The organism is Marivivens donghaensis (genome assembly GCF_030410045.1).
Taxonomy (GTDB): Bacteria; Pseudomonadota; Alphaproteobacteria; order Rhodobacterales; family Rhodobacteraceae; genus Marivivens; species Marivivens donghaensis.
In genome coordinates, this window is record NZ_JAUFRA010000002.1 from 110326 (window position 1) to 217865 (window position 107540).

The following is a 107540-nucleotide window of genomic DNA, read 5'->3' on the forward strand; positions in this document are numbered from 1 at the left end:
TGCCTTGTTCGATAACCTGATGCATCATCCACGTCAGTTGCGCGGCGCTTTCGTCGCGAATGACGCGTTCGCCAATGCCGCCGCCAGCGCCCATGAGGGGCACAGAGGGATTGCGGCGTAGGCTTAGTTCGACGAGGCCATAGGGCGCGACCGAAGAGCCGCCGTTCAAGATGCCCGCGTAGGCCCCGGTCATTTCGACCAGCGTTGATTCTGACACGCCGAGCGCGAGGGCCGGACCGTCGGCAAGGTCAGAGCCAATGCCGAACCCAGTAGCCACGCTTTGCACGGCATCACGGCCAACACTTTCTGAAAGAAGGATCGCAGGGATGTTTCGGCTTTCATAAAGCGCTTGGGTCAGCGTGATCGGACCTTTGAACTCACGATCATAGTTTTGCGGACACCATTCGCCAGACCCCACGATATTCATGCACAGCGGATCGTCGTTAATGATCTCCATCGGATTGTGGCCGAGTTCGAGGGCGGCCGCATAGACGAAGGGTTTGAACAGAGACCCCGTTTGACGCAGGGCCTGTGTCGCACGGTTGAACGCACCGCCCGATGTTGTTTGGCGACCGCCGACCATTGCGCGGACCGCACCGTCAGATGACATCACGACGATTGCGGCTTGGGCCTCAGAGCCTTCGCGGACTTTGTTTTCGAATACCCAATCTAGCGCGCCTTCGGCGGCCCGCTGGATGCGCGGATCAAACGTCGTTTTAATGATGACGTCTTCGGTGGTGTCATCGGTGAAATAGGATGGACCTGTGTCCATCACCCAGTCCGCATAATAGCCACCTTGCCGCGCATGGGCGTTCTCAGCCAGCTGCGCCGGATTGGCGAGTGCGTCTTGGGCTTGCGCCTCGGTGATGTAGCCCTGATCGGCCATGAGGCGCACAACGACGCTTGCGCGATCCCAGCTCCGTTGAAGATTGGACGTTGGCGCATAGGACGATGGCGCTTTGAGCAGGCCAGCAAGGAGAGCCGCTTGGGCCGGGCTTACTTGCGCCGACGAAATGCTGAAATACCGTTGGCTCGCGGCCTCAAAGCCACGAGTGCCCGCGCCCAGATATGCGCGGTTGAGGTAGATCGTGAGGATTTCGTCCTTGGTATAGCGGACTTCCATCGCCATCGCGTAGATCGCTTCGGTGACTTTGCGCCAAAGGGTGGAACGACGGCAGTCGGCTTCATATGCAGCTTCATTCGCCCATTTCGCGGAATCGAACGGTTGGCCTTGGCACAACAGTTTGGCGGTCTGCTGGGTGATCGTAGAACCACCCGACCCCGAGAGTGCACCATTGCCGTCCTGAAGGTTGGAGCGGATCGCGCCCGCAATACCGCGAGGAGAGATGCCAAAGTGGCTGTAAAACCGTTTGTCTTCGGTAGCGACGACGGCGTTGCGAAGGTTCGGGGAAACCGAGTCAGCGGTGATCGCGCCTGCGAATTGATCGCCGCGCCATGCGAACTGTTGGCCGTTCACGTCGAGCATGGTGACGGAGCCCCGCGCGCGGCCATCGATCAAGGACTCGGCGCTAGGCAATTTGGAAGAGGTATAAAGGACAGCGATTGCGATGATCAGGCTGACGATCGCAGTGCCGCGCCAGAAAATGCTCCAGATCAGGCGAAACACGAACCCAAAGAATGCACCAATGAACCCCAGCGGCCCCTTCTTCTTGCGAGGCTGCTTTGCAGGCTTTTTCTTCGGCGCAGGTTTAGGCGCCGCAGCCTTTTGGGGTGCAGTTGCGTTCGAATAGCGATTCTCGGCAACCAGCGTTGGGCGTTTGCGTCCCGATCCGCTCATTTTCTGCTCTTTCGTTATGCCTCAGGCCAATTCTAACTGCCTTGAGGGGAAATGTTGAGTGACAAGAATCGCCAATGTTGCGTTTTCTTTAAGCCTATTTTTTAATCAAGTCGCACAATTTGTATAATTTTTGGGCACAAACTCATTAATGTGGCATCCCGTTTAGTCCCAGATTGCTTGAGAAAAGGGCATCTAACCCGCTGAGTGTGACTGCGCGATCCGGATTGGGGTCGTTCGAGATAACTCGTAAGGGGAAGAACGTGAAACTCATTATCGCAACTATCAAGCCGTTCAAGCTGGAGGAGGTCCGCGAAGCTGTGACCGCCGCTGGCGTTCGCGGAATGATGGTGACCGAAATTAAGGGCTTTGGCTCCCAGTCCGGTCACACTGAAATCTACCGTGGTGCTGAATACGCAGTGAACTTTGTTCCGAAGGTCAAACTAGAGATCGTCGTGCCTGACAACATGGCTGACCAGATCGTTTCGACCATCGCATCGACTGCGAAGACCGACAAAATCGGCGACGGCAAAATCTTTGTTCTCGACGTCGAGAGCGCACTGCGCGTGCGCACCGGCGAAACCAACGACGACGCTCTTTGACGCGATCGGATCAGGGGAAATTAAAATGAAACTGACTAAACTCCTCCCGGCTGCAGCGCTGATCGCGCTTCCAGCCATGGGCTTTGCCCAGGAAGAAGGTCCGGTAGCAGGTGTTGATGCCGCTTCCGATACCATCTTCATCCTTAACTCGCTTCTGTTCCTCGTTGGTGGTTTTCTGGTGTTCTGGATGGCTGCTGGCTTTGCGATGCTCGAAGCTGGCCTTGTGCGCACTAAGAACGTCGCAATGCAGCTGACCAAGAACGTCGCGCTCTTCTCTTTGGCCGCGATCTTCTACTACCTGATCGGCTACAACCTGATGTACCCGCTGGGCACATGGTCCATCGACGGCGTTCTGTCGGGCGTATGGTCGACTGCCGCACTCGAAGCTGTTGGCGTTGCTCGTGATGGCGCTGATGACTACGGCTATGCATCCACTGGTTCGGACTTCTTCTTCCAGCTGATGTTCTGTGCAACAACTGCGTCTATCGTTTCGGGCACCCTCGCTGAGCGTATCAAACTGTGGCCGTTCCTCGCCTTCACTGTTGTCCTGACTGCGATCATCTACCCGCTACAGGCTTCGTGGAAATGGGGCGGTGGCTTCCTTGACGCAATGGGTTTCATGGACTTCGCAGGTTCGACCGTTGTTCACTCTGTAGGTGGTTGGGCTGCTCTTGCTGGTCTGCTGATCCTCGGTCCGCGTATTGGTAAATACAAAGACGGGCGCACTGTTCCGATGCCAGGTTCCAACCTGTCGCTGGCAACTCTGGGTACGTTCATCCTGTGGCTCGGTTGGTTCGGCTTCAACGGCGCTTCGCAGCTCGCTATGGGCACTGTAGGCGACGTGGCTGACATCTCCCGTATCTTTGCAAACACCAACGCAGCAGCAGCTGGCGGTTCGGTAGCAGCAATGATCCTGACCCAGCTTCTCTACAAAAAGGTCGACCTGACCATGGTTCTCAACGGCGCACTGGCTGGTCTGGTTTCGATCACCGCTGAACCGCTGACCCCGACCCTTGGTGCAGCAACTCTGATCGGTGCATTCGGTGGTCTTCTGGTAGTGTTCGTTGTTCCGCTGCTCGACAAGTTCAAGCTCGACGACGTGGTTGGTGCGATCCCTGTACACCTCGTCTGCGGTATCTACGGCACCATCGCTGTAGCGTTCACCAACCCTGATGCGTCCTTCGGCACTCAGCTCTACGGTATCTTGGTTGTCGGTATCTTCACCTTCGTTGTGTCCGGTATCGTTTGGTTCATCCTCAAAGCTGTCACCGGTATCCGTGTCAGCGAAGAAGACGAGATCAACGGTCTCGACATGGCTGAACTGGGTATGGAAGCTTACCCTGAGTTCTCGAAAGGCTGATCTCCCTTCCGATCAGTTTGACGACAAAGGCCCGGGCGTTCGCGCCCGGGTTTTCTTTTGCCCGAGGGCATAAACGAAAACGCCCGCTGCAGATGCGACGGGCGTTTGTATTTGTTTGAGAGAAGCGTTTAGACGCCAGCGTCTACGATCGCTTTGGCCAAGAGCGGAACAGTTGTCGCGTTCAGGCCTGCGATGTTCAAGCGACTGTCCGACACCATGTAGATGCCCGATTCAGCGCGCATAACCTCGACCTTCTCAGGTGTCGTGCCGATCTGAGAGAACATGCCGCGGTGCTTTGCGATAAAGTCAAAGCGGTCCGAGTTGGTCAGACGTTTCAGTTCATCAGCCAGTTGCTGGCGCAGAGTCAGCATTGACAGGCGGGTTTCTTCGAGTTCGTCGATCCACATCTGGCGAAGAGCATCATCACCGAGGATCGTTGCAACAACGCGTGCACCGTGATCCGGCGGGAACGAATAGTTCTGACGGTTCAGGAATTGCAGCATCCCTTGCGACAGCTTCGCGGTCGCGGCGTCCTTAGCGATTGCCATCAGGATGCCTGTACGTTCGCGGTAGATACCGAAGTTCTTGGAGCAGGACGCGGCGATCAGGCATTCGCCGACGTTTGCAGCAACGAGACGAGTTGCAAGAGCATCAGCTTCGAGGCCGTCACCGAAACCTTGGTATGCGAGGTCGATGAACGGGACGGCGCCTTTTTCGTTGATCAAGGCAACAACCTCTTTCCACTGATCCAGTGTCAGGTTTGCACCTGTCGGGTTGTGGCAGCAGCCGTGCAGCAGCACGAGGTCGCCCGATTTCACACCAGCCAAATCGGCCATCATGGCGTCGAAATCAACGTCACGGGTTTCGGTGTTGAAGTAGGTGTAAGCCGTGTGGCGCATGCCGAGGTAGTTCAGGATCGACACGTGGTTCGGCCATGTTGGGTTCGACACCCAAACGGTGGCTTGCGGCGAGGTCTTTTTGATAAGTTCCATCGCCTGACGAATTGCACCCGTGCCACCCGGTGTGGTGACAGCGCCAATGCGCGAACGATCAACAGCACCGTCGAGGACGAGTTTGATCATGCCCTCGATATAGAGCGGTTCACCAGCCAGAGAGGTGTAGGATTTCGATTCCTGCTCTTCCCAGATTTTCTTTTCTGCGGCCTTCACGGCCTTCATAACCGGAGTGACGCCTTCTGCGTTTTTATACACGCCAACGCCAAGGTCGATCTTGGTGTCGCGCGGATCTTCGCGGAATGCTTGCATCAGCATCAGAATTTTGTCGGCGGGTTGTTCGGTGAGATGCTCCAGCATCATGCGTCTCCGGTTGCGAGAGGAAGGTCGGCGTACATGCCCCATTCGGACCATGAGCCATCGTAAAGAGAATGGTCGGTTTTGCCTGTGCGTTCGAGAGCGAGGCACAGCACAGCGGCTGTGACGCCCGAACCACACGACGTAATGGCGGGTTTGGATAGGTCGACGCCAGCGGCTTCGAACACGTGGCGTAGTTCTGCGACGGGCTTCATCGTGCCGTCAGCGTTTAATAGCGTGTTGAACGGGACGTTCTTTGCACCGGGGATATGGCCCGAACGAAGTCCAGCGCGCGGCTCGACGGCTTCACCACGGAAACGAGGCGCGGCGCGGGCATCAATGATTTCGTGATCGCGAAGTTTCGATGCGCGGGCCACTTGGGTCACGTCTTTGATCATGTGGTGCTGAACGTCGACCATCATATGACGATCGCGGATCGTGGCAGGGGCATCAGTCAGAGGGCGGCCCTCTGCTTTCCATTTCGGAAGGCCGCCGTCCAGAACCGCGATGTTGAACTGACCAAACAGGCGGAACATCCACCAAACGCGGGCAGCCGAGAACAATCCGCTGCTGTCGTAAACAACGATCTGGTGGCCGTCGCCAACACCCATCGCGCGGACGCGGCTCATGAATTTCTCAACGGGCGGGACCATATGTGGTAGGTCAGACCGCAGGTCCGCGATTTCGTCGATGTCAAAGAAACGCGCACCAGGGATGTGTTCTTTGTCGAACTCAGCCTTCGGATCGCGATCTATAGTCGGAAGAAACCACGACGCGTCGAAAATCCGCAGGTCCGCATCCTTGAGGTGTGCGGCCAGCCACTCTGTCGAAACGAGTGTTTTAGGATCGTCTTTGAATGTCTCTGTCATGCCATGCGCCCCTTGCCTGCGCGGGAAAAGGTCCGGCATCCCCTATCGCGGGTAATTTTATGAGGCAAGGGAAAGCGGACGCTTTGCGAAAAAATCGGCGTGAACTGCCCAGAAAGGCGGCGATTAACCGCTGTGACGTAGCAAACGTTGCTTTTGACGGTCCCAATCGCGTTTCGCGTCGGTCGCACGTTTGTCGTGCAGCTTTTTACCTTTGGCGATTCCGATCTTCAGTTTCACCAAGCCACGGTCGTTGAAATACATCACCAGCGGCACAATGGTCATGCCCTCGCGTTTGGTCGCATTCCAAAGGCGCGCGAGTTCGCGGCGCGAACACAGCAGCTTGCGCCGACGACGTTCTTCGTGGCCCCATGTTTTGGCTTGTTCGTATGGCGCGATATACCCGTTGATCAGCCACAATTCGCCATCCTCAACCGACGCATAGCTTTCGGCGATGTTCGATTGACCCACGCGAAGCGATTTTACTTCGGAGCCCATGAGAATGATCCCGACTTCGAGATCTTCTTCGATCGCGTAGTCGTGGCGGGCACGCCGGTTCTCGGCGATGACCTTGTAGTTCTTATTTTCAGGTTTCTTTGCCATAGTGGTCCTCAGATATGCCTTTGGGCCATGTGCTGCAAGTCGGATAGGGTGCTGGCATCGCTACAAAGGTCGGGTAAACTGACGCCAACCAAAATCAGGCGCTCTTTTATGTTTCTTCAGCTTTCCATCGGCACCGTATTGATGCTTGTCTCCATTTTCATGGCAGGCGTGACGTTCCTCGTCTTGGAGGTGTCGATCCAGAGGCTGTCGGGTTGGCTGCGCCGAGAGCCGCATAGCCCCAAATTGCTGTTCCTTTTGTCAGCGGCATCATGCGCGATTCTGGCCCAAGTCACGTTGAGCGTTTGGCTTTGGGCGGCGGTGATGTGGGCGCTCGACCTGTTCGAAACGATCGAAATGGCGGTCTATTTCTCGTTGACCTGTTTTACGACGCTTGGTTTCGGGGATGTGTTGCTGCCCCATGATTGGGAACTGTTGGGCGGATTGGCCGCGACGAACGGTTTGCTCAACATCGGGTTTACGACAGCGGTAATGGTGGAAACCATGCGCTACATTCGTAAAAGTCAGATTGAAGCGATGCGTCCGCCAATTGGCTGACGTTATTTTCGACGTGCCCTGAACAGGGTGAAAAGACCGCTTCCGACGACAATGACGCTGCCGACGAGGGTCATCGTGTCAAAAGATTCGCCGAACATAAACGCGCCCATAGCTGCGCCGAAAATGAGACGGCTGTAGCGCCATGGTGTTACGCTGGCCACGTCGCCTCGACGCATGGCGGTCGTGAGGGCGTAGTAGGCAAAAACGCCGCCGCTAATCGCGATAGTGAGTAGCAATGCTTGATGCGGGTTCAGTGCAACCAGTCGTGGGTCAGCGGTCCAAATCAAAAGGCCCGCTATCGTCAGCATCAGGTAGCCTGAAATGCCGAGCTGAAAGTTGCTGAGCGACGGGGGAGAGGCGCGGGTTGCCAAATCGCGCCCAGCAAAACCCAGCATACCAAGGACGGCGAGTAGTGTGAGCATGTCAAACTCTGCTCCCCACGGACGGAGGATTAACATAACTCCCACGAAGCCGATGATCACTGCGATCCAGCGCCGAATGCCAACGGGTTCGCCTAGAAACAGGGCCGCTCCAGCGACGACCACCAATGGCGTGGCTTGGAGAATTGCCGTCGCCGTCAGAAGCGGCGCAAGCATAAACGCCAAGGTATAAGACAGTCGTCCACTGATTTCGAACACGGCCCGCACGCGCATTGTCGGGCTGACATAGGCACGGGTCCAAAGTGACTGATTGTTCAGATAGGCAAGCCCCGCGAAAATCAGCATCCCTATGAAGCCCGTCATCGTGACGGCCTGACCTTTGGGGAGTTCAGCGGTGGCGAGTTTTAGAAATGTGTCTTCGACGGCGAAGAACGCCATCGAAGTGATCATGAAAAGGCTACCGATCAGGGCTTCCCGACCGGCGTTTGCCTTTGCGCTCAATTCAGAAGTCCAGCGTGGACCATTGCAGCGCGAATGCGCTCTTTGGTGCTGTCTTCGAGTTCAGTCAATGGAGAGCGCACTTCTGGCGAGCACAGGCCCAAGAGCGACATACCGTATTTCGCACCTGCAACGCCCGGCTCGATAAAGACGGCTTCATGCAGTGGCATAAGCTTGTCTTGGATCTCAAGCGCGGTTTTGTAATCGCCAGCGAGCGTCGCGTTCTGGAAATCAGCGCAGAGTTTCGGTGCGATGTTCGCCGTGACCGAGATACAGCCCAGACCACCGTGCGCGTTAAAGCCAAGTGCAGTCGCGTCTTCGCCCGAAAGCTGGATGAAGTCGTGGCCACAGGTGATACGGCATTTCGGTACGCGGGACAGATCGCCTGTCGCGTCTTTCACAGCGATGATTTCAGGCAATTTCGCCAGTTGGCCCATGGTTGCGGGGGTCATATCGACGACCGAACGACCTGGTATGTTGTAAATCACGATCGGCAGGCCGATTTTGGCGGTTGCTTCAAAGTGAGCAATCAGGCCGCGCTGGGTCGGTTTGTTGTAATACGGTGTTACAACAAGAGCAGCATCAGCGCCCGCGTCTTTGGCGGCTTGCACCAAACGGACGGATTCGATCGTGTTATTCGAACCAGCACCCGCGACAACAGGAACGCGGCCAGCTGCCTGCTGCACAACAGTTGCAACGACCAGATCGTGTTCTTCGTGGCTGAGCGTTGGGCTTTCGCCTGTGGTGCCAACAGGAACGAGGCCGTGGCTACCTTGCTCAATATGCCAATCGACAAGCTTCTTGAGCGTGTCGAGATCCACTTGGCCGTCTTTGAACGGCGTTACCAATGCTGGCATCGATCCTTTGAGCATGACACGCTTCCTTGTCGTTGAGGGGCTTGAGTCGCCCCGTGTGAAAACGGGCGGAACCTAGACGCCTTTCGGCCGATTGCCAAGTTTGTGAGTTGTGCTTTGTGATACGACAGCTACCCTGTGCTAAAAAGGGCAGGAATCTATGAACCAATTGCGTGCCAGTCTGATTGCGATCGGTCTTTCGGTCCTATCGCCAATGAGCAGTTTGGCTGAAGAAACGCTTTTGTCTAATGCCTTTGCGGCAGGAGAAGATGAAAATTGGGATGCGGCCTACCGTTTGGTGGGCTTGGACCTGCTGGCGCATGACCTGATCACGTGGACGCGTCTACGCGGTGAGGACGAGCCGTTTGCCGACTACGTTGCCTTTCAAGCTGACCACGACGGCTGGCCAGGAATGGACCGTGTGCGTGCACGTGGCGAAGCAGCCATCGACGATGACACGGACCCGAACCTGATTCTGAGTTGGATGGAGGGGCATGACCCCGAAACGGGTATGGGTGGGTATCGGCTCGCGCTTGCACAACGGGCTGTCGGCCAAACAGAGGCTGCGCGGGAAACCATTCGTCGGATTTGGCTGCGGTATGGGCTGACCGAGGAAGAGAACGATTTGATCTTGGCCGCCTTTGGTCCTGATCTCGCGGATATTCATGTCCAGCGCGCCGATGCGATGTTGTGGCGTTGGAAAACGGACGACGCAGAACGTCTATTCTCGTTCCTGCCTTCCGATCAGCGGGCGTTGATGGAAGCACGGGCTGCGTTAATCCGAAAATCGCCCGACTGGGGGGCAAAGTTACAGGCCGTGCCTGTTGCGCTCTTGAACGATGTTGGTCTGGCCTACGATCGGTTCAATTTCCTGTCTGACCGTGGCGACCGCACTGATGCGATCACCATCCTGCGTGAACGAAGCTCAGATGTTAGCCTATTGAGCCAACCCTATCGTTGGTCGAGTTGGCGCCGTTCCCATGCCCGTTGGGAGATGCGCGAAGGGCGATATGACAGTGCGTATCGGCTGGCCGCACAGCATCATCTGACGCCATCTGACGGGGAATCCTATGCTGATCTAGAGTGGCTCGCTGGCTACGTCGCACTACGGTTTCTGAACCGCCCAGAGGTCGCTCTGCGTCACTTCCTCGCTCTACAAGCCGCCGTCGAAAGCCCGATTTCGGATGGTCGCGCGGGGTATTGGCTGGGTCGCACCTATGAGACGCTCGGTGATAGTATGAATGCCGAGGCGGCTTACAGTGAGGCGGCAGAACATCAGACAGCGTTCTATGGTCTGCTGGCTGGCGAGAAGCTCGGCCAATCGCTCGACCCTTCGATTTTGGGCAAAGAAGATTTCCCCGACTTCGCTGGCTCGGCTTTGTCTCAGGACGAACTCGTACGCGCTGCCTTTTACCTACTGGATGCGGATGAACGTGGGTCGGCGGTACTGTTCTTTGCCCAACTTGGACGCAGTCTGGATCGGACGTCATTGGGAACACTGGGTGAAGAGTTGCTTCGCCGCAATGAACCGTTCTTTGCTTTGTTGATCGGCAAATCTGCAACGGCACGCGGGATCATCCTGCCTGCGTTATTGTTCCCGATGCATGACCTGCGAAATATGGACCTACCAGTCGAGCCTGAACTGGCCTTGTCCGTTGCGCGACGTGAGAGCGAGTTTAACCCTGTGGTGGGCAGCGCAGTTGGCGCGCTCGGTCTGATGCAGCTTATGCCTGGCACGGCAGAGGACGTGGCCAATGAGCTGGGCCTGCCCTACAGCCGTGGTCGTTTGACGGCTGACTGGCAGTATAACGCCACACTCGGTTCGCAGTATTTGGCGGGGCTTGAGGAACAATTCGGCCCGACCCCAGTGATGATTGCGGCGGGCTATAACGCTGGTCCGCGTCGCCCTCGTGAATGGATGGAAGAGCGAGGTGATCCGCGACTTGGCGAGGTTGATGTTATCGACTGGATCGAAATGATCCCCTTCCGCGAAACGCGCAACTATGTGCAGCGCGTCACGGAATCCTTACCGATTTATCGTGCGCGTTTGTCGGGTCAAACGGGGCCGATCCGTTTCACTGAACTGCTGGTCGGCGAAAAGCCATTGCTGCGCCCCGTCGCACGGCCGTGGACGGGGGATGAACCTTCGGCCCCCATTGAGCAAGCGTCGGACTTGGCACCAATAACGGCTCCGCGTCCTATGACGCGACCTTAGGTCGACGCGCCTTCATCCGTTCCCGAAGCAAGGTAAAGACACCTGCGCAAACGACGATCGACGCGCCAATGGTCACATTGGTGCGTAGAAGATCGCCGAAAACAAAGATGCCAATCGCTGAGGCAAAGGGGAGTTGTAGGTAAGCGAAGGGCTGGATCGCGCTGGCTTCGGCCACTTCGTATGCACGGATCAACAGGTAGTGCCCCAAGAGGCCCACCACGCAGAGCGTTGCCATCCACCCACTGTCGGCCACCGTCATCGGTTCCAAATGCCAAATGCCAACGGCTGTCATTGCGATGCACCCCGTGATGCCCATCCAGACGAAAGACGTGATCGATGCATCCTTGCGTGACACGTAGCGGGTCATCAGGCCGTACATCGCAAACATGAGCGATGCCGTGACAGCCCAGAACGAGTTGAGCGAAAACACCCCGCCAGACGGGTTGAGGATGATTAAAACGCCCAGAAATCCGATCCCGATTGCAGACCAACGGCGCCAACCGACCTTCTCGCCCAAAATCGGTCCCGATAGCGCGGCGATCAAAAGCGGGTAGCTGGCGAAAATGGCGTGACTTTCAACCAGACCAAGCCGAACGAAGGCCACCAGCATGATGCAGATTTCTGCGACAATCAGGATGCTGCGAAAGGCTTGGGCAAGGGGTTGTGTCGTGCGCAATGCGCCAAAGAGTGATCCCGTTTGGCGATACCCTATGGTTAATGCGAAGGCGGCAAAGAACCAGAACCTGATCATAACGATCATTCGGACATCGTAGCTTTGCGCCAAATGACGCGAGACACCGTCTTGGGCTGCAAAAATCAGCGTTACCAAGACCATGAGCCAGATGCCCTTTTTGTTGTTTTGTTCGATCAAGGTTTTATCGCCCGTGTCATGTGCCGTTTGCGGCCATATCCGGCGGTTCGGGTCACTACAAAACCTGCATCCTCTAACGCTCGTCTGACGTGACCTGCTGCGGTGTAGGTTGCCGCAGTGCCGTTTTGTGCAGTGTGACGGCCTACCTCTGCCATGAGGTCTGCGCCCCACATTTCTGGGTTTTTCGCAGGGCTAAATCCGTCGAGAAACCATGCGTTTGCTATTAGGTCTGATTGGGGTAGGGTCTGGCGGACATCTCCAACGACAATATTGAGCGTGACGGGGCCGAATCTGGTGTCCCCTTTGTTCAGCCCATCGATCATTTTCGCGGCCCAAGGGGCGACCTCTGGAAAAGCGGTGAGGGCGTTTTGCATGTCCATGATTGCCATCGGAAAGGCTTCGAATGTGGTGAAGGTTAGCGTGCCAGGTGAGCGAGCTTCTTCCCATACTTTCCAGACGGTAAGAAAATTCAGGCCAGTGCCGAAACCCAATTCACCGATCTGAAAATCGCCATCAAAGCGCTGGGGCAGATCATTGCCGTCAATGAAAACGTGGCGCGTTTCGGCAAGTCCGTTGTCGAGCGAAAAATAGGGATCGTCAAATTTGCGCGAGATCGGGATCGTCCCGTCGCGCCATTCAAGCTCTGCTTGCGGCTGGTTGTTCATGGTGCTCTGCCTTAGGGTTGCGGCGAAGATGAACGTGAGGCGAAAAAATGGCAACGGTTGATGTAACGATCTATGGCGCAGGTGCGTTTGGGCTTGCTGTTGGTTACGCCTGTGCCTCGCGGGGCGCAAAGGTCCGCGTAATCGATCCGAACGGGGTTGCGTCGGGTTCGTCCGGTGGCCTCGTCGGAGCATTAGCCCCGCACGTGCCGGAGAATTGGAACACCAAAAAAGCGTTTCAATTCGATAGTTTGATAATGGCAGAAACGTTCTGGGCCGACGTTGAACGGGTTTCCGGTGAAAGCTGCGGATATTTGCGGTCGGGGCGAGTTCAACCCTTGGTGGATGATCGGGCTGTTGCTTTGGCGCAAGCCCGAGCCGTTACCGCCGCCGATCTGTGGCAAGGAAAGGCAGAATGGTCGGTCTTACCTGTGGACCAGTTCGGGGCTTGGGCGCCGAAATCCGAAACGGGACTGGTGGTGTTCGATACATTGACCGCGCGCATCCATCCACGGCGAGCGACCCGTGCTTTGGCGGCTGGGATCATTGCGATGGGTGGTGAGGTCGTTTCTGAGGCGAAACCCGAAGGGCAGGTCGTCTATGCGACGGGCTGGCGTGGTATGGTGGAATTGTCGGAACAGTTGGGTAAATCAGTTGGCGGCGGCGTGAAGGGGCAAGCGGCCTTGCTACGTTATGATGCTGCTGACCTACCGCAGCTCTTTGCAGATAGTTTGCACATTGTGCCGCATGCTGATGGGACCGTTGCGATTGGTTCGACCAGTGAACGTGAGTTCGAAAGCCCTGATGCGGTTGATCACCAGATCGAAGACGTCATCGCGCGAGCGATTGATGCCTTCCCAGTCCTAGAAGGGGCTCAGGTGATCGAACGTTGGGCTGGAGTTCGCCCTCGGGCAAAGAGCCGTGCGCCGATGATGGGTCTGCATCCCGTTGTCGATGGTGCCTTTGTCGCGAATGGCGGGTTTAAAATCGGCTTTGGGATGGCGCCGAAAGTCGGCGCGGTGATGGCGGATCTGATTTTGGAGGGTATCGATCATATCCCCGATGGGTTCAGGCCCGAGGATAGCCTTTAGCTATTGACGGCGTGGCGACCGCAGCAACACAGTTTGCCGACCTTGATTGAATTGAGCTGTGCGCCATCTTATCCCCATCGATGAGGCGATCACTATTTAGGACCTGCTATGCGTTTGAACGACTGCCACAACTTTCATGATTTTCAGACCTTGGCGCGCAGACGTCTTCCGAGCCCGATTTATAACTACATTGCGGGCGGCGCAGATGATGAAGTGACACTTCGGGCCAATACTACCAGTTTTGAGCGTTGTGATTTGATCCCGAACGTTTTGCGCGGGGTTGAGGATGTGGACCTGTCCACCACGGTTATGGGGCAAAAGATCGACCTTCCGGTCTACCTTTCGCCGACCGCGCTCCAGCGCTTATTCCACCATCAAGGGGAGCGGGCGACAGCCGCTGCCGCTGAGAAATTCGGCACTATGTTTGGTGTCTCGTCCCTTGGCACTGTGTCGATGGAAGAACTCGCGAAGAAGCATTCAAACCCGCAGGTGTATCAGTTCTATTTCCACAAAGATCGCGGCCTGAACCGTGCGATGATGCAAAAGGCGAAAGAGAGCGGGATCAAGGTCATGATGCTGACCGTCGACAGCATCACAGGCGGCAATCGTGAACGTGACCTGCGGACCGGATTTTCTATCCCCTTCCGTTTGACGCTGGGCGGAGCGCTTCAGTTCGCAATTAAACCGATGTGGGGCATTAATTATGTCACCCACGAAAAATTCAGCCTTCCGCAGCTCGACGCACATATCGATATGAGGGGCGATAGCCTGACCATCGGCCGTTATTTCACCGAGATGCTTGACCCGTCTATGACTTGGGATGACGTTGAGAAAATGGTCGCTGAATGGGGTGGTGAGTTCTGCCTCAAGGGCGTCATGAGCGTGGAGGATGCAAAGCGGGCCGCCGATATTGGCTGTTCGGGGATCGTGTTATCAAACCACGGCGGTCGTCAGTTGGATGGATCGACCACGGCCTTTGATCAGCTGGACGAAATCGTTCAGGCGGTTGGCGACCGGATCGATGTGATGATCGACGGCGGTATTCAGCGCGGAACTCATGTTTTGAAAGCGCTCGCGATTGGGGCGAAGGCCGTTGGTTTGGGTCGTTATTACCTTTTCCCGCTGGCGGCTGCGGGACAAGCAGGCATCGAACGCGCGGTTGGAAAGCTCAAAGAAGAGCTCGTGCGCGATATGCGGTTGATGGGCTGCACATCGGTCGATCAACTCACCCGTGATATGGTGAAGTTCAAGTAACTACGCTTAGGAAAACGTGCACCGTCTATGAAACGGTGCACGCTCCATTGATCAATATTCGACGCCAATCTGTGCTTTGATGCCAGCGCGGAACGGATGTTTGATCAGTTCCATCTCGGTGACCAGATCTGCGATTTCGATAAGGTCTTCATGGGCGTTGCGACCTGTCAAAACCACATGCGTCATGTGTGGTTTTTCATTGGCCAGAAATTCGACAACGTCCTTGATATCGACGTAATCGTAGCGGATCGCGATGTTGATTTCGTCCAAGAGAACCATGCTGTTCGACGGATCGCGGATCAGTTCCTTGGCCTTTTCCCACGCGGCTTGGGCCATTTCAGTGTCGCGGGTTTTGTCTTGGGTTTCCCAAGTAAAGCCTTCGCCCATCGTGTGGAATTCACAAAGGTCGGTGAAGCGTTCGAGGATCATATCGCGTTCGCCCGTGCTCATCCCGCCTTTGATGAACTGAACGACGGCCGATTTCATACCATGCGCGATGTGCCGAAAAATCATGCCAAAGGCTGCGGTTGACTTACCTTTGCCCTTGCCCGTGTGGACAATGATCAGACCTTTCTGGTCGGTCTTTGTCGCCATGATTTTATCACGGGCGGCTTTCTTCTTGGCCATCTTTTGGGCGTGGCGTTCTGTATCTTCGGTCATCTGGTCCTCCGTTCGCTTTCAGAGTCTGGCCAAGTGGTCGAGGGAGTGCAAGGCAACAAATTGCAAAGGGCGCCACTGAGGGCGACCTTTACCGTTTTGAAGGGAAGGGAAGGAAACTTATTCAGCCGGAACAGCGACCATTTTGGATTTCCCAAAGTGGCGACGGTTGAGGTGAAGAACGAGAGCGACCATGGCGAACTGGAAGGCCAGTGCGATTGCGATGATCACCCAGTAGGTCACGCTGAACTTTGCGACGAGACCAGCGGCAACCAGACCTTTGTGGAGCCAGAACTGTGTCATGACGGACAGTGCGACACCTGGGCAAACAAGAGCGTAGGACCCTGCAGAGTTTTTATCACCAGTTAGGAAGGTCGACGCGTAGCCCTGACGACCCAGTACAGTCAGGCCGAGCAGCAGGAACAACACTTGAACAGTGAGGAACTTGGTCAAGGTCATGAGTGTTTCGGCCGCATTGGTGTGCACGTCGAAGGTGGTGTGCAGGCCGTGCTCTTGGCGCAGAACCATTATCCCAAGGACGGTCATCAGAGGGATGATGATCATTAGGGTCGGGCCTGCTTCTTTGTGGGTGCCGTAGTGCAGCATAGAGTTGAATGCGGTCACGGCTGCGACGATTGCGTAGATTGTCGCGATCAGGCCAAAGAAGGTGGACACGACGAGTGCGGTTCCGACGGTCAGCGGCGTGGTCGACATTGCAGCAGGCGCGGAGAGGCCAACAGCGACCATTGCCAGAGCAAAAGCGGGGAGAAGCTGTGCGAAGGAGTTATGCGCCGTGACGTCGAACAACCCGCCTTCGGACAGTACGCGACCCAAGAAGTGCCCGATCATGCGCAGAGCGAGGACGCCCGTCAGGAAGAACGCGACGAGAGCGGCGGGGAAGAGATACTCAACGATGCTCCACAATTGCGGAACGAAAACCAAGCCGACAATGAACATCGCGTTGATCGACATAGCCACCGCGAGTGGCATAGCGAGCAGTTGGGTTTCGCCGTTCGAGTGGCGTAGCTTTTGATAGGCTTCGGTTTTCTTGAATTCGGTCAGTTTGCCGAAGTTCCAGATCAAGTAGCGCAGGTTTTGAATTACAAAGAAGGCAATGCCAGCCATCGCTGCGACGATCGCGAACTGTTGGAAGGGATTTCCTTTGGCCCATGCATTCATGATGTCCTCAAAAACGGGAACGGGCGCGTTGGGGTGCGGCACCCAGAACATCAGATACATGAAGAAAGTGACTGCCAATCCGCCAGCACCAACCGAGGCGAGGAAGTAGAGTGGAGACCAGTTGTCTGCCGGACGTTTCATGAGTTGGGACATCGTGCCCTCCATACATATCAAGAATCTGTTATGCAATTTGATACAGGGGGCACCTATTGAATGTCAATATTTAGATATATTGATTTATGTGTAGTTTGGACGGCGGTAGTGTTGAATGGTGCACAGTCATGTGACCAGAAATACACAGACCACTAGCCGATCACGCGACGGTGATTTTTGATCTACAAGTTCTTTCGCACCTGCGACATAGCGCGGCCATAATTCTACTTGGGGGCAAGTATGCAGTATTTTTCTTTGGCCGTTTTAGTTCTTTATATCGGCGTTGCAGCACTTTCGACGATCTAATCCCTACGCTCTTAGCTCTGCGATGCGAGCCCTTGCAGAGTTAGAGCGCGGTTGCCACAGCCCACGATCAATCGCTTCCTGAAGCCGATCTGCGATTTCGCGCAGGGCCGCAGGGTTTACCTCTTCGATAAACTCGCGGGTGTCGTCGTCTTCTAGAAATGCGGCTTCGACCAGATCGAAATGATGGTTACGCACCGCACCAGTCGTTGCGGCAAAGGCGAACATATAGTCGACAGTGGCCGCGATCTCGAACGCGCCCTTGTAGCCGTGGCGTTTGACGCCTTCGATCCACTTTGGGTTCACGACGCGGCTGCGGACCACGCGACCGATCTCGTCTTCGAGGGTGCGGATAACCGGCCGTTCGGGACGTGAGTGGTCGTTGTGATAGATCGGTCGGTCTTGCCCTTGCAGGGTGCTGATCGCTGCCGCCGCACCGCCTTCGAATTGGTAGTAATCGTCAGAGTCGAGCAGGTCGTGTTCTCTGTTGTCTTGGTTCTGCACGATTGCTTCCGTCTGCGAGAGGCGTTGACGGAACCCTGAATGGTCGGCGGTTCCTTCGTCCTTTGCGCCGTAGGTGTAGCCGCCCCATTCGATGTAAGCATTCCCAAGGTCAGCTTTGTCGTTCCAGACACGTTCGTCGATAAGAGCCTGCAGGCCCGCGCCATAGGCCCCCGGTTTGGAGCCATAGACGCGCGATTGACCTTCGCCACGGCGTGCGCGGGCTGCGGCGGGGTTTTGGTCGTCGCTTTCGTCCAAGGCCTGAACGGCGCGCGCGGCGCTATCCACCAAAGCGATCAACTGAGGGAAGGCATCGCGGAAGAAGCCCGAAATGCGGAGGGTGACATCCACACGGGGACGGCCAAGCACGCCCTCAGGCAGGACGTCGAACCCAGTCACGCGGCGGTTCGCGCTGTCCCACGTGGGTTTGACGCCCATGAGCGCCAGCGCTTGAGCGATATCATCACCGCCAGTCCGCATGTTTGCCGTTCCCCATGCGGTCACAAGCATCGTGCGCGGCCAGTCGCCGTGATCCTGAAGGTGTTTTTCGATGAGCAGGTTCGCGGACTTCCAGCCGAGCTTCCATGCGGTAGGTGTCGGGACAGCGCGGCTATCGACGGAGTAAAAGTTCTTACCCGTTGGCAGAACGTCCAACCGTCCTCTGGTCGGGGCGCCAGAAGGTCCAGGAGCGACCGCGCGAACGTCGAGCGCAGCAAGCAAAGCCGAGCCTTCGTCGGGACCGCAGGCGTTAATGATCGGACGAATGGTGTTCAGGATTTCAGCTACGACTGCTGAGGAGGCAGGGCCGATGGGGTCAATCTGTTCTGGGGCCTCATCACCCCAGCCCCCATCGCGGAGCAGCTTTTGGGTTAGCTCCTCGAGGCGTTCGACGGTATCGCCTGTTGTCCGCCAAGTGCCGCCCGTATTCAGAACATCAGGGCGGGGGCCGTCCCAAGCGGTGCCTAGGTCAGCGCTGAGCGGATCAAAGCCGAGCGCGAGGTCATCTGCCAGTGCCCGTAGAAGGGACGCATTTGGCCCCACCCCATCACCACGTGGTACGCGGGCCAGAGCGATAGCGAGGTCGAGCGCCTGTTGCCCCGTCGGGGATTGCCCGAAAATATGGAGCCCATCGCGGATTTGCGCTTCCTTCAGTTCGCAAAGATACGCATCGAGTTTGGCTAGGTCCGTGTCCTGATCGCCCGTCATTCCGACATCAGTTGAAAGGCCCGTCACGTCTGAGAGCGACAGAATTTCACGACGCAGAGTGTCGATACGACGGGGATCTACACCTGCCGCCTCATAGTATTCGTCCACCAGTGCTTCGAGGTCGCGCAGGGGACCGTAGCTCTCGGCGCGGGTGAGGGGCGGTGTCAGGTGGTCGATAATCACGGCGCTTGTCCGCCGCTTGGCCTGTGTCCCTTCACCGGGATCGTTTACGATGAACGGGTAAACGTGGGGCGTCGCACCGAAAATCGCTTCGGGGAGGCATGATTCGGACAGGGCGAGTGATTTCCCCGGAAGCCACTCTAGGTTTCCGTGCTTGCCCATGTGCACGATCGCATGAGCGCCCAAGTGGTGTCTGAGCCAGAAATAGAAGGCGAGATAGTTGTGCGGCGGCACGAGGTCGGGAGAATGGTAAGTCTCTGTCGGATCGATGTTATAGCCTCGTGCAGGCTGGATGCCGACGACGACGTTGCCGTAGCTATGGATCGACAAGGCAAAGCCAGCGTCGGTGACAAAGGGATCACTTTCGGGCGTGCCCCAGCGGTCGGTGATGCGTTGTTTCACGTCCCAAGGCAGCGCGTTGAAGTGCGAAAGGTAATCGGGCAGCGAAAGCACTTCGCCGCCGGCCTTTTCAGCGCGATCAGTGAGCCAGTTGGTCGGACCCGCCGTGATGCGATCCATAAGCGCGCGACTGTCTGGCGTTTCCGTTTGGTATCCAGCGGCCGCAAGAAGAGCGAGCGTATGAGCTGTGCCCGCGGGTGTGTCGAGGCCAACCCCGTTCGCAAGACGACCGTCTTTGTTCGGGTAGTTGGCGAGAACGATGCCGATCTTGCGGTCTTTGGGCGCGGTGCGGCGAAGGGTGGCCCAGTTGCTAGCCAGTTGAGTGACGAAATCGATCCTGTCACCGCGTGCTTGATAGGCCGCAACGGGACATTGCGTGGCTTCGTCGAAATAAGCTTGGCCCTTAAAGCTGATGGCGCGTGATAGAATGCGGCCATCAACCTCTGGCAAGGCGACGTTCATGGCGATGTCGCGTGCCGAAAGACCAGTCAGGCCGTCGGCCCAGGCTTCTTCGGAACCACCGGACAGAACGACCTGAAACACAGGGGCGTCGTTTGCAAATGGCGCGGCGAGAGGATTAGGCGCAGATTCATCAGCATGAGGGCTGCCGACTGCAAAAGAGGTGCAGTTCAGGATGACGTCTGGCGGGCAACTGGTGAACAATTGTTCGAGGGTCGCGACAGAAACGGGGTCTTTGAGCGAGGCCACGAAAATGGGCATCGGGTTGAGGCCCGCGCGCATCAGCGACTTTGTCAGTCGATTGATCGGGTTGAGGCCAGCGCCTTGAACCAATGCACGGTAAAACACGATCGGCACGACTGGCGCATCAAGATTCCATGATGCTTTCAGATCGGTAAGATTCGAAATACCAAGGCCAGGCCAGTAAATACCCGCACGCAAGAGCGGAGAGGCCGCCGCAGGTTTTTCGCCGCCATCGATGAGAGATTTGGCATAAGCGAGGAAGTTTACCGCGTTTTGTGGGCCGCCTTCGACAAGGTAGCTCCACAATGCGTCGTAGTCCGCGCCGCGAACGGTCGAAATATCCCGCAGTTCTGCGTCTGGTTTGTCGTCACCGGGCAGAGCGGCGAACGGAATGCCAGCCTCGTGCAAGCGAGCCGCATACTGTTCCAACCCGTATTTCCAGTAACCCGCGCCACCCAACACCCGCGCGATCACGATTCGGGATTTCGTCGCGCAATCATCCAAATGCAGGTCTACTGACATTGGGTGCATCAGGTTCATCATCGATGCGAGCCGCAGCGATGGTGCATCGGTCATTTCCGCCCGCGCCTCTGACAAAGCAGCCAATTCGGTGTCAGCCGCAGAGATGACCACCACATCAGCAGGGGTTTGGCCTAGATCGACAGGCTCTTTGTCATCGATATTTCCGGGGGTCGCTGCCAAGAGGTGCATTGTCTAAAGCCTTGATTTCGGGCATCAGCGCGGCAAAGGAGCCGCATCATGGATTACAGTAAATCGGGTGGCGCTAAGGGACCGAAGGGTCAACCGCGTCACAAAGAGCATAACGCCAAGGGAACAGATAAGAACCCGTTTGGCGGAAAGAACGACAAAGCCGCACTTTTGGAACGGATGAAAAAAGCCGCTGCCGAAAAGAAGGCCGAGTAAGGTCAAAGCGGCTTTTCCATAAAGATGGAGGAGGCCGCATCGGGGTAATCCCCGAACGGACCGCAGCGGGTGAACCCGTGGCGTTCATAGACACGGTGCGCGGCGTGGAGGAGGTTTCCTGTCTCCAGCCGCAACCATTCTAGCTTTTCGTCCCGTGCTTCGTCTTCGATCTGCCGAAGAAGAGCAGAGGCTACGCCTTTGCCGCGGGCGTCTGATGACGTGAACATCGATTTCACCTCGCCATATCCCTCTTTGATGGATAGCGCCCCTGTGCCGACAATTGTGTCGCCGATCCGCGCGGTAAAGAACCGGATCGACGGAACACAAAGCTCATCGATATCGAGGAAAAAGTTGTCCTCTGGTGGGAACAACTCCTCCATCAGGGCGTGCGACTGTTTGAGCAGCGCACTCGCCTGTGGGTCTTTGGGGCTGTTCCGTTCGACGATGATCATGCGGACAGCGCTGCCTCAATCGCCGCTCGGTCGAGACCTGCTTCGCCAATGACAACCAATCGGGTTTCACGAGTGCCCGAGAAAGGCTGATCGAAATAGGTTTCGATGCGCGGGCCGACGGCCTGCAGTGTCATGCGCATCGGTTTGCCTTCAACAGCGACGAACCCTTTGAGACGCAGGATGTCGTGCGCTTTGATGACGTCAACGACCTGTGCCGCAAAGGCCTTTGCGTCGGTCACTTCTGGCAGGGTGACAACGAAGGATTCGAACTCGTCATGGCCGTGCTCATGTTCGTGGTCGTGATCATCGTGGTCGTCATCGTGATCGTCGTCATCATGGTGGTGATGATGGTGGTGAATTTCATGACGCGCTTCGAGGTCGGATTCAGCGCCGATACCTTGACCGAGCAAAATGTCGACGGGGAGTGCACCCATAGATGCTTTGACAACCTGAACACCATCGCGGCTCTCTGACTTGAGCTGAGCGGTGAGCGCATCAACTTCTTCTGCGGACAAAAGATCGGTTTTGTTCACTACGATCATGTCAGCGCAGGCGATCTGGTCTTCGAAGAGTTCAGACAGCGGTGTTTCGTGATCTAGGTTCTCGTCCAGTTTGCGCTGTGCATCAACAGCTTCGACGCTGTGCGCAAAACGGCCTTCGGTGACAGCTTTGCCGTCAACCACGGTTACAACGCCGTCCACAGTCACTTTGGTCGAAATGCCAGGCCAGTTGAACGCACGTACCAAGGGCTGGGGCAGGGCAAGGCCAGAGGTTTCGATCACGATGTGGTCGGGTTTGTTGTCCCGCTCGAGCAGTTTCTCCATGGTCGGAATGAAATCATCGGCAACGGTGCAGCAAATGCAACCGTTCGACAGCTCCATGATGTCGTCTTCGGTGCAGGTTTCTTCGCCGCAGCCTTTGAGGATGTCACCGTCAACGCCCAAATCACCGAATTCGTTGATGATGAGAGCAATACGTTTGCCCTTGGCATTTTGCAGGATGTGGCGGATCAACGTGGTCTTACCAGCACCGAGAAAGCCGGTGACGACGGTTGCGGGAATCTTGGCAGGCATGGCGGGCTCCGTTATGGGTCGCGTATATTTGGCCCGAATGGGCGGGAAAGGAAAGGCGATGGCGGATCGCATCACCATTTGTGAAAGTTGCCAATCCGGCGCTGCGCCCAAAGGGGCCGCGTTGGCGGATCAGCTGCGGTCTATGGTGCAGGCCGAGGTCGCAACAACAGACTGCATGATCGTCTGTGGCAAACCCGTCACCGTTTCATTTCGTGCAACGGGTAAGGCCGCGTATCTGTTCTCTGGCGTTGATCCTGACACGCAGGCCGAAGAGATCGCAGAATTCGCCCGACTTTATGCAGAGGCCGAGGATGGCATCGTGAATGATGTCAGGTCCATCGGCCAACTGCGGTTCTGTTTGATCGGACGTATTCCCGCCTAGTCGCGTTCCCAGAGGGCGCCCGCGAAATAGCCGAGCGATAGCCAAGCGATTGCTGCGACCCCGAGGCTGCGAGCAACAAACAGTGACCCGAGTTCAGGCGGCGCATAGCCATAGTAGGTATCCAAGTGCGGTGCGCCGATGAGGTGCGGAAGCGCGATCAGGATAACTGCGAGGGCATAGTGGGCATTCATCTTCCCAAACGCGAAAAGACCGAGACCCGTTGCCGTTGCAGCAACCGTGGCAAGCCACCAGTATTGACGAATATCCAAATCTGCGCTCGCTGTGCCAGGGAGTTCAGGTGGCAGACCGAACGCTGGCGCAAGGTTCATTGCGAAAAACCCGCAAAGCCCCCAAACCAATCCAGCGCGAGCAGAAATTTTCACGCCCCGCTTAGATACGATTGCGAACAGCGCGACCATGATAAAGGCGAGGCCCGTATATGTCACAAGGTTGCTTGCGAAGGTCGAAAAGTGCCGTGGCAACTCTGCCCAGACATCTGGACGGCCGGCAGGCGACATGGGGCCGAGGTCAGTAAAGTGAACCCGATCACCAAATTCATAAAGTTCACCTTCCATCATCACAGGGACGACAAAGGTAAATTGCAGAAGGGCTGCGAGAGCCCCCGCAGCCAGACCAGCGAACAACGCGCTGGTTAAAATCTTTTTGCTCATTGGATCAGCAGCGCTGCCTTAGTGGCAGGGGAAGCCGATCGAGTGACGCGAGTCGTGCGTCAGATCGTGCGCGGTAGCCGAGTGGCTCAGGCCAGCTGCGAAAACGAGGCCGAGGCCGAGGATTGCAGCAGCAGCGATGGACATCACTTCAGAGTTGATGCGCGCGATAGCGAAAACTTTGGTCATATTTCTTCTCCTGTTCCGTCACACCCGACGGATGGTTTCTAACTTTGCTCGGTCGGTCTCCTGGCTCGCGGGTCGCTGCGTTTCCCCTACCTTCCCGGTTTCCCAGTGGTTTTTAGGGGCACGCTCGCCGCATACAGTCGCGGGGGCGGCTGCGGAATTGGCCCTCCGGATGGGATCCGGCCTTACCGCATTCCCGGTTATCCTCTGACGCTTTGCGTACGTGGTGAGGCACCGAACATCTCTTTGTGCGATTTTGACAGGCCCTTCGTCAAGGCAGATTCGCGACATGTTGGATGGTCCAAACGTCGCGATCTCAAAGGATATAGGTCTGTGTGATTTCGATATTTTGTGGATAACTCGCCCAAATCCGCCACATGCTGGGTGGTTTCGTTGACTCTAGAGGGCAAGGGTCGCCAAAATATGAAACGTTCAGAATCATATGAGTTTTCCGCGTGAAGTTTACCAAGCTGCGTCTCAATGGCTTTAAGAGCTTTGTTGATCCGACCGATCTTATCATTGCGGACGGTCTAACGGGCGTTGTTGGGCCGAACGGCTGCGGTAAATCCAACCTGCTTGAGGCCTTGCGCTGGGTTATGGGTGAAAACCGTCCGACCGCCATGCGGGGCGGCGGGATGGAAGACGTGATTTTCGCGGGGGCTGCGACGCGGCCCGCTCGAAACTTTGCCGAAGTGTCGCTGGTGATCGATAACGCAGAGCGGCTGGCGCCCGCGGCGTTTAATGATGCGGATAACCTAGAGATTGTTCGTCGGATTACCCGCGATATCGGCTCGGCCTATAAGGTTGGCACCAAAGACGTTCGCGCTCGCGATGTGCAGATGCTGTTTGCAGACGCGTCGACGGGGGCTCATTCCCCTGCCTTGGTTCGCCAAGGGCAAATTTCAGAACTGATCAACGCGAAACCCAAGGCACGTCGTCGCATCCTCGAAGAAGCGGCAGGCATTTCTGGGCTCTATCAACGTCGCCACGAGGCCGAGCTAAAGCTTAAAGCCGCAGAGGCGAACCTCGAACGCGTTGATGATGTGATTGAGCAATTGTCGAACCAGTTGCAGCAATTGGCGCGTCAGGCACGTCAGGCAGCGCGCTACCGTGAAATCGGTGAGAAGCTGAGTCAGTCTGAGGGCATGTTGCTCTATCGCCGCTGGAAGGAAGCCGAAGAAGCTCGCATGAAAGCGGTGGAGGTTTTGCGAGAGCGGACCGTTGAGGCGTCTCAGGCCGAAGGGAACGCGCGTTCTGCAGGGAAATTGCGCACAGAAAAAGAGGATGCGCTGCCAGCCCTACGCGAAGAAGAAGCCATCGCATCGGCGGTGTTGCAACGCCTTCAGGTTCAGCGCGATGCGCTAAAGGATCAAGAGGCGCGGGCGCTTGAAACAATACAGACCCTGAAAAACCGTATCGATCAATTGGCGCGGGATATCGAACGCGAGGCGGGACTGAATAAGGACGCGGGCGAAACGATTGAACGGCTCGAATGGGAGCAGCGTGAAATCGCGAAAGCTGGGCAGGGTCATGAAGGCCGCCTTGAGGCTGCGCAGGCCGCTGCGCGTGAGGCCGCGGCGACCTTGCAGGATCGCGAAACGATGATGTCTGAGCAGACAGAGGATGTGGCCCGTTTGGCGGCTCGTCACCAGTCTGCGCAGAGGTTGATTGAAGACAGCCGCAAAACTTTGGCAAAGGCAGAAGAAGACGCAACTCGTGCCCGCACGGCCATGGCTGACGCTGAGGCTGCATTGGAAAAAGCCGAAGCTGATTTCGAAATGGCACAAGAGGCCGAAGAGATTGCCCGCGCGACGGCTGAACATGCCGAAGAAACGCTGATTGAGGCCGAAGCTGCCCGTGCAGATGGTCAATCGCATGAGGTTGATGCGCGGGCCTTGCGGTCGGCGGCTGAGGGTGAGGCTAATGCGCTGCGTGCCGAAGTGGCGGCATTGTCGAAATTGGTCGAACGTGACGCGAAAGAGGGTGGTCAGATCCTCGATTTGTTGTCGGTGAAGTCGGGCTATGAAAAGGCGCTGGGTGCAGCATTGGCTGATGACCTGCGTGCGCCTGCGGTTGGTGCTGATGCTAAATCTGGCTGGGCGGCTTTGCCTGCCTATTCTGCGCCCCAAGAATTGCCGCCGGGGGTCGAGCCTTTGACCACTTACGTTGATGTACCTGACGTTCTGGTTCGCCGTATGGGGCAGGTCGGTCTGGTCGATGCGGCAGATGGTGCGCGGCTCCAAGTCGATCTGCAGCCTGGGCAACGACTGGTCAGCGTTGAAGGCGATCTTTGGCGCTGGGATGGGTTCCGTGCTGGGGCCGAAGATGCCCCTTCGGCGGCGGCGCTTCGTTTGCAACAGATCAACCGATTGAACGAACTTCGAGCCGATTTGGAGGTTGCGACCGAGCGTTCAGATGCCGCGCGTATCGCCCACGAAGACGTGACAATGCGGCTCGAGAAGCTAACGCAAGCGGACCAAATGGCGCGCACCGCGCGTCGTGCCGCAGATCAACAGGTTGCGGATGCCGCTCGTGCCCTGTCGCGTGCTGAAGCGGAGCGCAACCTGTCCGAGGGGAAACGGGAAAGTTCTGGCCTTGCTCTGCGTCGCCATGAAGAAGAAGCGATGGCTTCGCGCAAGGCGCTGTCAGAGGCCGAGGCGACCGCTCGGGCTTTGCCAGATTTGGCGGATGCGAGAGCAGCGGTTGAGGACGTCAAGATGACCGTCGAAGCCGCCCGCATGATGATGATGACCAAACGCGCGGCATTTGATGAAGTGCGTCGTGAGGGTGACGCGCGTCTAAAACGGTCTCAGGAAATCACCAAAGAGATCAGCGGATGGCGCCACCGTTTGGATACGGCAACGAAACGCACGTCCGAATTGGAAGAGCGCAAGGCGGAGAGCGAAGAGGCGCTCTATGAGGCCAATGAGGCGCCAGAGGAAATTGCTGCCAAGCGCGATGAACTGGCTCACGCGATCGAAGAAGCAGAGGAGCGCCGCAAAGGGGCTGCAGACAACCTGGCAGAAGCTGAGACGGCACTGCGTGACGCGCAAATGGCTGAACGGGATTGTGAACGTCTGGCATCTGAGGCGCGTGAGGCGCGCGCCCGCGCTGAGGCCCGAAACGAGGCCGCTCGCGAAACTGTAGCTTACGCGGCCGAACGGATCATGGAGGCGCAGGAAACGACGCCTGATAAGCTCCTCGATGCGCTGGACGTTGATCCAGATAAGATGCCACCTGCCGAAGAAATCGAAGTTCAGGTAAATAGTTATAAGCGTCAGCGCGACGCGCTGGGCGCTGTTAACCTTAGGGCCGAAGAAGACGCGGTTGAGGTTCAAACCGAATACGACAAACTCACTGGCGACAAAGTGGATTTGGAAGAAGCGATCAAAGCTCTGCGGCAGGGGATCTTTGGTCTGAACCGCGAGGGTCGCGAACGCCTTTTGACCGCTTTTGAGCAGGTGAACGAGAACTTCGGCATGCTGTTCACTCACCTGTTTGGTGGTGGCGAGGCAAAGCTGGTTCTGGTCGAATCCGATGACCCGCTCGAAGCGGGTCTTGAGATCATGTGCCAACCACCAGGTAAAAAACTGTCGACGCTTTCGTTGTTGTCGGGTGGTGAACAAACCTTGACTGCGATGGCGTTGATCTTTGCTGTGTTCCTCGCGAACCCCGCGCCGATCTGTGTTCTGGACGAAGTTGACGCGCCATTGGACGATGCGAACGTGACGCGGTTCTGCGACCTCTTGGATGAGATGACACGCCAGACGAACACGCGTTTCTTGATCATCACACACCACGCGGTGACGATGGCGCGGATGGACCGTTTGTTTGGGGTAACAATGCAAGAACAAGGGGTTAGCCAGCTTGTCAGTGTTGATCTTAAGAAGGCTGAAGCTATGGTTGCCTAAAGGCAGCGACCTTGGCTGGCAGGTCTAAGTTTGCCTCAATGAGCAAGTTTTCCTCGGCCAATTTCAGGGCGAGCCACGGTTTAATTGTCATCACCTGATCGTAGAATGCGGCGATGTCTTCGACACTAGCGCCGTCAAGGTGACGCTTCATTTCTTCATTGCCGCGATACCCGCCGTGTTCGAGCCGATAGGGGAGGCGCGCGATCCAATCAGCGCGATTTTGGGCATGGAAATGCAGCAGTTTGATACCGTCATGAAACGGAATGCCGCGTAGTTGTTGCCCATCAACCCAAGCCCCATGAATTCTCGGTTCAAGATCATCGCGCCCTGTTCGGAAGAATGACTTTCCAGCGACATGGCTCAGTGCGCCCTTGCGCAGGGCGGGGGCAAACTGCCGAAACGACTGCCGCCAGCGTTGGCGGTGTTCTTTGCCTTTGAGCGGTGCGCGGAACAGGTTCGCATCGAAAACAGGAAGCCCTGTAGGGGAATGCACGGCCTCCCAAGGGCGCATGCGGACCATGCAATCGGATGCTGTATCCAACACAGAGCCAATCGGTTCGTCGGTATAGATAAACTCGTCCACGTCGATATGTACGAGCCATTCCAATGGCGCGGCGTCGTAGACCCGCTTCATATTCGCGGCTTGGCGGGGCTGGTGCGCGTCAGGGCGCGAACCGAGGAGGTTAATCCAATACGCCTCGTCGCATCGGATAATTGTCAGCTGTGGATGACCCTCAAACGCAGCGGCAGCTGGGTCGGCCGGATCATCGAAGTGGAGCCAAATATGCGCAACCCCGATGGACAAGTGATAGGCGACAAAGGCCTCCACCTCGGCCAGTGGGGCTTTTATCGTAGTGCATATTCCCCAGTCAGCCATCGATTAGAGGCGGTTCAACAGATCGCGCGTTGGCCAAGCGTCAGCTGGCAAACTGAGCCGTTCTTGCTCTGTCTGAACGGCTTCGCGGGTCATTTCACCTATGATCCCATCGACCCCGCCTACATCGTAACCGCGGGCTTCTAGTCGACGCTGCAGGGTCATGATTTCGTCGCCGCTCAGCGCAGGGTCGGGGTTTCCTGCGTTATAGGCTGGAGCCCCTTCTAGGCGGGTTGCAAAGTAAGCCGCGGTGGTCACATAGACCATCGATTTGTTCCATTCGAAATAGACATGGAAATTCGGATAGGCGAGGAAGGCTGGACCTTTACGGCCCATTGGTAAGAGGACCGACGCAGGCAAATTGGCGATGGACCCGCTGCGACCTTGAACGCCTAAATTCGCCCAGTCGTGCCCTGACATTTCGTGATTTAGACCTGTGAGCGACCAGTCGAGGTCCGCGGGAACGGTGACTTCTTGTAGCCACGGTTCATTAGCGCGCCAGCCGAGCGACGACAGCATCGCAGCACCAGACATTAGCGCATCAGGCGAAGATCCTTTAAGGTCTACGTGACCGTCCCCATCGCCATCGCGACCGTTTTCAAGAATGTCTTTGGGTAGCATCTGCACCTGCCCGATTTCGCCAGCCCAAGCGCCTCTGGTGTTCGTCGGGCTAAAATCCCCGCGTTCGAATAGTGTAAGGGCAGCCATCACTTGCGGGCGGAACAGTTCTGGTCGGCGACAGTCGTGAGATAGAGTCACAAGCGCATTGAGAGTGTTAAAATCGCCTTGGACCTGACCGAAATCGGTTTCAAACGCCCAAAACGCTAAGAGAACCCCGCGATTGATGCCATATTCGCGTTCTATGCGGTCGAAAACGGAATCGAAACGGTCTGAATAGATCGCGCCGTTGTTGACCCGATTTTGGGAAATGAGACTGCGCGAGAAGTCGATAAAGTCCTTTTGGAAAACACCTTGCCGACGGTCAGCCCGAAGAACAGCATCGTCTTGGCTTGCGTTCGCAAAGAACTGATCGACGGTTCCGCGATCATGGCCGCTCGCTACGGCTTCTTGTTTGAGACCCTCCACGAAATTCGCGAAAGAACCGCCGCAGGTCGTGGCCTGTGCCGAAGTTGCGCAAAGGGCGGCGATGAAAGGCAAAATAAAACGCATGGGACCTCCAACAGTTTGGCGAGAGGGTATCAGTCGGATCGGCGCATGCAACCTTAGATAAACGTGATGCCCAAAATCACGACACATGCGATGCCCCATGCCCACCAGAGTTCACGCACGGCACGGTCTACGTCTTCTGCGGTGGCGTCTTTCCGTCCATCTGCATTGACCCACGGATAATCGCGCATTTCGCCGTGGTATGCGCGTGGACCCGAAAGGGCGATCCCGAGGACACGAGAAAGGGCTGCCTCTGGCCATCCAGCGTTCGGGCTACGGTGCAATCCTGCATCCTTACGGATTGGTGAGAATTTCCATAGGTTCGGTTTGAGTGCGATGAACAGGATGGCGGTCAGACGAGCTGGAATGAGGTTGAGCAGGTCATCGAACCGCGCTGCAGCCCATCCGAATTGTTCGTGGCGCGGGGTTCGGTATCCGATCATGCTGTCTGCGGTGTTCGTGATCTTGTAGATTAAAAGGCCGGGCAGCCCGCCAACCGCAAACCAGAACAACGGCGCCAACACGCCGTCGCTAAAATTCTCGGCAGCGCTTTCGATTGCTGCGCGAGCGACAGCGGGTTCGTCGAGTTCGGCGGTGTCACGCCCAACGATCATGGCAACAGAGGCACGACCTGCCTCGACCGAGGTACGCAGTCCTTTGGCTACGTCTGCAACGTGTTCCACTAACGACTTCTGCGCGAGGAGCATTGCGCCGACGATCGCTTCGGCCCAGAAACCTGGTAAATCCTGAAGGCCCATGCCCAATAGTGCGAACACCACGACGAGAATGGCGAAGGACGCGATGCCTTTGTCTTTGCGATGGGTGCCTTTGTTAAACGACGTGTCGATGAAACTGACGCATTTCCCCATCAGAACCGCAGGATGCGGAAAGTGCGACCAGAGCCACTTTGGCTCTCCGAAAATCGCGTCCAACACCATGGCCAACAGAACGCTCATAGCGCGGCCTCTAGTTGATCCCATTGGTCGGGCGCAGGAAGACCAAGGCGGATCCACGTTTTCGAATAGGGGAAAATGCGTGACCAGACATGATTTTCGGCCAAACGATTTTGCCAATGTGCGGCATCATCGACATTGTAGAGCCTAAAGAGTGGCGTTCCGCCGACCAGCTTTGCTCCTTTGCGCAGCATAAGATTGTCGAGGCGTTGTGCGTCCTCATTCAACCTGACCCGCGTTTCGACGGCCCATGAGGTGTCTCGCAAAGCTCTCGCACCAATCTCGAGAGCTGGGCCATTCACGGACCACGGTTCTTGTAGCGCTTTCATCCGATCGATGAACGACGGGGCAGCGATCATGAACCCCAAACGCAAACCTGCGAGGCCCCAGAATTTGCCAAAGCTCTTGAGAATGACAATTCCCTCGTCCGCGGCGCGGGCGATATGGGATTGTTCGGGCCAAACGTCGCAAAAGCTTTCGTCGATCACGGTTAGAGGGCGGTCTCCGAAAATGTCACTGGACCAGAGTTTGCCATCGGGATTGTTCGGATGAACGTAAACATGGTTCGACGCTTGTACGGTATCGCCATTGCCGAGCTTGCCCGCTGCATCAAAAGCTGCCGCATGCTCGTTGTAGGTGGGCGTTGGAATATATGTGCTGTTGCTATCTGACAGGCTGGGCATTCGAGCTATGAGCGCAGAGGCACCATTGGCGGGTAGGATTTCAGCACCTTCGGGCACGTTCCAAAACGCACGTGCGGCAGATATGAGCCGATCCATAGCACCGCTGTCAGGAAGAGTATTCCACGCAACCGCCGAAATATCACCAACGGGGTAGGGGACTGGGTTTATCCCTGTCGACAGATCAACCCAGTCAGAGCGATGGCCGCCCCATTTTGCGACAGCGGCATCGACGCCACCACCGTGATCGCGGGCCATCAGTTCTGCTCCGGCAATGGAATGTGGCGAGAGACAAAGTGCCCTTTGACGCCGATAGGCCACTGGCGGAAAGGAACTTGGCCCGTTTCGCTTTCTGAATGCATGACGGCATAGTCCACGATTGCCTGAGCATCGGACGGAGTCGCGTCAAACATGCCGAGGGAGTAGCTGATTTTCCCTGCGCCTTGAACGATCACGTTGCAGGCACGTTCGCATCCCATGGTGCAGGTAACGCGGCGAGTGTTGATGCCAGCAGGTTGCGCAGCGGCTTCGATCAGTTCAGCAAAGGCTTCACCGTCGGTTTTGTCCATGCTGCGCTCTCCCCAATCAGCGCGCTTGCACCCTGCACATATGGTAATCCAGCTGGTCATTGATCATCCTCTTGCTTCGCGCCTTTTCAACCCGATTGGGCGTCGCGAAACAAGAGTAGGACGTCAACTTCGTCTGTACAGGTCAGGACACGACCAAGATGCCACTATCCGCGTCCATGTGGTGTGTTCCAGTCCAGATCAGGCCCGACGGGGACAATGCGGTGCGGGTTAATCGTGTCGTGGCTGTAGTGATAGTGGTGGCTGATGTGGTCGAAATGGGTCGTCTCTGCCACGCCTTCGAACTGATAGAGCTCGCGGGTGTAGGCCCAGAGGTTCGGATATTCGATCAGTTTACGACGATTACATTTGAAGTGGCCATGATAGACAACGTCGAAACGCACGAGTGTCGTCCAGAGGCGCCAATCGGCTTCGGTCAGGGTGTCGCCTGTCAAATAACGGTTGGTCGAGAGGATGCCTTCGAGCCAATCGAGGCTGTCGAACAAAGGGCCTACGGCTTCTTCATACGCGGATTGGCTGGTGGCAAAGCCTGACTTGTAAACGCCGTTGTTTACCGTGTCGTAGATGCGTTCGTTCAACGCCTCGATCTGATCGCGCAGGCTTTCTGGCCAGTAGTCGTCCGTATTTCCAGTGATGCCATTGAAAGCGGAATTGAGCATCCGGATGATCTCTGAACTTTCGTTAGAGACAATCGTCTGACGTTCTTTGTCCCAGAGGATCGGCACCGTAACGCGTCCAGAGATGGTTGGATCAGTTCGAGTGTAGATGTCGCGCAGAAATGGCAGGCCAAAGAGGGTATCGCCTGTTGCGCCGTTAAAATCGGTGTCAAAGGTCCAGCCATCGCTCAGCATGTGAGGGTGCACGACAGAGACGCTGATGTGATCGGTCAGGTCCTTGATTGCACGGAACACGAGCGTGCGGTGCGCCCAAGGACAGGCGTAGGACACGTATAGGTGATAGCGACCGCTTTCGGCTTTGAACCCACCTTCGCCAGTTGGTCCAGCCGATCCATCAGCCGTAATCCAGTTTCGAAAGGCAGCCGTCGTGCGCACGAATTTACCGCCCGTCGATTCGGTGTCGTACCATTCGTCGCGCCATGTGCCGTTGTCGAGAAAACCCATCCTATGCCCTTTCGTGTTTGGACTAAGAGATAGGCAAATGGCCTGCGCAGGCAACTGAACTGTTCGAACATGTCCCTTGCGTCACCGCACAGGTCGTTTTCGATCTACCCTGCGACGTTTAACCGTTTGCCCCCTATGCCCTACCCCTGTAGGAAGGCCCGAGACGAAGCCTAAACTAGGCCAGAGCGGTTGGTGGTGCGGCGGTTGACCTGAATTGGGACCAAAGCTCACGTCGTCCGATCCCCGCACTTTCGCGGTCCTCTGGTCTTTATCGGAACGGAGGTCACGCCATGCGCAGCGCGCTTACTCTTATCCTTTTGCTGACGGCAAATGCCGCCTCGGCCCACGTGGGCCATTTGGGCGAGATGGCTGGTCACGACCATTGGGTGGCAGGTGCGGCGCTGGGTCTTGCGATCCTGCTTGGGCTTCGTGAGGCTTTGAAGGCGCGTAAAGAAAACGCTGAAAAGGCGTCAAAAGAGGCTGACGAAGAGACCGAAGAAGAAGTCGAAGGCGAAGAGGTGCCAGCATGAAAACGGGTGTAATGATCTGCGGCCACGGTTCGCGGAGCCAGTCAGCAGTTGATGAGTTCAAAGTGCTGGCCGAGAAGCTGCCCGCCTATCTGCCGTCGGACTGGATGGTTGATTATGGCTACCTCGAGTTTGCGAACCCTGTGATCCGCGATGGTCTCGATAATCTTCGGAACGCTGGCTGCGAACGTATCCTCGCTGTTCCGGGTATGCTCTTTGCGGCGATGCACTCTAAGAACGACATTCCCACCGTGCTGAACACCTACGCGGCCAAGCACGGTATCGACGTGAAATATGGTCGTGAATTGGGCGTCGATCCCAAGATGATCGCGGCGGCGGCAGATCGCATTCAGACTGCCGTTGATGCTGCCAACGCGGACCTTGGTGATGTGCCGATGCACGAAACCTGCTTGGTCGTGATTGGGCGCGGTGCATCTGACCCCGATGCGAACAGCAACGTGTCCAAGATTGCTCGTATGCTCTGGGAGGGTATGGGATTTGGCTGGTGTGAGGTCGGGTATTCCGGCGTCACATTCCCGCTGGTCGAACCAGCCCTCCAGCATGTTGCAAAGCTAGGCTACAAGCGCGTCGTCGTGTTCCCATACTTCTTGTTCACAGGCATTCTGATCGACCGCATTTACGGCTTTACCGATCAGGTTGCGGCTGAACACAGCGACATCCAGTTCGTCAAAGCAGGCTATCTGAATGATCACCCTAAGGTTCTCGAAACCTTTGCGGAACGTATCAAAGAACAGACGGGCAGCGTTCCTGTTCCGAACTGCGGTATATGCCCGTTCCGCGCGCAGGTGCTCGCGATTGAGGACGGTGAGGCGAGCCAGATTTCCCCTGAAGAGCGTCGCGCGGCACTTGAGGCGAGCGGCCATCCTGCCTACGGCGAAGTCCCCCCTCCGACTTGCGTATTGTGCAAATACCGCACCGAAGTGATCGGCTTTGAGGCCGAAGTGGGTGCCGTGCAAGAAAGCCACCATCACCATGTGGAAGGCCAAGGGGCGAGCGCACCGGGTTCGAACGTTGCGGACTGTTCGCTGTGCGATACCTTCTGTACAGGCTTGTGCCGTCTGCAAGGACACACCCATCACGACCACGGTCATCATCACCATCACCATGACCATGATCACCACCATGACCACGATCATCACCATGGGCACCACCACCATCACGATGATGGGCATCATCACCATCATGACCACGATCACCACCACCATCATGGGCATGATCACGGGCACGACCATCACCATGCTCCTTATCCGCACGCCGATCACCCCTTGGGTCCAAAGAGCGCGCTGAAATCAAAGAAGCCCTGACTATCACACCCGCCCCACCCCTCTGATCGAGGCGTCGGGGCGGCCGCTGCCCTGACAGGGAACCCACACATGCGCCCATACGAAAAAGACCCATCCGCGATTTACGCGCAGAGCTTTGCCACTGTGCGCAAAGAGGCGCGCCTTGATCGATTCCCGCAGGACATGCAGCCGTTGGTGACGCGGTTGATCCATTCCTGTGGCATGGTCGAAATCGCAGATCGTCTTGCGTTTACTCCGTCGGTGTATTCCGTGGGTCATGCGGCGCTGCAGTCGGGCAAGCCGATCCTGTGTGACTGCGAGATGGTCGGAGCAGGGATCATCCGTCGCTATCTGCCAGCACAGAACGACGTGATCGTGACACTGAACGATCCTCGGACGCCTGAATTGGCTCAAGAGATTGGGAACACCCGCAGTGCCGCTGCGGTTCGCCTCTGGGAACCTCATATCGAGGGCGCCGTGGTCGCCGTCGGTAATGCGCCGACTGCCCTTTTTCACCTGCTTGAACTGATCGATGAGGGTTTTCCAAAACCTGCTGTCATCCTAGGCTTCCCCGTTGGCTTCATTGGCGCTGCTGAGTCAAAAGCAGAACTCGCTGCTAATTCTCGTGGCATTGATTTTGTTGCCCTTAAGGGCCGCAAAGGTGGATCTGCGATGGCATCCGCTGCGGTCAACGCCCTCGCTGCAGGTCTGCCAGAGGAACGGATATGACCGCTTGGCTCAACATCGTTGGGATCGGTGAAGACGGGATGGATGGTCTAACGCCTGTCACCCGTACGACGGTGGAGCAGGCCGACGTCGTGATCGGTGGTGAACGTCATCATGGGCTGACCCCTAACCTCAAGGCAGAGCGGATAGCGTGGCCGTCTCCGTTTGACGCGTTGATCGACACCATTCGCACACATCGCGGTAAGAAGGTCGTTGTTTTGGCGACGGGTGATCCGCTTTGGTATTCGGTGGGGCCAAAAATCGCGAAGTCTTTCGAAGCGGAGGAGGTGGTTTTTCATCCACAGCTTTCGGCATTCCAGTGGCTTGCCGTTCGAATGGGGTGGAGCCTTGCCGACCTCGAAACGCTGACCGTCCACGGGCGACCTGTTCAACAGATGATCCCTTTTATTCGGCCTAATGCGCGTTTGCTTTTGTTAACGACGGGTGCGCAAACGCCTTCGGAAGTTGCGGAAATTTTGACAGCGCGTGGCTATGGTGCGTCTAGGATCACGGTGTTCGGTGCGCTGGGCGGTGATCGGGAAGCGCGATTTGACGGGATTGCCTCTGAATGGAATCACGTTGTCCCTGACTTCAACAGTATGGCCGTTGAATGCATTGCGGGCGAGGGCGCGCAAGTGTTGCCACTGATGGGGCTGCCTGATGATGCGTTCGCCTCTGACGGAACAATGACGAAACAAGAAGTCCGGGCAATCACCTTGGCCAAACTCATGCCGATGCGTGGTGCGGTCCTTTGGGACATCGGCTGCGGAAGCGGGTCGGTTGCGATTGAATGGATGCGTGGCGCACGGGATGCGGTGGCATTTGGGGTTGAACCTCGGGCGGATCGCATCGCCCTCGCGACCCAGAATGCTTTGTCACTGGGGGCACCCCGGTTAACCGTGATTGAGGGTTGTGCACCTGAGTGTTTGGATGGATTGCCGACACCAGATGCGGTCTTTGTCGGCGGTGGCTTGACCCAAGAGACCTTCGAGATCGCGTGGGACGCATTGTCCAGCCTCGGTCGTTTCGTTGCGAACGCCGTTACCCTCGAAACCGAAGCCGTATTGCGCGACCTACATTCGAAATTTGGCGGGCAATTGATCCGCCTCTCGGTTGAACGAGCAGAGCCAGTCGGCCGCCTAACGGGCTGGCGACCGGCAATGACCGTGACCCAATGGAGCATCGTTAAATCATGACCGGAATTCTCTACGGTGTTGGCCTCGGGCCAGGCGCGCCCGACTTGATAACCTTGCGCGCCGCTCGCCTGATCGAGGGAGCACGCGTTGTCGCCTATCCTGCGCTTGTTGGTGGCGAGAGCTTCGCGCGTTCGATCGCTGCTGATTTGATTTCTGCGGATGCAAAAGAGATCGTCATGGAAGTCCCGATGACGACCGAACGGGGCCCTGCGCAAGCGGCCTACGACGTAGGCGCCGCGCAGATTGCGGAGGCGTTGGAGGCAGGGCAGGACGTTGTCGTTCTCTGCGAAGGCGATCCGTTTTTCTACGGCTCTTTCATGTATCTCTACGCTCGCTTGTCCGACAGATTTAAATGCGAAGTCGTTCCCGGTGTGACGTCGATCACTGCATGTGCCTCTGTCGCCGGTCGGCCCTTGGTTGCCCGCAATGAACGCTTAACCGTGCTGCCTGGTCCGCTACCCGAAGATGAACTTCGTTCGCGAATTACTGGCGCAGAAAGTGTGGCAATTATGAAAGTTGGCCGTCACTTGGCCAAAATTCGTGCGGTAATTAGTGATTTGGGGCTGGTCGAACATGCCACCTACATTGAACGCGCGACCTTACAAAATCAAGTCGTCCTTCCGCTCCGCGATGCGCCGGAAAATGCGCCTTACTTCTCAATGATACTTCTGACAAAGGGAGCCGACCCGTGGCTGTAAAACCTGTTGTGATGGCGCTTTCGCGCTCTGGTGAGGCCGTGGCGCATAAAGTCGCCGCTGCCTTGGGTTTGGCCGTCCATGGTCGCGAAGGCCGTGTCGACCAAGCGGATGCGTATTTCGGAAATGCGTTGGATCATGCGCGTGATTTGTTCGCTGCGGGTGTTCCGATCATTGGTGTCTGTGCCTCTGGTATTTTGATCCGTGCCGTTGCCCCGCTTTTGTCGGATAAGCGCAGCGACCCCCCCGTCCTTTCAGTTAGCGATGACGGTTCTGTCGTGATTCCGTTGTTGGGTGGTCATCGTGGCGCGAACCGTCTGGCGCAAGAGATTGCGACTGTTCTGGAGGCCAAAGCTGCCGTTACCACCGCAGGTGATGTTGCGATCGGTGTTGCGCTTGACGCGCCGCCCGCTGGCTATCGTCTGGCCAACCCGCTGGACGCCAAAGACGCGATGGCGGCTATTCTTGCAGGCGAAGGGATTTCGCTGACTGGCGAGAACATTTTCGACCTCGAAGCCAATGGGGGTGCGGTCAATCTCGTCGTGTCTGAGGCACCTGTGGAAGGAAACGCGAAAACGCTGGTTTACCATCCTCAGACCTATGTCGTCGGGGTCGGGTGCGCGCGCAATGCCGATGCTGAAGAACTTTGGTCTCTTGTGACGACGACCCTGCAAAACGCAGGTATCGCACAGGGTGCGGTGGCCTGTGTCGCGACCATTGACCTCAAAGGTGATGAGCCTGCGATGAACACAGTGGCCAAACGTCTTGGAGTGCCGTTGCGTTTGTTCACAGCGGAAGAGCTCGAAGCACAGAAGATCGCGAACCCGTCTGATGTCGTATTCGCCGAAGTCGGCTGCCACGGCGTGTCCGAAGGTGCAGCTCTGGCGGCATCTGACGGTAAGCTGGTTGTTGAGAAGACAAAGGCCGCAAATACGACTTGTGCGATTGCACGCGCTAATGCTCCGATCACCGAAATGAAGGGCCGTTCCCGTGGTCGTCTATCGGTCGTTGGCATTGGGCCTGGGCAGGCGACATGGAGGACGCCTGAAGTGTCCAAATTGGTCGCGGAGGCCGATGAACTGGTTGGTTACGGATTGTATATTGATCTTCTCGGCCCGCTCGCACATGGAAAAATTCGCAGCGATTTCCCGCTCGGCGGTGAAGAGGATCGTTGCCGTTATGCGCTAGAACGCGCTGGCGAAGGGCGCAACGTTGCGTTGGTTTGTTCGGGCGATGCGGGCATCTATGCGATGGGTGCGCTGACGTTCGAATTGCTGGACCGTTCGCCAGAAGCCCTCGGCGTTTCTGATGCTGCACGTCGTGTTGATGTCGTTTGTTCGCCGGGTGTTTCTGCGCTTCAGGGTGCGGCAGCTCGGGCTGGTGCGCCGCTGGGTCATGACTTCTGCACGATTTCGCTTTCTGACCTTCTGACACCGCGTGATGATATTATTCGCCGTCTCCACGCCGCCGCCGAGGGCGACTTTGTCATCGCGTTCTACAACCCCGTTTCGAAAACACGCCGCACATTGTTGGCTGAAGCACGTGATATCCTGTTGCAGCACCGCCCTGCGGATACGCCCGTGATGCTGGCGTCCTCGCTTGGCCGTCCCGAAGAATATGTTCGCTATCGCCGTCTTGCCGACCTTGAGGTGGATGAAGTCGATATGTTGACTGTTGTTCTGGTTGGTTCGTCAAATAGCCGTCTGGCTCAATTGGGCGAAGGCCCACGTATGTTCACGCCCCGTGGGTATGCTCGCAAAATTGATGGCGACCTGAGCGGTGAAAGGAATTCCAAATGACCGTATTTTTCATCGGTGCTGGACCGGGTGATCCAGAACTGCTCACGATCAAAGCGCAGCGTTTGATTGGCGAATGCCCTGTGTGTCTCTACGCGGGTTCGTTGGTCCCCGAGCAAGTCGTCGCCTGTGCGCCTGAAGGTGCGCGTGTCATGGATACCGCGCCGATGACGCTGGATGAAACGCACGCAGAGATCGTGGCTGCTCATCAACGTGGAGAGAATGTCGCGCGCGTCCACTCGGGCGACCCGTCTCTTTACGGAGCGATTGCTGAACAGATCCGCCGTCTGAAGGCTGACAATATCGACTATCAGATCGTACCGGGTGTGCCAGCTTATGCCGCTGCTGCTGCGGCGCTCGGTCAAGAGTTGACAATCCCTGAGCTTGCGCAGTCGATCGTGCTCACTCGCATGTCGATGAAGTCGACGTCGATGCCTGCAGGCGAAACGCTGGAGAACTTTGCAAAGACGGGTGCGACCCTCGCGATCCACCTTGGCATCCGTGCGCTTCGCGAAATCGAACGTCAGCTTGCGCCCTATTACGGCGCCGATTGTCCCGTTGCGGTTGTGTATCGCGTTGGTTGGCCCGACCAGATGATCATCCGTGGAACAATCTCTGACATCCATGCCAAAGTGCGCGATGCAAAGATCACGCGGACGGCTCTGATCCTTGCAGGACCTGCCCTTGGTGGGGGGCATGGTTTCCCTGACTCGGCCCTTTATGACGCGGCGCGTCCGCACGTTCTACGGCCCAAAGCGAAGGCGTAACGCGACGTTTCCTGTGGAAATTTTGCAACAGGCACAAATGGATAGGTTGATTTGCTTTTTATTAAGCTCATCATCCTATCCAAGTCTGGAGGAGACGCCCATGTCCGAATTTCTACCCGAAGCCGTTCGCCAAGGTCTTGAAGATGCTCGCCGCGCCGCATTGTTGCGGTCGTCGCGCCTCTGTGTTCATGACGGTGATGACGTCTATCGTATCCTTCGCATGTGGGACACTGGCTTTGCTATGGATGCTAAAGACGCGCCAAAGTTGCGTGGTCACGTCAAGATCTATGACGGCCCCAAGTATATGTACCAAGCCCTAGTGGTCACATCGCGTGAAGAAGAAGGCGAACGTGTGTTCGATTTTAAATGGCATCAGGCTGCCGCGGACGGCCCCGCTGCCGATTTCGTGCGCGCTCGTGAGCTGCCCGCTGGATATCTCACCAGCAGCTAAACTGGAGGTGCAGAGCTGGGGCATGGTTCCCTCACCCCAGCTTTCCGAATCGTTACTGCAGATCTGAAAACGCTGCTTTGAGCCGCTCTACCGCGTCTTCAATTCGCGACCGCGGTGTCGCAAGGTTGAAGCGCAGGAAGTTGTCGCCGCCGAGGCCAAAGCTTGGTCCATGGTTCGGTGCGATTTTGGCGACGGACTGGACGCGAGTTGTGAATTCGTCCCGAGCCATCCCTGTGCCTTCAAAATCGACCCAAGCGAGGTAAGTCGATTCCAGCGCCATCGATTTCACCCCGGGGATCGCATTGACGCCTTCGTCAAAGAGGCGGCGATTTCCGTCCAAATAGACGCAAAGTTCATCGACCCACGCGGCCCCTCCTGGTGAGTAGGCGGCCATGGCCATGAATAATCCGAATGAGTTGGGCGAGAGGCCAAGCGCAGCCATCCGAGCGGCGAATTTTGCGCGTAGGTCAGGGTCAGCGATGATCACATTGCCAGAATGGCTCCCCGCGATGTTAAACGTCTTGGTCGTCGCGGTCATCATGACGAGACGGTCTTCAATCCCGTCGATCTTGGTCATTGGGATGTGCGTGTGACCAGGCATAATCAGGTCGTGGTGAATCTCGTCCGATACGAGGACTAGGTCATGCCGTTTTGCAAAGGCCGCGACGGCCTCTAGCTCTGCCTTTGACCAAACGCGGCCCCCCGGATTGTGGGGAGAGCAAAGAATGACCATTCTTTCCGAACCCGTCATCTGAGCATCATAGGCGTCGAAATCGTATTCATACCGACCGTTGTTGTTCACCAGTTGGCATTCGACCACGTTGCGACCAGCCGCACGAATGACGCGGGCAAAGGCATGGTAAACGGGGGTAAATAGGACAACGCCGTCGCCGACATTGGTGAACGCGTCAACACACAGCGCTGTGCCGTTGACCAGACCATGTGTGGTGAAGATTGATTTCGGATCGACGCTCCATCCATGGCGGTTTTCCATCCACCAGCAAATCGCGTCGCGATAAGGGCCGTCGTTTCCGAAATATCCCATCACGCCGTGGTTTGCTTGATTGCGGATTGCGTCACGCACGCAATCGGGCGCGGCAAAGTCCATGTCGGCGACCCACATTGCGAGGCCATCATCAGGAGATACACCATAGATGGCCTGCATCTCGTCCCATTTGACGTTATGGGTTCCGCGACGGTCGATGATTTCGTCGAAATTCATTGGGATCTCCAGAGTTCAGGCCAGCTTTGCGCCAATGTTTGCTTTGATCTGATCCAAAGGTCCAGTGGTGAGCCAATCCTTGCGGGATCGCACGGGAAACGCTACATGCCGAGCATGACATTGCGACCCATCTTGATCCATCCCGACCCGCGCCTGAAAAAGGTCGCTGACCCTGTTGCAGAGGTTTCGAAAGAAATCCGCAAGCAGGCCGACGATATGATTGAAACCATGTACGATGCCCCTGGTATCGGGCTTGCGGCACCGCAGATTGGTATCTTGAACCGACTGCTGGTCATGGATGCACAGCGTGATCCAGAAGCAAAGCCGAATCCGATGGTTCTGATCAATCCTGAAGTCATTTGGGAGTCGGACGAAAAGAACGTCTACGAAGAGGGCTGCCTTTCGATCCCCGACCAGTTCGCCGAAGTTGAACGCCCGAAAATGGTGCGCGTCCGTTGGCTCGATCTGGATGGTAAGACGGTTGAGGAAGAGTTCGATAACCTCTGGGCGACCTGCGTTCAGCACGAAATCGACCACCTCAACGGCACGCTGTTCATCGACTACCTGAAGCCGCTCAAACGGCAGATGATCACGCGTAAAATGCAAAAACTAAAACGCGAATTGGCGCGCGGCTGATGGCGCATCGTCCTTTCGTCATGTGGCCGCATCGGTCATTGCGCACGCCTGCTGCACCTGTCGAAGCCATTACCGATGACATCCGCGCCATTTGGACTGAGATGGTCGAGGCGATGGATGCAATGCCGGGCGTTGGCCTCGCTGCAGTTCAGTTGGGTATCGACCTGCGTTTGGCTGTCGTTGATTGTTCGGACGAGCGTGGCAAAGCTGTGAAAATGGCGAACCCCGAAGTGCTTCACGCGTCGGTTCAGCCTCGTGACCATGAAGAAGCCTCTCCGAATTTGCCCGGCGTTTCGGCCAAGGTAACGCGACCGCGTGCGGTCACTGTTCGGTTCCTGAACGAGCGGGGCGAAACCGAAGATCGCGACTTTGTTGGCCTATGGGCGACCTCGGTTCAGCATCAGATCGATCACCTGAACGGCAAAATGTATTTCGACAATCTGTCGAAGGTGAAGCGTGATATGCTGATCCGTAAGGCAAAGAAACTGAACGGATAATCCAATGCGCGTTGTGTTTATGGGGACCCCTGACTTCTCGGTTCCAGTCTTGCAGGCGCTGGTCGATGCGGGCCACGAGGTTGTCGCAGCTTATTCTCAGCCTCCGCGCCCCGCAGGTCGTGGTAAAAAGGATCGCCCAAGCCCCGTTCAGGCTCGTGCAGAAGAACTCGGTATCCCCGTTCGTCATCCTGTGAACTTTAAAGACGCAGAGGATGTCGCTTCGTTTGCGGCGCTACAGGCAGACGTTGCTGTTGTGGTTGCCTATGGACTGATCCTTCCGCAAAGCCTCTTGGATGCCCCGAAACATGGCTGCCTCAATATCCATGCGTCTTTGCTACCACGCTGGCGTGGCGCTGCTCCCATTCACCGCGCGATTATGGCGGGTGATGCTGAGACAGGCGTCTGTATCATGCAGATGGAGGCTGGATTGGACACTGGTCCAGTTCTGATGCGTCAGACTACCGCGATCGGTGCCGAAGAGACGACAGGGCAATTACATGATTGGCTGTCCGATATGGGCGCAAAACTGATCGTTGAGGCTCTGTCACGATTGGATACACTGACCCCTGAGGTCCAGTCACAAGATGGCGTGACCTACGCGTCCAAAATCGACAAGGCAGAGGCGCGTATCGATTGGACCCAGCCTGCCGAAGTGATCGACCGACAGATACGTGGCCTGTCGCCGTTCCCTGGCGCGTGGTGCGACGTGAATGGCGAACGGGTTAAACTTCTCGGTTCCAAACTGGCCGACGGCAACGGCAAAGCTGGGCAAGTCCTTCACGGCTTCACCATTGCATGTGGTGAAGGCGCGGTAGAGATTACCCGCCTTCAACGCGAAGGCAAAAAGCCCGTTAGCACCGAAGATGCCCTCCGCGGCATGACTTTGCCGGAGCACATCTGATGTTTCTTCTCATGGGATTGCCGCGCATGGCGCTGAATTTCATGATTTGGTTTCTTATCTGGATGTTCACGCGACCAGGTGGCTGGCTCTTTGCCTGTGTTGCCGTGGTGCTTGCGGTCAAAACACTTCCGCCCGAGCTCTGGGGTATGGTTAATCCAGAATAATCACTGGCGGGGTGGACGGCTCTTGTAAGCAGGCATCGACCATCCAAGAGCGAGGCTCCCAGCCCGCAGCGCAAACGTTACGCCGGCACACAACATCAGCGCGACGGGTTGCGTGATCCCTGCGCCAATCGCAAGCATCGCTGCCGCGGCCCCGATAAATGCTGCTGAGATATACAATTCGCCCTGTTTGAGGACCAACGGGACCTCATTGCAAACCACATCGCGCATCAAGCCGCCGAAACATCCTGTCGTCACGCCCATAATCAAAACGATTGGCCATTCCTGAGACTGGTTCACGGCCACGCCAACTCCCGTTGGAACGGCGACCGCGAGAGCGGCAGCATCTAGCCAAGTTAATGTTTTTAAACGGCTTTCAAGTAGGTGAGCTGTAAAGAAAGTGCCCATTGCTGCGACCGCGGCAATCACGAGAACGATTGGTTTGTCGATCCAAAACAAAGGGTTTCGATCCAACAAAAGGTCTCGAACCGTGCCGCCACCGACCGCAGTCAAAGCGGCGATAAAAAAGAAACCAACGGGATCGAGCTGCGCACGACTGGCCACCAGCGCACCAGTCAGCGCAAAGATAAACACAGACGAGTATTCGAGAATTTCAAGAAATGACATCGCTCCTCCTCGGTCTGTCGTAGCACAGATTTGCTGCGATGGGACCATAGAGTAAGTCTAAATAACGATGCCAGATAATGGCGGAGACGAAGGGATTCGAACCCTCGAGACGATTCCTCGCCTACTCCCTTAGCAGGGGAGCGCCTTCGACCACTCGGCCACGTCTCCGTCGACCCGTTTAGCGATGGCTTTGAAGGAAAACAAGGCACCTCTGGCAGAAAGTTTTCGTGGCCGAAATGGTTTAGAGATCTTGCGTATAGCTTAAAAGAACATATCATGAACAAAAATGTATGCCGCCATGTATTCGATTACCCTCCCATTTACTGGAACGGCCATAGCATGGCGTCGGATTGCACGGCGCCTGCTGTCGGCGCGTATCGCGCCTGAATTTGTGGAGTGGGCGGTTGGGGCGACGGAGATGGTGCCGACTTTGCCTGATGAGCGTTACAAGGCTCGGGTGCCGGAACGCTTTGTCATTTTGACTGAAACCGCCGTGTGGCATTCGGATCCAGCAAGGTTTGACCTGCTATATCGTTTGGCGTGGCGGTTACGCCTCCAGCCGTCGCTCGTCGGGGAACGTAGCGACACAGACGTCCTACGGATTCTCGAAATCGAAAATGACGTATTGAGAGCGCATCGAAAATTGGGGCGCGATCTTCGTTTGCATGAGGTGGGACGACAGGCTGGGAGGCGTATCTTTGCTGGGTGGTGTGATGTGCCGCATGATCCTTTGGAATTGGCGCTGCCAAAGTATCAGCGCCAATTTTCCGAATTTGATTGGGTTATCTATACACCCCAGCGGATGGTTCGCTGCACGCAGGGCAATGTCTCAATAGCGCCGCCGCCTGAGCGGCCAGAGTTGCTGCGCGATACGATGCATTCTGACTGGTATGAATGGTTAAGGGCGCAGGTTTGCCCCGCGCCCTCAAACGATAGAACGGATTTTTCGGCCAATCTTACGTATTGAAGAGGAAGTGCATCACGTCGCCGTCTTGGACGATGTATGCTTTGCCTTCCGCACGCATTTTACCAGCTTCTTTAGCGCCAGTTTCACCCTTGAACTGGATGTAGTCATTGAACGCGATGGTTTCAGCGCGGATGAAGCCACGTTCAAAGTCGCCATGGATTACGCCAGCAGCAGCGGGAGCGCCCGTGCCTTCTTTGATGGTCCATGCGCGGGCTTCTTTCGGGCCAACGGTGAAGTAGGTTTGCAGGTGAAGCAGTTCATAGCCAGCGCGGATGAGACGATCGAGGCCTGCCTCGGTGAGGCCTAGTTCAGAGAGGAACATTTCCTGTTCTTCGTCGTCGAGCTGGCTTATTTCTTCTTCGATGCGAGCGGAAATAACAACGTGGCTGTTGCCCTGAGCCGCTGCCATTTCAGCAACGCGAGCCGATTGGCTATTGCCTGCGCCAGCAGAGGTTTCTTCGACGTTACAAACATAAAGGACAGGTTTGGTCGACAACAGTTGCAGCATCTTCCACTGCTTCTGGTCGTCTTCCGAAATCTCGACGGTGCGGGCTGGTTTGCCTGCTTCGATTGCGTCCTTCGCGAGTTTCAGGAGCCGTTCCTGTTCAACAGCCTCTTTGTCACCACCGCGAACCTTGCGGACGATGTTCTGTAGGCGACGCTCGATCGACTCTAGGTCAGCCAGCATCAGTTCCATCTCGATGGTCTCTGCGTCGGCGACAGGGTCCACGCGGCCTTCAACGTGCGTGATGTCATCATCTTCAAAGCAGCGTAGAACGTGGGCGATGGCATCACATTCGCGGATGTTGGCAAGGAATTGGTTACCAAGACCTTCGCCTTTGGAAGCGCCTTTCACGAGGCCAGCGATGTCTACAAATGTCATCCGTGTTGGGATGATCTGTTTGGAGCCAGCGATTTCGGCCAGAGCATCAAGGCGCTGATCGGGGACGGCCACTTCGCCGACGTTCGGTTCGATGGTGCAGAAGGGGAAGTTTGCGGCCTGTGCCGCTGCCGTTTTGGTCAGCGCGTTAAACAGGGTCGATTTGCCGACGTTCGGCAGACCCACGATACCCATCTTGAATCCCATCGGACCCTCCTGAAATTGCTCGAATGGCTTCTAGGCTGCAAGGCGCTTCGACGCAAGCGTCGCTGGGGGCATTGCCCCCAGACCCCCAGGATATTTAAGGCACAAAGGCAGTATGGCGGATTTTATTTGCGCGCGAGGGCGGTGCGGTCACAGTGCCCGTCTCTTTATCCAAGAGTAACGTCTAGGATCATCATCAAGATCAGACCGAAGAGAAGACCAGTGGTAGCACGGTTCTGATGCCCGTTGCGGTGCGTTTCAGGGAGGATTTCGTGGCTGATGATGTACAGCATTGCCCCTGCAGAGAATGTCAGTCCGAGCGGTAGGATTTCGTGGGTGACGGAAACTGCGCTAGCGCCAATCAGTGCGCCGATAGGTTCGACCATGCCGGTCAGGGCGGCAACGAGGAAAGACTTCCACCTCGAATAGCCGCGCCCGATGAGCGCAACGGCAACAGCAAGGCCCTCGGGCATGTCTTGGAGCGAGATACCTGTCATAACCGATATGCCGCTGGTTGTGCCGTCACCAAAGGCTACGCCGATCGACATGCCTTCGGGGAAGTTGTGGATGGTGATTGCAATGACGAAGAGCCAGATGCGCCCCATTGCAGCAGCGTCGGCGCCTTCTTGCCCTGTGATGAAATGTTCATGGGGCAATGACGAGTTCAGCCAAGCGACAAATCCAGCGCCAAGGGCGATCCCAACGCCAGCGATGAGGGAGGCGATCAAGGTAGAGCCGTATTGCTCTGTCGCAATATCAATCCCTGGCAGGATCAAGGAGAAGTAGGATGCCGAGAGCATCACGCCTGCTGCGAAACCTAAAAGCGTATCGCTGGCGCGTTGGCTCAGTGTCTTCCCAATTAACACCGGAACAGCGCCCAAGGCCGTCGCAATGCCTGCGACCAGACCGCCCAGTGTGCCGTTGAGAATGGTTTCCATAAATGCGCTCCCAGAATTTACGCGCATTAAATTTAGAATCATTTTAAATAGCAAGATAATCCAAGGTGTTTTCTCTTTACCAAGGAGCGATTTTCGCCTTTCCAAAAAGGGGATTCGCGTGTAAGAGCGCGGCTTCATCGGGCCGCACACCCTTGGAGGGCGGCCCCTCATCTTATGGAGATTATCAAGATGGCACGTGAGATTCCTGATCTTATCGCCACGGAACGTACGGGGACAGGCAAGGGGGCCGCTCGTCAAGCTCGCCGTGATGGGCTCGTTCCGGGTATCGTTTACGGTGGTGGACAAGATCCGCTTCCGCTGAACTTCAACTACAACAAACTGCTTCAGAAACTGAAGCAGGGCCGTTTCATGTCCACCCTGTTCAACCTGAAAGTTGAAGGTCAGGAAGATGTACGTGTGATCTGCCGTGGCGTTCAGCGCGATGTTGTAAAAGACCTGCCGACTCACATCGACTTCATGCGCTTGAAGCGCACCAGCCGTGTGAACCTGTTCGTGCACGTTGAGTTCGAAAACCACAAAGCTGCACCGGGCATCAAAAAAGGCGGCGTTCTGACCGTTGTTCGTCCGGAAGTCGAGCTTAGCGTTATCGCTGGCGACATTCCTGAGCAGATCGTCGTTGACCTGACCGGCCGCGAAATCGGCGATGTGATCCACATCTCTGACGTAACTCTGCCGGAAGGCGTTTCGCCGACCATCGACCGTGACTTCGTTATTGCGAACATCTCGGCTCCGTCGGGTCTGCGTTCGGCTGGTGCTGATGAAGACGAAGAGGGTGCAGAAGAGTAATTCTCTTCTTCACAACAGAATTAGGAAAACGGGGTCCAACGGGCCCCGTTTTCTTTTGTTGCTGAGGAAAATATTGGGTTTGATCCGCGGTAGGCTTCAGGACTGAGCGAACAGGTTACCGCGTGCCTTCACGATGCTAACAAGCAAGATGAAGATGTAGATCACGTTCACGGATACGAGCAGCAGCCAAGGACGGAAGAACACGAGACCGACGACGAGTAGAGTAAGCACGAGCACGACCCGAGAGAGGCTGCGTGGAACTCGGACGGCCTTGAGCGATAGCGTCTTCATTGTTGAGATCATAAGTACGCCAACAAATCCGAGCCAAATTGCTATGACCATGGGAATCGAGTGGGCATCGAAGTAACCGCCGAATACAAGGAATGCAGGCATCAGCGCGAGCATCGCGCCACCTGGTGACGGGACACCTACAAAATGGGGCGTTTCACCGTCGTCCGTCTTTGGCTTGTCCTTCATTACGTTGAAGCGAGCAAGACGAAGGCAGGCCGCTCCAGCGTAAACCAGCGCGAAAATCCAGCCGAGGCCGCCAAGAGAGCTCAGGAAAAACTGGTATATCAAGATCGACGGTGCGACGCCAAAGCACACAAAATCCGAGAGCGAGTCGAGTTCGCCGCCCAATTCGGACGTAGAGTTGAGCCGACGCGCCATGAGGCCATCAAGGCCATCCATGACAGCAGCGAGCATGATCAGGAACGTGGCGAGCATGAAACGTTCGTCGACGGCAAAGCGGATGGACGTGAGACCCAAGCACATTCCTGTCAGGGTCACCATATTGGGGACCATTTGGACGAAAGGAACGCGGCCCTTGGTGTCCCTATTGTTTTCGTGCTCGCTCATGAGGTGCCTTAGGCTTGGGGCGCTTCGCCCAAATCTGCAATAACAGTTTCGCCAGCGATCATTGTCTGGCCTATCGATACCATCGGCTTTGCGCCTTCGGGAAGATAGATATCCAGACGAGACCCGAAACGGATGAGACCAAAACGTTCACCAACGCCGATCTCTTGGCCTTCTTTGGACCAGCACAGAATGCGACGCGCGACGAGGCCCGCGATCTGAACGGTGCCGAATTTCCGACCATCGGGAAGCTCGATGGTGATGCCGTTACGCTCGTTGTCCTCGGACGCTTTGTCGAGTGACGCGTTCAGGAATTTACCGGGACGGTATGCAACCGCGGTGATTGTGCCAGCAGCAGGTGCGCGGTTCACGTGACAGTTAAACACCGACATGAACACGGAAATGCGGGTCATGGCTTCGTCGCCAAGGCCTAGCTCTGCAGGTGGAACAGCAGGTTCCAGCAGCGACACAACGCCGTCCGCTGGAGAAACCATAATGCCCTTGCGGTCAGGCGTGACGCGTACGGGGTCGCGAAAGAAGTAATAGACCCAAACCGTCAGGCCGACGCCAATCCAGCCGAGCGGCTCCCAGAGAAGGAACAACAGGACCGTAATCGCTGCAGCGATTGCTACAAACTTGCGCCCTTCGGGGTGCATGGGTTTTACAAAGGTCGATAGCATCGAGACAGACATCAGAGCACCATTTTTCGAATGAGTTGGGTCTCTTTAGCCGCGTGGTCGCGTCAAGAAAACCTCTCTTGAGGTGATCGTAGACATATGATCACGAAAAGAGAGGCCTATTTTCTTAGTTCTTTGGGTTCTTCTTAAAACCACCTTTGGGATTGCCGCCCTTGAACGACGACTTGCGGTCGCCAGAAGGCTTGCCACCGAATTTCTTACCAGCTGGTTTGTCACCAAATGTGCGTTTTCCTGCGGGCTTCTTTGCTGCGTCGTCGCCAGCACGAGCACGCGGCTTAGCAAAAGACGGACGATCAACGCGGCCATCGTCGCGGCGCTTCATGTCTTCTTTCTTCCAGCGCGTTTTGATGCGCGGCTCGGAGCCAGTTTCGCCTTCGGATTTGGTTTCTACTTTGCGAGGTTTAGTATCGGGTTTGTCAAAACGCGCGGGGCGATCAAACTTTGCGGGTTTGTCCTTGCGCTCTGGACGTTCGAAACGTTCTGGACGAGGCGAACGCTCACCACGCTCACCACGCTCACCACGCTCACCACGCTCACCACGCTCACCACGCTCACCACGTTCTTCGCGACGAGGACGGTCCGACGGGCCTCCACGATGGGGAGGACGCTCAGGACGGTCTGGACGTGGGCCGCGCGGTTTACGTGCGTCCATTTCGGGTGCTTGGTCCATGACGACCAGCGAAATGCCCTGTTCCAACTCGAGGTTCGCACCTTCGCGCACAACCATCGCCTTGCCAGCTTCTTCCTGAACTTCGACGTAGGTGTCCGTATCGTTGATGCGGATACGGCCAATCGCATTCTTGTTAAGACCAGACTGTTTGCACAGCATCGGCAACAGCCAGCGCGGTTCCGCACGTTCGTTGCGACCGATCGAGAGTTTGAACCAAACCGACGGCCCAAATTCTTGTTTCTTCTTCTCGCGATCAACAGGCACGCCACCCAGTTCTTCAGGCGGGCAGCGACGTTCTTGATAGAGGCGCAGATAAGCCGCAGCGACTTGTTCAGCGCTGTATTTTTCTAGCAGTTTGCTGGCGAACGCAGCCTGATCCTCGTTGATGGCTTCGGACCATGCAGGGTGGTTGATCAGACGCTCTTCTTCACGTGTTTGAACAGCCTCGGCGCTAGGCGGCTCTGTCCATTCTGCTTCCAGCTTCGCCCATTTGAGCAAACGGGTGATTTTCATACGATCACGCGGTGTGGCGATCAGCGCGGAAATACCCTTGCGTCCAGCGCGACCGGTACGGCCAGAGCGGTGCAACAGGGTTTCAGTGTTTGTCGGCGTTTCAGCGTGGATAACCAACTCAAGTCCCGGAAGGTCGATACCACGTGCAGCAACGTCTGTTGCAACGCAGACCTTTGCACGACCGTCGCGCATCGCTTGCAGCGCGTGTGTCCGTTCGGTTTGGGTCAGTTCGCCCGAGAGCGATACAACTTGGAAACCACGGTTCGACAGGCGGGCCGTCAGACGGGCCACGGCTGCGCGCGTGTTCGCAAAGATGATGGTGTTATCGGGGTCATGGAACAAAAGCGCGTTGATGATCGCGTGTTCAGCATCATGCGGTGCACAGTTGAGAACCTGATACGAAATGTCAGAATGCTGTTGTTCTTTTGAAGAAACTTCGACGCGCAGGGCGTCTTTTTGGAAGTCTTTTGCAAGTTTCGCGATCAGTGGCGGAACGGTTGCGGAGAACATCAGTGTGCGGCGATCTTCGGGCGCTTCCGCCAGAATGAACTCGAGGTCCTCACGGAACCCGAGGTCGAGCATTTCGTCCGCTTCGTCCAAGACAACAGCGCGTGCCATTGTGAGGTCAAGCGCGTTGCGTTGGATGTGGTCGCGAATACGGCCTGGTGTACCGACGACGATGTGCGCACCACGTTCGAGAGCACGACGTTCGTTGCGAGGGTCCATACCACCAACAGCGGATGCAATCACGGCACCCGTTTTCGCGTAGAGCCATTCAAGCTCACGGCTGACTTGGAATGCAAGTTCGCGGGTCGGCGCAACGATCAGCGCGACAGGGAGGCCTGCGCGACCAGCAGAGCCGTCATCGTCCAAAAGGTCGGATGCGATAGCGAGGCCAAAGCCAACTGTTTTGCCAGAACCAGTACGAGCGGAAACCAGAAGGTCTTTCCCCTCGTAGTCGGGATTTAGCACAGCCTCCTGAACATCGGTCAGCGTTGTATACCCACGCTCGGATAGCGCGGCGGAAATAGTCGGGATCATCAGGGAGGCTTTCAAAAAAGGTCGAAGGTGGCCGTCTACACGGGCAGACACGCTAAGTATATAGCAAATATGTTGGCTCTGCTATGACCTGTCGGTATGGATAACATATGAAACTATTTGTCGGCCTCGGAAATCCGGGTGTGAAATACGCCCAAAATCGTCACAACATCGGCTTTATGGCCGTGGAACGTATCGCGAGCGATCACGGGTTTTCGCCGTGGCGCGCCAAATTCCAAGGCCAAACGAGCGAAGGTAGACTGGGGTCCGAAAAGGTTATCCTGTTGAAACCGGACACCTTTATGAACCTATCTGGCCAGTCTGTTGGCGAGGCGATGAGGTTTCACAAGCTCACGCCCCAAGATGTAGTCGTGTTCCACGATGAACTCGATCTCGCGCCGAGCAAGTGTCGTTTGAAAACGGGCGGCGGCCATGCGGGCCACAACGGACTTCGTTCGATCCACCAACATATCGGTGAAGCCTATGACCGCGTTCGACTTGGCATCGGGCACCCTGGGCACAAAGATCGCGTCGCTGGCTATGTTCTGTCGGATTTTGCGAAAGCAGAGCAGGTTTGGCTCGATGATATGATGCGTGGAATCAGTGACGGGGCGGGTGCCCTGGCAGAGGGTGACGGCCCCAAATTCCTAAATGCCGTGGCATTGCGTGTGGCCCCACCTCGCTCTGGAACAGGTACGGCTCAGGCTTCGAAGTCGAAGAATAAGCCCGAAAAGCTCGTTAAAAACGAACCGACGGTTGAGGAAGATACCCGCAGTCCGATGGAAAAGTTGGTGGATCGTTTCAGATGACAGGTCGCTTACCCGAGGCTCTTTTAACACAGGCGCAGGCCTCCGAGGCTCTTGGGTCACCGTTGACTGCGAACTTACTGAACTTGCTGGCTGAGAGGCTCACACCTCATTCCCCGCTCACCGCGCGTTTGTTTAATTGGCCGGGCGATATGGGGCCATCGGCAGACTCAGTCCCGTTGCGGCTCGCGGGCGCGTTGAATGCGCTTCGAATGTTGGGGCGCTGTGGGTTGGAAGATGCCTACGAAAACTATGCAACCGATCCTGATGCGCTTTGGGTGGCTGTAGAACGTGCTTTGACCGAAGAAGCCCCTTTCATATCGACGTTTATCGATAGTCCCCCGCAAACAAATGAAGTCCGCCGCTCTGCCGTTCTCATTGCGGTCTCTCACTGGCTGACAAAGCGGTTCAAACTCCCGATGAACGTTTTCGAAGTCGGTGCGAGCGCTGGCTTGAACCTTATGTGGGATAGGTTCGCATTGTATTTGGGAGAGACTGTGTATGGCGAAGGCGATAGTCCCGTTCGGTTGGCTCCTGAGTGGACAGGGCCCTATCCGCCGAGGTCAGAGCTGCGGATATTAGATCGTCGTGGCGTGGACCTGAGCCCGATTGATGTCCAGAACCCGCTAGATCGGTTGCGCCTCAAGTCGTACATTTGGCCTGATCAGTTCGAGCGCGTGGCACTCACAGAGGCAGCAATCAGGCTGTGTGATGTCAGCGTTGAACAGGGTGACGCCGTCGAGTGGTTGAATGCCAGTCTTCAAACGACGTGTGGCGCCCTGACGATGGTCTATTCGACGGTGGCTTGGCAGTATTTGCCAGCCGATGCCCAAGAGCGTGGTCGGTCGATTATCGAAACTGTGGGTCGTGCAGCGACTGCAGAAAGTCCGCTTGCATGGTTCCAGATGGAAGCTGACGGTCAAAGCGGGAGCGCAGCCCTGACGTTGCGCATTTGGCCTGGTGAACTGCGGTTCAAAATGGGTCGTGTTGATTTTCATGGCCGCTGGGTTAAATGGACCTCACCTGTGTGATGAGGCCCCGATGACTCAAATGGACCAATCTCTTAACGTATACGGTGCACCGCTTATTCCGTGCTCCACCGCTCCGATGACCGGATTTTTCCGCGACGGGTTCTGCAATACATGCGAGCAGGACCAAGGGAGCCACACCGTTTGCGCAGTCATGACCGAGGAATTCCTCGCGTTTTCGAAATACGTGGGAAATGACCTGTCGACACCGAGGCCCGAGTTCAATTTCGTAGGCCTGAAAGCTGGCGATCAATGGTGCCTTTGCGCTGGACGCTTTCTGCAAGCCGCCGACGAGGGGTGTGCGCCTTTGGTTAATCTCAATGCCACTCACATGCGGGCGCTTGAGATTGTGCCTTTGGCTGTCCTAGAGGCTCACTCTGCCGCTTGAGCGGTAACAGCAAAGGCTGTTTCATCTAACAAATCGTCAATAAACAGGCTGAGAAGCTGGGGGCGTCCCGTAACGCCAGCCTTCCTGTAAATTGCATTCGTCTGCGCTTTAACCGTGCCTTCTGACGTATTGCGAAGCGCGGCGATTTCAGCGGTATTCAGCCCTTTGATGGCAAACAACGCGACGTCTTGTTCAGCGGCGGTGAGGCCCCATGCATCGAACCGTTCGTGCATGAGTTCCATAAAAGCACCCGACGCTGCGCGTAGACGATTTTCCGCCAGTCGAGCGCGTGCGGAGGACCGTCGCAAGATGACCGCACCAAAACCGACACCGATCAGAAGGCCGAATGCGGCGCCGAGTTCGATATATTCAGAGACTTGCCACGAAAATGCAGCAACGCCAAACACCGACGACAGGATGTTCCATAGGAAAAAGGTGGCGCAAATGATTTGCACCACGAGGACAGCTGTGACTGCCCGCTTGTCCATTAATTGGAACCTATCCCGTTAATCATCGTCGTCCTTATCATCGCCACTATCTTCGTCGTCTTTGCTGTCGTTATCGTCGCCACCTCGATTGCGGCCACGATCATGATCATCGTCAGAGCTATCATCGTCCTCATCATCGCTGCGATCATCGTCATTTCCGTGTCTGTCGTGATCGTCGTCGGATTCAATTTCTTCGAGCTCCGCAATGCGGGGGATGATGGTCATATTGGATCGTTTGCTTTCGCCTATCGCACGCCAATAGTCCCTCAGCAGTTCGCCCGTGGTTGGGTTAAACACCAGCTCTCTTTCATGGGTTTGATTGCGCGCAACGACTCGAACGCGGCCCAGAAGGGTGCGATTTACCACGATGTCCGTATAGCCCTGCTCCTGCAGCTGCATAACGATGCTGTCTTGGATCGACTGCGCATGCACAGGCGCCCCAAACGCCAAAAGGGCGCTTGTGATCATAATCGAAAGAGATTGGGTCCCGAATTTCATTTGTTCACCAGAAGGGGGTTCTGACAACACGCCAGAACCCAATCATGTTAGCATGAAGCGTTACGAGTCGTCATTGCTGTCGTCGTCACTATCATCACGGCTGTCGTCGTGGTCATCATCGTGATCATCGTCGTCATGGCCGCGGCCGTGGTGACCACCATTCCGACCGTGATCGTCGTTTAGATCGTGCGAAGGGCCGTCATCGCTTCCACGAACCCGACCCGAGGCACCACGTTCGCCATCGCGTTCTGTTCGAGTTCTGACTTCGCTCGAAATCTCTGCGCCTGTCGCGCGGTCATAAATAACTTCGTACTTCATACCATCTCGATAGGCTTCGACTTTGACAGTGCTGGCCGAGTTATAGATTTCAATACCTGTGAAGCCACCATTTTGGTAAGCAGAGATGATGTTGTCGATCAGTGGATCGGCTTTGACGGTCAGTGTGGATGCAGCGATCAAAATCGCAGCGGCAAAGGTTATCTTTTTCATAATACTCTCCCTAATTAACGGTAATCCGTGGAGACAGCGTCGCCTGAAAAATGACCGTCGATCTATCCGCGCAGAGTTTATTACAGCCTAATGATCCATAGGTTGTATGGCTATAAACCAGAGTTTATGCGCCGAAAAACAAAACCCCGCACAATGGCGGGGCTTTGATTTATCATAGTATTGCAGACACTTAGTCGCTGTTGCGACCTTCGTTGCCACTGGTCATATCGACTCCTAGGTGGCGCGCAACGGTAAAGATGTCTTTGTCGCCGCGACCACACATGTTCATCACGATGATATGGTCCTTGGGCAGAGTGGGCGCGATTTTCATCACGTGAGCCAACGCGTGAGACGGTTCCAGAGCAGGGATGATGCCTTCAGTTCGGCACGAGAACTGGAATGCTTCGAGCGCTTCTTTGTCGGTGATCGACACATATTTTGCGCGACCGATGTCATGCAGCCACGCGTGTTCTGGCCCGATGCCCGGATAGTCCAAGCCAGCGGAGATCGAGAAACCTTCGAGGATTTGACCATCTTCGTCTTGGAGCAGATAGGTGCGGTTGCCATGCAGGACGCCAGGACGACCGCCTGTCAGCGACGCACAGTGCTCCATCTTTTCGTTCACGCCTTTTCCACCAGCTTCGACGCCGATAATATTGACCGATGGATCATCGAGGAACGGGTAGAACAGACCCATTGCGTTTGATCCCCCACCGATCGCGGCAATCACGGTATCGGGCAGTCGACCTTCACCCTCTTGTTCGGGCAACTGCCAGCGGACTTCTTTACCGATGATCGATTGGAAATCGCGAACCATGGCAGGGTAGGGGTGCGGGCCAGCAACGGTGCCGATGCAGTAGAAGGTATCTTCGACGTTGGTGACCCAATCCCTAAGCGCGTCGTTCATTGCATCTTTCAGTGTGCCACGGCCAGAGGTCACTGGAATAACCTCGGCACCAAGCAGCTTCATGCGGAACACGTTCGGCTGCTGACGTTCAACGTCATGTGCACCCATGTAGACCACACACTTCAGGCCGAATTTGGCACAAACAGTTGCCGTTGCTACGCCGTGCTGGCCTGCGCCCGTTTCAGCGATGATCCGCGACTTACCCATGCGGCGTGCAAGGATGATCTGGCCAAGCACGTTGTTAATTTTGTGTGCACCAGTGTGGTTCAACTCGTCACGCTTGAGGTAGATTTTTGCTCCACCTAGCTCTTCGGTCATGCGGCTGGCAAAATACAGCGGGGATGGGCGGCCGACGTAGTGTTTCCACAGATCGTCCATCTCGGCCCAGAAGGTCGCATCGGTTTTTGCTTTTTCGTACTCAGCCTGCAGATCAAGGATCAGTGGCATCAGTGTTTCAGCAACGAACCGACCGCCGAAATTGCCAAAGCGGCCTTGTTCGTCCGGACCGTTCATAAAGCTGTTGAATAGATCGTCTGCCATCGTGGCCTCCCCGAAGTTCAGCAGAACAGTTAGCGCCAATGCGCTAAGGGGTAAAGGGAGGAACCGTTACGCTTGTGCTGCTGCGATGAATGCGCGGATTTTTTCGGCATCTTTTACGCCAGGTGCGGATTCCACGCCCGACGATACATCTACCTGACGCGCGCCAGTCATATCGATTGCCTGTGCAACGTTGTCAGCATTTAAGCCGCCCGCCAGCATCCACGGACGGGTCCAATATTTGCGCCGCACCATTTTCCAATCCCACGCTGCGCCATTCCCACCCGGACGGTCAGAGTCCTTGGGCTGTTTCGGTTCAACGAGGATTTGGTCGGCGACTTGGGCGTAAAGGTCGATCTGGAACAGATCGTCTGGGGACGAAATGCCGATAGCCTTCATAACAGGTAGGCCATAGCGTTCACGCACTTCGGTCACGCGCTCTGGGCTTTCTTTGCCGTGAAGCTGCAGCATATCGAGCGGCACTTTGGCCATTAATTCATCCAAGAATTCATCACTCGCATCAACAACGAGCGCTACCTTTGCGACGCCAAGCGGGACCTCAAGGGCCAAGGCTGCTGCTTCGTCGATTGTGACATTGCGTGGACTCTTTGGAAAGAACACGAACCCAAGGTACGCCGCGCCAGCATCGCAGGCGACCTGAATGCTGGCCGCATCGCGCAGCCCGCAGATTTTCACTCGGACATCAGGCATAATTACGAACGTTCGAGCAGTTGGAGAACGTCGTCTTTGCCGTCGCCATCTGCATCGCGCAGACGGTCCAATTCACGACGAAGCTGCTTTGCTTCTTTGCCACGTGCACGGGCTTCGGAACGGGTTTTGTGTTCGCGCAGCCATTCCCAGAGAAACCCGATGAGCAAACCAACACCGACGCCTAGGAAAATGGCAATGAACAGAGGGACCTGAACGGTCGGCGCTACGCCGATGAAGTCAGCGAGCAAGTTCGGCATGGCGTGGATCGTCACGATGTCACGATTTGCCAAACCAACAAGCACAAGACAAAGGGCAACAATGCCCCAAAAGGCGTAGCGAAGCGTTTTCATTCGGTTCTCTTATTCGTCGTTCAGTCGATCGCGCAGCAGCTTGCCTGTCTTAAAGAACGGCACGTGCTTTTCTTCGACGTCGACAGATTCGCCGGTGCGCGGGTTACGGCCCGTTCTCGCATCGCGTTTCTTGACAGAGAATGCGCCGAAACCGCGCAGCTCCACCCGATGACCAGCGGCCATCGCTTCGGTGATGGTGTCAAAGACCGTGTTCACGATCTTCTCTACATCACGCTGGTAGAGGTGAGGATTTTCGTCGGCGATCTTTTGGATCAGTTCTGACCTGATCATAGGCGTGGACCCCCCGGGTATGAAACAGACGGCAGGTTCACCCTGCTCACTGCACGACTATAGGAAAACAGAACCCATCGGGGAATAGCCGTCATAGGGTGTAAATCGCGAAAATTGCATCAATTTCGGGCCTTTGGCTGGTGATTGAGGAATTTCGGCAGCGACTTCCAGTTTGGGCACAAACGCTGCATCGCAGCACTGACGCAGCGATTCGCCAAAGAAAAACCCCGCTGTCTTACGACAGCGGGGTACATTCTTTCACTCAAAAGGGGACTTATTCGTCCGAACCTTTCAGAGCTGCACCGAGGATATCGCCGAGCGAAGCGCCAGAAGCGGACGAACCGTACTGTTCTACTGCTTCTTTCTCTTCTGCGATTTCACGTGCTTTGATCGACAGACCCAGTTTGCGGGTCTTGCTGTCTACGTTGGTCACGCGAACGTCGACTTTATCGCCTACGCCGAAACGCTCAGGACGCTGTTCGGCACGGTCACGCGACAGGTCGGAACGACGGATGAACGACTTCATGCCTTCGTACTCAACCTCGATGCCGCCATCTTCGATTGCGGTTACGTTAACGGTGATCACCGAACCACGCTTTACGCCGCCAATGGCTTCAGCGAACGGGTCGCCTTCCATTGCTTTGATCGAGAGCGAGATGCGCTCTTTCTCAACGTCGACTTCGGTAACGACAGCCTTAACAACGTCGTTCTTGTGGTAGTTCTGGATCGCGTCTTCGCCACGGTCGTCCCACGACAGGTCGGAGAGGTGAACCATGCCGTCGATGTCGCCAGGCAGGCCGATGAACAGACCGAATTCGGTGATGTTCTTAACTTCACCTTCAACCTGTGTGCCTTCTGGGTGGGTCTCAGCAAAGACTTCCCATGGGTTGCGCTGGGTCTGCTTGAGGCCGAGCGAAACGCGACGCTTGGACGAGTCGATTTCGAGAACCATGACTTCGACTTCTTGCGAGGTCGAAACGATTTTGCCCGGGTGGACGTTTTTCTTGGTCCAGGACATTTCGGAAACGTGAACCAGACCTTCAACGCCAGCTTCGAGCTCAACAAATGCACCGTAGTCGGTGATGTTGGTTACGCGGCCAGTGTGTACCGATTCCAGCGGGTAGCGAGTTTCAACTGCATCCCACGGATCGTCCTGAAGCTGTTTCATGCCCAGAGAGATACGGTGGGTGTCTTTGTTGATCTTGATGACCTGAACGTTGATGGTCTCGCCGATCGACAGGATTTCCGACGGGTGGTTAACACGGCGCCATGCCATGTCGGTGACGTGCAGCAGGCCGTCAACGCCGCCCAGATCAACGAAGGCACCGTATTCGGTGATGTTCTTGACCACGCCTTCAACAGCCTGACCTTCGGTGAGGTTGCCGATGACTTCAGCACGCTGTTCAGCGCGCGACTCTTCGAGGATCGCACGACGCGAAACAACGATGTTGCCACGACGGCGGTCCATTTTCAGGATTTGGAACGGCTGCTTAAGACCCATCAGCGGGCCAGCGTCGCGTACGGGACGTACGTCAACCTGCGAACCCGGAAGGAACGCAACAGCGCCGCCCAGATCAACAGTGAAGCCACCTTTGACGCGGCCAAAGATTGCGCCTTCGACGCGCTCTTCTGCAGCGTATGCTTTTTCCAGACGATCCCATGCTTCTTCGCGGCGAGCCATTTCGCGGGAAATGACAGCTTCGCCACGGGCGTTTTCAGCCGCGCGCAGGAACACTTCCACTTCGTCGCCAACAGCGATCGAGGGAGCTTCACCCGGGTTTGCGAATTCTTTGAGGTCTACGCGGCCTTCCATTTTGTAGCCGACGTCGATGATAGCCTGACCGGCTTCAATCGCGATAACCTTACCTTTGACAACCGAACCTTCAGCCGGGGTGTCAATTTCGAAGCTTTCTTGTAGGAGGGCTTCGAATTCCTCCATCGATACGTTAGCCATCTGGCGTTAATCCTTTTCACGGTTTTTCTGGCCTAGCGGTTGGATCCGCCGGTCTTTTGATTGGCGTCGGTAAACGCAAAACAAAGAGGGCCGGAATGTCCGACCCTGCCTGATCCTGCGTCCACAGGTGTAACCCCTGCTTTAGACAGGGGCGCGTTTACCGCAGAAACCCCAACAGGGCAAGGACGGAATCCAACCTTGCCCCGTCAGGAGCAGCTTACTTCACATCGGTGACGATGCTGTCGCGCGAACGGCGAACTTTTTTCTGCGGTGCGAGCCAGTCGTTCGGCTCATCGCGGTAGCCGATTGCGAGGGTGACGACGGACTTCAGGCCCTTTTCTTTGAGGCCGAGAATTTCGTCGAATTGCGCAGGGTCAAAGCCCTCCATCGGTGTCGTATCTACGCCTTCTTCGGCAGCTGCCATCAAGGCAAAACCGAGTGCGATGTAGGCCTGACGTGCCGCATGTTCAAAGTTGGTCTGAGCATCGCGAGCCAAATACATGCCTTTGAGGTTGTCATAGTAGCCATTTAGCGCCTCACGGGTTTCTTCGCCGCGAATTTCTGCGTGAAGGTCAACAACACTGCTGATGTTTTCGTCGGTGTAGTTTTCCCACGCGGCAAATACGAGAACTGCGGTTCCATCAGTGATCTGCTTTTGACCGTATGCGGCTGCAGACAGCTTTGCGCGCACATCATCGTTGGTCACGAGGATCAGTTGGAACGGCTGCAGGCCAGACGATGTCGGCGCGCGGCGGGCCGCATCAACAATGCGTTCGATTTTTTCGGCGGGAACAACCTTGGACGCATCCATAGCTTTGGTTGCGTAGCGCCAGTCGAGTTTTTCGTAGAACATCCGATTACCTTTCGAGGAGGGTGGTATAAATTCGATACTCGGTATATATTTGTGACCAATATGGCCTTCAAGAAGGCACATTTCGGATACTCAGTATCAAAGAGGGAACTATGAAGGACGTCGGCCACTGCCCGCTTCAATGCGAGAAAATCAATAGTGTTTTGTCCCGGATCGGTGACAGATGGAGCATCCTCGTCATGATCGCTCTCAAAGGGCGTCAGGTCATGCGTTTCAATGAGTTAAAGCGACACCTGGGTATCACTCAGCGCATGCTTTCCCTGACTTTGCGAGAGCTAGAGCGTGACGGGCTCGTGAACCGTACGGCCTATGCAACGGTGCCGCCTACAGTCGAATATGAATTGACCGATTTGGGCCGGTCTTTTGCAGAAACGATCGGTGTGATGGGCGAATGGGCTGTTGCGCACTTGGCAGAGATTGACCGTGCCCGTGCAGAGTATGATCGGAAAAACGCAGCTTAACGTGCGGCGTTGATCGCATTCACGGCGGCGGCAATAGCGTCTTCAATCGACAGATCACTTGTGTCGATCAGAAGGGCATCGTCGGCAGGTTTCAGCGGCGCATCGGCGCGATTCATATCGCGGTCATCGCGTTCCCGTACCTCGGCCAATACCTGTGCCTCGTCGCCACCGACCTCCAGCCACCGACGGTGGGCGCGAACTTCGGCGCTCGCAGTGACAAAGAGTTTTACATCAGCGTCAGGGCAAATGACCGTCCCAATATCGCGACCATCGAGGACCGCACCGCCGTCTTGCGAGGCAAAGCGACGTTGAAAATCTACCAAAGCGGCGCGGACTTCTGGTATAACTGCGACCTTGGATGCGGCTTGCCCAGCCGCCAACGACCGCAGATCATCGCGGTTCAGGTCATCGTTATTCAGCGTTTGGGCCGCAGTAATAGGATCAACGCCATCCGCAGCTTTCGCGCCCACGGCTCTGTAGAGCAATCCGGTATCAAGATGTGCAAAGCCGAATTTCGCAGCGACGGCTTTGGAAATCGTCCCTTTGCCTGCAGCGGCTGGGCCATCGATGGCTACAGTGAAAGTCATGTTCGCCTCTTACTTAAGGGAGCCGTGCGCCCCCTTGCACCCACATCTCGAACAAGCGGACAGCACCAAATGCGATCAGAATGCCTGTCACAATAATGGTCCGCCAGTTCCGTTGTGGCTTTTCGCTCATTACGAATTGGACCGTTCGATCGCTGCGCCCAAGTCCGCCATGAGAGGTTCAAAGATCGGGAAAGAGGTCGCAATCGGCGAGCCGTCATCAACCGACATCGGTTTGTTCGTCGCCATGCCCATCACCATGAACGACATCGCGATGCGGTGATCGAGGCGCGATTCAACCGTCACGCCGCCCTCAACGTTGCCAAAGCCGCGACCTTTGACGATCCACCAATCGTCACCTTCGTCAACTTCGACGCCAGCAGCGCGTAGACCTTTGGCCATCGCATCAATGCGATCGGATTCTTTGACGCGCAGTTCTTTTACGCCCTTCATCACGGTGTCGCCTTCCGCGAAGGACGCGACAACGGACAGAACAGGGTATTCGTCGATCATCGAGGCAGCGCGAGCAGGCGGAACTTCGATCCCTTTGAGGTTCGGTGAGTATTTTGCACGCAGGTCGGCAACGGGTTCGCCGCCTTCTTCGCGCAGGTTCTCGTATTCCAGATCGGCGCCCATTTCGCGCAGAGTTGTGAACAAACCAGCGCGGGTGTCGTTCAAGCCGATATTCGGGACGAGCACGTCAGAGCCTTCGGTGATGATCGCCGCGCAGACAGGGAATGCAGCCGACGATGGGTCACGAGGGACGACAATCTTTTGAGCCTTCAGTTCAGGCTGACCAGTCAGCGTGATAACGCGCCCTTCTTCGGTCGTTTCGACCGTCAGTTCTGCGCCAAAACCAACCAGCATCCGTTCAGTGTGATCGCGAGTGGCTTCTTTTTCGATAACGATAGTCTTGCCCGGGGCATTCAAACCAGCCAGCAAAACAGCCGATTTCACCTGAGCGGACGGGACAGGCGTCGCGTATGTCACGGGCACGGGGTTTTCTGCGCCAACGATGGTGAGCGGTAGGCGGCCACCTTTGCGTCCGTAAGATTTCGCACCAAAGAGCGCCAGCGGATCTGTGACGCGCCCCATCGGGCGAGAGTTCAGGGATGCATCGCCAGTAAATGTTGCGGTGATCGGAGAGGTCGCCATGCAGCCCATGATCAGGCGCACGCCAGTGCCAGAGTTGCCGCAGTCGATGACGTTTTCAGGTTCTTTGAACCCGCCTACGCCTACGCCCTCGACGCTCCAGTTGCCCTCGCCATGGTCAACGACGGTCGCGCCAAAGGCACGCATCGCTTTGGCTGTATCAAGCACGTCCTCACCAAGCAGCAGGCCCGTAATTTCGGTTTTACCAACCGACAATGCGCCAAGAATGAGTGACCGATGCGAGATTGATTTGTCGCCAGGCACATTCGCCACGCCCTTGAGCGGTCCGCACTTGCGGGAAATCATTGGAATAGGATTGCCGTGGCCTGACATGTAACACCTCTTTCAGCTTCGACAGCGTCTTAGCGCAGGTGCGTGTTAGCGTCCATCATGAACAGGGTAATTATCGCGCCGGTCAGGATGTGAAAGCAGCGCGAAGTGCAATCTCTACCATATCGCCAAAGCTACGTTCACGTTGGTCGCTGGGGAGGGCCTCGTGTGTGACCAGATGGTCCGAGATCGTCAGAACAGCCAGCGCACGACGTTTGTAACGCGCAGCCAGAATATAAAGTTCTGCCGCTTCCATTTCGACTGCCAACGTTCCGTGGCGCATTAATTGTTCCGTCAGATCGGACCGATCTTCGTAAAATGTATCGGACGAAAAAATGCCGCCAACGTGATGAGTAATGTCTAATTCTGCTGCTGCTTTTTCGGCGGCAGATAACAGGCCGAAATCAGCGCAGGGCGCGTAATTCAATTCACGGAAAATCGAAGAGGACGGCGTGCCAATGGTGCTAGCGGTCATCGCCAATACAACGTCGCGCACTTTGACGTGGTCTTGCATGCCACCTGCTGATCCGATCCGAATGAGCGTCTGTGCATCGTAATCGCGAATTAATTCATTCGCGTAAATCGACAGCGACGGCATCCCCATGCCCGAACCATGGATAGTAACGGGGTTGCCGTTCCACGTCCCTGTGTATCCGAGCATGCCGCGCACTTCGTTAATGCAGCGAGGGTTCTCGAGGAATGTCTCGGCAGCCCATTTAGCGCGATAGGGATCGCCAGGCATTAATACTGTGGGGGCAATATCGCCCTTCTTAGCGCCGATGTGAACAGTCATTCTGGGAACCCTAAAAGCAAAACGGCGCGGGATTACCGCGCCGCTGTTTTGAAATTAGATCGCGAAAGATGCGATGTCTTTGCCTGCATCTTCGGCGTCTTTGATCCACTGGGGTTTGCGACCACGGCCGGACCAAGTTTGGGTGTCATCCGCAGGGTTGCGATATTTCGCAGGGGCTTTGGCCTTTGGCGCTTTTGCTCCGCTTGTCAGTTCGTCCAGCGAAAACCCGAATTCAGCTGCGGCTTTGGCCGCTGCGTCACGCGCAGCTTTTAATTCGCGCGCACCAACGCGGCTCAGTGCTTTCTCAACATCAGCACGAAGCGTTTCGAGTTCTTTACGGGATAGGGTATCGAGATTGATGGTCATTCCGTGAGCCTTTAATGCAAGATTAAAATACGAAACGCATAATACCCCGAATGCGACAATTGGCAATCGGGGTATTTATTAATGATTTTGCCTTTAATTAAGCGGCTTTTTCTGCTGGATCGACGAGCGTTACGATATCGCCCATAATTCGATTCAATTCGAAGTCCTTGGGCGTGTAAACGCGCGAAACCCCCATTTCGATCAGCTTTTTTGCGTCTTCATCTGGAATGATGCCGCCCGCAATAACTGGAATGTGGTGCAATCCAGCCGCTTTCATTTTTTCCATGACCTCGGCGATCAGCGGCAAATGAGAGCCGGACAGAATTGACAGGCCAACGACGTGCGCATCATCGCGTTTCGCGGCTTCGACGATTTCGTCGGGCGTGAGGCGGATGCCCTCATACGTGATGTCCATGCCGCAATCGCGGGCACGCGCTGCGATTTGTTCAGCGCCGTTAGAGTGACCATCTAGGCCAGGCTTACCGACAATGAATTTCAGCGGACGACCCAACTTACCTGTCACTGTCGCAACGCGGTCTCGAATTTCATCCAAACCTTCGGTGCGGTTAGATGGGTTCTTTGAAACACCAGTCGGTGCGCGATACTGGCCGAACGCTTGACGGATCGCTTCTGCCCATTCGCCTGTCGTGACACCCGCTTTTGCTGCCGCAATCGACGGGATCATGATGTTGGTGCCGTCATTTGCAGCCGCTGTGAGGGCAGCCAGCGCCTTTGCAACGGCAGCTGTATCGCGGCCAGCCTTCCATGCATTTAGGCGGGTGATTTGTTCAGCTTCCACCGCTGGATCGACGGTCATGATTGCGTCTTCGCCCGAGGTGAGAGGCGATCGTTCCCCATTCTGCCATTTGTTCACGCCAACGACGGTTGTTTCGCCCGCTTCGATATTGTTGATGCGTTTCGCATTCGATTCGACCAAACGAGACTTCATGTATTCGATGGCTTGAACCGCGCCGCCCATGCTGTCGATGGTTGCGAGCTCTTCACGAGCGCCTGCCTTAAGGGCCGCAACTTTGCGGTCCACGGTAGGGTTGTTGTCGAACAGGTCATCGTATTCCAGAAGGTCGGTCTCATAGGCCATGATCTGCTGCATGCGGAGCGACCACTGCTGGTCCCACGGGCGCGGAAGGCCCAATGCTTCGTTCCATGCTGGCAGCTGAACCGCACGAGCTCGAGCGTTTTTAGACAAAGTCACAGCCAGCATTTCGATCAGAATGCGGTAGACGTTGTTTTCTGGTTGCTGCTCGGTCAGGCCGAGAGAGTTCACCTGAACACCATAGCGGAAGCGGCGCATTTTGGGGTCTTCGACGCCATAACGCTCTTGGCAGATTTCGTCCCAAAGTTCGACGAACGCCCGCATTTTGCACATTTCGGTCACGAAGCGGATGCCAGCATTCACGAAGAACGAGATGCGGCCAACCATGTTGGGGAAGTGCTCTGCTGGAACCTTGCCCTTAAGATCATCGAGCACAGCAGTTGCGGTCGCCAGTGCAAAGGCCAGTTCCTCTTCGGGTGTCGCGCCAGCCTCTTGAAGGTGGTAGGAGCAGACGTTCATCGGGTTCCATTTGGGCAAGTTTTCGCGGGTATAGGCCGCAACGTCCGTGATCATCCGCAGGGATGGCTTAGGCGGACAAATGTAGGTGCCGCGCGAAAGATACTCTTTGATAATGTCGTTTTGGACCGTGCCTTGCAGCGCAGATATATCGGCGCCCTGTTCCTCTGCTACGGCGATATACAGGGACAGCAGCCAAGGAGCCGTCGCGTTGATTGTCATCGACGTATTCATTTGTTCGAGCGGGATATTGTCGAACAGCGCGCGCATGTCACCTAAGTGGCAGACAGGAACGCCAACTTTGCCAACTTCACCGCGAGCGAGGCGATGATCTGAATCGTAACCCGTCTGGGTGGGAAGGTCGAAAGCCACGGAAAGGCCGGTCTGACCCTTTGCGAGGTTTGAACGATACAGTGCGTTCGACGCCTCAGCGGTCGAGTGCCCCGCATAGGTGCGGAACAGCCACGGGCGATCTTTCTGCGGTTGCGACATATGGGCCTCCAGAGAATCCGGTCGGGTAATTTTATTTCGTCGGGGAATGGATAACGGAAAGATTGCATCCCTGTCAATTCGCTGCGTTGCGGCGTGAGCCTATTGTCCTATACCTCAGTTCAGGTCACTGTCGGCGCATGAATGCCCCCGTTACTCTCCCGCTTTGGCTTTTGGTTCTGATCCTGCTGTTTGCAGCGGTCACTTTTGCTTCGCATTTTCTTTTCCCATCCGTCCGCTGGTTTTTCCGTAAACGGATGGAGCGTGCTGTGGCGCGACTAAATGAGCGCCTCGCGCGGCCGATTGAGCCGTTCAAATTGGCCCGGCGCTTCGATACGATTCAGCGACTGATCTATGATCCCGATGTTGCAAAAGCGATCCACAAAGCGGCGACGGCTGAAGGCATTCCTGACAACGTGGCTTTTGAACGCGCGAAACGTTACGCCCGCGAGATCGTCCCATCCTTTTCGGCTTCGGTCTATTTCGGCTTCGGCGCGAGGCTCGCGAAATTGGTCTCTCGGTCGATGTACAAGATCCGATTGGGTGCGATGGACCAGAATGAGTTTGGTGCCATTGATCGGGACGCCACACTCGTCTTTGTGATCAACCACCGCAGCAATATGGACTATATGCTGGTGACCCACCTGATCAGTAGTTCGAGCACGATTGCCTATGCTGTCGGGGAATGGGCGCGCGTCTGGCCTTTGTCGTGGTTGGTTCGCGCAATGGGGGCCTATTTCATTCGGCGAGGCTCTCGCGGTCAGCTCTATCGTGCTGTTTTATCTCGATATGTTCGGATGGCGACTGAGAACGGCGTGACCCAAGCGTTCTTTCCCGAAGGCGGGCTTAGCCTTACCGGAGCGATAGCGAAGCCCAAAATGGGGCTGCTCAGCTACATTGTTGACGCATCAAAACCAGATGGGCGCGATGTGATCTTTGTGCCCGTTGCGCTGAACTATGATCGCGTGCCCGAGGATCGGTTACTGATCCGCGCGGCGATAACGGGAGAACGCAAGTTCCGGCCGTCGCTATGGTCAGCGCTCTTGGCCTTGCCTGCGACACTGTGGCGGGCCGTGAGGCTAAAGTTCACGCCGTTTGGGACCGCATCCGTAGGCTTCGGGTCGCCGATTGTATTGTCAGAGTTTCTTGCGACGTCGCCAGATCGCTCGATTGATGAATTAGCTGACGTGTTGATGGAAAATATTGCAAAGGTGGTCCCTCTCGTCCCGGTCCCTCTCGTCGCTCGTGCGATGTTGCAGGGGCACTTTTCCAAAGATTCAATTACCGAAGCCATCGGATTTGATTTGGCCTCTCTTCGGTCACGGGGGGTAACGCTGCCACGGCGGTCCGCAGCCGAGCTCGCCACCGAAGGTTTGGCGCTCATGCTGGCTCGGAAAATGATCCGAAAAACGGGCGATACCTACGAGATCGTCCCTGATGAACGGTCCCTGCTCGACTACTATGCAGCCTCGATTGCGCATCATTTTTGTGCAGACGCAGCGTAAATTTCAGGATTTTCTGCATCCGCAAGGTAATAAAATTACAATTTACACTTTGGTGGGGTTGCAAAGTTACTTTCACGATCCTAATTCTTGGGTAATCCCGCCGATTCTGCGGCGCGGCAAAAATTATCCTCTGGAGGAGTTAGATCGATGGCACTCGACTATACCGCGACTAAAAAAGATCTGTACGAAGTTGGTGAAATCCCCCCTCTCGGCCACGTTCCTGAAAAAATGTACGCATGGGCCATTCGTCGTGAACGCCACGGCGAGCCAGACAAGTCTTTTCAGGTTGAAGTTGTAGAAACCCCCAAGCTTGATGCGCACGAAGTTCTCGTGCTCGTTATGGCTGCAGGAGTTAATTATAACGGCGTATGGGCTGGTCTTGGCGTTCCGATTTCTCCGTTCGACGGCCATGGTGCCGAATACCATATCGCTGGCTCTGATGCGGCGGGTATCGTTTGGGCCGTTGGCGACAAAGTCAAAAACTGGAAAGTCGGTGATGAGGTCGTCATCCACTGTAACCAAGACGATGGCGACGACGAGGAATGTAACGGCGGCGACCCGATGTTCTCTCCGACCCAGCGCATTTGGGGCTACGAGACACCTGACGGTTCGTTCGCTCAGTTCACGCGGGTTCAGGCGCAACAGCTTCTTCCGCGCCCTTCGCACCTGACTTGGGAACAGTCGGCTTGTTACACTCTGACTTTGGCAACGGCCTACCGCATGCTCTTTGGCCACGCACCGCACGACATCAAACCAGGTCAGCACGTTCTGGTTTGGGGCGCATCTGGTGGTCTGGGTTCGTTCGCTGTTCAGCTGGCGAAGGCAGCGGGCGCTCATGCGATCGGCGTGATCTCTGATGAATCCAAGCGTGACTTTGTGATGTCGATGGGCGCGAAAGGCGTCATCAACCGCAAAGACTTTAACTGCTGGGGCCAACTGCCAAAGGTAAACACCCCTGAATATGACGCATGGTTCAAAGAAGCCCGCCGTTTTGGTAAAGCCATTTGGGAATTCACGGGTAAAGGCAACAACGTCGACATCGTGTTCGAACACCCGGGTGAGTCCACCTTCCCTGTGTCCAACCTCGTCTGCAAAAAAGGCGGTATGGTTGTGATCTGCGCGGGTACCTCTGGTTTCAACTGCACCTTCGACGTGCGCTACACATGGATGCACCAGAAGCGTTTGCAGGGTTCGCACTTTGCTCACCTGAAGCAGGCCGCAGCAGCCAACCGTCTGGTCTGTGAAGGCCGCATTGATCCTTGCATGTCCGAAGTCTTCCCATGGGATGAAATCCCGACAGCGCACATGAAGATGCTGAAAAACCAGCACCTGCCGGGCAACATGGCGGTTTTGGTTCAGGCTCAGAAAACAGGCATGACCACCTTTGCCGAGGTTATCGCAGAGTCCAAAGCCTAACTCTGATTCGGCCCAGCACAATCAACCGAGAGGCGATCCGATTGGGTCGCCTCTTTATTTTAGTCACATTCAGAACAAATAGTTGCGAATTAGGTGCCTCCCTATTTGTGGGGAGGGCGAATGTGCGAATAATTCGTTCAGAAGTTGTGTGCTAGGCTTGGTTGTTAATGTTCCATTAACCATCGCAGAGGAGTCTGGTCATGGGAAAAACGTGGATACTCGACGTTCTTGACGATCTACGGGCCTTTGCAGATCTCAATGGGATGCCGGCCCTCGTCACTGAACTGGATCGCACGTCAGATGTGGCGCGACGCGAATTGGCGTCGAAAATCGGGACGGCACAGACAGTGCTGATGGGGCATGGGGCAAAACATACAAAGCCTGATTGGGCAACTGGATCAGGCGGACACACTGGATGATCTACAATCGATCATCCTGACACTGCGTGATCAATTCCGTATCGACCACGCGGTTTACCATTGGATCAGCAGCGATGGTGAGCAGTTTGGATGCGGAACCTATCCGACCGATTGGGTTCAGACTTACGTAGACAATGACTACCTACGCGTCGATCCCGTCGTCATCGGTTGTTATCAGCGGTTTCACCCCGTGAATTGGAAACGGCTCGACTGGTCCTCTAAACAAGCGCGGGCCTTTCAGAAAGAAGCGATTGCGGCAGGTGTGGGCAATCAAGGCATGTCTATCCCCATCCGTGGACCGAACGGGCAATATGCGCTTTTCACGGTTTCACACACCTGCTCGGACGAAGAGTGGGAGGTCTTTACCGAGAGCCACCAGCGCGATCTGATCCTTCTTGCGCATTATTTCAACAAAAGTGCCCTGAAGATTGCGAAGGGGCGTAAGCCCGAAATCGTGAAGTCCCTGTCGCGCCGCGAAACGGATGCCCTGACCTATTTGGCGATGGGCTATGGTCGTGGCCAAGTGGCAGAGATGTTGTCAATCTCAGAGCATACGCTGCGGGTTTACATCGAAAGTGCGCGGTTCAAATTGGGTGCGACCAACACAACTCACGCCGTTGCGAAGGCAATAACCGAAGGGTTGATTGTGATTGGCGGCGCCGCTCTTGGAACCTCAGGTGATTGGCCTGGCAAGGCACCGAACGGTGCATAGGCCGAAGTTTAACCATTTTACGGCAGACTGTTCCTTGGATCAGAAAAGGGATGTGTCATGCTGCGGTACCTATACGGCGATCAACTCTGCAATTACCCGAAATTAGCGGACAGCATGTTCCGCGATCGAGCCGCTCAATTTCATGAACGGCTCGGCTGGGACGTTACCGTCGATGACCGTGGATGGGAAAGGGACGCGTATGACGACCTCAACCCGCTTTACGTTATCTGGGAAAACCACGAAGGGAGCCACGGCGGCTCAATGCGATTCTTGCCGACGACTGGCCAGACGATGGTGAATGATCACTTTGTCGACCTGATGGATGGGGTCGAATTGCAAAGTCCCTTTATCTGGGAATGTACTCGGTTTTGTTTGAACCCAAATGCTGAAAGTCGTGTGGCTGCGGCCCTTATGTTGGCTGGGGGTGAGCTTATGCGGGCCTTCGACGTTCGACATTTCGTCGGGGTCTTTGATGCGCGGATGGTGCGCATTTATCGGATGATTGGTTCGTCGCCCGAAATACTGGGGCAAACGGGGAAAGGCCGCGATATGATTGCTGTGGGTCTTTGGGGCTACGATGATAAAGCGCGCGAAAGCGTGGCACATCGCGCAGGGATCTCGCCCGAACTATCCGAAAAATGGTTCCTCAAAAGCTTTGGGTTTGAACCGCGATTACAGTTGGTGGCCTAACCCCTCTGGTCCCTTTCTTGGGTTAAGGATAGGGTCCCGCCATGACAACTCCGGCACTCCAATTTTCCGAAGATCAGGCGCAGGCTTGGGATAGTATCGCTGATTTGCTCGCTGCAAACGGCGTGAATCTGACGGACGCGTTGCTGACCCCACCGATGGGGGACAGCAGCGCCGTCATGGCCGTTATCGGGAAGGCAGGGTCAGGCAAGACCTTGCTTTTGGCAGAGTTGACCAAGGCGCTGAAAGAGGCGGGCGTTTCAATAGTCTCTGGTGACTGGGAAGGTAAACGGAAGAAAGATCGTCGAACCCTCGCGGTCCTAGCTCCGACCAACAAAGCTGCAGCGGTTTTGCGAAATCGCGGTGTGCCCGCAACGACGATCCACCGCATCCTCTACACGCCCGTCTATGATCCGGAATACGAGCGGATTGCCGAATGGCTCGCGGGTGAAGGCACACGGCCCGATATTGAGGGGCTCACGGATGTGGCGCTAGATCGCGCTTGGGCGTCTTATCAGATAAACACTTCGGTCCCTGCGGCACTTGCCGCTGCTGGGCTGCGTGGTTCTGACTTTATCACGGGTTGGAAACGTCGTGAGGACCCGCTTGATATCGGGTTCATTGATGAAAGCTCGATGCTGGATCAAAGGGCGCTCGATGATCTCAAGGAGATTTTCCCGACGCTCGTGCTGTTTGGCGATCCTGCGCAGTTGCCACCTGTCCAAGGGACGGGCGGAATGGTCTTTGAAAAACTGCCCGAAAAGGATCGACTGATCCTGAACCGTATCCACCGCCAAGAGGCGGGTAACCCGATCCTCGATCTGGCCCACGCGCTCGCCGACCCGTCGGTCGATTTTTACAAATTCGAACGGCTTGTCGCAGAAGCAGCGGAAAAAGACCCGAGGGTCGTTTTGGCTCAGCGAGTTGAGTCCGATCTGATGGCGCGGTCACCAGTCCTTGTTTGGCGGAATGCCACGCGCATCCGATTGATCCACGCGTTTCGCGGCGCCTATGGCGCGCCTGAGGATGCATTGATCCCCGGTGAACCGCTGATCTGTGACGGCATCGAATTGCCGATGAAGCACCGCAAAAAACGGCTCGACCTTGAGGCACGAGGGCTGATCAAAGGTGCGCAGGTGATCTACCGTGGGCCAGGGTCCAAACCTGGGTTCTCGAAACTATGGGTGATGGGCGCGGAAGAACCTCAGCTATCAGCCGCCAGCATCGTTAAGATCGAAAAAGAAGGCGAAGAAGAACCGTTTATCCCATACGCCGCTCGCATGGGCGCTGCATTTTTGCACGGCGCTGCGGTCACGATCCACAAGGCGCAAGGCAGCCAGTGGGACACGGTTCAAGTCTTTGCGCCAGACATCGAGATTGCCGCCAAAATGGGACGGTCAGAGTCGGGGCAGCCGCTTTGGAAACGATTGGCCTATGTAGCGATCACACGGGCGGAACGGGAATTGCGCTGGGTTGTTCGAAATCGCCTCGCGCGTCCGTCGGGACCGTTGGGCGTGGATGACCTGCATATGCCTGCCGCCGAACTGAAACTCACCGTGCAGAGCGACGATGATTAACGGCGCATCGCGTTGAATGCAGCAGATGCGGTCCAACCCGCGATAATCGCGATCAGCAGTGCGAGTAGACCATAAAGCGCGGATTGTTCGCGGCTCAGGTTATACAGCCAACGCTCCATCCCCACCTTGAACACTGGAATATTGGTGTCCAGCGTATCGATCACTTGCCCGCCACGCGTCAGGAAAATTCGAGTGCGATAGGGGCCTTCGGTCAAGTTCGATGGCAACGTAATGGCCGTATGGAACAGCGTATCATCCTCAAGCGCGACAGCACCTTCGAGCATCTGGAACAAGTTGCTACTTTCTTTGATGCGTGCAAAGGCTTCGGAAAATTCGGTTGTGGAAAAGGCGTCTTGCCCTGCGGAGCGCACCACGCGGTCCCACGTAATCGCGTGCTGAAGGTCTTCGAGCGGGCGCAGAACTTCGTTCAACGGGCCAGAGGTCGCGACAGCATAGAAGGACGGCGCAATGTCGATGTTTGCGGAATCGGTATTGATCCAAATGCCCGCGACCCGTTCCTTGCGTCGGATCGTGACAGGGACGTTCGGGCCGGCAACGGCGATAATGACACCTAAATCAGAATTCTGCGGCGGCGGTGTTTCGCGGCTGATTGCGCCAAAGATCAACAGTTCGGACCCTGTAAACGTCGCGGTGATCGAAACCTCGTCTTGGCTCAGTCCCAGCACTAGCTTTTCTTGAGCCAAGGCAAGTGATGGCAAAAGCATGAGAAGGAAAGTGACCAGCCGGATCATAGCGCGTCACCGATTGAGAACAGTTCGGAGGGTTCAATGAGCAGGTCGAACGCGAGCTTCAGGCATACCAGCAACACCAGACCTGCCAACAGAATACGAAGCTGTTCGGCTTTCAGTTTCATCCCGATACGGGTGCCGAATTGAGCGCCAATTACACCGCCGATCAAGAGTAGCAGCGCGAGGACAATATCGACGGTCTGGTTGGTAATCGCGTGCATCATTGTCGTGAAAGCAGCGACGAAAATGATCTGAAAGAGCGAGGTGCCGATCACCACTTTGGTTGGCATGCCCAGCACGTAAATCATGGCAGGCACCATGATGAAACCCCCACCAACGCCCATGATCGCGGCCAGAACGCCAACCGACATGCCCACCAACAGCGGTGGAATGACCGAGATATACAGGCCAGAGACGCGGAATTTGACCTTGAATGGTAGGTTGTGAACCCAGTTGTGGCGTTTGCGTTTTGCGGGTTGTGCGTTCTTGCTGCGGCGGAGCGCACGTAGGCTCTCAACCATCATCAAGCCGCCCACGACACCAAGAAAGACGACGTAGCAAAGGTTCACGAGCAGATCGACCTGACCAAGTTCTTTCAACAGGTTGAAGACTTGGACGCCAATTGCGGATCCGATGAGGCCGCCGATCAAGAGGACCGTGCCCATCCACCAATCGACACCTTTGCGTTTGATATGCGCCATAAGCGCGGACACAGAAGAGGCTACGATTTGGTTGGCAGATGTCGCTACCGCAACAGCCGGCGGAATGCCGACAAAGAACAAGAGCGGGGTAATAAGAAAGCCACCCCCAACACCGAACATACCCGAGAGGACCCCGACAAGGCCCCCGATCCCCAAGAGGAGATAAATGTTCACCGAAATTTCGGCAATTGGCAGGTAGATCTGCATGGCTCGTCCAGCGTTGCGCTATGCCTCACATCACCCTGATCAGCTGTTAGAGTCAAACAGTTGGGCGGCATGTCGGGGTGAAAAAACGGTAAGATGGGGCGCTGCCCCCTCTGGCCTACGGCCATTCACCCCCGGGATATTTGAGGCACAAAGGCAGAGTTCAGGATTTAAATGGTGCCATGCCGCGACGAGCGAGTTCGTCAGCGCGTTCATTTTCTGGGTGGCCTGCGTGGCCTTTGACCCATTCCCATGTGACTTTGTGGCGGCGGGCGGCTTCGTCTAAACGCTTCCATAGGTCTTCGTTTTTAACAGGTTTATTGGTGGAGGTTCGCCACCCCTTTTTCTTCCAACCCCACATCCATTCCGTGATCCCGCCTTTCACGTAAGCACTATCGGTCACGACAGTTAGGGATGACGGACGCTCAAGGGCTTCGAGCGCGTTGATGGCGGCCAAGAGCTCCATCCGATTGTTGGTTGTGTCGGCTTCACCGCCAAAGAGTTCGCGCTCTTTGATGACGGCCCCATCCGATTTCGCCTGAAGGAGAGCGCCCCATCCGCCAGGACCGGGATTTCCAGAGCAAGCTCCGTCTGTGTAGGCAAAGAGATCAGGCATTAGATTAGGAGGCTCGCAAGGCAGACAATGACGATGGTGGAGAGGAGCAAGCGAAGGCGCATCCACCACGTCGGGGTCAGGTCCCATTTCGAGAACTGAAAATCAAGCAGTAGAAGCCCGATAAAGCCCGTTATTTGATAGGTTGCCGCAGAAAACAGCGTGTCACCGCGCATGAAGAATGCCCAAAGTGCGGGGAGCACCGAGAGGGCAAAGCCCGCAGCGGCGCGTGCGCCTGTGGTCTTTGTAGCAAAGCCCCACAGCACACCAGACATGAACGAGAGGATGACCGACCCGTAGGCCAGAGTGAACATCGGTCCACCCATGCCCCAACCCGATGGCAGCCAACCGAGCGACGTTAGCGCGCCAAAGATAAAGGGGATCAGGCCCGCGAGGCCGAGAGCAAGAGGCGCGAATGGGATGCGGTTCATGCTGGGACCCTTAGGATACGTGGAACCTTGAACTCGATGTTTTCTTCTGCGGTGATAACCTGTTCGACCGTCACGTCGTAATGGTCGCTAAAGGCATCGACGACTTCGTTGATCAATACTTCGGGCGCAGAGGCGCCAGCGGTGATGCCGATGGTGCGAATGCCGTCGAGCGCACGCCAATCAATGTCAGACGCGCGTTGGACGAGTTGGGCATAAGAACACCCATTCTTTGCTGCGACTTCGACCAATCGTTTCGAGTTCGATGAATTCGGTGCCCCAACAACAAGGAGAGCATCGCATTTCGGGGCGATGGCTTTGACCGCTTCTTGGCGGTTGGTTGTTGCGTAGCAAATGTCTTCTTTGTGGGGGCCGACGATCGCTGGAAAACGGGAATGCAGCGCGGCGACGATGTCTTTGGTGTCGTCAACGGACAGCGTGGTTTGCGTCACGTAGGCCAGTTTGGCTGGATCGCGCACCTCAACCGTTGCGACATCATCCACGGTTTCGACCAAGAGGACTTCGCCCTCGGGCAATTGTCCCATGGTGCCGATAGTTTCGGGGTGGCCTGCATGGCCGATCATAATCATCTGCAGGCCATCATCCGCATGGCGGGCGGCCTCAATGTGAACCTTGGACACCAGAGGGCAGGTGGCATCGACATAGACCATGTTTCGACGTTCCGCGTCGGCGGGCACGGATTTGGGGACGCCGTGGGCCGAAAAAATTACGGGTCTATCTGTCGGGCAATCGTCTAGTTCTTCGACAAAGACCGCGCCTTGATCGCGTAGGCTGTCGACCACGAATTTATTATGGACGATCTCGTGGCGCACATAGACAGGCGCCCCCCATTTTTCGATCGCCATTTCCACGATCTTAATGGCGCGATCTACACCAGCGCAAAATCCGCGGGGTGCAGCGAGATACAGTGTCAAAGGCGATTTGGTCATAGTCAGAGAGGTAGTCGCACGGTGGGGCCCTGTCCAGCGGCGCGGCATAAGTGAATGATGAAAAAGAAAGGGCGGGGAAATCCCCGCCCAATTTTATTCAACGTCTGCCGATGCGGGTTGGTCATCGCGCGGTTCACGCGGAGGGCGACCAATCACGTCTCTCAACTCATCGAGTTCGATAAAGTTGTCGGCCTGGCGGCGCAGTTCGTCCGAGATCATCGGCGGCTGGCTACGAATCGTCGATACAACAGAGACCCGCACGCCCTTGCGCTGGATGGCCTCAACCAACGGACGGAAATCGCCATCGCCCGAGAAGAGGACGATGTGATCGACGTGAGGGGCCAGTTCCATAGCATCGACAGTGAGTTCGATGTCCATGTTCCCTTTAACCTTACGGCGTCCCATGCTGTCAGTGTATTCTTTGGCGGGCTTGGTCACCATGGTGAAGCCATTGTAGTTCAGCCAATCAACCAGCGGACGGATCGGTGAATACTCGTCGTTTTCAAGGAGAGCAGTGTAGTAAAACGCACGAAGAAGCTTACCACGGCGCATGAATTCGCTCCGCAGTAGCTTGTAGTCGATGTCAAACCCGAGCGATTTTGCGGCCGCGTATAGGTTTGATCCATCGATGAAGAGCGCCAATCGCTCGTCACGATAAAACATAATAAATCCTTCCGAATTCGTTCCGTCTAAAGTCCGTGAGTGAAATGTATTGTGACGAAACTTACACAAACGTAGATGTTTGGCTGTCTATCGCAAGTCAGGATACGATCACTTATGCGTCGAAACGTGCTCATCGCCCTTGGTTCTAACGTAACGTCACTTTCTACGTCGCCAGACCAGCTACTCAATGAGTCGATGGGTGAAATATCCAAAAGTGTAGGCAAAATATCCTTAAGAAGTAAAAATTACCGTACGCCGTGTTTTCCAGTAGGAGCAGGCCCCGATTTTGCGAATGCGGTGATTCGGGTAGAAACCGAGCTCGATATCCAGGGTGTTCTCGAAGCACTTCATCGGATTGAGGCTGACTTTGGTCGCGTGCGGACGGTGCGGTGGGGGCAGCGGACGCTCGACCTCGATCTGCTGGCGGCTGATGACATGGTGTGCCCTGATGAAACGACAGTGAGCCAATGGATCAACCTGCCACTCGACCGACAGATGGCTGAAGCACCCGACCAGCTATTGCTGCCACATCCTCGTCTTCAGGATCGCGCCTTTGTCTTGGTGCCGATGGCCGATATCGCGCCCGACTGGAAACACCCAATCCTCGGGAAAACCGTCCTTGAAATGCTTGAACAATTGCCTCGGGGCGAAATCGATCAAGTTGTCCCTATCTCGTGACCTAATACGTTTCGGAATCGACTTGTGTTTTGGGGGGCGACCGACTAAACGGAGGGCTTCCTAGGACCACACGACAGAGAGTGGAGTGCGCTTATGGCCCGCGTAACGGTAGAAGATTGCGTTGATAAAGTTCCTAACCGCTTTGAGCTGGTGATGCTTGCTGCACACCGTGCACGTGAAATTGCGGCTGGTTCCCCGATCACTGTTGATCGCGACAACGACAAGAACCCCGTTGTTTCGCTTCGCGAAATCGCTGACGAAACCCAGCTGGCTGACGATCTGCGTGAGCGCATGATCGAATCGCACCAGACCCAGATCGAAGTTGACGAACCCGAAGATGACGCGATGGCGCTTCTCATGGGTGCCGAAGCTGACAAACCGTCTGACGACGACATGTCCGAAGAAAAACTCCTTCGTCAATTGATGGAGGCGCAGGGCCAGCGTTAATCGCGGCTCTAGTCAACTATGGGGCAGGACCAGATTTCGACAGTCGAGGAACTGATCGCGCTGGTCCGCGCTTACAACCCTAGAACTAATGAAAAACTGCTCCGTGATGCATTTGCCTTTGGCGCCGAAATGCACGAGGGGCAGTTTCGTCATTCTGGGGAACCGTATTTCACCCACCCAGTGGCCGTCGCAGGCATTCTCGCTCATCAACAGATGGACGACGCGACGATCGTGACGGCACTTTTGCACGATACGATCGAAGACACCAAAGCCAGCTTTTCTGAGGTAGAACGCCTCTTTACCCGTGAAATCGCCGAACTCGTCGATGGCGTTACAAAGCTGACCAATATTCAGCTGACTTCTACCCAGACAAAACAAGCTGAGAACTTCCGCAAGCTGTTCATGGCGATGTCGCGCGATCTGCGCGTTATCTTGGTCAAACTTGCCGACCGTCTGCACAACATGCGGACGATTAAATCCATGCGTCCAGAAAAGCAGGCCCAAAAGGCCCGCGAGACGATGGAGATTTTCGCACCACTCGCTGGCCGTATGGGTATGCAGTGGATGCGCGAGGAACTCGAAGATCTGGCGTTCAAGGTTCTCAACCCTGATGCACGCCAATCGATCCTGCGTCGCTATGTTATGCTGGAAAAAGAATCTGGCGACGTGATCGAAAAGATCACCACCGACATGCGGATTGAATTGGATAAGGCGGATATCAAGGCCGAGGTCTATGGCCGCGCTAAACGCCCCTATTCGATTTGGCGGAAAATGCAGGAGAAGGATCAGGGCTTTAGCCGTCTGTCCGACATCTGGGGTTTCCGTATCCTGACCGAACGTGAGTCCGACTGTTACCGTGTCCTTGGTGCGATCCACCAACGTTGGCGCGCCGTTCCCGGACGGTTTAAGGACTACATCAGCCAACCTAAATCGAACGGCTATCGCTCGATCCACACGACGGTTTCGGGTCGTGACGGTAAGCGGGTTGAGGTTCAAATCCGCACCCGCGAAATGCACGAAGTTGCAGAGACGGGCGTCGCGGCGCACTGGTCTTACAAGAACGGTGAACGCGTCGAAAACCGCTTTGCCGTCGATCCCGTGCGCTGGATTTCGCAGTTGTCCGAGCGTCTGGACGATGACACGGATCACGATGAGTTCCTCGAAGCTGTGAAGCTCGAGATGTATCAGGACCAAGTGTTCTGCTTCACGCCCAAGGGTGACGTTTACAAACTGCCACGCGGCGGCACGCCCATCGACTTTGCATATGCGATCCACACGCGGATCGGCGCCGCCTGCGTCGGGGCGAAGGTGGACGGTTTGCGCGTTCCGCTGTGGACTCGTCTCAAAAACGGTCAGTCGGTCGAGATCATCACTGCAGAAGGTCAAAAGCCCGAAGCAACATGGATTGATATTGCCGTCACTGGGCGGGCGAAAACGGCTATTCGTCGTGCACTCCGCGAAGAAGATCGTGAGCGATATATCAAACTAGGCCAAGAGTTGGCTCGCGTTGCCTTTGAAAACGTTGGCAAAAAAGCGACCGAAAAGGCGCTTCGTACGGCAGCAAAGACACTCGCGCTTGAGAGCGTTGATGAACTGCTCGCTCGGTTGGGTAGTGCGGAAGTTACCTCGCGCGAGGTCGTTCGGGCGATTTATCCCGATTTGGCCGAACGCAAGGGTGACGAGATTGAGCGCGCTAAGGCCGTCGTCGGTCTAACAGGCGACCAATCCTATACCCGCGCACAATGCTGCCAGCCCGTGCCGGGCGAACGTATTGTCGGGATCGCCTATCGTGGTCAGGGCGTCGTGATCCATACGATCGATTGTCCGTCGCTGGTGGATTTCGAGGACACGACAGAACGTTGGGTCGACTTGCACTGGCAAGACGGGCGCCACGAACCGAAACATACGGTCACGCTTGATCTCACGATCAGCAACGATGCGGGTGTTTTGGGGCGGATTTGCACGATTATTGGGGAGCAGGCCGCGAATATCTCGGACCTCAATTTCATCGATCGCAAGCCCGATTTCTACCGTTTGTTTGTGGATGTCGATCTTCGGGATATCGAACATTTGCACCGTGTCATGACCGCGCTTGAGGCCGAGAGTAACGTATCTTCGATCGCACGGCTTCGGGATCCGTCCCGAAACCGCAAGCCGTCAGAGGATCGGAAATAGTGTTCAAGCGGCGCGATAGAAAACCACTTTGGCAGTCGCTGTGGCACTTGATTTGGCCGAAAGGTGGCTGGGTCCGCGCGTTTGAATATGTAAAGCACCGCTTGCGCCGTCTGCCCGACACCCCTGAAAAGATCGCGCGCGGCATCAGCGCAGGCGTATTTACCAGTTTCACGCCGTTCTTCGGGATGCACTTCATCATGGCGTGGCTTTTTGCGCGGACATTGCGTGGCAACGTGCCTGCCGCCTTGCTCGGGACGTTTTTCGGCAATCCGCTGACCTATGTGCCAATTGCGGTTTCGTCACTGACGATGGGGCATTTCCTGCTTGGAACGCGTCCAGATCGCACGGTTCATGTGTCGCTCATGGGTAAGTTTAGCGGAGCGTGGAGCGATCTCTGGCACAATTTTCTAGCGATATTCACTGACGCCAAGGCCGATTGGCATGCTCTTTCTATCTTTTTTGAGGATGTGTTTCTGCCGTTTGCGGTCGGGTCCATTATTCCTGGCCTCACCGCTGCCGTCGTCATGTATTACGTCACATTACCCGTGATTAAGGTCTATCAGAACAGCCGTCGAAAGCGTCTGAAATCCCGTCTCAAGCAATTGAACAAAATAAGCTAAAAATCGCACTGACGGCGGTCGGAATTGTCGTTAGGGTTCGGCCAAACGGTTCGAGTCAGGAGATCCCGATGAGCAAAGGTAAACTGCGCCTTGGCGTAAACATCGATCATGTCGCAACGGTGCGTAACGCTCGAGGGGGCGCGTATCCTGATCCCGTGCGTGCCGCGCGTTTGGCCGAAGAGGCTGGTGCTGATGGGATTACAGCGCACCTGCGTGAGGATCGGCGTCATATTTCCGATGCTGACATCGAAGGGTTGATGGCCGCGCTGACAAAGCCGCTGAACTTTGAAATGGCAGCGACCGAAGAAATGCAGCGCATCGCTTTGCGTCATAAGCCGCACGCGGTTTGCATCGTCCCTGAAAAACGTGAGGAACGCACGACCGAAGGTGGTCTTGAGGTGGCGCGTGAGGAAAACCGTCTAGCTCATTTCATTGCGCCACTGCGGGAGGCGGGATCGCGTGTGTCGATCTTTATCGCCGCAGACCAACGTCAGATTGAAGCCGCGCACCGCATCGGTGCTGAAGTCATCGAACTGCACACAGGCGCGTATTGTGACTATCACGCCGAGGGTAAATTCGCGGAGCGCGACGACGAACTAAAACGCCTCACGGATATGGCCGCGTTTGCCGACGGCCTCGGGCTCGAAGTGCACGCTGGTCATGGTTTGACCTACGAAACGGTGCAACCTGTTGCTGCCCTTCCGCAGATCATGGAACTGAACATTGGTCACTTCCTGATCGGTGAGGCGATTTTCCTCGGGTTGGCGGATGCGATCGGTGAGATGCGCCGCCTGATGGATGAGGCGCGCGCTTGATCCTTGGTATCGGCACTGATCTTGCGAACACAGAGCGTATCGCAAACACCCTTGAACGGTTTGGTGACCGTTTTCGGAACCGTGTTTTTACGCCCGAAGAGCAGAACAAGGCCGAAAGACGCGCTGATACTGCTGGTACTTACGCAAAGCGCTGGGCTGCGAAAGAGGCCTGCTCAAAGGCGCTGGGCACGGGGCTTCGGATGGGGATTTCGTGGCGAGATATGTCCGTGTCCAACCTCGGAACGGGACAACCGATTATGCGTGTGACGGGTTGGGCGGCAGAGCGGCTTCAGGCGATGACGCCAGAGGGTCACGAAGCCGTCATTCACGTCACTCTCACTGACGATCACCCTTGGGCACAGGCCTTTGTCGTGATCGAAGCCCGCCCGATCAGCGGGTTGACACCTCCCACGCACGGCAGCATGTAACCTCAACAAACTTGCAGGAGCAGACTATGTCCGAAGAAAGCAGCCTCTGGGCGGGCATCAAAGAGACGGTAAAGACCGTTGTCTATGCCCTTTTGATCGCAGGCGCATTCCGTACCATTCTGTTCCAGCCGTTCTGGATCCCGTCGGGTTCAATGAAAGACACGCTGCTGATCGGCGACTTCTTGTTCGTGAATAAGATGGCCTACGGCTACTCTTATGCGTCGTGCCCTGCGGTTAAAGTGCCGAGCCTTGGCATTGACCTTGGCCCCGATGATTTCTGTGGCGCCTTTATGGGGGCTGACGACCGTCTGTTCGGGAGCGAACCTGAACGTGGTGACGTTGTCGTATTCCGCCATCGCGGCAAGGGCGAAGACTACATCAAGCGTCTGATTGGTATGCCCGGAGATCGCATCCAAGTGATCAACGGTCACCTCCAAATCAATGGGGAGCCTGTCGGCCTCGAACCCGCAGGTCAGTTCATCGAAGTCGCGGGTCCGCAGGGTCCACAGCAGCTACGTCCGCAGTGTATGGATGTGCAAGGCACCGACTGTATCAAGGATATGTATATCGAAACTCTCCCGAACGGCGTTTCGCACCACATCCTAAACGTTCGTGATGGAAACCGTGTGTCGGCAGCCGTCGATACCGACAATACCGAAATCTATGTCGTGCCCGAAGATCACTATTTCTTCATGGGCGATAACCGTGACAACTCTATCGACAGTCGTGTTGCATGGGATCCTGTGCGTGGGTCTGGCGTGGGCTTTGTGCGCCGCGAAGATATTGTCGGTCGTGCGGATCGGGTCATCTTTTCGTCTGCTGGGCGGTCGATCTTGGCGTTTTGGACATGGCGCAGCGATCGGTTCTTTAAAGCAATTGAATAGGACCGATGCGGCAATCCTATAATCCAATACGCATTTACCTAGACGGTTATGATTGGACCGGGCGCACTTCGCGCCCGCGTCTGTTTGTAGTCTATGGGGTGTGGGCTTTGGTGGCCGCACCATTGTTATTGCTCGATGTTTTCGGGGCAGGTGCACGCCTCGTCGAAGTGACCATATGGGTTGCATTGTCGATGCTGGTCGTTCCTGTCCTCGGGCATACGGTCCGACGATTAAACGAGATGCGTTGGCCGTTCTGGGTAATCGCATTGTTGTTCGTGCCCTATGTGAGCACCGTTGTGATGCTGGTCGTTCTTTTGAAAGGTCAGGGGCAGCGTCGCCTCTATGAAATGACGCCTTTACGGATGGCGACATACGTGCTTGCTTTCGGCCTCGCGGCTGTCGCGTTTTCTCGTATCGCGTGGAGCCCATACACGATCGTTGCGGGATCGATGAAGCCGACGCTCTACGTTGGGGACGTCATTGCCGTGAACCGCCTGTCACGTCATCCTGATCGGGGGGATGTGATCGCATTTCGCCCTGATGGATCTACCGATGTCTACCTCAAACGCGTTATAGGTCTGCCCGGCGATGAGGTGCAGATCGCGGATGGGCGGGTTGTGGTGAATGGCATTGCTTGGGCGCAGTCGACCACCGATCCGTTCTTAGAGCCTATGGTCCCCCAAGGACCGCTCCGCCTCCTGCCGCGCTGCGCCAATGGTGCAGTCGGGCAAGGTGCAATCTGCCGCAAAGAGCAGCTGATTGAGACAAACCAGGACGGGCGTTCGTATGAGGTGCTGGACATTCTGCCCGCTGGCCCCCAAGACGCGACAGAAATATACCGCGTGCCTGTGGGTCAGTATTTCGTTTTGGGTGACAATCGCGACAACTCTGCGGATAGCCGGATCGCTGTTTTGGCGGGCGGTGTTGGGATGGTGAGCCAAGGCTCTGTTGTTGGGCGCGCTGTTCGGATACTCTACTCCTTTGAGGGGCAGAGCCCCGCCCTGATCTGGAATTGGCGCCTTGGGCGTTTTTTGAAAGCTGTACGATGAAGTTGTCTGGTGAATTGGAGTCCTTCAGCGCTCGACTGGGACACCGGTTTTCGCGTCCTGAACTATTGGTTCGGGCGGTGACGCATCCGTCGATGTCGTCGCCCCATCGCGATAACAACCAGCGCTTGGAGTTCCTCGGCGACCGCGTTCTGGGGCTCGTCATGTCTGAGGCGCTGTTCCTTGCGGACAAGACTGCCTCCGAAGGCGTTCTCGCTCCTCGGTTCAACGCGCTGGTCCGCAAAGAGACCTGCGCTGCCGTAGCACGCGAACTGGATATCGGGGCTGTGCTGAAACTCGGACGCTCTGAACAAAAGTCTGGCGGTCGTCGCAAAGAGGCGCTTTTGGGCGATGCGATGGAAGCCGTGATTGCTGCGGTTTACCTGGATGCGGGTTTCGACGTAGCGCGGGCAACAATCCTGCGGCTTTGGGGTGAACGTATCAACTCCGTTGAAGAAGACGCGCGCGATGCAAAGACTGCTTTGCAGGAATGGGCACAAGGACGTGGCCAGACCCCGCCGAAATATGTAGAGGTGGGCCGCGACGGACCCGATCACCAACCGATCTTCACCATCGAAGTCCAATTGGAGAGCGGTGAAACAGAGCGATCTACCGCCGGCTCGAAACGACAGGCCGAACAGGCCGCAGCGAAGTCGCTGCTTGCAAAGGTATCATCATGACCGAAACTCAGACCCGCGCAGGTTTTGTTGCGCTGATTGGCGAACCGAACGCTGGCAAATCCACGCTTCTGAACTGGATGGTTGGCGCGAAAGTGTCGATCGTGACGCACAAAGTTCAGACCACCCGCGCCCGCATCCGCGGTGTTGCGATGGAAGGCGAAAACAAACAGATCGTGTTTGTCGACACCCCTGGCCTGTTCCGCCCGCGTCGCCGTCTGGACCGTGCGATGGTCGCGGCAGCGTGGGGTGGTGCATCTGACGCCGATGTTGTGGTCCTGTTGATCGAAGCGCATCGCGGATTGACCGACGGTGTTAAAGCGATACTTGAGGCGCTCGCTGAACGGGTTGGCAAAGCCAAAGTGGCTCTTGCCATCAACAAGATCGACCGCGTCAAAGCCGAAGACCTGTTGGAACTGTCGCAGAAAATGAACGAGGCATTTCCGTTCGAAGAGACCTTTATGATCTCGGCAGAGCGGGGCCATGGCTGTGCGGCGCTGAAGACATGGTTGTCGGATCAGGTGCCTGCTGGACCGTTGCTGTATCCCGAGGATCAGATCGCGGATTTGCCGCTCCGCATGATTGCGGCAGAGATCACCCGTGAAAAGCTGACCTTGCGTCTGCATCAGGAACTGCCCTACCAGTTGACCGTAGAGACCGAGCATTGGCAGGAACGTCCTGATGGGACCGCCCGCATCGATCAGGTGGTTTATGTGTCCCGCGATGGCCACAAGGGCATCATTCTCGGCAAGGGCGGTGAGACTGCTAAGGCCGTATCCAAAGCGTCACGCGAAGAGCTGCAAGAGTTCTTGGGTCGTAAGGTCCACCTGTTCCTTCAGGTGAAGGTGCGCCCGAACTGGCTCGAAGAGAAAGACCGTTACACCGAAATGGGCCTCGACTTTAAGGACGGCAACGCGTGAGATTGGCCAGCGGCGTTTGGGTTTCGGCCTATCTAACGCGGCTCAGGCTGGCTGATATTCCTGCGTTTGTCGTGGCACGCGGTGACGAAACCGCGGGCGCTGTTCTGGTTAAGCTGAATACGCTGGATGGCAATGCCAAAGCGTTTCAACGGTCGTTCGATATGATGACCGGAGAGCGCACATGGATGGTGCTGGCCGAGGGTATTGAGCAAGACGTGGATGTATCTGTCGCGAAGCAGCGCAGTTTTGACAGCGATCTTTGGGTGATCGAGGTTGAGGACCGTCAGGGCCGAACGTTATTGGACGAGGACGGTCTGAGTTAGCCTCATTCCTTGAGAGACAGTGTCCGTTCACGCAGCCACGCCATAAACGCACGCGGGTCTTTGCTGCGCTCAGCGGCCTCTTCAGCAGAGACCGGCTCTCCGATGATTGGTTTTTGCGGTTTGTCGAACGCATGTGCCACTTCGTGCAAGAGCAGGCTCTGACGAAGCGTGGGCGATATGCAGTTCGCGATTTGGTAGGCTCGCGAGTTTGATCCCGGGAAATAACAAGGCACGACCGTAGCGCCCGACGTACGGATCATCTTTGCGGTAAAGACGTTCCATTCCGCCTCAATCGCGGGACCAAAGGGTTTGTTCGCTGCAGCGACGACGCCCGATGGGAATAGTGCGATCAACCCGCCTTTCGCCAGATGCTCCATCGCGATTTTGCGCATCTCGATCATTTTACGCTGCGCGTCTTCCTCATGCGGAAAGGGCACGGGGATCATGTAGCTCGCTGCGCTCTCGTCGATGCCTGTCAGCAGAGAGCGTGTCAGGATGCGGTAATCATCGCGGCGACGTCCAATAAGGTCTGCAAGGATCATCCCGTCGACGAGCCCATGCGGATGGTTCGCGACAAACACAACGGGGCCTTCAGCGGGAATGCGATCGATCTGTTCCTGCGGGGTTTGCAGCTCGATCTCCATGGCTTCCATGGTTGCAGGCCAAAATGCTTGACCCGTTGGAGCGCCAAGACGTTCGAACTTCTTAACACGCTGGATGATCGTGATCTTGCCCGTCAGCCATTCGACCGCCCGGATAAAGTTACGCTTTAGGCCGCTGTCGAATGTGTTGGAGTAGGTAAGGCTACGGCGGTCATAGAACTTTTGCCCATCCTGCACGTTGGATTCATCCGCTGTTTGGTCCGGGGTTACGTCTGACAAAGTTCACGTCCTTGAATTGATGGGCTGACCTAGGTCAGTTGCCTTCGCCGAACATGTCAGCCACCAGCGCCTCAATCGCATCGGCAAGCTCAAGTTCTGCCGGCCCATCGGTTTGGACCTCAATAAAACTTCCCTTGGAAGCTGCCAACATCAAAAGACCCATGATGCTGTCGCCTGATGCGCTCATGCCATCTTTAGAGACGGTGGCAGTGGCATCAAAATCTTCGACCACTTCGGCCAATTTCGCGGACGCGCGGGCATGAAGCCCTTTGATGTTCACAATCTGGAGCCGGCGGGAAACAGTCATAGAAGTCAGTCACTCTGTACTTGATGGCAATCAATGTATTTACGTCCGGCGGTCAATGCGGCCTCGACGGCGTCTGGCACGTCACGTTGACGGCTTTTCGCGAGCTTGATCAGCATGGGAAGATTCATGCCGTAGAGAATACGGCGGTTGCTTGGCCCGCAGGCCATCAGCGAAAGGTTTGAGGGCGATCCGCCAAAGATATCGGTTACGATGACAACGCCTGCACCGGTATCAACGGAATCGGCGGCATCGCAGATTTCGGCTTGTTTGGCGCTACGGTCGTCTTCGGGGCGGGTTGCGATAGCAACGACACCCGCTTGATGGCCCACAACGTGTTCCATCGCCGCGAGGTATTCACCTGCTAGGCCACCATGAGCAACGATCACGATTCCGATCACGCGTTTTTAACCCCGATCTGCCGCCCCACCGTCTGTGTGGCGTTCCATTTCTCGGTGGCGTTTTGACACCTGCCATCCGTCTTCTGCAAGGGCTTTCGCAAGGAGTTCTGTCATTGCGACCGAACGGTGTTGCCCTCCGGTGCATCCAAAGCCAACAGAGAGGTGCGTTTTCCCTTCTTCCTCAAAGGCAGGCAGCAATAGTGCAGCCATGGCTTTGACGCTCGTGAAGAATGCGTCGAAACGTTCGTCTTTTGCAATATATTCCACGACGGCAGCATCTTGGCCGTTCAGTGCGCGCAGATCTGGTTCCCAGTGTGGGTTACGCAGGAACCGACAATCGAGCACGATGTCTAGCCCGCGAGGTAATCCGCGTTTGTAGGAAAAGCTCTGCACCGTAATCGCGAGGGGGTGGCCGTCAGGTTTCTGGAACCAGCTTTGCACTTCCGCCCGAGAATCATGCGGGGTCATCGACGTGGTGTCGATCAGGATGTCCGCGCGGCTTCGGATCGGAATCAGCAGGTCCTTTTCTTTGATAATACCCTCTGTCGGGGCAGTTTCGACCGATAGGGGGTGGCGCCGACGGGTTTCGGAAAAGCGGCGGATCAGCACGTCGTCCGAGCAATCCATATAAACCACCTGAAGGTCGAACCGTTCATCATGTCCCAGACGGTCAATCACCCCTATGACCGCATTTACGGTGAAATCGCGATTCCGCACGTCGAGGCCGAGAACGAGTGGGCGATCAAGCGGCTGGCCTTCGATAACGCGATCGATGAGTGAGAGGGGCATGTTGTCGATGACTTCAAAGCCAATATCCTCGAGTGCGCGAACAGCCGTCGTGCGACCTGCACCAGATGGACCAGTGACAAGGATAATGCTCTGCTTCGACGTCATGTCATCCCCGCTTAGTCGGTCCGCCCATGTTTGAGATACTGCAGGATCGCAAAAGGGAAGTGAATGGCGTTTGACTTGCGCAAAAGTGGTATGTCTGCGTCGTGAAGGTGTAGGTTGTGCCATGCGGGCAGGCGCTCTGTCTCTTCCGTATCCAAATCCACGACGAGCGTGATCTTAGCCGTGACGTGGGGTGCCGCTAGAATGCCGACACCTCTCGCCTCGATTTTGCCAGCAATGGTATCGGGGCACCGTGCCGTCAGGTCTGGATCGATCAGGGTTTGGTCATCCGCCACCAAATCACACCCAAGACCGAGAAGTTGGAGGGCTAGGCTAGATTTTCCAGTGCCAGATCTACCGAGGATGAGAACCGCACGGCCATCATAAGCGACGCAAGATGCGTGGAGGCAAAGCGAGTCAGACACCTCTTAAACCGGAAGACCAACCACGAACCGCGCACCGAGCGGCTCAGAGGTGATATCTGCATCGGTCGGGCGGATGTTTTCGGCCCAGATCACACCGCCATGTGCTTCGACGATCTGTTTCGAAATCGCGAGGCCGAGGCCAGAGTTATTGCCGAATTGGCCTTCGGGGCGTTCTGAGTAGAAGCGTTTAAAGATCTTGGTCAACGCGCCGTCAGGGATGCCAGGGCCGGTATCTTCGACCACCACAAGAACGCGGTTTTCGCGTTTTCGGGCCCATACGCGGATCGCATCACCATCTTCACAGAACGAAATCGCATTGGTGATGAGGTTCACAAAGACCTGTGCCAAACGGCCTTCGAGACCAGTGATAGTGATTGACTCTTTGGGTAGATCGGTGAGGTATTCGATCCCTTTGTCACGTGCCTGATCACCCAAGAATTCATTAAGGTTGCCGAGCATTTTAAGAAGATCAAAATCTTCTTCGTCCTCTTTGACGAGTTCGGAATCCAGACGCGACGCGTTGGAAATGTCGCTCACCAGACGGTCTAGGCGGATCACGTCGTGCTCAATCACTTCGAGCAGTTTTTCCCGCTGATCGTCGCGTTTCGCAACGCGCATCGTGCCCACGGCGGAACGGAGCGAGGCAAGCGGGTTCTTGATCTCGTGCGCAACGTCGGCGGCGAACTGTTCGTTGGCCTCAATCCGATCGTAGAGGGCCGCGACCATGCCGCGAAGTGCGCCCGACAGGCGACCAATTTCATCAGGACGGGCGGTCAGGTCGGGGATGCGGACCCTGCCGGGGGACATTTTGCGTGCGTTGCGGTCACGTCCAGCCTCTGCCGCCGCGGCAAGGTCTGACAGCGGGTTCGCAATTGTGGAGGCAAGAATGAGCGAAAGGCCGATGGACACCAAGATGCCGATCACAAACATCTGCAGAACCTGCTCACGTTCACGACGGACCAAGATGTCGAGTTCGCCAGCGGCGCCTTGCAGAACGACGACTCCCACGGGGGTTTCGCCCTGAAGGATTGGCGTGCTTACGCGAAACACCGTGCGGCCGGCGCTATCGTATTCGGAATGCACGCGTGTGCCATTGGCAAGCGCATCCGCGACTGAAGTCTGCGCTGCGACTTCGGGATCTACAACCGTCTGTTCAGCGGAACGGGGTGAAATGAGGCTCGCCAATCCCTCCCACGCGCCGTTGAGGAAGTCGGTGATGATGGTGCCGCCACCTTGGGTGTTGAGGCCCGTCACATCGGGGCCCATCGGGGCGGTCGCCGTCACGATCAAGGTTTCTGACGGATCAAAAATATAGACCTTGACACCGCCGCGAAGGTCCAAGCCCTGCAAGGTCGCGGTCGCGTCGATACCGTCACCTGTCAGTAGGTTAACGGGTGCCGCATCGGGGAGCTGAGCTTCGAACACATCAGCGATGAGTTCGGCCTCGTTGACCAGCCCGTTCGCCCGCTGAAACGCGAGGTTGTCGCGGGACGGGTTCATCCAAAGCACACCACTGACCAGCACCATAATAGCCAGCAGGTTAAACGTTATAATTTTGCGGGCGAGCGGCGATCGGTTCAGGGTTATCACGCCACGACGGCGCCGCCTGTCCAAAATCTCTCGGTCGAGCGTTGTTTCTGGCGAAACATATTCATCCCCCAAATAGACATCCGTGTCCGCTGCGGCCTTTCGAACCGAGCGGAGATCACGAACGTCAATTTTGGGAGACGAGTTCATGTCTTATTCTTCGTTGTAGCGGTAGCCGATGCCGTAGAGGGTCTCGATCGCACCAAATTCGTCGTCCACTTGGCGCATTTTCTTGCGCAGGCGTTTGATGTGGCTGTCGATAGTCCGGTCGTCGACGTAGACTTGATCGTCGTAAGCAACGTCCATCAACTGGTCACGCGACTTAACAAAGCCGGGGCGCTGGGCCAGTGCTTGCAGCAACAGAAATTCGGTAACGGTCAGCGATACATCGCGACCTTTCCATTTTACGGCGTGCCGCAGGGGGTCCATGGTCAGTGGGCCACGTTCCATCACCTTGTTGCTTTCGTCGACCTCTTCGGGCGTGATGCCGTTCATGGCATCCTGACGGCGCAGAAGGGTTCGGATGCGTTCGACCAAAAGACGCTGGCTGAAGGGCTTTTTGACGTAGTCGTCAGCGCCCATGCGAAGCCCCAATACCTCGTCGATTTCGTCATCTTTGGAGGTGAGGAAAATCACCGGCATCGTAGTTTTCTGGCGGAGACGCTGCAGAAGGTCCATGCCGTCCATGCGGGGCATTTTAATGTCCAGCACTGCCATGTCGGGCAATTTTTTGTTGAAAGCGTCCAGCGCTTGCTGGCCGTCATTATATGTCTCGACCTCAAAGCCTTCGGCTTCGAGAGTCATTGCTACAGAAGTTAGAATATTCCGGTCGTCATCGACCAACGCAATACGATGCATGGGGTGTCGCCTCTTCAGCCTGATTTTTTATACTGCTCTTTTTTCCGACTGTTGTCCCTTTTTTGGCTGAGCGAATCAATCAGAAACTGAATTCGGCTATGTTTGCGGCAACATGATTGTGCCAAAAAAACCCGTTCGAGGACTTTCGGGTCACACTCGACTATGGTCGCGCTAAATGGTTGCGCTAACACGAAAATGATTGCGCTAACTGCGACAAAGCCGCCTTTTCTGATGAAAAATCATAGTGCTATGTGGACCTCTATCTAGGGCGCATCGCCCGCAATCAGGAGAGAGAGACAATGGACCACGGACGGGTCAACCCAACCATGAAGCTTGAACATCAGGGCATCACTGGACTGGGCTATGTCTATTATAACCTGATGGAGCCGGCGCTGATTGAGCAGTCGTTGAAGGCAGGTGAAAGCACACTTGGCAACGGCGGCGCGCTTCTCGTGTCGACTGGTAAACACACTGGTCGCTCGCCAAAAGACAAATTCGTTGTTCGCACAGCGTCTGTAGAAGACACCATTTGGTGGGAAAACAACGCTCCGATGGAAGCTGACAAATTCGACGTTCTCTACGCCGATATGCTAGACCACATGAAGGGCAAGAACTACTTTGTTCAGGACCTTTTCGGTGGCGCCGATCCTGCGCATCGTCTGGACGTTCGTATGGTGACCGAGCTTGCATGGCATTCGCTGTTCATCCGCACCATGCTGCGCCGTCCAGAGCGTGAAGAGCTTGATAACTTCACCCCTGAATGGACCATCATCAACTGCCCGACCTTCAAGGCGAACCCTGAAAAGCACGGCTGCCGCACCGAGACCGTTATCTCGTTGAACTTCGACAAGAAGATGATCCTTATCGGTGGCACTGAATACGCAGGTGAGAACAAGAAGTCGGTCTTTACTCTTTTAAACTACCTGCTGCCTGAAAAAGGCATCATGCCGATGCACTGCTCTGCCAACCACGCGATTGGCAACCCAGTGGATACTGCGATCTTCTTTGGTCTGTCGGGCACTGGTAAAACGACCCTGTCGGCTGACCCTGATCGCGTTCTGATCGGCGACGATGAGCATGGCTGGTCCGATCGTGGCACCTTCAACTTCGAAGGCGGTTGCTACGCAAAAACGATCAATCTGTCGGCAGAAGCTGAGCCAGAAATCTACGCGACCTGTTCGATGTTCGGCACCGTCATCGAAAACATGGTCTACGACGACGAGACCAAGGTTCTTGATTTCCAAGACAACTCGATCACCGACAACATGCGCTGCGCTTACCCGCTGCACTACATTTCCAACGCATCTGATACTGCGCTGGGCGGTCACCCGAAAAACATCATCATGCTGACCTGTGATGCATATGGTGTTCTTCCACCGATCGCGCGTCTGACACCTGCTCAGGCGATGTACCACTTCCTGTCGGGCTTCACGTCGAAAACCCCAGGCACCGAGATTGGCGTGACCGAACCGATCCCGACCTTCTCGACTTGCTTCGGTGCGCCGTTCATGCCGCGTCGTCCGGAAGTCTACGGTAAGCTACTGCAAGAAAAAATCGCATCCTATGGCGCGACCTGCTGGTTGGTGAACACTGGCTGGACTGGTGGTGCATTCGGCACAGGTAGCCGTATGCCGATCAAAGCAACCCGCGCTCTGCTCACCGCTGCGCTGGACGGTTCGCTGAACGAAGCAACCTTCCGTAAAGATCCGAACTTTGGCTTTGACGTGCCTGTCACTGTTGAAGGCGTCGACGCGAAGCTTCTCGATCCGCGCGCGACTTGGGGCGACAAGGCTGCGTTTGATGCGCAAGCTCACAAACTGGTCGAAATGTTCGCTGAGAACTTTGCTCAGTATGTTCCTTACATCGATGAGGACGTTAAGGCAGCTGCAATCGGCTAATGCCACGTCGCAGAAAATTGAGGGGCCAGACGGGAAACTGTCCGGCCCTTTTTATTGACTTCGCCCAATGAAAGGGCACCATGCAGCCATGATGAAATATGTGCCCCTTGTTGCTTTGTTCTGTATGCCTGCCGTTGCCTTTGCCGAAGGGTATCGGTCAAAGCCCACCATCGTTGTTGGGGACATTGGGTTGCATTGCCCTTACGAGATTACGGGCAGCGAACCTGCGCCAAATACCGAAAATGGTGTCATTGATACCATCAGCGGCGAACCGCAGGTCATTGCGCATACAACGACTGTTCCAGCTATTCCTGACCTTGGGTTTGGGGTGCAGCTTCGTCTGGCCGAAGGCGTCACGCTCCCTGGTGCTGAGATTGTCGTGCGTCATCCGCCGATGGGGGCAGAGGGCGTGACAGAACAGCGTTGGTATCCGAACTTTAACGATCAGACCTATTCGCTGAGTATGTACCGCTTTGATTTTCCGTATGAGTTGCTGGTCGGGACATGGTCATTCTCTGTCGAGCAGGGCGGCCAGACGCATTTCATCGCTGAATTCGATGTCGTGCCGCCGCCGGCTGGGCTGACAATTGATGCGCTTTGCTCGGGTGAGGGACTTCTGTCCTAGTCACCCCATCCAGCCGCGACGGATTAGGTTTACACCTGCTATGAGCAGCACCCATAGGGTCGCCTTGCGGAACAAGGCCTGATCAATGCGATCATGGATATGGAACCCGATCCACATACCTGCGAACGCGGGCAAGAGCAGGATCGCGGAAAACGGCAGTGTATTCATGTTGAGAATTCCAGACTTGAGGTGCCCAGCTAGAAGCATGAAAGCGCCAGATCCGTACACCACGCCTTGAACCACGAATTGCCTTGCCTTGGGTGTATTGACGGCAACCAGATAAAGAACTGTCGTTGGGCCCCAGGTGCCCGCGAAACCACCAAGCGCGCCTGATAAGAAACCAGCAACGATGGACGCGCTTCGGCGATGCTCGGGCTTTATATGCAGCTTAACTCCTGAAATCTGAATGATGCACAGTACGGTGACAACGATACCAAGGCCCAAGAGCATCGCGTCAGGCGAAACATAGGCCACGAATTGCGAGGTGATTAGGATCATCACGCAGACGATCAGAACGTACAGGCCATACTCGCGCAGCGCGTCTCTTGCCTCTGCCCAACCCGCCTTCGCGATCTGCAAAATATTGGACATCACGATAGGCAGAATGATCCCCGCCACCACGACTTTCGGGTCAATGAGAATGCCCATTCCCGAGATCATAATGAGCGGCATCGCGAATCCGATAGCCCCCTTAACGACGCCCGCAACGAGCGTCACAGCGAAGGCAAAGACCAGAAGTTCGGGCGAAATCAGGGAAAAAATACTATCCATAGGCTAGGTGCATATCGCTAAGTTGTTCGCTTCGCACGAAAAATCCAGCGCGACATTTATGTTCTTTGACTTTTGTCTAAACGAAATTAAGTTGCGCTGCAGTTGCGAAGAGTTTATCTCTGCACTAGCACAATAAGGAGCGCGACATGCCCCACGACGGACAGGATATCGTTATGACAACCTCGCCCATTCTTGAGAACCTTTTGGGTCTAACTGGTGCAGCGCTTGCACCTCTCGAAGAACTTCTTTCGACGGCCAAAGACACAGTGCGATCCAAGGTGAGCGTTGATGGTCGCGTGTCGGGCGGTTTGGTCGAAGAACATCAGTCGGTTGCGCATGGCCTCGCGTGGTTGGCGACCTATGTCGAAGCACTGAAAGAAATGCACGGCTGGGCTGATCGTTTGAATGCCGAGGGCAAATTCGGCGAAGTCGAACAGATCATCCTGCAGATCGCATTTGGCGAATACCTCGCGCAGCTCAAAGGCGGCATCCCAATGTCGCAGGGCGAAATTCTGCGCCTCTCTGAACTCGGTGTTGCGGATACGCTTGCCCAGCCAGAGGTCGTTACACTCGTTTGTGCTGGGAACTCGCAAGCGGCTCGCTCCCGCTTGGTCGAGATCATGCAGGATCAAGCGGGTTCGACCATGTTTGGTGCATCCGGTCTGGATGAAGAACTGGAGATGATCCGCGACCAGTTCCGCCGTTACGCGTTGGAAAAAGTGGAGCCGTTCGCCCACGAATGGCACCTCAAGGACGAATTAATCCCGATGGAGATCATCGAAGAACTCGCGGAAATGGGTGTCTTTGGTCTCACCATCCCCGAAGAGTTCGGCGGTTTTGGCCTGTCCAAGGCGTCCATGTGCGTTGTCTCCGAAGAACTGTCCCGTGGTTACATTGGTGTCGGTTCGCTCGGCACTCGTTCCGAAATCGCGGCAGAGCTGATCCTTGCGGGTGGTACGCAAGAGCAGAAGGAAAACTGGCTGCCTAAACTTGCGTCTGCTGAGATTCTTCCGACTGCGGTATTCACTGAGCCTAACACGGGCTCTGACCTTGGTTCTCTCCGCACCCGTGCTGTGAAAGACGAAAACGGTGATTACCGCATCACGGGCAACAAGACATGGATCACCCACGCGGCTCGTACGCATGTGATGACCCTGTTGGCCCGCACCGATCCGAACACGACGGACTACAAAGGTCTGTCCATGTTCCTCGCTGAAAAGACACCGGGAACTGACGAACATCCGTTCCCAACCGAAGGCATGACGGGCGGTGAGATCGAGGTTCTCGGTTATCGCGGGATGAAGGAATACGAGCTTGGCTTTGATAACTTCAAAGTTAAGGGAGAAAACCTTCTCGGCGGTGAAGAGGGTAATGGTTTTAAACAGTTGATGCAGACGTTTGAATCGGCGCGTATCCAAACTGCCGCGCGTGCGATCGGTGTTGCGCAGTCTGCTTTGGATGTGGCGATGCAGTATGCGATTGACCGCAAACAGTTCGGCAAATCGCTGATCAACTTCCCGCGTGTGTCGGGCAAACTTGCGATGATGGCCGTTGAAATCATGATCGCGCGTCAGTTGACCTACTTCTCGGCTCGCGAGAAAGACGCGGATCGTCGCTGTGACCTCGAAGCTGGTATGGCAAAGCTTCTCGGTGCGCGTATTGCATGGGCATGTGCGGATAACGGTCTACAAATCCACGGCGGCAACGGCTTTGCTCTGGAGTACAAGATCAGCCGTATCCTTTGTGATGCTCGCATCCTGAACATCTTTGAAGGTGCTGCCGAAATTCAGGCGCAGGTTATCGCACGCCGTATCTTGGGCTAATCAAGACGCGCTATCGCGTCGATCAATCTCTGACGAGCCGCGGGAACTTCGCGGCTCGTTTGCGTTCCGAATAGCCGATTTTCGATGAAATATCCGGTCGTTCCGAGGGCGCGCGCGATTTCCCCGCCAGATGCATCGCCTTCGCCCTTCATCACAGGCACCAAGGGCAATAATCGGTTCGCCCATTCCCCAGCGCCCTCTTTACTTACCGCTCGGCCAGATTTGGGTGAAATATAGGAAAGGTCCTCGTTCACGCCTCTCACAGCGCATGCGGAAAGGTCTAATCCGTAGCCGAGCTCATCGAGGAGTGACATTTCCCAATGCAGGTAAGCGAGCGGCCAAACGTCGTTCTGACCTAGTAGATCAAGAAGTTGCACAGTCCGGTTATAGAGCGGTTCATGTTTCTCACGCTCTGGTAAGGATTGGCATAGTAGGGCGCAAACCGCCCCAAGTCCGCTGAGGGCAAGTCTGTCTGACATTACCTGCGCCGACCGACTGCGCAGTGGCTCAATCGTAAAACTACCGAGGTGATCGTCGAGGCGGGCTTTCCATGTCACTGAAACCTGCGAGCCGGGCTGAAGCGTTGCCGCCATTTTGCGGCTTGCACCTCCACGCACTACGCCCGCGTGACGCCCTCTGGACGGCGTAAAAACCTCGATAATCATCGAGGTCTCGCCATGCACGCGCGAAGCAAGAAGAGCGCCTTCGTCCTGCCATTCGATCATAGCGGGATCGAACGCATGTGATTAACGGGTTGGAACGGGCTTATCGCCGCGATAATCGTAGAAACCACGCTTGGTTTTGCGACCCAGCCAACCCGCTTCAACGTATTTGGTCAGCAATGGGCAAGGGCGGTATTTCGTGTCCGCGAGGCCTTCGTGCAGAACGTTCATGATCGCCAGACAAGTGTCGAGGCCAATGAAATCGGCGAGCTCCAGTGGGCCCATCGGGTGGTTGGCGCCCAGTTTCATCGATGTGTCGATGGAGGACACGTTGCCGACGCCTTCGTAAAGGGAATAGACGGCTTCGTTGATCATCGGCATCAGGATGCGGTTCACGATGAAAGCAGGGAAATCTTCGGACGTTGCGGAGGTTTTGCCGAGTTTTTCAACGACTTCCTGACATTGTTGGTACGTCTCGTCATCGGTTGCGATGCCACGGATCAATTCAACCAGCTGCATCACGGGCACTGGGTTCATAAAGTGGAAACCGATGAATTTTTCGGGTCGATCCGTGCGGCTGGCGAGGCGCGTGATCGAAATGGACGACGTGTTTGATGCGAGGATCGTTGTCGGCGTGATATGAGGGAGCAGTTCGTCGAAAATCGCCTGCTTGACCGTTTCGCGTTCGGTTGCGGCCTCGATGATCAGATCGCAAGGTCCAAGATCGGTAAGCGTTTGCGTCGTCGAAATACGGCCCATCGCAGCGGCTTTGTCTTCCTCGGTGACGACACCTTTGGACACTTGGCGCGTGATATTCTTGTCGATCAATGCGACGGCGGCGGCCAAGGCGTCCGCGCTGATGTCAGTCATCATCACATCGTATCCGGCCAACGCAAACACGTGAGCAATGCCGTTGCCCATCTGTCCTGCGCCGACAACGCCTACTTTGTTAATCGCCATGGCTTTGCCCTCTGATCTGTTCTGGGGAACCATATGTCCGCAATGGGCAAACGTTCAAGGCGGCAGTTTCCTTAAACATTGTTCTAATTCCCAAGTTTATCCATTTGGCAAGGTTTGGGGCCGACTCTCAGCAGTGGTGAGTGAAAACTGGTGGGAGCCATGAGACATGAAAAACTGGAGGCAGCGGGCCTCGATTATGCTGTGTGTAGGTATGGTGGGTCGCGATTACTGTTTCGCGGGCCCAAGCGACCGACGGACAAGCCGTATATCACTTTTGTGGGCGGCACGGATGTCTTTGGGAAGTATGTCGAGAGGCCGCTTCCAGTTTTGGTCGAGCGTGAAACAAAGCGCAGTTGTGTTAACTTAGGGGTTCCGAACGGTTCAGTGGACGTTCAGTTGAATGATCCCACGATGATGGAGCTATGCCGTCGTGCTGAGCTTTCCGTGATCCAAATTACAGGTGCTCAAAACCTATCGAACAGATTTTACCGCGTTCACCCCCGCAGGAATGATCGCCTCATTGAGGCGTCGACCGTGTTGCGCGCGCTTTATCCTGATATCGATTTCACCGAGTATAGTTTTACGCGGCATATGCTGTCCGCGCTGTTCCTGCGATCACCGAAACGGTTTGCAACGATTCAAGCGGAGCTCGAATTGGCGTGGTTGTCGCGGATGCGGACAATGTTGACGACGGTCGGGCGGCGTGTGGTGCTGCTCTGGTGGTCGGATCGGCCGCTCACGAATACCCCTTGGTATCAGCGATCAGACCCGTTTCGCGGCGACCCGATGTTTATCACGCGATCGATGGTGCAAATGTTGAGGCCGCTGGTGAAAGGGATTGTTGAGGTTGAACCCATGGTTCCCGACGGATGCGCTGGGCTGATTGTGCCTGATGGTGAGATGCCCGCCGCTGCTGAACGTCTTCCTGTCAGGGCCCATGCGATTGCGGCTCAGAAGATTGTTCCGTTGATCAATCGGCCATGAAAAAACCCGCGCTAAAAGCGCGGGTTCTGTTCTTACGTCATTTGTCCCGAAGGATCAGACTTTCCCAGTCAGTTCTGGCACGGCGTCGAAGAGGTCGGCGACGAGGCCGAAGTCTGCGACTTGGAAGATCGGGGCTTCTTCGTCTTTGTTGATCGCGACGATGATCTTCGAGTCCTTCATACCAGCAAGGTGCTGGATCGCACCCGAGATACCGCAAGCGATGTAAACTTCAGGAGCCACAACTTTACCAGTCTGACCAACCTGCCAGTCGTTCGGTGCAAAGCCAGAGTCAACCGCTGCGCGCGATGCGCCAACAGCTGCGCCCAGTTTGTCTGCGAGAGCTTCGATGATTTTGAAGTCCTCTTCGGAGCCAACGCCGCGGCCGCCCGATACGACGATCTTAGCCGAGGTGAGTTCCGGACGGTCGCTTGCTGCAACTTTGTCTTCAACCCATTCCGACAGGCCGGTGGAGGCCGCAGTGCCCAGTGCTTCAACAGGTGCGGAGTTGCCATCAGCCGCTGCCTCGAACGAGGTGGTGCGGATGGTCATGACCTTCACGCTGTCAGCCGATTTCACGGTCTGAATCGCGTTGCCTGCGTAGATCGGGCGTTCGAATGTGTCGCCGTCAACAATAGCGGTCACGTCCGACAGGATCATCACGTCGAGCAGGGCTGCAACGCGCGGCAGGATGTTTTTCGCATCCGACGCCGAAGGCGCTGCGATGTGGCAGTATGCGCCAGCCATCGACACGATCAGGTCAGCGGTCGGTTCGGCCAGCAGGTGGCAAAAACCGTGATCGCCAGCAAAGATAACCTTTGCCACGCCTGCAATAGTCGCAGCCTCGGCAGCAGCAGCGTCACCGCCTTCGCCAGCAACGAGAACATGCACATCACCCAGCGCCGCAACCGCGGAAACGGTCTTGGATACTGCGTCTTTGGCCAGTTGGCCGTTCGCAACGTCTGCGAGAAGAAGAACAGCCATTAGAGTGCCCCCGCTTCTTTGAGTTTCGATACCAGTTCGTCAACCGAACCAACCTTGATGCCAGCCTGACGAACCGGCGGCTCGGAGGTTTTGACAACGGTCAGGCGCGGAGACACGTCTACGCCGTAGTCTGCTGCGGTTTTCTCATCGAGAGGCTTTTTCTTCGCCTTCATGATGTTCGGCAGCGACGCATAACGCGGTTCGTTCAGGCGAAGGTCAGCGGTGATAACGGCAGGCATTTTAACCTTAACGGTCTGCAGACCACCGTCGACTTCGCGGGTAACCGTTGCGGTGTCGCCATCAACAGCAACTTCCGACGCAAAGGTCGCCTGCGACCAACCCAAGAGCGCTGCCAACATCTGGCCAGTTGCGTTCATGTCGTTGTCGATCGCTTGTTTGCCCGCGATGATCAGGCCCGGATTTTCCTCTTTCGCAACAGCGGCGAGGATCTTCGCAACAGCGAGAGGTTCGATGTCCGTGTGAACGTCGTCCGCAGCGGTCACAAGAATTGCGCGGTCAGCACCCATCGCCAGAGCAGTCCGCAGAGTTTCCTGCGCTTGCTTCACGCCGATCGAAACAACGACGATCTCGTCAGCTTTGCCTGCTTCTTTCAGACGGATCGCTTCTTCAACAGCAATCTCGTCGAACGGGTTCATCGACATTTTTACGTTCGCAAGATCAACTCCCGTGCCGTCCGCTTTCACGCGAACTTTCACGTTGTAGTCAATCACGCGCTTAACAGGCACGAGGACCTTCATCGGCGGTAATCTCCCTTTTAAATGTGCCACTCAAGGGACACTCTCGGTAGGTTGTTAGCAAGCGCAGAACATGGAAAACAGTGCAAAATCGACGCGGCAAGACGCTAAGACGCCACGTTTTGCATCGGTTCAATGCGTATAGCTCATGATAATAGGACTGTTAGCGACGCAACTATGTTGCGCCGCGGCATTAGCAATTGGTCGTAGAGTTTGGCTGGGCGACTGATTCTGCTGGAATCAGGCGATCAACGGTTCGCGCCAGGCACCCAAAGAACGTCGGATTTGCCCGCGTCATTGGCCATGCGAGCGGCAACAAAGAACCAGTCAGACAGACGGTTCAAGTATTTCACGCCAATATCATTGACGGATTCCATGCTGGCCAATTCGACCGAAAGACGTTCAGCGCGGCGGGCAACGGTGCGGCACAGGTGCAAATGGGCCGACAGGGCCGATCCACCTGGCAGAATAAAGCTGCGGAGCGGTTCGAGTTGCGCGTTCATGGCGTCAATCTCGGCCTCAAGGCGATCAACTTGGCTCTCGACCATGCGCAACACAGGGTAGGGCGCGTCTGCGTCTTTTTCCATGTCAGGGCGGCACAGGTCTGCACCAAGGTCAAACAGGTCGTTCTGGATTGCTGAAAGCTGCGCCGCGATCTCGGCGCTTGCATGCAGGCGGGCCATACCCACGGTCGCATTCAATTCATCCACAGTTCCGTAGGCCGTAACGCGGGCAGAGTGTTTGGCCACGCGGCTACCGTTACCGAGAGCAGTTTCACCCGCATCGCCAGTTTTAGTGTAGATTTTGTTGAGAACGACCATTCTGAACCCCTGTTATTTGCGCAGGTAAAAAATTGCAGCAATCAAAGCGACCGCAACGGCCTGCGCGTAGATGCGATATCGCATGATCTTGTTCGATTGCTTGCCAGAGTCCGCTTTGCCAACGCCAAAGGTCCCGAGGCCCCACATCAAAATGAGGGCTACGGCCACAACCGCAATCAGGACGATGAATTTAAATGGCTCGTTGAACATAACGGGCTCCCTCTGTGATTTGATACCGATGTATCACGCAAGGTTGGAAAGAAAAGGGTTTCAGCCTTTTGCGATCACCCAATCCAGAAGGCGCGTGGGCAGTAACCGTCTGAGAGACCCCATAAGATAGGTCGGTGTTGTGACGTAATAGCGCGGCTTTGGGTTGGCTGCGGTCAGCGCATGCAAGATTTTTTGCGTTACGGCTGAAGCGGGCAATTCGAAGTTGTCGGGACCAGTGTCCTCATAGAGGCGCGACTTTAGCGTTTCGTACTGGGCTGCGCGTGCAGAGTTTGCTGTATCAATCCATTTTTCGAAATGCGGAATGGCATTTTCTCTGATCTTGGACGTGATCGGACCGGGTTCGATCAGGATGACTTTGATCGGCGTGTCGCGCATTTCGATGCGCAGCACGTCGGTTAATCCTTCCAACGCGAATTTGGTCGAGACGTAGGCACCTCGCCAGCTAAGTCCGACGAGGCCGAGTACCGAAGAACAGTTGATGATGCGTCCGTGGCCTTGGGCGCGCATGACCTTGATCACTTCGCGGGTTAGGTCATGGGTGCCAAAAAGGTTCGTTTCGAAAATTTCACGCAATGCACCGGCGGGCAGATCCTCAACGGCGCCAGGACAAGCAAAGGCAGCGTTGTTGTAAAGCGCGTCCAGTGTGCCACCTGTCGTGGCGAGAACTTCGGCTAGACCTCTGCGGATCGATTCTGGATCGGCAAGGTCGATCTGCGGCGCGTCAAAGCCTTGCGCTTTGAGACGTTCACAGTCTTCGGCCTTGCGGCAGCTTGCAAATACACGCCAGCCCGCTTCACGAAGGCCATGTGCCGCGTCGTAGCCAATTCCAGAAGAGCAGCCGGTGATGAGAATGGTTTTCTTTGTCATACCGACTTGTCGCTGGATGTCGCGCCGATCTCAAGTGTCGTTTGCATCAAGAAAGCGTGCAGCCATCCAACCAACGCGCCCCGTCTCGATAACGCGCAAATGTGCCCAACCGTTGCTGAGGGTTTCGAGAACCTCAACCTCGGTGCCGCGATCTAGCCTAGCCGAAATGCCATAGCTGGTGCCCGGGCCGGTCCGCATGTTCACCCCTGCGCCAGCGACGGTTTTGACGTCAAAGATAACCTCTGGAACTGGGGTAGGCTCGGCAATCTCGGCCACTTCGGTCTGATCGAATGACACCAAAACGGTGCTAGAGGCAAAGCCGTCTGGCAGATCAGCTGAATCGCGAGTTACGTCAATAATCGCTGCGCGACTACGTTCGGGCCGCACTTCGGCTTCGAAATCGGCCCCGCCTGACAATTCATAAAACGCGAGACCTAAAAATAGAAAACTGGCAGTCAAAAAAATACGCACGGAAACATCCCCCAACACAACCGTAACATGATTAGTGTATCACTTTTCGCGCATAGCGTCACGATTGAAAACCAGAGAATGAGCGGTCTCTGAAAGTGTTGTAAAATGGTCGAAAATGACTTTGGCGCAAATCGCGCTGGAAACAGAAAAGACCAGCCGTTAGACAACATGTATGACCGACAGCACAGACAACACCGAAATCGGCTTTACCGAGCATAAGGAAACCCTTCGCCGCGCAATTGGTGAACGGTACCTGACATACGCACTGTCCACGATTATGCACCGTGCGTTGCCCGATGCGCGTGATGGTCTAAAGCCTGTTCACCGCCGAATCCTTTTTGCGATGCGCGAACTGAAACTGTCGTCGACAGGCGGTTTCCGTAAGTCTGCTAAGATCAGCGGTGACGTGATGGGGAACTATCACCCGCACGGCGATATGGCGATTTACGATGCGATGGCGCGTTTGGCGCAGGACTTTAACGTCCGTTACCCGCTCGTGGATGGTCAGGGTAACTTTGGTAACATCGACGGCGATAACCCAGCGGCGAGCCGATATACCGAAGCGCGGATGACCGCTGCTGCTGAAGCGCTGCTCGATGGTTTGAATGAAAATGCTGTCGATTTTCGTCCGAACTATGACGGCACGCTCGAAGAGCCGATTGTTCTACCTGCGGCGTTCCCGAACCTGTTGGCAAACGGGTCGTCGGGCATTGCGGTTGGTATGGCGACGAACATCCCGCCGCACAACATCCACGAATTGATTGACGCGTGTCTGCATCTGATCAAAGCGCCAGATGCGCGGGATGAAACGCTGCTCAATTACGTTCCGGGTCCAGATTTCCCGACAGGTGGCGTGATCGTTGAGACCCGTGAGAGCATCGCTGAATCCTACCGCACGGGCCGCGGCTCGATCCGTCTGCGTGCGAAGTACGAGATTGAGGACCTAGGTCGTGGGATGTGGCAAATCGTTGTCACGGAAATCCCGTATCAGGTTCAGAAGTCCAAGCTGATCGAAAAGCTGGCCGAGGTCATTCAGACCAAAAAGGTGCCGCTGCTCGCTGATGTGCGTGACGAATCCGCGGATGACGTTCGCATCGTGCTCGAGCCGCGCGCAAAGACCGTCGATCCCGAAGTGATGATGGGCATGCTGTTCCGCAATTCGGACCTAGAGGTTCGGTTTAGCATGAACATGAACGTGCTGATCGACGGGCTGACGCCTAAGGTGTGTTCGATGAAGGAAGTCCTGCGGGCGTTCCTCGACCACCGTCGCGACGTTCTGCAGCGTCGTAGTCAGCACCGCATGGATAAAATCGACCACCGTTTAGAGGTGTTGAAAGGCTTGATCATTGCCTTCCTCAACCTTGATCGCGTGATCGACATTATTCGTTACGACAACGATCCCAAAGCCGCTTTGATGGGCGAGGATTGGTCGACCAAGCGAGTGCGTGCGACCTCTGAAAAGGACTACGTATCGCCTCTGCCGTCTAAAAGCGGCGAACTCACTGAGGTTCAGGCCGAAGCCATCCTCAACATGCGTCTGCGCAGCTTGCGCCGTCTCGAAGAGATGGAACTGGTCCGCGAACGTGATGCGCTGTTGGCAGAGCGCGAAGAGCTTGCCGAGCTGTTGGGCGACGAAGATAAACAGTGGGCGAAGATTTCCGAACAACTGCGTGAAACCCGCAAACAGTTCGGCAATAGCGCTCCACGCGGTCAGCGTCTGACGACCTTTGCCGAAGCCGGAATGGTCGAAGACGTGCCGATGGAAGCTATGATCGAACGGGAACCGATTACGGTGATTTGTTCGAAAATGGGCTGGATCCGCGCGATGAAGGGGCATCAGGCCCTCGATTCCGAATTCAAGTTCAAAGACGGTGATGAGGCGCGTTTTGCATTCCATGCGGAGACGACCGATAAGTTGATCGTGGCTGGGTCGAATGGCCGCTTCTTTACTGTTCTCGGCGCGAACCTACCTGGTGGTCGCGGTATGGGCGAACCTGTTCGCCTGATTATCGATCTCCCCAACGAAGCCGAAATCGTCGACATCTTTACGGCTAAGGCAGGGCGTAAGCTCCTTGTTGCCTCGTCGGATGGTGATGGTTTTGTCGTCGCAGAGGACGATGTGATCGCGCAGACCCGTGCAGGTAAACAAGTGCTGAACGTCAAAGACGGCGTTGTGCTGAAGGTCGTGAAGCCAGTCGCGGGCGATCACGTCGCCGTTGTCGGTGAAAACCGTAAGGTTCTCGTCTTTGCGATTGATGAACTGCCTGAAATGGGCCGCGGTAAAGGCGTTCGACTGCAGAAATACAAAGACGGTGGTTTGTCGGATGCGACGACATTTACGCTGGCCGAAGGGCTATCGTGGCTCGATCCAGCAGGCCGTACCCGCACCGAACCTGATCTTGCCGAGTGGCTCGGCAAACGGGCGGGGTCTGGTCGAATGGCACCGCGCGGCTTCCCGCGTGACAACCGCTTTACCTAAATGTGAAGGCTGGACACGCTTGTGTGGTGCTGTCCCGTACTTTACCGATCGAGGTTGAAACATTCGGAGGTCATTTGATGCGCAAAGTTCTGTCCCTGCTCGCCCTGTGCGTTCTCGTGAGCGCTTGCGGGCGGATGCGCGATGACCTTACGGAGGCTCCCGAGCCGATCGGCAATTTCCTAATGGGTTACAATATCACCGTAGCCAATGACCCGACCAAAGGGCCGTTTTCCCGCGATGTGACAAATGAGGAATGGAAAGCAGCCGTCGAAGGCGCGATCCAGAATCGCCTCGGTCGGTATGATGGCGACGCTTGGTTCCATGTCGCTGTCGGAGTTCAGGGCTACGTCGTTGCCATGCCCGGCATTCCGCTGATCTATTCGCCGAAATCCGTTCTGGTGATTGGCGTGACCTTCATCGAGGACGCCACCCAATCAAAATTGAACGAAGAGCCGATTCAAATGACGGTCTTTGAGCCGTGCTGCACGCCAATTCTGGGCTCTGGCCTGACACGATCCCGCGAAGAACAGATCGACGGGCTCGCGTTCAACGCAGCAAGGGCTATTGAGCGATACATGCGCGAGCACGCTGACAAATTCGGTGGCGTACCGGAGGTTCTTGAGGATGATCCGACGATCATTGAGGGGACGGTTTCGTTGGAAACACCGACAGAAGTTCCGCAAGAACCCGTCAACTGACTCTTGATTTCCGTTCCTTTTGCCAATACATCGCCCGCGATGTTGAAACGGGCCTGTGGATAGGCCCCCGAAATCACGAGGCGCCAACCAGATGGCTAAAGGTAAGTTTGAACGTAACAAACCGCACGTTAACATCGGCACGATTGGCCACGTTGACCACGGTAAAACCACATTGACCGCAGCAATCACCAAATATTTTGGTGACTTCCGCGCATAC

Annotated in this window: 115 protein-coding genes, 1 tRNA gene and 1 riboswitch (1 of these 117 running past the window's edge); of the genes, 51 read left to right on the top strand and 65 right to left on the bottom strand. The window is 56.0% G+C overall.

Annotated features, from left to right (window positions below):
• Positions 1 to 1798 carry the 5' portion of a transglycosylase domain-containing protein gene (locus QWY83_RS02305; RefSeq protein ID WP_249946146.1) on the bottom strand. It extends 338 nt beyond the left edge of the window, so 1798 of the gene's 2136 nt are visible here — the first part of the coding sequence; the start codon lies at positions 1796 to 1798; the stop codon falls past the left edge of the window.
• Positions 1799 to 2058: 260 nt separating this feature from the next.
• Between QWY83_RS02305 and QWY83_RS02310 the strand changes: the two genes are divergently transcribed.
• Positions 2059 to 2397: a P-II family nitrogen regulator gene (locus QWY83_RS02310; protein WP_067552058.1), complete on the top strand. Its 339-nt coding sequence runs from the start codon at positions 2059 to 2061 to the stop codon at positions 2395 to 2397.
• Positions 2398 to 2422: 25 nt separating this feature from the next.
• Entirely contained in the window at positions 2423 to 3757 is a 1335-nt protein-coding gene (locus QWY83_RS02315) for an ammonium transporter (RefSeq protein ID WP_105234024.1), read from the top strand.
• 128 nt (positions 3758 to 3885) lie between these two features.
• On the opposite strand, the gene QWY83_RS02320 is transcribed toward QWY83_RS02315, so the two are convergent.
• The 3 genes from QWY83_RS02320 to smpB all read right to left on the bottom strand — a co-directional run bounded on the left by QWY83_RS02320 (position 3886) and on the right by smpB (position 6536).
• A complete protein-coding gene (locus QWY83_RS02320) occupies positions 3886 to 5070 on the bottom strand; it encodes an amino acid aminotransferase (RefSeq protein WP_105234025.1) in 1185 nt (394 codons plus the stop codon).
• Positions 5070 to 5936 (bottom strand): 3-mercaptopyruvate sulfurtransferase, encoded by an 867-nt coding sequence (sseA, locus tag QWY83_RS02325; RefSeq protein WP_290245302.1) that lies wholly within the window; start codon positions 5934 to 5936, stop codon positions 5070 to 5072. The genes QWY83_RS02320 and sseA overlap by 1 nt, the downstream gene beginning before the upstream one ends.
• Positions 5937 to 6059: 123 nt before the next feature.
• On the bottom strand, positions 6060 to 6536 hold the full coding sequence (gene smpB, locus QWY83_RS02330; RefSeq protein ID WP_067552068.1) for an SsrA-binding protein SmpB: 477 nt from the start codon (positions 6534 to 6536) through the stop codon (positions 6060 to 6062).
• A gap of 108 nt (positions 6537 to 6644) precedes the next feature.
• Here smpB and QWY83_RS02335 point away from each other — a divergent pair, with 108 nt between their 5' ends.
• The gene (locus QWY83_RS02335; protein WP_249946144.1) at positions 6645 to 7091 is read left to right on the top strand and encodes an ion channel; all 447 of its coding nucleotides are present in this window, start codon (positions 6645 to 6647) and stop codon (positions 7089 to 7091) included.
• 2 nt (positions 7092 to 7093) lie between these two features.
• On the opposite strand, the gene QWY83_RS02340 is transcribed toward QWY83_RS02335, so the two are convergent.
• Both QWY83_RS02340 and dapA read right to left on the bottom strand, forming a co-directional pair.
• Positions 7094 to 7972 (bottom strand): DMT family transporter, encoded by an 879-nt coding sequence (locus QWY83_RS02340; protein ID WP_290245303.1) that lies wholly within the window; start codon positions 7970 to 7972, stop codon positions 7094 to 7096.
• Positions 7969 to 8841, bottom strand: coding sequence for a 4-hydroxy-tetrahydrodipicolinate synthase (gene dapA, locus QWY83_RS02345; protein WP_249946142.1), 873 nt, complete (start codon positions 8839 to 8841; stop codon positions 7969 to 7971). Before dapA ends, QWY83_RS02340 begins: the two co-directional genes overlap by 4 nt.
• Before the next feature lie 142 nt (positions 8842 to 8983).
• Here dapA and QWY83_RS02350 point away from each other — a divergent pair, with 142 nt between their 5' ends.
• A complete protein-coding gene (locus QWY83_RS02350) occupies positions 8984 to 11038 on the top strand; it encodes a lytic transglycosylase domain-containing protein (protein WP_249946141.1) in 2055 nt (684 codons plus the stop codon).
• Here QWY83_RS02350 and QWY83_RS02355 read toward each other — a convergent pair.
• Positions 11022 to 11909: a DMT family transporter gene (locus QWY83_RS02355; RefSeq protein ID WP_249946140.1), complete on the bottom strand. Its 888-nt coding sequence runs from the start codon at positions 11907 to 11909 to the stop codon at positions 11022 to 11024. The two genes, QWY83_RS02350 and QWY83_RS02355, sit on opposite strands and share 17 nt — an antisense overlap.
• On the bottom strand, positions 11906 to 12574 hold the full coding sequence (mnmC2, locus tag QWY83_RS02360) for a tRNA (5-methylaminomethyl-2-thiouridine)(34)-methyltransferase MnmC2 (RefSeq protein WP_249946139.1): 669 nt from the start codon (positions 12572 to 12574) through the stop codon (positions 11906 to 11908). The genes QWY83_RS02355 and mnmC2 overlap by 4 nt, the downstream gene beginning before the upstream one ends.
• Before the next feature lie 47 nt (positions 12575 to 12621).
• Between mnmC2 and QWY83_RS02365 the strand changes: the two genes are divergently transcribed.
• Complete coding sequence (locus tag QWY83_RS02365; RefSeq protein ID WP_249946138.1) at positions 12622 to 13662, top strand: NAD(P)/FAD-dependent oxidoreductase; 1041 nt, start codon at positions 12622 to 12624, stop codon at positions 13660 to 13662.
• A 150-nt stretch (positions 13663 to 13812) separates the two neighbouring features.
• Positions 13813 to 14916, top strand: a complete 1104-nt coding sequence (locus QWY83_RS02370; protein WP_249946137.1) for an alpha-hydroxy acid oxidase — start codon at positions 13813 to 13815, stop codon at positions 14914 to 14916.
• 51 nt (positions 14917 to 14967) lie between these two features.
• Here QWY83_RS02370 and cobO read toward each other — a convergent pair whose 3' ends face one another.
• The 3 genes from cobO to cobN all read right to left on the bottom strand — a co-directional run bounded on the left by cobO (position 14968) and on the right by cobN (position 20907).
• Entirely contained in the window at positions 14968 to 15576 is a 609-nt protein-coding gene (cobO, locus tag QWY83_RS02375) for a cob(I)yrinic acid a,c-diamide adenosyltransferase (protein ID WP_249946136.1), read from the bottom strand.
• A 117-nt stretch (positions 15577 to 15693) separates the two neighbouring features.
• The gene (locus tag QWY83_RS02380) at positions 15694 to 16905 is read right to left on the bottom strand and encodes a TsoY family (seleno)protein (protein ID WP_249946135.1); all 1212 of its coding nucleotides are present in this window, start codon (positions 16903 to 16905) and stop codon (positions 15694 to 15696) included.
• Positions 16906 to 17214: 309 nt separating this feature from the next.
• Positions 17215 to 20907: a cobaltochelatase subunit CobN gene (gene cobN / locus QWY83_RS02385; protein WP_249946134.1), complete on the bottom strand. Its 3693-nt coding sequence runs from the start codon at positions 20905 to 20907 to the stop codon at positions 17215 to 17217.
• Positions 20908 to 20955: 48 nt separating this feature from the next.
• Here cobN and QWY83_RS02390 point away from each other — a divergent pair, with 48 nt between their 5' ends.
• Positions 20956 to 21120 (top strand): hypothetical protein, encoded by a 165-nt coding sequence (locus QWY83_RS02390; protein WP_167668761.1) that lies wholly within the window; start codon positions 20956 to 20958, stop codon positions 21118 to 21120.
• Between the two features lie 2 nt (positions 21121 to 21122).
• Here the strand turns inward: QWY83_RS02390 and QWY83_RS02395 are convergent, their stop codons facing one another.
• Both QWY83_RS02395 and cobW read right to left on the bottom strand, forming a co-directional pair.
• On the bottom strand, positions 21123 to 21572 hold the full coding sequence (locus QWY83_RS02395) for a GNAT family N-acetyltransferase (protein WP_249946133.1): 450 nt from the start codon (positions 21570 to 21572) through the stop codon (positions 21123 to 21125).
• Positions 21569 to 22645 carry a cobalamin biosynthesis protein CobW gene (gene cobW / locus QWY83_RS02400; RefSeq protein WP_067552102.1) on the bottom strand — a complete coding sequence of 359 codons (1077 nt, stop codon included), beginning with the start codon at positions 22643 to 22645 and terminating at the stop codon, positions 21569 to 21571. Before cobW ends, QWY83_RS02395 begins: the two co-directional genes overlap by 4 nt.
• A 13-nt stretch (positions 22646 to 22658) precedes the next feature.
• Here cobW and QWY83_RS02405 point away from each other — a divergent pair, with 13 nt between their 5' ends.
• A complete protein-coding gene (locus QWY83_RS02405; RefSeq protein ID WP_249946132.1) occupies positions 22659 to 23027 on the top strand; it encodes a DUF1636 family protein in 369 nt (122 codons plus the stop codon).
• Here the strand turns inward: QWY83_RS02405 and QWY83_RS02410 are convergent.
• Positions 23024 to 23698, bottom strand: a complete 675-nt coding sequence (locus tag QWY83_RS02410) for a CbtA family protein (protein WP_105234038.1) — start codon at positions 23696 to 23698, stop codon at positions 23024 to 23026. The genes QWY83_RS02405 and QWY83_RS02410 overlap by 4 nt on opposite strands.
• Positions 23699 to 23716: 18 nt before the next feature.
• Positions 23717 to 23884: a CbtB domain-containing protein gene (locus QWY83_RS02415; RefSeq protein WP_067552109.1), complete on the bottom strand. Its 168-nt coding sequence runs from the start codon at positions 23882 to 23884 to the stop codon at positions 23717 to 23719.
• Between the two features lie 33 nt (positions 23885 to 23917).
• A riboswitch (cobalamin riboswitch) is annotated at positions 23918 to 24135 on the bottom strand.
• A gap of 201 nt (positions 24136 to 24336) precedes the next feature.
• On the opposite strand from QWY83_RS02415, the gene smc reads away from it, so the two are divergent.
• Positions 24337 to 27792 carry a chromosome segregation protein SMC gene (gene smc, locus QWY83_RS02420; RefSeq protein ID WP_249946131.1) on the top strand — a complete coding sequence of 1152 codons (3456 nt, stop codon included), beginning with the start codon at positions 24337 to 24339 and terminating at the stop codon, positions 27790 to 27792.
• Here the strand turns inward: smc and QWY83_RS02425 are convergent.
• The 6 genes from QWY83_RS02425 to QWY83_RS02450 all read right to left on the bottom strand — a co-directional run bounded on the left by QWY83_RS02425 (position 27779) and on the right by QWY83_RS02450 (position 33174).
• Positions 27779 to 28669 carry a glycosyltransferase family protein gene (locus QWY83_RS02425; RefSeq protein ID WP_249946130.1) on the bottom strand — a complete coding sequence of 297 codons (891 nt, stop codon included), beginning with the start codon at positions 28667 to 28669 and terminating at the stop codon, positions 27779 to 27781. The genes smc and QWY83_RS02425 overlap by 14 nt on opposite strands.
• 3 nt (positions 28670 to 28672) lie before the next feature.
• Positions 28673 to 29836 carry a lytic murein transglycosylase gene (locus QWY83_RS02430; protein WP_249946129.1) on the bottom strand — a complete coding sequence of 388 codons (1164 nt, stop codon included), beginning with the start codon at positions 29834 to 29836 and terminating at the stop codon, positions 28673 to 28675.
• Positions 29837 to 29889: 53 nt separating this feature from the next.
• On the bottom strand, positions 29890 to 30789 hold the full coding sequence (gene cbiB / locus QWY83_RS02435) for an adenosylcobinamide-phosphate synthase CbiB (RefSeq protein WP_249946128.1): 900 nt from the start codon (positions 30787 to 30789) through the stop codon (positions 29890 to 29892).
• Entirely contained in the window at positions 30786 to 31724 is a 939-nt protein-coding gene (locus QWY83_RS02440; protein ID WP_249946127.1) for a threonine-phosphate decarboxylase, read from the bottom strand. Before QWY83_RS02440 ends, cbiB begins: the two co-directional genes overlap by 4 nt.
• Positions 31724 to 32095 (bottom strand): DUF1636 family protein, encoded by a 372-nt coding sequence (locus QWY83_RS02445; RefSeq protein ID WP_249946126.1) that lies wholly within the window; start codon positions 32093 to 32095, stop codon positions 31724 to 31726. Before QWY83_RS02445 ends, QWY83_RS02440 begins: the two co-directional genes overlap by 1 nt.
• A gap of 104 nt (positions 32096 to 32199) precedes the next feature.
• Entirely contained in the window at positions 32200 to 33174 is a 975-nt protein-coding gene (locus QWY83_RS02450) for a glutathione S-transferase family protein (protein ID WP_249946125.1), read from the bottom strand.
• 290 nt (positions 33175 to 33464) lie between these two features.
• Here QWY83_RS02450 and QWY83_RS02455 point away from each other — a divergent pair, with 290 nt between their 5' ends.
• The 8 genes from QWY83_RS02455 to QWY83_RS02490 all read left to right on the top strand — a co-directional run bounded on the left by QWY83_RS02455 (position 33465) and on the right by QWY83_RS02490 (position 40636).
• Positions 33465 to 33704 (top strand): DUF6732 family protein, encoded by a 240-nt coding sequence (locus QWY83_RS02455; RefSeq protein ID WP_249946124.1) that lies wholly within the window; start codon positions 33465 to 33467, stop codon positions 33702 to 33704.
• Positions 33701 to 35026, top strand: a complete 1326-nt coding sequence (locus tag QWY83_RS02460) for a sirohydrochlorin chelatase (RefSeq protein ID WP_249946123.1) — start codon at positions 33701 to 33703, stop codon at positions 35024 to 35026. The genes QWY83_RS02455 and QWY83_RS02460 overlap by 4 nt, the downstream gene beginning before the upstream one ends.
• A 69-nt stretch (positions 35027 to 35095) precedes the next feature.
• Positions 35096 to 35734 (top strand): precorrin-8X methylmutase, encoded by a 639-nt coding sequence (locus QWY83_RS02465; protein ID WP_105234048.1) that lies wholly within the window; start codon positions 35096 to 35098, stop codon positions 35732 to 35734.
• Positions 35731 to 36927 carry a precorrin-6y C5,15-methyltransferase (decarboxylating) subunit CbiE gene (gene cbiE, locus QWY83_RS02470; RefSeq protein WP_249946122.1) on the top strand — a complete coding sequence of 399 codons (1197 nt, stop codon included), beginning with the start codon at positions 35731 to 35733 and terminating at the stop codon, positions 36925 to 36927. The genes QWY83_RS02465 and cbiE overlap by 4 nt, the downstream gene beginning before the upstream one ends.
• Entirely contained in the window at positions 36924 to 37625 is a 702-nt protein-coding gene (gene cobI, locus QWY83_RS02475; RefSeq protein ID WP_249946121.1) for a precorrin-2 C(20)-methyltransferase, read from the top strand. Before cbiE ends, cobI begins: the two co-directional genes overlap by 4 nt.
• Positions 37616 to 39421 (top strand): precorrin-3B C(17)-methyltransferase, encoded by a 1806-nt coding sequence (gene cobJ / locus QWY83_RS02480; protein WP_249946120.1) that lies wholly within the window; start codon positions 37616 to 37618, stop codon positions 39419 to 39421. The genes cobI and cobJ overlap by 10 nt, the downstream gene beginning before the upstream one ends.
• Positions 39418 to 40185 carry a precorrin-4 C(11)-methyltransferase gene (cobM, locus tag QWY83_RS02485; RefSeq protein ID WP_249946119.1) on the top strand — a complete coding sequence of 256 codons (768 nt, stop codon included), beginning with the start codon at positions 39418 to 39420 and terminating at the stop codon, positions 40183 to 40185. Before cobJ ends, cobM begins: the two co-directional genes overlap by 4 nt.
• Positions 40186 to 40285: 100 nt before the next feature.
• A complete protein-coding gene (locus QWY83_RS02490; protein ID WP_067552149.1) occupies positions 40286 to 40636 on the top strand; it encodes a hypothetical protein in 351 nt (116 codons plus the stop codon).
• Positions 40637 to 40688: 52 nt separating this feature from the next.
• Here QWY83_RS02490 and QWY83_RS02495 read toward each other — a convergent pair whose 3' ends face one another.
• Entirely contained in the window at positions 40689 to 41858 is a 1170-nt protein-coding gene (locus tag QWY83_RS02495) for a MalY/PatB family protein (RefSeq protein ID WP_249946118.1), read from the bottom strand.
• Positions 41859 to 41972: 114 nt separating this feature from the next.
• Here QWY83_RS02495 and def (QWY83_RS02500) point away from each other — a divergent pair, with 114 nt between their 5' ends.
• From def (QWY83_RS02500) to QWY83_RS02515, 4 genes are read left to right on the top strand one after another with little or no spacing between them, the layout of a single operon-like run.
• On the top strand, positions 41973 to 42494 hold the full coding sequence (gene def, locus QWY83_RS02500; RefSeq protein WP_249946117.1) for a peptide deformylase: 522 nt from the start codon (positions 41973 to 41975) through the stop codon (positions 42492 to 42494).
• Positions 42494 to 42991, top strand: a complete 498-nt coding sequence (def, locus tag QWY83_RS02505) for a peptide deformylase (RefSeq protein WP_249946116.1) — start codon at positions 42494 to 42496, stop codon at positions 42989 to 42991. The genes def (QWY83_RS02500) and def (QWY83_RS02505) overlap by 1 nt, the downstream gene beginning before the upstream one ends.
• 4 nt (positions 42992 to 42995) lie before the next feature.
• Entirely contained in the window at positions 42996 to 43892 is an 897-nt protein-coding gene (gene fmt, locus QWY83_RS02510; RefSeq protein ID WP_249946115.1) for a methionyl-tRNA formyltransferase, read from the top strand.
• The gene (locus QWY83_RS02515) at positions 43892 to 44056 is read left to right on the top strand and encodes a hypothetical protein (protein WP_158664457.1); all 165 of its coding nucleotides are present in this window, start codon (positions 43892 to 43894) and stop codon (positions 44054 to 44056) included. Before fmt ends, QWY83_RS02515 begins: the two co-directional genes overlap by 1 nt.
• Here the strand turns inward: QWY83_RS02515 and QWY83_RS02520 are convergent, their stop codons facing one another.
• Together QWY83_RS02520 and QWY83_RS02525 are read right to left on the bottom strand one after the other, a co-directional pair.
• Positions 44057 to 44680 (bottom strand): trimeric intracellular cation channel family protein, encoded by a 624-nt coding sequence (locus QWY83_RS02520; protein ID WP_249946114.1) that lies wholly within the window; start codon positions 44678 to 44680, stop codon positions 44057 to 44059.
• Positions 44681 to 44758: 78 nt separating this feature from the next.
• Positions 44759 to 44848, bottom strand: a tRNA-Ser gene (locus tag QWY83_RS02525).
• Between the two features lie 118 nt (positions 44849 to 44966).
• Between QWY83_RS02525 and QWY83_RS02530 the strand changes: the two genes are divergently transcribed.
• The gene (locus QWY83_RS02530) at positions 44967 to 45647 is read left to right on the top strand and encodes a DUF4130 domain-containing protein (RefSeq protein WP_249946113.1); all 681 of its coding nucleotides are present in this window, start codon (positions 44967 to 44969) and stop codon (positions 45645 to 45647) included.
• On the opposite strand, the gene ychF is transcribed toward QWY83_RS02530, so the two are convergent.
• Positions 45637 to 46734, bottom strand: coding sequence for a redox-regulated ATPase YchF (gene ychF / locus QWY83_RS02535; RefSeq protein WP_067547979.1), 1098 nt, complete (start codon positions 46732 to 46734; stop codon positions 45637 to 45639). The two genes, QWY83_RS02530 and ychF, sit on opposite strands and share 11 nt — an antisense overlap.
• Positions 46735 to 46898: 164 nt before the next feature.
• On the bottom strand, positions 46899 to 47669 hold the full coding sequence (locus QWY83_RS02540) for a ZIP family metal transporter (protein ID WP_249946112.1): 771 nt from the start codon (positions 47667 to 47669) through the stop codon (positions 46899 to 46901).
• Between the two features lie 189 nt (positions 47670 to 47858).
• Between QWY83_RS02540 and QWY83_RS02545 the strand changes: the two genes are divergently transcribed.
• Complete coding sequence (locus QWY83_RS02545) at positions 47859 to 48476, top strand: 50S ribosomal protein L25/general stress protein Ctc (RefSeq protein WP_249946111.1); 618 nt, start codon at positions 47859 to 47861, stop codon at positions 48474 to 48476.
• 96 nt (positions 48477 to 48572) lie between these two features.
• On the opposite strand, the gene pssA is transcribed toward QWY83_RS02545, so the two are convergent.
• From pssA to QWY83_RS02560, 3 genes are all read right to left on the bottom strand, one after another.
• On the bottom strand, positions 48573 to 49334 hold the full coding sequence (gene pssA, locus QWY83_RS02550) for a CDP-diacylglycerol--serine O-phosphatidyltransferase (protein WP_290245315.1): 762 nt from the start codon (positions 49332 to 49334) through the stop codon (positions 48573 to 48575).
• Between the two features lie 8 nt (positions 49335 to 49342).
• Positions 49343 to 50023, bottom strand: coding sequence for a phosphatidylserine decarboxylase (locus QWY83_RS02555; protein WP_249946109.1), 681 nt, complete (start codon positions 50021 to 50023; stop codon positions 49343 to 49345).
• A 112-nt stretch (positions 50024 to 50135) separates the two neighbouring features.
• Positions 50136 to 52253 (bottom strand): DEAD/DEAH box helicase, encoded by a 2118-nt coding sequence (locus tag QWY83_RS02560; protein ID WP_249946108.1) that lies wholly within the window; start codon positions 52251 to 52253, stop codon positions 50136 to 50138.
• Between the two features lie 107 nt (positions 52254 to 52360).
• On the opposite strand from QWY83_RS02560, the gene pth reads away from it, so the two are divergent.
• The 3 genes from pth to QWY83_RS02575 are packed head-to-tail and all read left to right on the top strand — an operon-like array spanning position 52361 to position 54472.
• Positions 52361 to 53059 carry an aminoacyl-tRNA hydrolase gene (pth, locus tag QWY83_RS02565; protein WP_249946107.1) on the top strand — a complete coding sequence of 233 codons (699 nt, stop codon included), beginning with the start codon at positions 52361 to 52363 and terminating at the stop codon, positions 53057 to 53059.
• On the top strand, positions 53056 to 54087 hold the full coding sequence (locus QWY83_RS02570; RefSeq protein ID WP_249946106.1) for a DUF2332 domain-containing protein: 1032 nt from the start codon (positions 53056 to 53058) through the stop codon (positions 54085 to 54087). The genes pth and QWY83_RS02570 overlap by 4 nt, the downstream gene beginning before the upstream one ends.
• A gap of 10 nt (positions 54088 to 54097) precedes the next feature.
• Entirely contained in the window at positions 54098 to 54472 is a 375-nt protein-coding gene (locus tag QWY83_RS02575; RefSeq protein WP_249946105.1) for a DUF2237 family protein, read from the top strand.
• On the opposite strand, the gene QWY83_RS02580 is transcribed toward QWY83_RS02575, so the two are convergent.
• The 9 genes from QWY83_RS02580 to QWY83_RS02620 form a co-directional block, all read right to left on the bottom strand.
• The gene (locus QWY83_RS02580; RefSeq protein WP_249946104.1) at positions 54457 to 54960 is read right to left on the bottom strand and encodes a helix-turn-helix transcriptional regulator; all 504 of its coding nucleotides are present in this window, start codon (positions 54958 to 54960) and stop codon (positions 54457 to 54459) included. The genes QWY83_RS02575 and QWY83_RS02580 overlap by 16 nt on opposite strands.
• Before the next feature lie 18 nt (positions 54961 to 54978).
• On the bottom strand, positions 54979 to 55458 hold the full coding sequence (locus QWY83_RS02585) for a hypothetical protein (RefSeq protein WP_249946103.1): 480 nt from the start codon (positions 55456 to 55458) through the stop codon (positions 54979 to 54981).
• Between the two features lie 60 nt (positions 55459 to 55518).
• The gene (locus QWY83_RS02590; RefSeq protein ID WP_105234067.1) at positions 55519 to 55947 is read right to left on the bottom strand and encodes a hypothetical protein; all 429 of its coding nucleotides are present in this window, start codon (positions 55945 to 55947) and stop codon (positions 55519 to 55521) included.
• Between the two features lie 190 nt (positions 55948 to 56137).
• Positions 56138 to 57394, bottom strand: coding sequence for a tryptophan synthase subunit beta (gene trpB, locus QWY83_RS02595; protein WP_067548015.1), 1257 nt, complete (start codon positions 57392 to 57394; stop codon positions 56138 to 56140).
• A 66-nt stretch (positions 57395 to 57460) separates the two neighbouring features.
• On the bottom strand, positions 57461 to 58102 hold the full coding sequence (locus QWY83_RS02600; protein WP_249946102.1) for a phosphoribosylanthranilate isomerase: 642 nt from the start codon (positions 58100 to 58102) through the stop codon (positions 57461 to 57463).
• A gap of 2 nt (positions 58103 to 58104) precedes the next feature.
• Positions 58105 to 58452: a LapA family protein gene (locus tag QWY83_RS02605; RefSeq protein WP_067548021.1), complete on the bottom strand. Its 348-nt coding sequence runs from the start codon at positions 58450 to 58452 to the stop codon at positions 58105 to 58107.
• A gap of 9 nt (positions 58453 to 58461) precedes the next feature.
• Complete coding sequence (ihfB, locus tag QWY83_RS02610) at positions 58462 to 58743, bottom strand: integration host factor subunit beta (protein WP_105234069.1); 282 nt, start codon at positions 58741 to 58743, stop codon at positions 58462 to 58464.
• Positions 58744 to 59017: 274 nt separating this feature from the next.
• Positions 59018 to 60697 carry a 30S ribosomal protein S1 gene (gene rpsA / locus QWY83_RS02615; protein WP_067548027.1) on the bottom strand — a complete coding sequence of 560 codons (1680 nt, stop codon included), beginning with the start codon at positions 60695 to 60697 and terminating at the stop codon, positions 59018 to 59020.
• Between the two features lie 217 nt (positions 60698 to 60914).
• Positions 60915 to 61550 (bottom strand): NAD(P)H-dependent oxidoreductase, encoded by a 636-nt coding sequence (locus tag QWY83_RS02620; protein ID WP_249946101.1) that lies wholly within the window; start codon positions 61548 to 61550, stop codon positions 60915 to 60917.
• A gap of 110 nt (positions 61551 to 61660) precedes the next feature.
• Here QWY83_RS02620 and QWY83_RS02625 point away from each other — a divergent pair, with 110 nt between their 5' ends.
• Positions 61661 to 62029, top strand: coding sequence for a winged helix-turn-helix transcriptional regulator (locus QWY83_RS02625; protein WP_249946100.1), 369 nt, complete (start codon positions 61661 to 61663; stop codon positions 62027 to 62029).
• Here QWY83_RS02625 and QWY83_RS02630 read toward each other — a convergent pair.
• The 5 genes from QWY83_RS02630 to QWY83_RS02650 form a co-directional block, all read right to left on the bottom strand.
• Positions 62026 to 62616, bottom strand: a complete 591-nt coding sequence (locus QWY83_RS02630) for a (d)CMP kinase (protein ID WP_249946099.1) — start codon at positions 62614 to 62616, stop codon at positions 62026 to 62028. The two genes, QWY83_RS02625 and QWY83_RS02630, sit on opposite strands and share 4 nt — an antisense overlap.
• 129 nt (positions 62617 to 62745) lie before the next feature.
• A complete protein-coding gene (aroA, locus tag QWY83_RS02635; RefSeq protein WP_249946098.1) occupies positions 62746 to 64098 on the bottom strand; it encodes a 3-phosphoshikimate 1-carboxyvinyltransferase in 1353 nt (450 codons plus the stop codon).
• Between the two features lie 82 nt (positions 64099 to 64180).
• Positions 64181 to 64888, bottom strand: coding sequence for a purine-nucleoside phosphorylase (gene deoD / locus QWY83_RS02640; RefSeq protein WP_249946097.1), 708 nt, complete (start codon positions 64886 to 64888; stop codon positions 64181 to 64183).
• Positions 64889 to 64942: 54 nt separating this feature from the next.
• Complete coding sequence (locus tag QWY83_RS02645; RefSeq protein WP_249946096.1) at positions 64943 to 65254, bottom strand: H-NS histone family protein; 312 nt, start codon at positions 65252 to 65254, stop codon at positions 64943 to 64945.
• A gap of 97 nt (positions 65255 to 65351) precedes the next feature.
• Positions 65352 to 67316 (bottom strand): protein meaA, encoded by a 1965-nt coding sequence (locus tag QWY83_RS02650; RefSeq protein ID WP_249946095.1) that lies wholly within the window; start codon positions 67314 to 67316, stop codon positions 65352 to 65354.
• A 137-nt stretch (positions 67317 to 67453) separates the two neighbouring features.
• Here QWY83_RS02650 and QWY83_RS02655 point away from each other — a divergent pair, with 137 nt between their 5' ends.
• The 6 genes from QWY83_RS02655 (at position 67454) to QWY83_RS02680 (ending at position 73629) form a co-directional block, all read left to right on the top strand.
• Positions 67454 to 68818, top strand: coding sequence for a 1-acyl-sn-glycerol-3-phosphate acyltransferase (locus tag QWY83_RS02655; RefSeq protein ID WP_249946094.1), 1365 nt, complete (start codon positions 67454 to 67456; stop codon positions 68816 to 68818).
• 147 nt (positions 68819 to 68965) lie between these two features.
• Positions 68966 to 70234 carry a crotonyl-CoA carboxylase/reductase gene (ccrA, locus tag QWY83_RS02660; RefSeq protein WP_249946093.1) on the top strand — a complete coding sequence of 423 codons (1269 nt, stop codon included), beginning with the start codon at positions 68966 to 68968 and terminating at the stop codon, positions 70232 to 70234.
• 200 nt (positions 70235 to 70434) lie between these two features.
• Positions 70435 to 70653 (top strand): hypothetical protein, encoded by a 219-nt coding sequence (locus QWY83_RS02665; RefSeq protein WP_105234078.1) that lies wholly within the window; start codon positions 70435 to 70437, stop codon positions 70651 to 70653.
• Entirely contained in the window at positions 70595 to 71365 is a 771-nt protein-coding gene (locus QWY83_RS02670) for a helix-turn-helix transcriptional regulator (RefSeq protein ID WP_249946092.1), read from the top strand. Before QWY83_RS02665 ends, QWY83_RS02670 begins: the two co-directional genes overlap by 59 nt.
• Positions 71366 to 71422: 57 nt before the next feature.
• The gene (locus QWY83_RS02675) at positions 71423 to 72055 is read left to right on the top strand and encodes an acyl-homoserine-lactone synthase (RefSeq protein WP_249946091.1); all 633 of its coding nucleotides are present in this window, start codon (positions 71423 to 71425) and stop codon (positions 72053 to 72055) included.
• Between the two features lie 41 nt (positions 72056 to 72096).
• Positions 72097 to 73629: an ATP-dependent DNA helicase gene (locus tag QWY83_RS02680; protein ID WP_249946090.1), complete on the top strand. Its 1533-nt coding sequence runs from the start codon at positions 72097 to 72099 to the stop codon at positions 73627 to 73629.
• On the opposite strand, the gene QWY83_RS02685 is transcribed toward QWY83_RS02680, so the two are convergent.
• The 6 genes from QWY83_RS02685 to QWY83_RS02710 all read right to left on the bottom strand — a co-directional run bounded on the left by QWY83_RS02685 (position 73626) and on the right by QWY83_RS02710 (position 77937).
• On the bottom strand, positions 73626 to 74381 hold the full coding sequence (locus QWY83_RS02685; protein WP_249946089.1) for a TIGR02186 family protein: 756 nt from the start codon (positions 74379 to 74381) through the stop codon (positions 73626 to 73628). The genes QWY83_RS02680 and QWY83_RS02685 overlap by 4 nt on opposite strands.
• Positions 74378 to 75286, bottom strand: a complete 909-nt coding sequence (locus QWY83_RS02690; protein ID WP_067548066.1) for a sulfite exporter TauE/SafE family protein — start codon at positions 75284 to 75286, stop codon at positions 74378 to 74380. The genes QWY83_RS02685 and QWY83_RS02690 overlap by 4 nt, the downstream gene beginning before the upstream one ends.
• A gap of 160 nt (positions 75287 to 75446) precedes the next feature.
• Positions 75447 to 75899 carry a ribonuclease HI gene (gene rnhA, locus QWY83_RS02695; protein ID WP_067548069.1) on the bottom strand — a complete coding sequence of 151 codons (453 nt, stop codon included), beginning with the start codon at positions 75897 to 75899 and terminating at the stop codon, positions 75447 to 75449.
• Positions 75899 to 76327, bottom strand: coding sequence for a DUF3429 domain-containing protein (locus QWY83_RS02700; RefSeq protein WP_249946088.1), 429 nt, complete (start codon positions 76325 to 76327; stop codon positions 75899 to 75901). Before QWY83_RS02700 ends, rnhA begins: the two co-directional genes overlap by 1 nt.
• Positions 76324 to 77274 (bottom strand): 4-hydroxy-3-methylbut-2-enyl diphosphate reductase, encoded by a 951-nt coding sequence (gene ispH, locus QWY83_RS02705; RefSeq protein WP_249946087.1) that lies wholly within the window; start codon positions 77272 to 77274, stop codon positions 76324 to 76326. The genes QWY83_RS02700 and ispH overlap by 4 nt, the downstream gene beginning before the upstream one ends.
• Before the next feature lie 93 nt (positions 77275 to 77367).
• Positions 77368 to 77937: a LabA-like NYN domain-containing protein gene (locus tag QWY83_RS02710; protein WP_067548076.1), complete on the bottom strand. Its 570-nt coding sequence runs from the start codon at positions 77935 to 77937 to the stop codon at positions 77368 to 77370.
• A 114-nt stretch (positions 77938 to 78051) separates the two neighbouring features.
• Between QWY83_RS02710 and folK the strand changes: the two genes are divergently transcribed.
• From folK to QWY83_RS02765, 11 genes are all read left to right on the top strand, one after another.
• Positions 78052 to 78615 (top strand): 2-amino-4-hydroxy-6-hydroxymethyldihydropteridine diphosphokinase, encoded by a 564-nt coding sequence (gene folK / locus QWY83_RS02715; RefSeq protein ID WP_249946086.1) that lies wholly within the window; start codon positions 78052 to 78054, stop codon positions 78613 to 78615.
• Between the two features lie 93 nt (positions 78616 to 78708).
• Complete coding sequence (rpoZ, locus tag QWY83_RS02720) at positions 78709 to 79062, top strand: DNA-directed RNA polymerase subunit omega (protein ID WP_067548079.1); 354 nt, start codon at positions 78709 to 78711, stop codon at positions 79060 to 79062.
• An 18-nt stretch (positions 79063 to 79080) separates the two neighbouring features.
• A complete protein-coding gene (locus QWY83_RS02725; RefSeq protein WP_435404493.1) occupies positions 79081 to 81237 on the top strand; it encodes a RelA/SpoT family protein in 2157 nt (718 codons plus the stop codon).
• 47 nt (positions 81238 to 81284) lie between these two features.
• A complete protein-coding gene (locus tag QWY83_RS02730; protein ID WP_353958936.1) occupies positions 81285 to 81857 on the top strand; it encodes a DUF2062 domain-containing protein in 573 nt (190 codons plus the stop codon).
• A 68-nt stretch (positions 81858 to 81925) separates the two neighbouring features.
• A complete protein-coding gene (locus tag QWY83_RS02735; RefSeq protein ID WP_249946085.1) occupies positions 81926 to 82672 on the top strand; it encodes a pyridoxine 5'-phosphate synthase in 747 nt (248 codons plus the stop codon).
• A complete protein-coding gene (acpS, locus tag QWY83_RS02740) occupies positions 82669 to 83100 on the top strand; it encodes a holo-ACP synthase (RefSeq protein ID WP_249946084.1) in 432 nt (143 codons plus the stop codon). The genes QWY83_RS02735 and acpS overlap by 4 nt, the downstream gene beginning before the upstream one ends.
• 26 nt (positions 83101 to 83126) lie before the next feature.
• Positions 83127 to 83984, top strand: a complete 858-nt coding sequence (gene lepB, locus QWY83_RS02745; protein ID WP_105234089.1) for a signal peptidase I — start codon at positions 83127 to 83129, stop codon at positions 83982 to 83984.
• 5 nt (positions 83985 to 83989) lie between these two features.
• On the top strand, positions 83990 to 85033 hold the full coding sequence (gene lepB / locus QWY83_RS02750; protein ID WP_353958937.1) for a signal peptidase I: 1044 nt from the start codon (positions 83990 to 83992) through the stop codon (positions 85031 to 85033).
• A complete protein-coding gene (rnc, locus tag QWY83_RS02755; protein ID WP_249946082.1) occupies positions 85030 to 85710 on the top strand; it encodes a ribonuclease III in 681 nt (226 codons plus the stop codon). Before lepB (QWY83_RS02750) ends, rnc begins: the two co-directional genes overlap by 4 nt.
• Positions 85707 to 86627 (top strand): GTPase Era, encoded by a 921-nt coding sequence (gene era / locus QWY83_RS02760; RefSeq protein WP_249946081.1) that lies wholly within the window; start codon positions 85707 to 85709, stop codon positions 86625 to 86627. The genes rnc and era overlap by 4 nt, the downstream gene beginning before the upstream one ends.
• On the top strand, positions 86624 to 86950 hold the full coding sequence (locus tag QWY83_RS02765) for a DUF1491 family protein (RefSeq protein ID WP_249946080.1): 327 nt from the start codon (positions 86624 to 86626) through the stop codon (positions 86948 to 86950). The genes era and QWY83_RS02765 overlap by 4 nt, the downstream gene beginning before the upstream one ends.
• A 2-nt stretch (positions 86951 to 86952) precedes the next feature.
• Here QWY83_RS02765 and QWY83_RS02770 read toward each other — a convergent pair whose 3' ends face one another.
• Genes QWY83_RS02770 through QWY83_RS02800 form a run of 7 tightly spaced genes read right to left on the bottom strand, consistent with a single transcriptional unit; the run spans position 86953 to position 92297 of the window.
• Positions 86953 to 87831, bottom strand: coding sequence for a lysophospholipid acyltransferase family protein (locus tag QWY83_RS02770; protein ID WP_435404494.1), 879 nt, complete (start codon positions 87829 to 87831; stop codon positions 86953 to 86955).
• 34 nt (positions 87832 to 87865) lie between these two features.
• Positions 87866 to 88138 carry an HPr family phosphocarrier protein gene (locus QWY83_RS02775; protein ID WP_067548103.1) on the bottom strand — a complete coding sequence of 91 codons (273 nt, stop codon included), beginning with the start codon at positions 88136 to 88138 and terminating at the stop codon, positions 87866 to 87868.
• A 5-nt stretch (positions 88139 to 88143) separates the two neighbouring features.
• Positions 88144 to 88536: a PTS sugar transporter subunit IIA gene (locus QWY83_RS02780; RefSeq protein ID WP_067548106.1), complete on the bottom strand. Its 393-nt coding sequence runs from the start codon at positions 88534 to 88536 to the stop codon at positions 88144 to 88146.
• A 6-nt stretch (positions 88537 to 88542) separates the two neighbouring features.
• Entirely contained in the window at positions 88543 to 89430 is an 888-nt protein-coding gene (gene rapZ / locus QWY83_RS02785) for an RNase adapter RapZ (RefSeq protein WP_249946079.1), read from the bottom strand.
• A gap of 11 nt (positions 89431 to 89441) precedes the next feature.
• Complete coding sequence (locus QWY83_RS02790) at positions 89442 to 89852, bottom strand: HPr kinase/phosphorylase (RefSeq protein ID WP_249946078.1); 411 nt, start codon at positions 89850 to 89852, stop codon at positions 89442 to 89444.
• A gap of 3 nt (positions 89853 to 89855) precedes the next feature.
• Positions 89856 to 91589 carry a sensor histidine kinase gene (locus QWY83_RS02795; protein WP_249946077.1) on the bottom strand — a complete coding sequence of 578 codons (1734 nt, stop codon included), beginning with the start codon at positions 91587 to 91589 and terminating at the stop codon, positions 89856 to 89858.
• 3 nt (positions 91590 to 91592) lie between these two features.
• The gene (locus QWY83_RS02800; protein WP_105234097.1) at positions 91593 to 92297 is read right to left on the bottom strand and encodes a response regulator transcription factor; all 705 of its coding nucleotides are present in this window, start codon (positions 92295 to 92297) and stop codon (positions 91593 to 91595) included.
• 299 nt (positions 92298 to 92596) lie between these two features.
• On the opposite strand from QWY83_RS02800, the gene QWY83_RS02805 reads away from it, so the two are divergent.
• Together QWY83_RS02805 and QWY83_RS02810 are read left to right on the top strand one after the other, a co-directional pair.
• Positions 92597 to 94195, top strand: a complete 1599-nt coding sequence (locus QWY83_RS02805) for a phosphoenolpyruvate carboxykinase (RefSeq protein ID WP_249946076.1) — start codon at positions 92597 to 92599, stop codon at positions 94193 to 94195.
• Between the two features lie 91 nt (positions 94196 to 94286).
• Positions 94287 to 94820, top strand: coding sequence for a DUF3859 domain-containing protein (locus QWY83_RS02810; protein ID WP_290245333.1), 534 nt, complete (start codon positions 94287 to 94289; stop codon positions 94818 to 94820).
• Here QWY83_RS02810 and QWY83_RS02815 read toward each other — a convergent pair whose 3' ends face one another.
• A complete protein-coding gene (locus QWY83_RS02815; RefSeq protein ID WP_249946074.1) occupies positions 94821 to 95591 on the bottom strand; it encodes a sulfite exporter TauE/SafE family protein in 771 nt (256 codons plus the stop codon).
• 146 nt (positions 95592 to 95737) lie between these two features.
• Here QWY83_RS02815 and QWY83_RS02820 point away from each other — a divergent pair, with 146 nt between their 5' ends.
• Positions 95738 to 97414, top strand: coding sequence for an acyl-CoA dehydrogenase family protein (locus tag QWY83_RS02820; protein WP_249946073.1), 1677 nt, complete (start codon positions 95738 to 95740; stop codon positions 97412 to 97414).
• Here the strand turns inward: QWY83_RS02820 and recO are convergent.
• The gene (gene recO, locus QWY83_RS02825; RefSeq protein WP_249946072.1) at positions 97411 to 98139 is read right to left on the bottom strand and encodes a DNA repair protein RecO; all 729 of its coding nucleotides are present in this window, start codon (positions 98137 to 98139) and stop codon (positions 97411 to 97413) included. The genes QWY83_RS02820 and recO overlap by 4 nt on opposite strands.
• 21 nt (positions 98140 to 98160) lie before the next feature.
• Positions 98161 to 99036 carry a 3-hydroxybutyryl-CoA dehydrogenase gene (locus tag QWY83_RS02830; protein WP_249946071.1) on the bottom strand — a complete coding sequence of 292 codons (876 nt, stop codon included), beginning with the start codon at positions 99034 to 99036 and terminating at the stop codon, positions 98161 to 98163.
• 159 nt (positions 99037 to 99195) lie between these two features.
• Between QWY83_RS02830 and QWY83_RS02835 the strand changes: the two genes are divergently transcribed.
• Positions 99196 to 100020, top strand: coding sequence for a DUF6473 family protein (locus QWY83_RS02835; protein WP_249946070.1), 825 nt, complete (start codon positions 99196 to 99198; stop codon positions 100018 to 100020).
• A gap of 54 nt (positions 100021 to 100074) precedes the next feature.
• Here QWY83_RS02835 and QWY83_RS02840 read toward each other — a convergent pair whose 3' ends face one another.
• The 6 genes from QWY83_RS02840 to QWY83_RS02865 all read right to left on the bottom strand — a co-directional run bounded on the left by QWY83_RS02840 (position 100075) and on the right by QWY83_RS02865 (position 104146).
• On the bottom strand, positions 100075 to 101001 hold the full coding sequence (locus QWY83_RS02840) for an electron transfer flavoprotein subunit alpha/FixB family protein (protein WP_249946069.1): 927 nt from the start codon (positions 100999 to 101001) through the stop codon (positions 100075 to 100077).
• Positions 101001 to 101759, bottom strand: a complete 759-nt coding sequence (locus QWY83_RS02845) for an electron transfer flavoprotein subunit beta/FixA family protein (RefSeq protein WP_067548142.1) — start codon at positions 101757 to 101759, stop codon at positions 101001 to 101003. Before QWY83_RS02845 ends, QWY83_RS02840 begins: the two co-directional genes overlap by 1 nt.
• 245 nt (positions 101760 to 102004) lie before the next feature.
• Positions 102005 to 102577, bottom strand: a complete 573-nt coding sequence (locus QWY83_RS02850) for a cob(I)yrinic acid a,c-diamide adenosyltransferase (protein ID WP_105234106.1) — start codon at positions 102575 to 102577, stop codon at positions 102005 to 102007.
• A 12-nt stretch (positions 102578 to 102589) separates the two neighbouring features.
• A complete protein-coding gene (locus QWY83_RS02855; RefSeq protein ID WP_067548148.1) occupies positions 102590 to 102787 on the bottom strand; it encodes a twin transmembrane helix small protein in 198 nt (65 codons plus the stop codon).
• 60 nt (positions 102788 to 102847) lie between these two features.
• A complete protein-coding gene (locus tag QWY83_RS02860; protein ID WP_249946068.1) occupies positions 102848 to 103675 on the bottom strand; it encodes an SDR family NAD(P)-dependent oxidoreductase in 828 nt (275 codons plus the stop codon).
• A 30-nt stretch (positions 103676 to 103705) separates the two neighbouring features.
• Positions 103706 to 104146, bottom strand: coding sequence for an SH3 domain-containing protein (locus tag QWY83_RS02865; protein WP_249946067.1), 441 nt, complete (start codon positions 104144 to 104146; stop codon positions 103706 to 103708).
• A gap of 172 nt (positions 104147 to 104318) precedes the next feature.
• Between QWY83_RS02865 and QWY83_RS02870 the strand changes: the two genes are divergently transcribed.
• The 3 genes from QWY83_RS02870 to QWY83_RS02880 form a co-directional block, all read left to right on the top strand.
• Entirely contained in the window at positions 104319 to 106625 is a 2307-nt protein-coding gene (locus QWY83_RS02870) for a DNA topoisomerase IV subunit A (protein WP_249946066.1), read from the top strand.
• A gap of 77 nt (positions 106626 to 106702) precedes the next feature.
• Positions 106703 to 107323 (top strand): hypothetical protein, encoded by a 621-nt coding sequence (locus QWY83_RS02875; protein WP_249946065.1) that lies wholly within the window; start codon positions 106703 to 106705, stop codon positions 107321 to 107323.
• Positions 107324 to 107414: 91 nt separating this feature from the next.
• On the top strand, positions 107415 to 107540 hold a 126-nt coding region (locus tag QWY83_RS02880), incomplete at its 3' end, for a GTP-binding protein (RefSeq protein WP_290245358.1).

What these genes read in the sequence shown, in the direction of transcription:
- QWY83_RS02315 (WP_105234024.1), top strand. Translation starts at nt 2,423, where the DNA reads ATGAAACTGACTAAACTCCTCCCGGCTGCAGCGCTGATCGCGCTTCCA.
- QWY83_RS02320 (WP_105234025.1), bottom strand. Translation starts at nt 5,070, where the DNA reads ATGCTGGAGCATCTCACCGAACAACCCGCCGACAAAATTCTGATGCTG.
- sseA (WP_290245302.1), bottom strand. Translation starts at nt 5,936, where the DNA reads ATGACAGAGACATTCAAAGACGATCCTAAAACACTCGTTTCGACAGAG.
- smpB (WP_067552068.1), bottom strand. Translation starts at nt 6,536, where the DNA reads ATGGCAAAGAAACCTGAAAATAAGAACTACAAGGTCATCGCCGAGAAC.
- QWY83_RS02335 (WP_249946144.1), top strand. Translation starts at nt 6,645, where the DNA reads ATGTTTCTTCAGCTTTCCATCGGCACCGTATTGATGCTTGTCTCCATT.
- dapA (WP_249946142.1), bottom strand. Translation starts at nt 8,841, where the DNA reads ATGCTCAAAGGATCGATGCCAGCATTGGTAACGCCGTTCAAAGACGGC.
- QWY83_RS02350 (WP_249946141.1), top strand. Translation starts at nt 8,984, where the DNA reads ATGAACCAATTGCGTGCCAGTCTGATTGCGATCGGTCTTTCGGTCCTA.
- mnmC2 (WP_249946139.1), bottom strand. Translation starts at nt 12,574, where the DNA reads ATGAACAACCAGCCGCAAGCAGAGCTTGAATGGCGCGACGGGACGATC.
- QWY83_RS02365 (WP_249946138.1), top strand. Translation starts at nt 12,622, where the DNA reads ATGGCAACGGTTGATGTAACGATCTATGGCGCAGGTGCGTTTGGGCTT.
- cobO (WP_249946136.1), bottom strand. Translation starts at nt 15,576, where the DNA reads ATGACCGAAGATACAGAACGCCACGCCCAAAAGATGGCCAAGAAGAAA.
- QWY83_RS02380 (WP_249946135.1), bottom strand. Translation starts at nt 16,905, where the DNA reads ATGTCCCAACTCATGAAACGTCCGGCAGACAACTGGTCTCCACTCTAC.
- cobN (WP_249946134.1), bottom strand. Translation starts at nt 20,907, where the DNA reads ATGCACCTCTTGGCAGCGACCCCCGGAAATATCGATGACAAAGAGCCT.
- QWY83_RS02390 (WP_167668761.1), top strand. Translation starts at nt 20,956, where the DNA reads ATGGATTACAGTAAATCGGGTGGCGCTAAGGGACCGAAGGGTCAACCG.
- QWY83_RS02395 (WP_249946133.1), bottom strand. Translation starts at nt 21,572, where the DNA reads ATGATCATCGTCGAACGGAACAGCCCCAAAGACCCACAGGCGAGTGCG.
- cobW (WP_067552102.1), bottom strand. Translation starts at nt 22,645, where the DNA reads ATGCCTGCCAAGATTCCCGCAACCGTCGTCACCGGCTTTCTCGGTGCT.
- QWY83_RS02405 (WP_249946132.1), top strand. Translation starts at nt 22,659, where the DNA reads ATGGGTCGCGTATATTTGGCCCGAATGGGCGGGAAAGGAAAGGCGATG.
- QWY83_RS02410 (WP_105234038.1), bottom strand. Translation starts at nt 23,698, where the DNA reads ATGAGCAAAAAGATTTTAACCAGCGCGTTGTTCGCTGGTCTGGCTGCG.
- QWY83_RS02415 (WP_067552109.1), bottom strand. Translation starts at nt 23,884, where the DNA reads ATGACCAAAGTTTTCGCTATCGCGCGCATCAACTCTGAAGTGATGTCC.
- QWY83_RS02425 (WP_249946130.1), bottom strand. Translation starts at nt 28,669, where the DNA reads ATGGCTGACTGGGGAATATGCACTACGATAAAAGCCCCACTGGCCGAG.
- QWY83_RS02430 (WP_249946129.1), bottom strand. Translation starts at nt 29,836, where the DNA reads ATGCGTTTTATTTTGCCTTTCATCGCCGCCCTTTGCGCAACTTCGGCA.
- cbiB (WP_249946128.1), bottom strand. Translation starts at nt 30,789, where the DNA reads ATGAGCGTTCTGTTGGCCATGGTGTTGGACGCGATTTTCGGAGAGCCA.
- QWY83_RS02440 (WP_249946127.1), bottom strand. Translation starts at nt 31,724, where the DNA reads ATGGCCCGCGATCACGGTGGTGGCGTCGATGCCGCTGTCGCAAAATGG.
- QWY83_RS02445 (WP_249946126.1), bottom strand. Translation starts at nt 32,095, where the DNA reads ATGACCAGCTGGATTACCATATGTGCAGGGTGCAAGCGCGCTGATTGG.
- QWY83_RS02450 (WP_249946125.1), bottom strand. Translation starts at nt 33,174, where the DNA reads ATGGGTTTTCTCGACAACGGCACATGGCGCGACGAATGGTACGACACC.
- QWY83_RS02455 (WP_249946124.1), top strand. Translation starts at nt 33,465, where the DNA reads ATGCGCAGCGCGCTTACTCTTATCCTTTTGCTGACGGCAAATGCCGCC.
- QWY83_RS02460 (WP_249946123.1), top strand. Translation starts at nt 33,701, where the DNA reads ATGAAAACGGGTGTAATGATCTGCGGCCACGGTTCGCGGAGCCAGTCA.
- QWY83_RS02465 (WP_105234048.1), top strand. Translation starts at nt 35,096, where the DNA reads ATGCGCCCATACGAAAAAGACCCATCCGCGATTTACGCGCAGAGCTTT.
- cbiE (WP_249946122.1), top strand. Translation starts at nt 35,731, where the DNA reads ATGACCGCTTGGCTCAACATCGTTGGGATCGGTGAAGACGGGATGGAT.
- cobI (WP_249946121.1), top strand. Translation starts at nt 36,924, where the DNA reads ATGACCGGAATTCTCTACGGTGTTGGCCTCGGGCCAGGCGCGCCCGAC.
- cobM (WP_249946119.1), top strand. Translation starts at nt 39,418, where the DNA reads ATGACCGTATTTTTCATCGGTGCTGGACCGGGTGATCCAGAACTGCTC.
- QWY83_RS02490 (WP_067552149.1), top strand. Translation starts at nt 40,286, where the DNA reads ATGTCCGAATTTCTACCCGAAGCCGTTCGCCAAGGTCTTGAAGATGCT.
- QWY83_RS02495 (WP_249946118.1), bottom strand. Translation starts at nt 41,858, where the DNA reads ATGAATTTCGACGAAATCATCGACCGTCGCGGAACCCATAACGTCAAA.
- def (WP_249946117.1), top strand. Translation starts at nt 41,973, where the DNA reads ATGACATTGCGACCCATCTTGATCCATCCCGACCCGCGCCTGAAAAAG.
- def (WP_249946116.1), top strand. Translation starts at nt 42,494, where the DNA reads ATGGCGCATCGTCCTTTCGTCATGTGGCCGCATCGGTCATTGCGCACG.
- fmt (WP_249946115.1), top strand. Translation starts at nt 42,996, where the DNA reads ATGCGCGTTGTGTTTATGGGGACCCCTGACTTCTCGGTTCCAGTCTTG.
- QWY83_RS02515 (WP_158664457.1), top strand. Translation starts at nt 43,892, where the DNA reads ATGTTTCTTCTCATGGGATTGCCGCGCATGGCGCTGAATTTCATGATT.
- QWY83_RS02520 (WP_249946114.1), bottom strand. Translation starts at nt 44,680, where the DNA reads ATGTCATTTCTTGAAATTCTCGAATACTCGTCTGTGTTTATCTTTGCG.
- QWY83_RS02530 (WP_249946113.1), top strand. Translation starts at nt 44,967, where the DNA reads ATGTATGCCGCCATGTATTCGATTACCCTCCCATTTACTGGAACGGCC.
- ychF (WP_067547979.1), bottom strand. Translation starts at nt 46,734, where the DNA reads ATGGGATTCAAGATGGGTATCGTGGGTCTGCCGAACGTCGGCAAATCG.
- QWY83_RS02540 (WP_249946112.1), bottom strand. Translation starts at nt 47,669, where the DNA reads ATGGAAACCATTCTCAACGGCACACTGGGCGGTCTGGTCGCAGGCATT.
- QWY83_RS02545 (WP_249946111.1), top strand. Translation starts at nt 47,859, where the DNA reads ATGGCACGTGAGATTCCTGATCTTATCGCCACGGAACGTACGGGGACA.
- pssA (WP_290245315.1), bottom strand. Translation starts at nt 49,334, where the DNA reads ATGAGCGAGCACGAAAACAATAGGGACACCAAGGGCCGCGTTCCTTTC.
- QWY83_RS02555 (WP_249946109.1), bottom strand. Translation starts at nt 50,023, where the DNA reads ATGTCTGTCTCGATGCTATCGACCTTTGTAAAACCCATGCACCCCGAA.
- QWY83_RS02560 (WP_249946108.1), bottom strand. Translation starts at nt 52,253, where the DNA reads ATGATCCCGACTATTTCCGCCGCGCTATCCGAGCGTGGGTATACAACG.
- pth (WP_249946107.1), top strand. Translation starts at nt 52,361, where the DNA reads ATGAAACTATTTGTCGGCCTCGGAAATCCGGGTGTGAAATACGCCCAA.
- QWY83_RS02570 (WP_249946106.1), top strand. Translation starts at nt 53,056, where the DNA reads ATGACAGGTCGCTTACCCGAGGCTCTTTTAACACAGGCGCAGGCCTCC.
- QWY83_RS02575 (WP_249946105.1), top strand. Translation starts at nt 54,098, where the DNA reads ATGACTCAAATGGACCAATCTCTTAACGTATACGGTGCACCGCTTATT.
- QWY83_RS02580 (WP_249946104.1), bottom strand. Translation starts at nt 54,960, where the DNA reads ATGGACAAGCGGGCAGTCACAGCTGTCCTCGTGGTGCAAATCATTTGC.
- QWY83_RS02585 (WP_249946103.1), bottom strand. Translation starts at nt 55,458, where the DNA reads ATGAAATTCGGGACCCAATCTCTTTCGATTATGATCACAAGCGCCCTT.
- QWY83_RS02590 (WP_105234067.1), bottom strand. Translation starts at nt 55,947, where the DNA reads ATGAAAAAGATAACCTTTGCCGCTGCGATTTTGATCGCTGCATCCACA.
- trpB (WP_067548015.1), bottom strand. Translation starts at nt 57,394, where the DNA reads ATGGCAGACGATCTATTCAACAGCTTTATGAACGGTCCGGACGAACAA.
- QWY83_RS02600 (WP_249946102.1), bottom strand. Translation starts at nt 58,102, where the DNA reads ATGCCTGATGTCCGAGTGAAAATCTGCGGGCTGCGCGATGCGGCCAGC.
- QWY83_RS02605 (WP_067548021.1), bottom strand. Translation starts at nt 58,452, where the DNA reads ATGAAAACGCTTCGCTACGCCTTTTGGGGCATTGTTGCCCTTTGTCTT.
- ihfB (WP_105234069.1), bottom strand. Translation starts at nt 58,743, where the DNA reads ATGATCAGGTCAGAACTGATCCAAAAGATCGCCGACGAAAATCCTCAC.
- rpsA (WP_067548027.1), bottom strand. Translation starts at nt 60,697, where the DNA reads ATGGCTAACGTATCGATGGAGGAATTCGAAGCCCTCCTACAAGAAAGC.
- QWY83_RS02620 (WP_249946101.1), bottom strand. Translation starts at nt 61,550, where the DNA reads ATGTTCTACGAAAAACTCGACTGGCGCTACGCAACCAAAGCTATGGAT.
- QWY83_RS02625 (WP_249946100.1), top strand. Translation starts at nt 61,661, where the DNA reads ATGAAGGACGTCGGCCACTGCCCGCTTCAATGCGAGAAAATCAATAGT.
- QWY83_RS02630 (WP_249946099.1), bottom strand. Translation starts at nt 62,616, where the DNA reads ATGACTTTCACTGTAGCCATCGATGGCCCAGCCGCTGCAGGCAAAGGG.
- aroA (WP_249946098.1), bottom strand. Translation starts at nt 64,098, where the DNA reads ATGTCAGGCCACGGCAATCCTATTCCAATGATTTCCCGCAAGTGCGGA.
- deoD (WP_249946097.1), bottom strand. Translation starts at nt 64,888, where the DNA reads ATGACTGTTCACATCGGCGCTAAGAAGGGCGATATTGCCCCCACAGTA.
- QWY83_RS02645 (WP_249946096.1), bottom strand. Translation starts at nt 65,254, where the DNA reads ATGACCATCAATCTCGATACCCTATCCCGTAAAGAACTCGAAACGCTT.
- QWY83_RS02650 (WP_249946095.1), bottom strand. Translation starts at nt 67,316, where the DNA reads ATGTCGCAACCGCAGAAAGATCGCCCGTGGCTGTTCCGCACCTATGCG.
- QWY83_RS02655 (WP_249946094.1), top strand. Translation starts at nt 67,454, where the DNA reads ATGAATGCCCCCGTTACTCTCCCGCTTTGGCTTTTGGTTCTGATCCTG.
- ccrA (WP_249946093.1), top strand. Translation starts at nt 68,966, where the DNA reads ATGGCACTCGACTATACCGCGACTAAAAAAGATCTGTACGAAGTTGGT.
- QWY83_RS02665 (WP_105234078.1), top strand. Translation starts at nt 70,435, where the DNA reads ATGGGAAAAACGTGGATACTCGACGTTCTTGACGATCTACGGGCCTTT.
- QWY83_RS02670 (WP_249946092.1), top strand. Translation starts at nt 70,595, where the DNA reads ATGGGGCAAAACATACAAAGCCTGATTGGGCAACTGGATCAGGCGGAC.
- QWY83_RS02675 (WP_249946091.1), top strand. Translation starts at nt 71,423, where the DNA reads ATGCTGCGGTACCTATACGGCGATCAACTCTGCAATTACCCGAAATTA.
- QWY83_RS02680 (WP_249946090.1), top strand. Translation starts at nt 72,097, where the DNA reads ATGACAACTCCGGCACTCCAATTTTCCGAAGATCAGGCGCAGGCTTGG.
- QWY83_RS02685 (WP_249946089.1), bottom strand. Translation starts at nt 74,381, where the DNA reads ATGATCCGGCTGGTCACTTTCCTTCTCATGCTTTTGCCATCACTTGCC.
- QWY83_RS02690 (WP_067548066.1), bottom strand. Translation starts at nt 75,286, where the DNA reads ATGCAGATCTACCTGCCAATTGCCGAAATTTCGGTGAACATTTATCTC.
- rnhA (WP_067548069.1), bottom strand. Translation starts at nt 75,899, where the DNA reads ATGCCTGATCTCTTTGCCTACACAGACGGAGCTTGCTCTGGAAATCCC.
- QWY83_RS02700 (WP_249946088.1), bottom strand. Translation starts at nt 76,327, where the DNA reads ATGAACCGCATCCCATTCGCGCCTCTTGCTCTCGGCCTCGCGGGCCTG.
- ispH (WP_249946087.1), bottom strand. Translation starts at nt 77,274, where the DNA reads ATGACCAAATCGCCTTTGACACTGTATCTCGCTGCACCCCGCGGATTT.
- QWY83_RS02710 (WP_067548076.1), bottom strand. Translation starts at nt 77,937, where the DNA reads ATGTTTTATCGTGACGAGCGATTGGCGCTCTTCATCGATGGATCAAAC.
- folK (WP_249946086.1), top strand. Translation starts at nt 78,052, where the DNA reads ATGCGTCGAAACGTGCTCATCGCCCTTGGTTCTAACGTAACGTCACTT.
- rpoZ (WP_067548079.1), top strand. Translation starts at nt 78,709, where the DNA reads ATGGCCCGCGTAACGGTAGAAGATTGCGTTGATAAAGTTCCTAACCGC.
- QWY83_RS02725 (WP_435404493.1), top strand. Translation starts at nt 79,081, where the DNA reads ATGGGGCAGGACCAGATTTCGACAGTCGAGGAACTGATCGCGCTGGTC.
- QWY83_RS02735 (WP_249946085.1), top strand. Translation starts at nt 81,926, where the DNA reads ATGAGCAAAGGTAAACTGCGCCTTGGCGTAAACATCGATCATGTCGCA.
- lepB (WP_105234089.1), top strand. Translation starts at nt 83,127, where the DNA reads ATGTCCGAAGAAAGCAGCCTCTGGGCGGGCATCAAAGAGACGGTAAAG.
- lepB (WP_353958937.1), top strand. Translation starts at nt 83,990, where the DNA reads ATGCGGCAATCCTATAATCCAATACGCATTTACCTAGACGGTTATGAT.
- rnc (WP_249946082.1), top strand. Translation starts at nt 85,030, where the DNA reads ATGAAGTTGTCTGGTGAATTGGAGTCCTTCAGCGCTCGACTGGGACAC.
- era (WP_249946081.1), top strand. Translation starts at nt 85,707, where the DNA reads ATGACCGAAACTCAGACCCGCGCAGGTTTTGTTGCGCTGATTGGCGAA.
- QWY83_RS02775 (WP_067548103.1), bottom strand. Translation starts at nt 88,138, where the DNA reads ATGACTGTTTCCCGCCGGCTCCAGATTGTGAACATCAAAGGGCTTCAT.
- rapZ (WP_249946079.1), bottom strand. Translation starts at nt 89,430, where the DNA reads ATGACGTCGAAGCAGAGCATTATCCTTGTCACTGGTCCATCTGGTGCA.
- QWY83_RS02795 (WP_249946077.1), bottom strand. Translation starts at nt 91,589, where the DNA reads ATGAACTCGTCTCCCAAAATTGACGTTCGTGATCTCCGCTCGGTTCGA.
- QWY83_RS02800 (WP_105234097.1), bottom strand. Translation starts at nt 92,297, where the DNA reads ATGCATCGTATTGCGTTGGTCGATGACGACCGGAATATTCTAACTTCT.
- QWY83_RS02805 (WP_249946076.1), top strand. Translation starts at nt 92,597, where the DNA reads ATGGACCACGGACGGGTCAACCCAACCATGAAGCTTGAACATCAGGGC.
- QWY83_RS02810 (WP_290245333.1), top strand. Translation starts at nt 94,287, where the DNA reads ATGAAATATGTGCCCCTTGTTGCTTTGTTCTGTATGCCTGCCGTTGCC.
- QWY83_RS02815 (WP_249946074.1), bottom strand. Translation starts at nt 95,591, where the DNA reads ATGGATAGTATTTTTTCCCTGATTTCGCCCGAACTTCTGGTCTTTGCC.
- QWY83_RS02820 (WP_249946073.1), top strand. Translation starts at nt 95,738, where the DNA reads ATGCCCCACGACGGACAGGATATCGTTATGACAACCTCGCCCATTCTT.
- recO (WP_249946072.1), bottom strand. Translation starts at nt 98,139, where the DNA reads ATGATCGAATGGCAGGACGAAGGCGCTCTTCTTGCTTCGCGCGTGCAT.
- QWY83_RS02830 (WP_249946071.1), bottom strand. Translation starts at nt 99,036, where the DNA reads ATGGCGATTAACAAAGTAGGCGTTGTCGGCGCAGGACAGATGGGCAAC.
- QWY83_RS02835 (WP_249946070.1), top strand. Translation starts at nt 99,196, where the DNA reads ATGAGACATGAAAAACTGGAGGCAGCGGGCCTCGATTATGCTGTGTGT.
- QWY83_RS02840 (WP_249946069.1), bottom strand. Translation starts at nt 101,001, where the DNA reads ATGGCTGTTCTTCTTCTCGCAGACGTTGCGAACGGCCAACTGGCCAAA.
- QWY83_RS02845 (WP_067548142.1), bottom strand. Translation starts at nt 101,759, where the DNA reads ATGAAGGTCCTCGTGCCTGTTAAGCGCGTGATTGACTACAACGTGAAA.
- QWY83_RS02850 (WP_105234106.1), bottom strand. Translation starts at nt 102,577, where the DNA reads ATGGTCGTTCTCAACAAAATCTACACTAAAACTGGCGATGCGGGTGAA.
- QWY83_RS02855 (WP_067548148.1), bottom strand. Translation starts at nt 102,787, where the DNA reads ATGTTCAACGAGCCATTTAAATTCATCGTCCTGATTGCGGTTGTGGCC.
- QWY83_RS02860 (WP_249946068.1), bottom strand. Translation starts at nt 103,675, where the DNA reads ATGACAAAGAAAACCATTCTCATCACCGGCTGCTCTTCTGGAATTGGC.
- QWY83_RS02870 (WP_249946066.1), top strand. Translation starts at nt 104,319, where the DNA reads ATGACCGACAGCACAGACAACACCGAAATCGGCTTTACCGAGCATAAG.
- QWY83_RS02875 (WP_249946065.1), top strand. Translation starts at nt 106,703, where the DNA reads ATGCGCAAAGTTCTGTCCCTGCTCGCCCTGTGCGTTCTCGTGAGCGCT.